Origin of the sequence: Psychrobacter sp. NPDC078409 (assembly GCF_050268505.1) — a bacterium.
Lineage (GTDB): Bacteria > Pseudomonadota > Gammaproteobacteria > Pseudomonadales > Moraxellaceae > Psychrobacter.
In genome coordinates this window covers 1-90,456 of record NZ_JBNNGW010000008.1, presented here as the reverse complement: position 1 = coordinate 90,456, position 90,456 = coordinate 1, and the positions used below count along the sequence as shown (strand labels likewise).

Sequence of the window (90,456 nt, the reverse complement as noted above, 5' to 3'; positions counted from 1 at the left end):
TTACCATGGTCAACGTGTCCGATTGTACCGACGTTGACGTGTGGCTTGTTACGTTCAAACTTGGCCTTTGCCATGGGTATTTCCTCTTTTTTTGGGGTTCAAGACTTAACTCATATAAATATGATTATTAAGACGATTTTGACCACATTAAGATAATTGTTAAAAGGTTGCACATACTAATGTGCAGATATTATAAGAAAATCGCGGCCAATAACAAGTCTTTTAACAAGTTATTGGCGTATTCTTTAGTGACAATACACAGACATACTCTATATTGTCACTTTCAGTAAGTTTTATTTACTCGTCATCATCTTTAGAGTTGAACTTAGAGATGATTTCAGCAGCAACTGATTTTGGAATTTCAGCGTACTTTTGGAATTCCATTGAGTAAGTTGCACGGCCTTGTGACATAGAGCGCATTTGAGTGGCATAACCAAACATTTCCGCTAATGGTACTTCAGCACGAATCTGTTTAGTACCGCCAGGTAGATCTTCCATACCCTGTACCAAACCACGACGACGGTTAAGATCGCCCATGATGTCGCCCATGTAATCTTCAGGTGTTTCAACTTCTACTTTCATTACTGGCTCAAGTAGCGCTGGATCAGCTGCTAAGAAACCTTTTCTGAAGGCCATAGAACCAGCCATCTTAAATGACAATTCATCAGAGTCAACGTCATGATAAGAACCATCATACAAGGTCGCTTTTACGCCAACTACTGGGTAGCCTGCAAGTACGCCATTTTTCATGCGTTCTTGGATACCCTTGTCAACAGCACCGTGGAATTCTTTTGGTACAGTACCACCAACAACTTCTTCAGCGAATTCATACTCAGTGTCGCCAGCTGGATCAAGTGGCTCAAGACGTAACCAAACGTGACCAAACTTACCACGACCACCTGTTTGACGTACGAATTTGCCTTCTTGTTCAACAGTGTTACGAATCGTCTCACGATAAGCAACCTGAGGTGCACCGATGTTTGCTTCAACGTTGAATTCACGCTTCATACGGTCAACAAGAATCTCTAGATGTAGCTCACCCATACCACTGATGATTGTCTGACCAGATTCTTCGTCAGTGTGTACACGGAACGATGGATCTTCTTTTGCCAAACGGCCAAGAGCGATTGACATTTTTTCTTGGTCAGCTTTGGTCTTTGGCTCAACAGCTAGAGAGATAACTGGATCTGGGAATTCCATACGCTCAAGAGTGATCACGTTGTCTTCATCACATAGCGTATCACCAGTAGTCACATCTTTCATGCCAACTAGAGCTGCGATATCACCAGTACGAATTTCTGCAAGCTCTTCTTGAGAGTTTGCCATCATCTGTACGATACGGCCAACACGCTCACGCTTCATCTTAACTGGGTTATAAACACTGCTACCCTGCTTCATTACACCAGAATAAACACGTACGAAGGTTAAGTTACCAACGAATTTGTCGTTCATGATTTTGAACGCTAGTGCTGAGAAAGGTGCTTCATCTGATGCTTCACGGCTGCCTTCGCTTTCGTCTTTGTCATCAAGAATACCTTTAATAGCAGGTACGTCGATTGGTGCAGGTAGATACTGAATAACGGCATCTAGCATCTTCTGTACACCTTTGTTCTTAAAGGCAGTACCACAAAGAAGCGGGATGATTTCGTTATCGATAGTTAACTGACGAATAGCACCGTGAATTTGCTCTACAGTCAATTCACCGTTTTCTAGGTATTCGTTCATTAACTCTTCGTTTGCTTCAGCAGCGCTTTCTACAAGGTGCTCGCGGTATTCTGCTGCTTTTTCTTGTAGTTCAGTTGGGATTTCGCGCTCATCATACTGCATACCTTGAGACGCTTCGTCCCAATAGATAGCTTTCATAGTCACTAGATCAACAACGCCTTCGAAGTCATCTTCTTTACCAATTGGGATAACCAATGGTACAGGGTTACCACCCAAACGAGTTTTGATCTGTTCGATAACACGATAGAAATCAGCACCAACACGATCCATTTTGTTTACAAATGCAAGACGTGGTACTTTATATTTGTTCGCCTGACGCCATACGGTCTCAGACTGTGGCTGAACGCCGCCTACTGCACAGTAAACCATGCAAGCGCCATCAAGTACACGCATAGAACGTTCAACTTCAATCGTGAAGTCAACGTGACCTGGGGTATCGATGATGTTGATACGGTGTTCGTCAAACTGTTTAGCCATACCTGACCAAAAACAAGTTGTTGCCGCTGAGGTAATAGTAATACCACGCTCTTGTTCTTGCTCCATCCAGTCCATAGTGGCTGCGCCATCATGTACTTCGCCAATTTTGTGGCTAACACCGGTATAGAATAAAACACGCTCTGTAGTGGTTGTCTTACCAGCATCGATGTGCGCTGAGATACCAATATTGCGATAGCGTTTTAGGGGAGTTTTACGAGCCATAGTGTTTTCCTAGGAAAAGTCGTGTATATAATAATGTATTGTGTCTCTACCTCATACTCTATGACAAAGCGTTCAGCTTCGTAATATTACTTACTGATTATTGAGCCTAATACGGACAAAAAAAGAGCAAATACTAAGAATAGTGCGGCATCAAATTTGGGATGCTCTCCAGCAAAAACTGTATTTGTTAAGAGAGACATCTGGATAGATGTCCGCCACCTCAGTCATCAATAAATAACATTTATATATGACCGAATGATGATGGCGGCAATCAATAGAATAAACAACAATGTAAGATTAAATGGCATGAGCCTCTAATCTCAAGCTACTATTAAAAAGTAGCTTAGAAACGGTAATGAGAGAATGCTTTGTTAGCATCTGCCATGCGGTGAACTTCGTCACGCTTTTTCATAGCAGCGCCTTTGCCATCAGCAGCATCATTCAATTCGCCAGCTAAACGCAAAGCCATTGATTTTTCAGAACGCTTAGCAGCAGCTTCAGCTAACCAACGCATAGCCAATGCAGTACGACGGGAGGGGCGTACTTCCATTGGTACTTGATAGGTTGCACCACCAACGCGGCGAGCTTTTACTTCTACCATTGGGCGTACATTTTCTAGCACTTCTTCGAAGAAAGATACTGGATCTTCAACTTTACGCTTCTCACTTACTGTCTCAAGTGCACCGTAAACGATACGCTCAGCAGTAGATTTTTTACCATCACTCATTACATGGTTGATGAATTTTGCAACAGTTTGGCTACCAAACTTAGGATCCGGTAGGATCTCACGGGCAGCAACGACGCGACGTCTTGGCATAATAAATTTCCTTATCTTCAGGAGTGTCTAACATTCACAACATCAACTACTCATCATTAGGATATAGCAGTGAGTTATCAGTTAGCCTTACTGCATGGTGGTATGTTTTAAGAGCAAATCACAGATATATTTATATAAAAGCGATATTACTACTGACACCAAACCCATGCACAGTTATTGGGTAGTACAAAAAGCTTATCTAATAACGTTTAGTTATTAAACTTTAGGCTTCTTAGCACCGTACTTAGAGCGACCTTGCTTACGGTCTTTAACGCCTGCGCAATCTAATGCACCGCGAACAGTGTGATAACGTACACCTGGTAGATCTTTTACACGACCACCACGGATTAGAACAACACTGTGCTCTTGTAGGTTATGACCTTCGCCGCCGATGTAGCTTGATACTTCATAGCCTGAAGTCAAACGTACACGACATACTTTACGCATGGCAGAGTTAGGTTTTTTTGGCGTGGTAGTATATACACGAGTACATACACCGCGACGCTGTGGGCACGCTTCCAACGCAGGAACTTTTGACTTTTCCTTGATGGTTTTGCGACCTTTACGAATCAATTGGTTAGTTGTTGCCATAAGGCATCCTTCTCCCGTTTGGTATAAAACAAAAAAATGGGCCAATGCACCATCTATCTGACAATAATTGCAGATTTCGGGGCACCCATTTTTAGGACAGTGTATTATAAAGAGTTGTTGCTGCTATTTCAACCACTTATGAATGGTTTCGCTTTACAACATTTGATAGATATGCATTCAGCCTCTCATTGTATCACTTTATAGATTTTTCGCCGAAAAATAGCGTAATAAATAAAGCAAACAAAGCGAGCTCAAGCATCATTAAGAAAAGATGTTTAACATTGAAATGGTACTTGATAGTAACTAAGTGGTGGTATTTATCCTAATTTTCAAGTCGTGTTGCTTAATCAAACTAAGATAAATACCATCGTGCTTATAAATATATAACCCAACTAGCAAATAATATGTTTATTACTTGGCTTTTTTATCAGACGTTTGCTTGTCTGAGTCTTTTTTACTGCTAGTCTCTTCTTTGCTAGTTTCTTCTTTATCAGTGACTTTTTCTGAATCACTGCTTTTTTCTTTGTGCTCTGTGTCTTTTTTCGACTCATCAGTATCAGCCTTTTCTACTTTAGCCTCACTACTGCTGTCATCAGTAATAGCACGATTGGCCAATTTTGCTTCTGGTGCAAAAGTCGCTTGAGCAACGCCAATCACTTCGTCAATCAATTGGCTGTTATAGTGCATGCCGATCGCTACTGCGGTGACAGGAATAAAACGACGAACCCATGATAAGTTGATCTGATCTAAATCTACACCTACTTGGCTTGCGACTTTGTCTATTTGCTCAGCATAGAAGTTTACATTTTTGTTTTTTAGACCGAGATTTTTAAGTTCACTATGTAGTCCATTGCTCTGAGCATTATCAAGCAAACCTTTACCAATACCTAGACCAGCTAGTAGCGCTTGTTTTTCTTGCATCTTGCTCAGATCAGCGTTTGATAGTAGTTCGTACGCCATCTTGACGCCTTGCTTACCTGTCAGCGGCTTATTATATACAGCAGCAATCTGATAAACCGTCCGTAATGAAACCAGTAATAGCCATAATGTATCAGCAAGCAAGCCTGGTAGACCTACTAAACCTGTCAAACCACCCATCATTGCAAGTGCACGGTTTTGGTTAGCAATATCAGTAGCTAGCGCATAACGCTCTTCGTCATCTAAAGTAGCAATATTGGCAAAGCGATGCTCATTAGGTAAGTCTAGTTGACTCCAGTTCGCAGCGAGGTTAGCCACTTGAGCAAATGCGCCATCAACTGTCGACTGAAAAAAGCTATTCGGCACCACTTTCTTGGCGTATTTACCATAAGTAGCAAAGCGTGGTCCTAACAGTTGCTGCGTCGCCTTTAGTGTTTGCTCACGAAACAAGTCTTGTTGGTAGTCTTCATCGCCTAGATCTACGGCTTTATATTGACGCGGTTTGCCTGTTTTTGCGTTTACGCTGTCAATCATAGCCCCTACACGCTCTAGATTGTTTCGAGTAAAAGAGCCAATGGTATTGATGCTTTTAGAAAGAGTACTACGCTTTGCCATCGTGATGTCCTTAATATGATGAGTTGGTTTTTTAATATAATTGTATTTTAATATGATAGTTAATTATTAATAATAATGAATCTATTATTTTAGCCAGTTATCGTAACTGGTGTCAGTGCGAACAATGTTATTAGAATCACAAATTTTGTATCTAAAGTATAATTCTGTCCATAGTCAGTAGCTAGTCTTACTTCTCATCTCTTTACTCAAAACTCAGTCATAAGTGTTATTTTGTCGTTATTTTACACTTGTCCAAAGATTTTCAGTGCTTGATACGTTATCATGTGCCGTAACTGAGAGCATAATTGTACACTGAATTTATATTGCCTCTGATAGATCGTTAACAGAATTTAGTTACCTAAATTCATGCTATCGTTATCTACATAGACTATTTTTTCATTATAATGCTCGAATTAACTCATAGTTAAACATCATATATAGATTTACCACGATTATTGCAACCAACTGCTAGCAAGTCGTTACTTATAAGGAATAGCATATGCGCCGCGTCGTTATTACTGGAGCAGGGATTGTCTCTTGTATTGGACATGATTTAGATACTGTCACCATTGCCCTCAAAGAAGGTCAGTCTGGCATCACATTTAATGATTCTTATGCTGAGCACGAGTTTAAATCACACGTGAGCGGTAGCATCAATCAATCAGAACTTGATACCAGTGGTATCGATCGTAAGCTGAAACGGTTCTTTAGTGACGCCAGTCTCTATGCTTATGTTAGTGCGCTAAGTGCGATTGAGCACTCAGGCCTGTCACTTGATACTATTAATAACAACCCACGAGTGGGTGTAGTGGCAAGTTCGGGCGGCGCATCAACAGAAAATATCGTCAATGCTATCGACGCTATGCGCGAAAAAGGTTTACGCGGTGTCGGCGCAATGGCCGTACCAAAAACAATGGGCAGCTCGGTATCAGCCGCTTTAGCAACCGGTCTCAAAATCCAAGGCGTCTCCTACTCGCTCGCCTCTGCTTGCGCGACTTCAACACACTGTATCGGTCATGCTGCTGAGCTTATCCAATTGGGTAAAGCCGATGTGATATTGGCTGGTGGTAGTGAAGCTGAACACTGGACACAGTCTTGTATGTTTGATGCCATGGGCGCAGTTAGTACTCAGTATAACGACACACCAAAACTTGCCTCAAGAGCCTATGACAAAGACCGTGATGGTTTTGTGATTGCTGCTGGTGGCGCGATGGTGGTTGTAGAGAGTCTGGAGCATGCTCAAGCACGCGGTGCCAATATTTTGGCTGAAATCGTTGGCTATGGTGCTAGCTCTGATGGTGCGGAAATGGTTGCGCCAAGCGGTGAAGGTGCTGTTCGCTGTATGCAACAAGCCTTAGCCGAAGCAGGTCTAGAAAGTGTCGATTACATCAATAGTCATGGTACTAGTACACCGCTAGGCGATATTACTGAGCTTAAAGCGATTGCTAAAGTATTTGATAATGACGTCAGTAAGGTACCTGCTATCAGCTCAACCAAATCGATGACAGGCCATAGCTTGGGCGCTGTTGGTGCACAAGAGCTGATTTATTGTCTACTAATGCTACAGGACGGCTTTATCGCTCCAAGTATCAATGTTGATAACTTAGATCCTGCTGCTGAAGGTTTCGATATTGTCACCGAAATGCGTGAAGCAAATCTTGAAACCTTGATGAGTAATAGCTTTGGCTTTGGTGGTACTAACGCTACGCTAATTATCAAAAAGTTTGACGCTTAACCCATGCTTGTATCAAACCACAATACAACTGAGCAGACAGATTCTGCGCCATCGCCAGCTAGCACACCTAGCTGGCGTTTTGGTGACTTGTCTGCTGCAGAGCTGATGCCGCAGCTACAGCGTCACTTGCTCGACCAAGATATTGAAGCAAACTGGCAATTTGTTTGGCTTAATAACGATGGTCGACCAATAATCGGCTTACTCCCAAAAGTCAGCTGGTCTGTATATTCCAATGATAAGCAAGCGTCTAGTGATTTACCCAATATTTACAAGGTGATTAAGAGTTGTCGCGATACTGATGTAAATAGCGATAATAATAATTATGCTAGCACGACAGCTTATATGAGCTATCTAGAGTGGCAAGAGGAGCTAATCGCTTATAGCAATGCTCAAGAAGTTAATCACGACACGTCATATATCAATAACGAAGAAAGCCCAAAACCCAGTTATCATCATGGGCTAATCGGTTTTATTGGTTATGATATTGCAGCTCTCGAACTAAGCCCTGCTGATAGGATTGAATTGGCAAACCAGCCTTGTGCTTTATTAGGGCATTATGATATTTATCTAACGCCCACAACACATGCTGATACAGGTTGGACGTTAAAGAGTCATCTGACCGATGCTGACGTTTCTGAGAATACCGATCATGAGACAAACGATATTCTTATAAATACTCTTACCTCTTACCTAGATGAACTGGATCAAAAACTGTCTGATAAACATCTTAATCAACCACAGTTTAAAGATGTATCAGACATCACTCCCCTAGTTTTAAGTCCGCGATGGAGTAAGCTTGATTATCAACAAGCATTTAATCGCACACAAGACTATCTACAGCAAGGCGACTGCTATCAGATAAACCTGACACAGAAATGGTCTGGCAGTTTAGCGCGTGAAAATAACGATGTTCAATCAGCCTTTTCGCTTATTGACTATTTGCCTGCGCTATATCGCAATACAAAAGCGCCTTTTGCAGGATATGTGAGTGTTGATGGCAATGATGGTGATTACCTAAATAGAAGCAGCAGCATTGACGCAGATAGCAATCATTTTGAATTGTTAAGCTGCTCACCTGAGTTGTTTTTCACATTCACTAGAGAAATTGATACTGGCAAACATTCTATTCGTACCAAGCCTATCAAGGGAACCATGCCTCGAGGTGGTACTAACGAGCAAGATGATCTGTATAAGCAGCAATTGGTCAATAGCGAAAAAGACCGTGCCGAAAATGTCATGATTGTGGATTTACTGCGTAATGATTTGGGTAAATACGCCAAAATTGGTAGTGTAAAAGTACCACAGTTATTTGCGATTGAAAGCTTTAGTAACGTGCATCATATGGTGAGTACCATTACTGCTGAGCTAAAAGCTGATACTCATCCGTTGGCTGTATTGTTTGGTAGTCTGCCTGCTGGCTCTATCACTGGCACACCAAAAAAACGCGCTGTCGAAATCATCGCTGAATTGGAGTCTACGCCACGTGGTGCTTATTGCGGCACTATGGGTTACATGAATTTTGATGGTAGTGGTCAATGGAATGTACTCATTCGTACATTGCAAGCCAACGCTTTGTCGAATGATGACTGTAATAAAGAAAGACACGTTAACCTGTGGGCAGGTGGCGGTATTACGGTCGCGTCCGATTGTGATGCTGAATACCAAGAATGCTTAGATAAAGTAGGTAACTTATTATCAGTACTGGCTCAGAATATGTAGCCTACCAAAGTGAAATGTCATTACTGATTTAGACTTAAAAAAGCCTGTCAACATAACGTTAGCAGGCTTTGTTTCTAAGACTTATCGTTAGTGTTTTACGTGATCAGTAAAGAGACTTACCTACCAATATCCTATATTAAGCTATCAATCTAATACTATTCAGCAGCAACGCTAGCATCCACTTGCAGTGCTTTTAGAGCAACAATCAAGCGGTTATTCTGCTCTGCTGTACCGATAGTAATACGCAAGTACTCTGCAATACGCGGCTTATCAAAATGGCGAACGATAATGCCTTGCTCGCGTAATGCACTCGCGACAGCACTTGCATTGCCATCTTTTGGACGAGCGAATACGAAGTTGGCATGTGACGGTAGGACCTTATAGCCCAATGTCGTCAACTCTGCTGTTAGCGACGTACGTAAATCAATGACTTGCTGACGGGTGTGCTCAAAATACTCAGTGTCTAACACACTCGCAGTCGCCCCAGCTTGAGCCAACTTATCCAGCGGATAGCTGTTAAAGCTGTTTTTCATCCGTGTTAGTGCTTCAATCAACGATGCATTGCCAAAGGCCATACCAACGCGCAATCCAGCAAGCGAGCGTGATTTTGAGAAGGTTTGGGTCACGATAACGTTATCACACTCATTGATTAGGCTAACTGCTGAGACTGGAGCATCTGCATTGCTTTCATCTATCTGAGCAAAATCGATATACGCTTCATCAATAACAATGACAGCATTAGAATGCTCACTCGCAAGTTTACGAATATCAGCAAGTGATAATAGCAAGCCCGTTGGCGCATTAGGGTTGGCGATGATAATACCGCTACAAGGCTGACGATAAGCATCAGGGTCAATGCTAAAGTCTTCCTCTAGAGGAATCTGTATAAGCTCTACACCAAACGTCTGTGCATATACAGGATAGAAGCTATAACCAATATCAGGTGATAGTAGCGGACGCTCTTTTAGAAAGAAGCTCGCAAAGACTAAAGCCAAGACTTCATCTGAACCATTACCGACAAATACTTGATTGACATCAAGGTTGTATGACTGTGCCAATGCAGCACGTAGGTCATTAGATTCAGGAGCAGGATACAAACGTAGTTCATCAGCTTGCTGCTCTAAAACCTTAGCAATAGCCTGCCCTACTTTTGGCGAGGGTGGAAATGGGTTTTCATTGGTATTTAGTTTGCATAGATTGTCGTGTTGCGGCTGCTCACCTGGAACATAAGGTGACAAGTTGCGCGCTTTAGACGACCACAGTCTGGTGTCTATCTTTGACTCACTCATAAATTATCCTACTATTAGCCACAAAGACTATTAAAAATAAATATCAAAAGTAAAAGCTAAAAACTCAAAATCAATTACTGATAACGATAACGAGCCGAACGCGCATGGGCTTCTAAGTCCTCACGCTGCGCTAAAATATCAGCTGTCTCAGCCAAAGGTTTACTGCCGGATTCACTACAATAAATGATGGATGATTTCTTTTGAAAATCGTAAACACCTAATGGCGAAGAAAAGCGCGCCGTACCTGATGTTGGCAGTACATGGTTCGGTCCTGCACAGTAATCCCCAATAGCTTCGGGCGTATGACGACCCATAAAAATAGCGCCGGCATGACGAATATCATTCAATAGTGCGTCAGGATTATCAACAGATAACTCTAAATGCTCAGGAGCAATACGATTGATAAGCGCCATACCTTCGCTACGATCTTTTACCAAAATCAGTGCACCGCGGTTCTGCAATGAGTCACGCGCGATATCTGCTTTTGGCAGTTCAGCCAATGCTTTTTCTATCTCTAACGCTACTTCGTTGAGCTGCTCTTCGCTAGTCGTCACAAAGATAGCTTGTGCAATACGATCATGTTCAGCTTGTGACAACAGATCCATCGCTAGCCAGTCCGCTCTATCTTGTGCTTCGCCTTCTGCATATACCAATACTTCTGAAGGTCCAGCAATCATGTCGATGCCAACTTGACCAAATACCGCGCGTTTGGCTGCGGCGACATATTTGTTGCCTGGTCCTGTAATTTTGTCCACGGCTGGAATCGTTTCAGTGCCATAGGCCAAGGCTGCTACTGCCTGAGCGCCACCAATGGTGAAGACGCGATCGACTTGAGCCAGATGAGCCGCTGCCAATACTAACGGATTGAGCACGCCTTTAGGCGCTGGTACGACCATGATAACTTCAGTGACGCCAGCTACCTTAGCAGGAATGGCGTTCATCAATACTGACGATGGATAAGAAGCCAGACCGCCCGGTACATAAATCCCAACGCGATCAAGTGGCGTGACTTTTTGACCCAATCGGTTACCTAGCTCATCCTCATACTGCCATGTTTCTTGTACTTGGCGCTCATGGAATGTCTGTACCCGAGTCGCTGCTGTGGTCAACGCTATCTTTACTTTTTCATCAAGATTGGCAAACGCTTCAGCAAGCGCTTCTTTAGACAGCTCTAACTCTTGCATCAACGTTGCTGGATGTTGGTCAAACTGCTGAGTCAATGCCAATACGACGCTATCACCATCAGCACGTACTTGGGCGATAATATCATCGACGGTATGTAATAATTCAGCATCATTGACTGTTTCAAAGGCAAGCAATTGTGTCAATTGACTATCAAAATCGGCATTTTGGGTACTTAACTGGCGCATGACCTAATCCTATATCTGAGCATAAAGTAGTGCTAAAAATGAACGGTTTGGAACTGAGTAAAGTAGGTTTGTACGGTAAAAGTATTGCGGCTTACTCGACGTCTTCTTGTCTGATTTTTACGATGTTTTTATGTTTTCGCAAGCTAAGACAACAAAACCAGTTTAGCACGCTACGTCACTCATAGCCTGCTAAACTGGTTTAAAAATTTGTATAACCATGCTTTATATTACCAATGACTTGCACTGGGTAATTAGCCATTGGCGATACTATTTTTAAAGCTATCTAAGATTGGTTCTAGTAATGCAAATTTGCGCTTATAGCTCACTTGATTGACAATCAGACGTGAGGAAACATCGCAAATATGATCGCGGGCTTCAAGTCCATTAGCGCGCAGTGTGTTACCTGTGTCGACCACATCGACGATTAAATCACCTAGACCGACCAACGGCGCAAGCTCCATCGAACCGTAAAGTTTGATGACATCAACCTGCTGACCTTGGCTTGCAAAATAAGCACGAGCGACATTGACATATTTGGTCGCGATACGCAGACGACGATTTGGCAGCGGTGCATCTTTCACACCCGCAGTCATCAGTTTGCACTGAGCAATCTGCAAATCGAGCAATTCATAAACATGATTGGCACCATGCTCAAGCAGCACATCTTTACCCGCCACCCCAAAGTCAGCAGCCCCATGTTCGACATAGGTCGGCACGTCGCTGGCACGCAAAATCAATACACGCACATTTGGATTTGAGGTTGGAAAAATAAGTTTACGTGAGGCTTCAGGATCTTCTAAAAGATCAACGCCAGCTGCACGTAACAGTGGCATGGTCTCTTCTAGAATGCGGCCTTTTGATAAAGCCAAGGTTAGACCTGAAAACTCATCGTTTACTTCGTTTAATAAACCGCTGGCTGGTAAAGATTTGCTTGTCTCAGTCATAATGACATAGTGTCCATGTGCAGTCCCCTATTGAAAGGGGAGTTTTTAATTTATAACGTAATATGGGTAACAGCCGATATTGAATCAATCAATATTAAGCGTTGGTATTAATACGCTCGATGTTCACGCCTAAGCTACGCAGCTTGTCCTCAACATGCTCATAACCACGGTCAATGTGGTAAATACGATCGATTAAGCTCTCGCCTTCAGCAGTCGCCGCTGCCATTACCAATGACATAGATGCACGTAAATCCGTCGCCATCACTGGCGCTGCGGTAAAGTTTTCGACACCTCGTACTACCGCAGTATGACCATCAACCTGAATAGACGCGCCCAAACGATTGAGCTCTGGTACATGCATATAGCGGTTTTCGAAAATGTTTTCGATAAAAGTACTCGTACCGTCAGCTAAACAAGCAATCGCCATTAGCTGAGCTTGCATATCCGTTGGAAAACCAGGATGTGGCTGTGTACGAATATCAACCGCCTTTGGACGGCCTTTCATTTGTGCGCGAATCCAGTCATCACCGCTCGTGATAGTTGCACCCATGTCTTCGAACTTCTCCAGCACTGGCGTCAATAATAGAGCAGATGTTTTTTTGGTCAATACATCGCCGCGTGTCATCAAGGCACCAGCAAGGTATGAGCCTGTTTCGATACGGTCAGGGACAACTGAGTACTCACAGCCGTGTAGACGCTCTACCCCTTCGATGGTCATCGTTGATGTACCAATACCGCTTATTTTGGCACCCATTGCAACCAACATATTGGCCAAATCAACCACTTCTGGCTCTAACGCACAATTGCCTAAGACAGTTGTGCCTTTGGCCAATGCTGCTGCCATGATGACGTTTTCAGTACCGCCAACAGTAATCATATCAAATGAGAAATTACAGCCTAATAGCTTGCCACCTTTTGGTGCTTGAGCTTTTACATAGCCATTTTCCACACTGATTTCGGCACCCATCGCTTCAAAAGCTTTTAGATGCTGATCAACAGGGCGTGAACCAATCGCGCAGCCACCTGGCAATGAGACTTCGGCTTCGCCAAAACGTGCAAGTAACGGCCCTAGCACCAAGATTGACGCGCGCATGGTTTTGACCAAATCATACGGGGCATAAAAGTTATCGATACTCTTGGTATCGCAAGTGACCGTATCATCTTGCTTCTGGATTTTGATACCCATGCCACCGATCAATTCAATCAACGTTCGCACGTCTTGTAGTGACGGCACGTTATGCAGTGTCGTTGGGGTCTCAGCCAATATCATAGCTGCGAGTAACGGCAAAGCGGCATTTTTGGCGCCTGAGATGGTGACTTCCCCTGCGATACGACTACTACCAGTGATTAAAAATTGATCCATAAAGGTGACAACCTAGCGATGAGTATAAAAAATTATGAAAACCAGAATTACAGCGCTCAACCATGCATATGGCCAATTCAGTAATATCTAGTCATATAGACAGCTATTTAATTAGCCTTTTGATTGAGCGTCCCACTCAGCAGGCGTCAGAGCTTGGATATTGAGTGCGTGAATATCGCCACTCGCAATCTTATCATTGACCAACGCATATACTGCTTGCTGACGTTGAACCGCGCGTTTGCCTTCAAAGCTGGCATCGACCACGCGTACGTCAAACTTATTACCTTGGTTGGCAGCTTGAATAAAAGCGTCTGGGAAGTGAGTCTGTAAAAATGCGATCAAATCGTCAGCGTTCATGCTCATAGAATAATCTGCCTTAAAGTTTAGAATAGGGTATAGATTTAAAGTGATGACATTATAACAAGAGTTTGCATATCTTACAGTACTGTCTTGCTCAAGTGTGTTTAAGCATTAAGACAGTACTATCAATTAAACGGCCAAAAGTCGTCGATACGCATAGTGATAAGCTATTTGAGCGTTTTATCCAAGTAGGTCAATACTTGCGCACGTACATCATTGACCCAGCGCAGCGGAGGTGCCATCGCACCAATACTGGTCGCATGACTAGCCCCTTCTATTTCGCCCGTTTCAACGGTTACGCCTGCTTTTTTAAACGCTTCTGTCATTTTAATTGTATTAGTCACATGTACAATTTTATCTTTTTCAGCGGTTAATAGTAAATACGGCGGCTGTGCACCTTTAATCTGACGATCTGGCATCACCTGATCAGGCGTAGCATTGGGGCCAAACGCTGTTGCACTACTGAACTTGCGGAAATCATAGCTATAAGGACCTGCAATCCCAATAACGGCTGCAATATCTGTTGGCTTAATACCATAAGGCGCCAAAAAGTCTTCGTTGGCAACGGCTGCAACGGCATTAAACGCGCCAGCAGAATGCCCCATCACAGCTAGGCGTGACGGATCAGCATGGAGACTGGTCGCATTTTCAATACTCCAAGCAATTGCCTGAGCTGCATCTTTGACATAATCAGGATAGACGTGCTCAGGCGCTTTACGATAATTAATCACTGCGGTGACATACCCTGCTTTGGCTAAGCTCTGACCGACAAAGGCGTATTGTTCTTTATTACCACTCTCCCATGAACCACCATGGACAAATACCACCATAGGATAGCTAGTGTTGATAGCACTCTGAGATTTCATTGCTTGTGCTAGCGGTTTTGGATAATAGATGTCTAAGTCTTGTGAAGGCTGATCACCGTATAAGATATCCTTACTCACCCCAACGCCACCACTAGAAGTAATCCCATTGACGATAGCCAGCGGTGATAATGCCTGTGCGTTTTGCGTGGCTAACGCGATACTGCCCAATGCCAATATTGCCGCACCGCCAAATCTCAACGTTCGTATTTTCTTATGAGCAGGTTTATTGTGTATGCCTATATTACCAATGACACTTGTTTCTTCATTTGGTTGTATATTTGCCTGTGAATCCTTCATGACCAGTATCCTATTATATTTATTTATCAATCAGTAGTAACAGGCTAACAGCGATAATGCTTCATCCATTATCCAGTGACGTTTTTAATATTAGTACCGTTGGCTAATGCGCTGACTCTGCTACCTTTTGCTATTGATATAGTACTCACTGGCTGAAGATTTCTCGTGCCTTTACTGTTATCACTATTTAGGCTTATTGTGATTAACGTCCTTTATTGCATGGCGAACTAAGGTTTTTTATTGATTCTGATAAAGGTCAATATAAGGGCTTGATGACGGCTGCGTAGTAGTGGCTTCTTCTTCCGTTATGACGATAGGCGTTGCCGTACTGATAGTAGTATCTTGGGCAGCTGGCGCTACTGCAGGATTGGCCAAATTATTCTCATACATGATGTCATCATTATTTATTTTGACACCTCTATCGTCAACGACAGTTGTCAGCAATACCAACTCAGTGACCCCAACAGTGCCATTGGCGATATCAATCAGATGACTCTGCTGAGTGGGTGTCATACGGCCCATAATATAGACCACGCCATTATTAGTAACGGCTTTAATTTGTGACGCACTTACGCCATCGCTGGCGGCTATTTTAGCCAGTAGCTTTGAAGTGATATAACCATCATGAACCGTTGAGCTATACCCTTTTGACGCACTGACTTCCATCTCATTGTAGACACGGCGTACATCTGGCATAGAGCTAACGACTTTTTCTACTTCTGCTTTGAGCGTTTCAGTTGGTACTTCACCTGTGAGCAGCACTTCGCTATTGAAGCTATCGATACCCATACGACTGGTTTGCTGCAAGTCTTCTTTTAGCCCATATACATTGATTTTGGCAGTATGTTCAATACTACGATCGAGCAGACGCTGCGGAATCGTGCGCTCAGTCATTGGCACACCATAAGTCCCTTCTGTACTGTTGGTCAGATAGTTGGTGGCACAACCTGTACTGACAACACAGGCAGCAATCATAATGCCAGTCGTAATACGGCGTGATGAACCAAAAATAGCAGTGCGCAAATGCATCCGTGTCATTATTTACCTCTTAGAACATGGTTGTGACAATTTTATAAATTGAACAAATCTTAATCTAGGTCGTGTCTTTATTTTGAAGAAAACACGCTCTAGTAGTGACGAGCTAGAAATAGCTATAAGCTAGGGCGTGTCCTCATTTTAAAAATGGTGATAAAAATGAGATAAATCGCAGTCAAACAAGGAAAATAGCGCAGATAATATCGAGATATTAGTCAGCTATTTGACGCCATTTGGCAAGATTTAGCCATTTTTAACCCGTTTAGATAACTATCGATTGAATTGAGGACACGCCCTAATACTTTATCTGATTTATAGAGAGTTGACTATAACCGCTACTTTACTTAATTTTGGCCATCAGCGGTTAGCTTTTTAGTAACGAACCTTACTTGTCAGATGTGGTTAGATGCTTCACTTGGCAGCATCTATCTTATTTACTCTATTACCATGCACTGGCTATAAAAGCATTTTGAATCCATTCTGGTTGATTGTCTAACTGCTCATCTTTTAGACTCAACTCATTCATTGTGTTGTAAGCAATGACATCAAACCGGCAATCATAATGAGCATATTCAGGATACTGCTGCAAAAAGGACTGTGCTGTCTTAATAACTTTACGCTGTTTGCTGGCTGTCACACTGAGTGCTGCATCGCCATAATTCGAGGACTTGCGCTGGCGAACTTCAATAAATACTAGTGCTGACCATGCTGAACTTGTCTCAATCATGACCAGATCCAGCTCACCTATCTTTGGCTGTTGCCAATTTTGTGCGACCAACCTCAACCCTTGCGTTTGTAAATACTCACACGCCTGATGCTCAAACCGACTACCTTGGCGTTGTTTTGGTGAGGTTAAGATTAAGGGCTTATGGTTCGGCATAAGGTTAATTGGTCTGATTAACATTTGAGAATTATCATAGCACAACATGCTAAACTAGCCACTTCTGCGCATTCTACTCTCACAATCTGTCGATTTCTTCACTCATTATTTGACTGAAAAATCTTAGATAACGACTGTACATACTAGCGCACTATTATTGTTAATAACCCGAGGTTTTCATGTCTACCCCTACTGCGATGCCAGCTTGTCTCTATATCGTTGCCACGCCGATTGGCAACTTGACCGACATGACGCCACACGCGATTGATGTCTTAAAGCAGGTCGCGATCATTGCCTGTGAAGACACTCGCACTTCAGGTAAGCTGTTGTCGCATTTTGGTATTGATACCAAAGGAAGTAAAACGGATGAAGCAAAAAGCTCAGAGACCCATCATGCCACAAGTAGTGTAGAAGATGATGAGACCACAACGAAGCAAAAAGGCCATAACAAGCTATGGGCTTATCACGAACATAATAGCGCTATTCAAACGCCTAAAATCATTGAAATGATTGAACAAGGTCATTCGGTTGCTTTGATTAGTGACGCTGGTACGCCACTGGTCAGTGATCCAGGTTATCAATTGGTACAAGCCGCACATGAAGCGGGCGTAACTGTATCTCCTATCGTTGGGGCTTCTGCTGCAATTGGCGCATTGTCAGTAGCAGGGTTACCATCAGATCGATTTAGCTTTATTGGGTTTTTGCCTGCCAAAACTCACGGTCGTCAAAAACAACTGAGCGATCTAATCGCACGTACCGAAACGCTGATATTTTATGAAGCACCGCATCGCATCGTAGCTAGTCTAGAAGATATGGCGACGATATTTGGTGCAGACCGTGCAGTGACTTTTTGCCGGGAATTGACCAAAACGTTTGAAACTGTACACAAGAGCACCCTTGGCGAGTTGGTCGAGTTTGTCAAAGCAGATGACAATCAGCGACGCGGTGAAATCGTCGTGGTCGTCGCTGGGGTCGGTGTTGCAAAGGATACTGACGACATCAGTACGCATGATAAATTGCTACAGCGTTTACTAGAGGACTTATCGGTCAAAAAAGCAGCCGCACTGGCCTCTGATATCACTGGTGTAAAAAAGAATGCACTTTATCAGCGTCTACTAGAGCTGCAAGCTGACTAGTTTTTAATAATAAAAAGATAACCATTTATAAATGAATTGAGGAGAAATAAGCAATGTACGATGTAATGGCAATAGGTAATGCGTTGGTTGATCACGAGTATGTGCTGTCAGATGCTGCGCTAGAAGAGACCGAGCTGACCAAAGGTAATATGACACTAGCAGAGTTTGAGGAGCAGCAGCAACTACTGGCTTACTTTAAGTTGGCTGAAATTGAGCCATCAAAACAAGCCGGCGGTGGCTCAGCAGCCAATACGATGTTTACCTTTGCCAGCCTTGGCGGTAAGCCGTTTTATGCTTGCCGCGTCGGTGATGACGATCAAGGGGCGTTTTACCTCAGAGACTTGCACGAAGCAGGCGTCGCAACCTCAGACAAATCTATCCATGCAGGCGGTGTGACCGGCTCTTGTGTGGTCGCGGTCACCGAAGATGGCGAGCGTACCATGCAGACCTATCTTGGCACCTCAAGCGAAATCGCAGCTGACAATGTCGATTTTGACGCGTTGACGCAAGCAGACTGGCTATATTTAGAAGGCTATTTGGCCATGTCTGAAAGCATCCAACCAGCAATGACGCAACTGCGCCAACAAGCCGGTATTCATAATGCAAAAATCGCCGTGAGTTTTGCGGATCCTGCTGTAGTAAAATTTGCCAAAGACGGCCTACTTAATATGCTCGGCAATAAAGTCGCCTTGATATTCTGCAATAGCGAAGAAGCCAAGCTATTCACCGATAAAAAACAAGTCAAAGCCGCTGCCCGTGCCCTGCTTGATCACTGTCAAACAGCAGTCGTCACTGATGGTGCCAACGGCGCGGTCATTGCCCACAAGCCTGATGACGAGTCGGAAATTGAAGTTTACGACGTGGCAACGCCTGCCGTAACCAGTGTCATCGATACCAATGGTGCAGGTGATAACTACGCGGGTGCCTTCTTATATGCGCTATCGCAGCATTATAGCTTGCCAGAGTGTGGACGTCTTGCCAGCGAAATATCGTCACAAGTCATCCAGCAGTTTGGACCACGTCTTGCCTCGCATGACTATCGAGATATCGCTCAGCGTGTCCTATCTGCTTAAATGCTAAATAAGTATATTTGACGCAAATAAAAAGCCCATATCGACCTGATATGGGCTTTTTTTATATTAGACTTGCTTAAACAGTTCGCTCAATTTAATAAGCGCTTGTTGTTAAGCAGAAGCTAATGCTTGCGCGAGATCGGCTTTGATATCTTCGATATGTTCAATACCAATCGACAGTCGTACCATATCCGTACTAACGCCTGCATTTTCTAGCTCTTGCTCATTTAACTGACGATGGGTGGTCGTCGCTGGATGACAGGCCAATGACTTCGCATCACCGATGTTTACCAGACGAGTAATCAGTTGCAGCGCATCAATAAAGCGCGCTCCTGCTTCCAGTCCGCCTTTTACCCCAAAGGTCAAAATAGCAGAAGGCGTGCCTTTCATGTATTTTTTGGCAAGCTCGTGCTCAGGATGGTCAGACAGACCTGCGTATTTCACCCAAGCAACTTTATCATGGTCACGCAGATATTCTGCGACGGCTTGTGCGTTCTGCACGTGACGCTCCATACGTAAACTTAGCGTCTCCATACCTTGCAAGATACCGAAAGCATTGAGCGGGCTGAGGGCTGCGCCAGTATTACGTAATGGCGCAACGCGAGCACGAGCAATAAAGGCTGGCGCGCCTACATCTTTGACGAAGTTCACACCGTGATAGCTGTGATCTGGCGTGTTCAAGAGTGGGAAACGCTCAGGATAATCACCCCAAGCAAACTTACCGCTATCAACAATCGCACCACCGATTGATGTCCCCGTCCCGCTCATATATTTGGTCAATGAGTGAATCACGATATCTGCACCGAACTCAAACGGACGGCATATCGCAGGCGTCGCCACGGTATTATCAATCACGACAGGCACACCGTATTCGTGAGCGACATCACTAAGCGCTTGAATATCAACGATATTACCTAGTGGGTTACCGATACTCTCGGCAAAAACCATTTTGGTCTTGTCATCAATCAAGTCACGAATGGCTTCTGGGTCTTTATGATCGAAGAAGCGCACTTCGATACCTTGACGCGGCAATGCATGGGCAAATAAATTGTAAGTACCGCCATATAGCGTTGATACAGCGACGATATTGTCGCCTGCTTCACAAATGGTCTGAATCGCATAAGTGATGGCAGCCATACCAGAAGCTACGGCAAGCGCACCGATACCACCTTCTAGTGCAGCCACACGCTCTTCTAGCACCGCGTTGGTCGGATTCATGATACGAGTATAGATATTGCCTGCGACCTTTAAATCAAACAGATCTGCACCATGCTGAGTATTATCAAACGCATATGAACTGGTATGATAAATAGGCACGGCAACTGCTTTGGTCGTTGGCTCTACACTATAGCCGGCATGAATCGCTAAGGTCTCAAGACGTTGAGGGGTTTCTAATGGTTGGGCTGTCTGCTGGTCTGCTGATCCATCACTCATAGTACATTCCTTTATTTGATAAAAGATGATTTATTAACGACGTATCGCTCAAAAGTCACCTTAAAAAACTGTCTGCTAAATCATAGCAATAAAAAAAGCTGAGTTCATCATAACTCAGCTTCTTTATTAAAAGAATAGCAAAATATTCATCTCTTCATGACAAATATTCATAAGCAGCAAACCAAACAGGCATATCTATACTAGAGATGATGGCCACCTTTGTAGCAGCCACTTTGCTTTTAACTATTTTTTATTTTATTTGTAGTAAGCATTCTCTGTACGAGTATGGTCAGTTTCATCAACCACTTGGGTCAATTCTGGAATTTGCTGTTTTAGCTGCACTTCAACGCCTTGACGTAGAGTCATATCAACCGCTGAACACCCTTGGCAACCACCACCAAATTTCAATACAGCGGTTAGACCAATACCTTCTTCGTCAATCAGCTCAAGTAACTGTACGTCACCGCCATGCGCTGCCAAGCCAGGATTAATCTCTGACTGCAATACATAGTTAATGCGCTCTTCGACACTGGCATCAGCGCCTACTTTAGGTACTTTAGAGTTTGGTGCGCGGAAAGTCAGCTGACCACCAAAACGGTCTTTATTATAATCAATGACCGCGTCTTCTAGATAAGGTACTGACGCCGCCTCAATAAAGGCAGAGAAGTTTTCATACGTAAAACGCAAGTCAGCGCTGTCTTCTTCGCCCGGTTGGTTATAAGCCATGCAGCACTCTGCGCGCGGCGTACCAGGATGCTCAACGAAAATACGCACACCGATACCATCGGTATCTTGCTTAGATAACAAATCTGCTAAGTAGCCTTGAGCTGACTCAGTGATAGTGATGTTACTTTTCGCTTCGACTTGCTCGGTATCTAGGGCTGATTCATAGCCAGCAGTTTGGTCTAGTTGGTTATCAGCTTGGTTTTGCTCACTCATAATGTTTCCTATGCGTTATGACACAAACGCTATATCTATTATGGCTACTGTGTCGTGAATTTGGATTTTTAAAATGTTTACGATTTATATAGGGCATGCAGACTGGCAATATTTTCGATTTATTATTGTATGACATTGGTCGACATGAGTATAAAATTTAATCGGTCTATAGCAGTCATTATACCTGAATCAAGCATCAATTCCGACCACGCTACTGTGAATTGAATAGCGACCGTTGTAAATGGTCGTCATTGGTTTTTTTAATGATGCTAACAGGTGGTAAAGTAACTTCATATTTAAACCATGACAGATAAACACGCTGAATGATTGTGTAGGCTGCCAAGTTATTCTCTATATAAAGACAGCTGTGCCATTTATCAAGCGCACTCAGCATTTTCGATATGCCATACCGTTCACATCTAGTCCGAGCAAGTCATCTGGTTTTGACGTAGTATTGTTAATTTGAATGATTTTGCGCAGTAGCGTTTATAAATATCTACTTGTATAAAGATTATGTATTTTTTGGATAGGATCATTTTATGATGACACGGACGTTGCACCTAGTAACTACCAAGGACGATGAGAAAATTGCCGTTTGGAAAGTAGTCGATAATCCAAACAAAGATACGATAGCCAATACATCAGAAAACAGCCTGCCTAACATTACACCGCAAAACATATTTTTGACGCATGGTACGTTTTCTGACAAGCAAACTTGCCTCAAAATCGCTGAATATTTTGCAGGGCTTGGTCATCATTGCTACATCATGGAATGGCGCGGGCATGGTAATAGCTCCCTACCGAAAGAAAGATTCAACTTTGAGACCGTCGCCACTTACGACTATGAAGCGACTTTTCGTTATTTCTTTGAAGAATTAAAACTCGATAACCTACATTGCGTCACTCATAGTGGTGGCGGTGTTGGTTTGACCATGTTTCTTGTCCAAAACCCAAGCTATATCGATAAGGTCAATAGCATCAGTATGTTTGCCTGCCAAGCTTTTGGAGCAGCGCAAGACTCGACCAGCTACACGAAAATCCTTACAGCCAAGGTACTTACGCGATTGGTCGGCTTTATACCCGCTAAGCAGTTTAAGGTAGGCCCTTTTAACGAAAGCTACTATACGATGACCCAGTGGTACGATTGGAATTTGCACAAAAACTTTAAAAGTAGCTTTTTAAAAAAGGCTCATTTTGATAAGGGCAGGACGAATATAGACGAAATGAACGAAAGCATTAATCAGCAAAAGAATATTGGCGATAACTTTATCGACTATCGACATCATATGGCTCAGATTACCATTCCTGTTTATTCTATTAGCGCAAAAGGCGATACCTTCATCTCCCCTACTCGCGGCTGTCGCTTATTTTTTGATGGCTTTAACAATTCAACCAATGTCTTTCGAGAGTACTCGCTTAGTAATGGCGATTTAGATGATTATACGCACAGTCGCATTATGGTTAGCCGCAATGCTGCAACAGAGATATGGCCAACGGTGACGGCATGGATAGAAAAGCATTCCAGTTAAAGTAGAGATATCGTTTGGACAATTTCGATAATGACACACCCCTAAACATCTTTATACTTGTCAGAAAGTCATAGGCTGTGTCAGTATTAGCGTCATTAATTTTTAATCAATAAAAATAAGTCGTAGGAAGTTGGCGTCTATGAGTGAATTATCAGAGCAACAGTCAGATAAGCAAAACCTAGATCAGAAAAGCAGTAAACACTATCGTTATCTAGTCTTTATCGGACGCTTTCAGCCGTTTCATGCTGGGCACAAAGCTGTCATTGATGAGGCGCTAAAACGCTCAGACGAAGTGATTATGCTGATTGGCTCAGCCAACTTGCCACGTAGCTTACGTAATCCGTTTAGCGTCGCTGAGCGTGCCGCAATGATTAAAGGCGCCTACTCTGAAGAAGAAGCCGCACGCATTCACTGTGTTGGTCTAGACGATGCACTCTACAATGACACCCGCTGGCTACAGTATGTACAGGCAGGTGTAAAATCTGTCACTGGCGACTTGCAGACGGATATTGGTTTGATTGGTCATTCAAAAGACAGCTCATCGTACTATCTGTCACTGTTCCCCAACTGGGACTCTGTGTCAGTGCCCAATTATCATAACTTATCAGCCACTCCTATTCGTGATAGCTATCTGATGGGTGCCACGCCGACGCCCGAGCGTACGCCTGAGTCGACGCGCAACGTCCTCGATGCATTCAAACAAACTGACGATTATCATCAACTGCATGAAGAAGCAGACTTTATCGATAAATATAAAAGACAGTGGGAATCAGCACCGTACCCGCCGACCTTTATGACAGCCGATGCACTGATTGTACAGTCAGGCCATATCCTACTGGTTGAGCGACGCAGTATGCCAGGGCGTGGACTCTGGGCGCTACCAGGTGGATTTTTAAATCCAAAAGAGACGCTATTTGATGCTTGTATCCGTGAGCTGCGCGAAGAAACTCGCCTCAAAGTGCCTGAACCAGTATTGCGTGGCTCCTGCCATAGCCAACATACCTTTGACGATCCATATCGCTCAGCGCGTGGTCGCACCATTACTCAAGCGTTTTATTTTCAGCTCAAAAACGATCCAAAAGGTTTGCCAAAAGTAAAAGGCGGCGATGATGCGACCAAAGCATTTTGGTTACCATTAGCAGAGCTCGATGCGAAGATGATGTTTGAAGATCACTATGCGATTATTACTAAAATGGTTGGCTTGTAGTTCGCTGCTAATCGTTTTTTCTAGTAGCTTTCTTTGGTAGTCTTTTTAGTAGCTTTTCTAATAGCTACTTGAGCAAATTATAATCAAAACAGCTATCACTAAATATCTCACTAATAACTTGATACCAACGCCGATAGACGGCAATCAACCGCCGCCACTGTTCTTTTATTAAAACAGCTGCGGCATTTCAAAGCAGAGGAGTTCTGTGATGTATACCAGTAATCTAAACAATTTAATCTTAAATAGTGACAGCTATAAAACCTCACATTGGGTGCAATATCCAAGCGGAAGTGAGTATCTGTCAAGCTACATTGAAGCGCGCAAAGGCGATTACGATGTGGTGTTCTTTGGTCTACAAGCCTTTATCAAAGAGTACCTAAGCACGTCTATCACTCATCAAGATATCGATGAGGCCGAAAAGGTTATTCAGGCGCATGGCCTAACCTTCAATCGTGCTGGCTGGGAGCATTTGATTGAAAAACACGACGGCTACTTGCCACTACGTATACAAGCCGTGCCCGAAGGCAGCATCGTGCCTGTATCCAATGTAGTCTGCCAAGTGATCAACACCGATCCTGAGTTTTACTGGCTACCCAGCTATATTGAAACAGCGCTATTGCGTGCGATTTGGTATCCATCTACGGTCGCTAGTGTCTCTCACTATTGCAAAGACATTATCCGTCAAGCGTTAGAAAAATCAGCGGACAATACAGAGTCCCTGCCTTTTCGCTTGCATGACTTTGGCGCGCGCGGTGCATCGAGCCAAGAAACGGTTGCGCTTGGTAGCTTAGCGCATTTGGTCAACTTTGCTGGTACTGACTCGATGACAGCGCTTATTGCTGCTAGTCGCTGGTATCAGATGGGTGATGATATGCCTGCATTCTCTATTCCAGCAGCCGAGCACAGTACGATGACAGCTTGGGGACGTGATAGCGAGACTGCTGCTTTTCACAATATGATCGAGCAGTTTGGCGGTAAAGACAAAGCCTTTTCGGTCGTTTCAGATAGTTATGATTTATGGAATGCCATCGACAATATCTGGGGCGACGCCTTAAAAGACGAAGTCAAAAATATGGGCGGCACTTTGGTCATTCGTCCAGACAGCGGCGAACCTACCAAAGTCGTCCGTGAAGCGTTAGAGCGCTTGGCAGTGAAGTTCGGTACGACCATAAACAGCAAAGGCTATAAAGTGCTACCCGACTACGTACGCATCATCCAAGGTGATGGTATCAGCTCGCAAAGCTTAAGTAAAATTATTGATGTGGTCATCAAAGCAGGCTTTAGCATAGAAAACGTGACATTTGGTATGGGCGGTGGTCTATTGCAGCAAGTCAACCGCGACACCATGAGTTGGGCAATGAAATCTAGCGCTATCTCTATCGATGGCGCATGGAAGGATATTTATAAAGATCCTGTCACCAGCCGCTCAAAACGCTCGAAAAAAGGACGATTGGCACTGGTAAAATCCGATAGCGGCCAGCTAACAACCATAAAAGAAAATGAGATGAGCGACCCAACTGACAATCTATTACATGATGTCTACGTCGATGGTAAATTGTTAATTGAAGACAGTCTCACGACTATTAGGGAACGTGCAGGATGGTAGACACTAATAAGCTGACATCGGTCGCAAGAGACGTCTTACTTGCTCCTGTCTACCTCTATCAAGGTCGCAAAATCAAGCGTGATACAGTCCGCTTGCCTGAACCACATGGCGAAAGGCACGGCGTGATTGACCTGCCTCAAGCGAATGGTGAAGCATCAACGCAAGACGCTAAGACATTTAACCTTATGGTCGTCGGTGATTCGGCAGCAGCAGGTGTGGGTAGTCAAACGCAGCAAGAAGCGTTGGTCGGTAAGCTCATCCCGATACTGGAGCAAAACAAAGCTATCCAAGCAAACTTTGCTCGACTCAATTGGTCATTGCAAGCGACAACAGGTCATACCAGCTTTGATATTCTACGCAGGTTATATGTTCTACCGGCTCCTGAGCAGCCTATTGATGTGATGTTGCTAAGCGTAGGGGTCAATGATACGACGTCCAATGTCTCTGTACATAAATGGCAACAGCAAATTGAAGACATTATCAATATTGCACAGCGCAAATTTGGCGTACGAGAATTGGTTTTTTTAAGTTTGCCGCCGATGGCGCAAATGCCCGCAATCCCTGCCCCGCTCAATAATTTTGTAGGTGCAAAAGCCTCAGTACTGGATGAGATATTACAGCAGGTTTGTGCGGCTCATGCTAGTGTCACCTATATGGCAACCGACTTTACACGGATGTTAGAAGAGCATGCAAATGGCTCGGCTATCGATATCAATGTGATGTTTGCCAGTGATGGATTTCATCCTAGCAGTCTGATGTACGGCTATTGGGCACAGCAAATCGTAGAAACCATTATTCAGTTACTAGATTCCATTCAGTTATCGGACTCATCTACTACTGAATTTGAGCGCTAAATAGACTGTTAGCTTTATTTTTAGATAATAGAAAATTAAACCAAAAAAAACCGCTGAATAATCAGCGGTTTTTTATTGCTTAGCAAAATATATTTACACCATAAGTGTAAATTATTCAGCAGCGTCTGCAGCTTTCTTGCTACGGCCACCAAATGCGCCAAAGCGTTTGTTGAAGCTTGCAACACGACCTTCAGTAGAAGTTTTACGTTGCTCACCAGTATAGAATGGATGCGACGCACTTGAGATATCAAGTGGGTAGTATGGGTATTCTTTACCTTCGTATTCACGAGTCGCTTTAGTCTTAGCAGTTGAGCGAGTCAAAAAGAACACGTCAGCGTTAGTGTCGTGGAATAAAACTTCTTGGTAATTAGGATGGATATCTTTACGCATAATATACTCTCTAGGTCCGATGTATGTACGACGTCTAAATACAGCATCAGCGATGATGTATCAAACAAATAATGACATACGTAACTGAGGCACTAAGGACATTACAAGTATGGCAACTGCGTCACTGGCTTATTCCAGCACCCAACACCACCCTTCTGTTCGCTTAGCCTTTCCCCAGCGGGAAAATTAAACCGCGATTTTAACGGTTTTTGACGTAAGACGCAAGGAGCAGTTGTGATAGAGATATGTGATAAGTTGTCACTGAAAGCTCGAGAGTGTTGAGATAGGCGATTGATTTTAGTACAGTAATAAAGTTAGTTAAATTAATCAATGATATCTACTATTGTAGATAATCTAACCAAATACAACCTTAGCTCTTAATTATACATAGTATGCTTAAAGGGTACAGCTACGCGATACAAACTCCATTTGAACATCGCTACCAGCAACTAATTTACTTCTCAATCACTCGTAACTTAACTGAATTAAATAAGGAATATTTAATGATAAATACTAAAATAAGCACGGCCACCAAAGCACTATTTATTGGCTCAGCATTAGCAGTTACTACCATGGCAAGCGCCGCCCTACCGACTCAATGGCAGCTAGATGACTCCCATACTCGTGTTGGATTTTCTGTCAGTCACTTGGGGTTTTCAACCACCATGGGCCACTTCAATGATGTCAAAGGTATGGTGAATTACGATATTAAAGCTCCCGATAAAACCAGCATGGACTTTACCATTGCGACTGATAGTATCGACACCAATTGGGATGCTCGTGACAAGCATTTAAAGACAGATGAGTTTTTTAATGTTGCAAAGTATCCAAACATGACTTTCAAATCTACTCAGGTCAAATTCATTAATCCGCAGCAGGCTAAAGTAACGGGTGACTTTACTTTACTTGGTCAAACCAAACCACTAACCCTAGATGTCACGTTAAACAAAATCGCTAATAGCCCTCTTACCAAAGAGCCAGTCGTTGGTTTCCGCGCTACTGGTACACTTGATCGCGCCGCTTATGGTATGACCGCTTACGCTGACGGTATCACGACCAATGTCCCTATCCAAATCGATGGCGAGCTAGTAGAAAAGAAATAACTGTAAGCTTATAGCTCTCTAACGGCTTTTGAAAAAAATGAGAAAAGCAGCCTACCCTCACTTATAGAGGCAGGTTGCTTTTTTATTTCCTATAAATTCTTCTACGCTCTAATCATATATATTCATTATTTTACATAAAAGGTTTTTATGTACTTGAAGGCTTCATACTTTGTTGTTATATTCGTATATACGGATTTACGAATATATAACGCAACACTGAGGGAGCAGCAACGTGGATACAGTACAAGTTGATTACATAGCGATAGATGCTGAGTGGGATAAGAAGGTATCAAATCATCATTTTGATATATATCACTTATCTGGTTGGATTGCGGCCTCAGCTGTCATCGACAAGGGCAAACCTCAAGGAATCATCGCTCGCTATAAAGATAAAGAAGTATTGTTACCCATCATAATTAGACAAATTGACTCAGATCACTGGGATGCTACTTCCACTTATGGTTACGGTGGCCCGTTGATGGACAAAACCCTTACTGATGCCGAGTTAGACGTCGTACTAGATGAGATAAGAGCTTTTCTTTGCGAGAGAGGCTGCGTGTCCTTATTTATGCGGTTGCACCCGATTATTAATAAAGAATGGATACCTACAGTTGGCAAAGCACTGACTCACGGGCTGACCTTGATGTCTGATTTGAGTAAGTCTGAAGAAGAGCATTGGAGCGAGACACAAAATCGACATCGCCGCGGTATCAAAAAAGCCATAAAAATGGATGTCGTGACAAAAACAGAATTCTTAACTCGGCAGAATGCGATGGTGTTCTCAGACATTTATAAAGAGACAATGCGACACGTCAAGGCCAGTGATTACTACTTCTTCGATGATGATTATTTCTTTAATTTGCTTGAAAACCTTCAAGAAAAAATACTGTTGATAACTGCCTATCAAGACGATAAAGCAATTGGGTCTTCTATATATACGCTCTGCCAAGAGTCAGGCATTATGCAGTTTCATCTTGGCGGTACGCTGAACGCCTATACGCATCTACAACCTTCTAAACTTATCACTCATGTCGCTCGCAATTGGGGACGAGAGAACCGTTATGAAGTGCTACATCTTGGTGGCGGCGTTGGTTCCAATTTAGATTCTTTATATGAGTATAAAAAAGGCTTTAGCTCGCAAGAGTTACTATTCAAGACTTATAGACTCATTGTTAATGCAGCAAAATATACAGAGTTAGTAGCTGGTATCTGGTTTACAGAAAGTGATCTGCTTTCAGACTTTTTTCCTTTATATAGAAAAGAGCCTAGCAAAGAAGAAGTGTTAGAGACCATTCAGATTGAGCCTTTAGCAAATGTGACATAGTACAAATTACATCTGATACTAGAGAATAACACCAAAAAATAAAAAACAGCCTGCCTCTATAGAGGACGGGCTGCTTTTTTGTCTTAACGTTTTCGAGTCAGTTTATATCTAACACCTGTTATTTACTTGGGATAACGTGCCAAACGCCAAGTTTATCATCACCGTCTTTGTCACCAACTTTTGTATCGTTAGCATAGAAGTATAAAGGCTTACCGTTCATTGCCCACTGATATTTGCCATCTTCACGCTTGAATGCAGCAAACTGACCTGAAGCTTTGGCATCGTTAGGCGCTTTGAAAATTGGCCACACAACTTGGCAAGCTGCACCGCAATCTGACTTGTTCATAGAATCTTTATCAAACGTATATAACGTCATATGGTTGGTAGCATCTACCAGCACCCCATTCTTGCTAGTGACTGGTGCTGTATTATTGCTCGTTGCCTGTACTTCATGCGTACCTGACATATCGTTACCGACCACGTTTTTTAAGGTAGTACAGCCAGTTAGTGTCAATACACCTGTTAGTACCGATAACATCATTATATTTTTCATCATAACTTCCTTGTAATTTTAGTCGTATTTTTTATAGCGATAAGCTTGTTGTCGTTTACTTTATCGACTGTCCCTTTTGTTAATTTTGACATTTGTAATTTTGAACAGTCATCAAAACAGAACCGACACTTCTTGTTAAGCAAAATAAATATAGCATATGCTCTTAATTTATCTCGGCTACCAATATATACACTTACAAAAGTGGTCGAATTTTACAAAACAATAAAACGAGCTTATTTTCGATTTCACAAACTTGCCACTTCTCTCGTTTACTCTATTTTTAAACAGACTCATTCATCTGGAAAACTTCACACATATAGCGACTCGTTGACAAAACTCATGCATCTTCTTACGTATTTCCCATCATATTGTCTGTAGTTCTTCGTAAAATAAACCTATAGATATGAAGAATGGCTAAACAATAGAAAAGATGACTATTGAAGTTCAGATTTGTGTGTTGAACTTAATTACCTTCGCACGCATATCAAGAAATATAGAACATTGAATAAATATACCGAGCACGGCCTAATACAGATGCTATTAAGGATACAACGACGACAATGACTCAGTCTTTTGATAAAAACCACGCTCAATCCTTTAATCGTGACGCTCATTCTGGAGTGTTATCTTATGGGGCAAAAAACATTCAACCTAAAAAGCGTGTTGGCATTTTGGGCGGCGGTACTGCGGGATCGACGATAGCGATTCGACTTGCTGCGTTAGGATTAGAGACCTACTTATTTGAGAAGAAAAAATCACTCATTGATGGACCACCTATGTGTCATTTGCATGCAGGTGGTAATTTGTACCGTGAAATACCGGACGAGGATTGCGTAGCCTTGCTCAAGCAATGTATCGATATTTTGCGTTTGTATCCGCACACTATTGACGTTCGTCCTACGGTGTTTGCCGTACCGACACGTGACGAAGGACTGCCTGAAGACTTACTACCGCGTTTAGATATTTTGACCGATGCTTATCAAAAGCTGATCGAGCAAGATGCTAATAATAAAGTATTGGGCGAGCCTGAAGATTACTACCAGTTATACAGCCATGAGCAATTGATTGAGCTGGCTGAACGTGAGCAAGTCGCTGTACCAAGTACGGTTGATGAATGGATGATTCCAGTCGCTAGATACTTAGATTTGAACAAGGTTAAATTTCCATTAATTGTTGTCCAAGAATATGGTTGGAACATTTTTCGTCTAGCCGCTTCTGCCAAGCTTGCACTGGAAGAGTACGACAATGCGCACGTATTTACTGAAACTGCTGTGCAAAAAGTCGTTCCGGTAGATTGTGAGAATTGTACCAACGCTGACCATCATGTCACCAAATGGCGTATCGACTATCAACAAACCCATAATCAAGAACACGGCTCTCAGCCTGAGTCTATTGAAGTTGATTACCTAGTCAACGCTTGCGGATTCCGTACGGGTGTTATTGACGATATGGTTGGTCTCGAAGTCACGCGTATGGTTGAGTTCAAATCGTCTTATGTGACCCATTGGGACGATGCTGGTGGACAGATACCAGAGATTATCGTTTATGGTCAACGAGGTACGCCAGAAGGTATGGCACAGCTTACGCCCTACCCTGGTGGATATTTTCAGATTCACGGTATGAGTAAAGCCATTACTTTGTTCGATGATGGTCTTGTCGCATCGAGTGAAGACAGTGCGCAGCCCAAACTGCCACAACAATATGTGCACTATATCGAAGATGGTTGGGATAAAGCGCCCCTACAGGCACGTAGTCAGCAAGCGATTGAGTATGTAGCTGAGTTTGTACCAACATTCAACAGCGCACGTACTGTTGGTAACGCGCTATACGGTGGGCAGCAGATTCCTGGACAGGATGATACGCTGCGAGTTGCTGATGTGAGTTTATACTCTAATATACGCTATGCCCGTGCAGAAAACGTCAAAGCATCTTCGACCTTGATTGCCGCTGATCAAATAGTTAATGAGCTGACAGAGCTAGGCTTGATAGAGAACGATACACCTCTAAATCGTCGTCGCTATGCTCATGAGTGGTCGTACCTTGTCCATAACGATAGCCTCACTGTTGATGAGGTTGCACGTGAGCTCGCTGAGCAGCGTGGATTCCCAATCGCTATGGCTCATGTCAATCATAGTATTCGTGAAGTAGCATTGGATGATCTCACGCCTGCTGATGCCTAATAAGCATGTTTCATTGATAGGTTGTTAACACATATAAAAAAGGAGCAGATAACCGAGATTTGGTTATCTGCTCCTTTTTTCGTCGTAGCTTTTAATATTTAAACATTTGCTGTGTATAAATAGCTATATGGCTTAACTATTACTGCCTGCCATCTTTTCTGTATCCACAGCATCATCTATGGTCACTACTGTCTGTAGCATATCGATCGCTTCGCTGATGGTATTACACACCACTAGACGATCTAAATCTTCCTGCTTCATAAAGCCTTGCTCAGTGGTATATTTCAAATGCTCAATCATACGGTCATAAAAACCATTGATGTTCAAAATGATCATTGGTTTTTCGTGCTGGTACAATTGACGCCACGTGGCGATTTCCATAATCTCTTCTAACGTTCCTAGCCCGCCCGGTAGCGTGATAAAGGCATCGGCATACTCTGCCATAACGGTCTTACGCGTGTGCATAGTGTCAGTCAAATGCAAGCGAGTCAGCTGCTCATGAGCGATTTCGTGCTTGAGCATAAAGGTTGGAATCACGCCCACTGCTTGCGCGCCGCCATTGATTACTTCATCCGCAACTGCGCCCATTAGACCGATACTAGCGCCACCATATACTAGCCCCATGCCATTATTTGCCAAAGCACTGCCGAGCTCGCGTGCTGCCTGTTCATACACGCCACCATTGCCCAAGCGTGAACCGCAGTACACAGCCACGAGCGGCATTGATAAGGCAGACTTGTCGACTGCTTTTTCAATATTTGTAATGTCTTTGCTTGTGATTACGTCATAAGTATCATCGTTGATTTTCATTTGCATATAGCTTCCTTAATTACCTGTCAGTTTTTATTGAGTGCTTGTTATTAGTGAAGGCTGCATACCGACACCTATCATTTATATTGTCATGCACATGATTCATAAGACAAACTCAGCCAAGCTATATAAAACTTGGAAGTCATATTTGCGCAACTGTCTTGCCAGCATTTATCTTAACATAAGCAATGCTACCACATAGTCACAACGATTTATCACTACGCAACGACTACACTTTCAAGATGCGCATTTATTGTTCATCATAGTTCAATATTCATTATCTACTAATAAAAATACTAAGGTATACCCATGGATAATCATAACGCCTCTCATACTGCCGAGCTATCAAGCTCTGTAGTTAATAGCAATCTCACTATTAAAAGTAATATGAATGATGCGAGCAATATTGATACTTACTCATTAAGTATCATGACCGATCGCAACCAAGCATTGGCAGCCACTGTCTATCGCCCTAAAGATGCGACAAAAAAAGCGATCATGATGGCACCCGCCACAGGTATTAAGCGCCACTTTTATCATAATTTTGCGACCTACCTAGCAGAAAGCGGCTTTGGGGTGCTGACCTTTGATAATGAAGGAATCGGTGAGTCACTATCGACCGATCTGGCAAAATGTAGCGCTTCCTTGATCAGTTGGGGTCGCCATGACATGCCTGCCGTACTCGATGCCTTACAAGATGAGTTTCCTGATGCCTCTTATCATCTCATCGGTCATAGCGCGGGCGGTCAACTCGTTGGCCTGATGCCCAACTATCAGGCGATTGGCTCAGTGTTCAATGTCGCTTGTTCGTCAGGACGTATCAAAAATATGGGCATGCCATATAAGCTCAAAGCCATGGGATTTATGGATGCGTTTATTCCATTCACTAATTTAACACTGGGCTATACGCCGTCAGACAAAATCGGTATGGGTGAACCACTGCCACGCGGTGTGGCTCGTCAATGGCGTGAATGGTGCAATGGGGCGGGCTATATCAAAACCGCATTTGGCAAAAGCATACACACGCATTTCTACGATGAGCTCAGCATGCCAGCACTATGGCTTGGCTTTAGCGATGATGATATCGCCAACAGTGAAAACATGGACGATATGATAAGGGTATTTACAAAAATGCCCGTAGAAAAGCGATTCTTAGACCCTGAGGATTTTGGTCTAAATCATATCGGTCATATGCGCTATTTTAGTAGTAAGACCAATATCAAAGCGCCGCAGCTATGGCAGATGGCTGTGACATGGTTGCACGACCAACCATAAGCTTATCGTCATGTCGCACCTTACATAGCAGACCCATGATAATTTAGATTACTTTTTTGCGTTTTCTTCATCTTCCATTTGTAAGCGTTTAGTCAGTGCCGAATACAGCGACGGCTGCATATTATGAATATTGCCTATCATCCATTTAACATAGCTGATAGGCACATCTTTGATCGGCTTGCCTTTATGCTTACCAAACGGCATTTTGCTCACAGGAGTCGCTTTGTTGGAGATAGCATGTGCCGCTGCAAAGTCTGTCGGCGCAATCTCTAGACGCTCGCAGCATGCTTGATACAGCAGATAGCACATTCGAGCATCGCCAAGCGCATCATGAGCGGCAATCGTCATTGCACTCGCTTCACCCTTACCCAACAGTTGCTCGATACACTTAGACTGACCGTAAGCACGCCATTCTGGAAAGGCTGCCCGCGCAAGTCTCACCGTACAAATCAGCTTAGCAGAAGGACTGCCAATCACTCGCCAATCAAAACGTACGTTATGACCAATCAAGTACTCCGGTAATTCAAACTGCTCCAATTCAAAGCGCTCAAGTCCAGCCACATCATCATCGGTAATACCATACCCCTTTATGACAATAGGTGAAATAGATCGACCACTATTAAAGTATTTCATCCACTCAAAACCAGTTGCTACATTGATAGTTGCAACTTGGATAGGTCTGGGATCACTACCCTGATCTGTTTCGGTATCGATAACCAGCGCTGTTTCGCGCGTGACAGAAATATCAGCAGGATTAAAAGCATCATTCATAAAATATTAACCATCAGTAGCAACTGTCTATGCTCAGTAGAAATGTTAAGTAGATAAAACTATATTTACTGTTTATATCCTTAACCATAAGAATAACTATGGGGGTAAAAACGATAGATAACAATGCGATACATACGTTGTTAGACGAAGCTTTTATAATAAAATCTCAAATGACATCAAATATATATGAGACATCAATGCTAGCAGATGGAAATAACCAACCTCCCAGACCTTCTTTTTTCAGTCGTTTAATAAGCCTATTGATTAAGGCTACTGTATTGCTAGCACTATTATTTGTCTTCGATAAGCTACTACCTAGTGTCAGTCAGCAAACGCAGTCATTTGTGGTTGCCAAATGGCAGCAATTGAGTTTATTGCAACAAGAATTGCCGACCGAAAACAGCTTACCCAGTCCACTACCAGAACGGAACCTGACAGACACTTGGGGCGCAGCACGTAGTCAAGGCCGCTCCCACGAAGGTATCGATATCTTTGCGCCGCGTAATACTCCCGTGCAGTCGACTACGCAAGGCGTAGTAAGCAAAGTTGGTGAAAACACATTGGGTGGGCGCGTAGTCGTGGTAGTAGGGCCGGGCGGCGCAGGACATTACTACGCTCATCTAGAAGACTATGCTGACATCTCCCCCAATGATTGGGTCAATCAGGGCGATGTGATAGGTTATGTAGGTGATAGCGGTAATGCAAAAGGAACGCCTACGCATGTACATTACGGTATCTATATTAATGGCAGTGCGGTCAATCCTTATCCACTTTTGCAAAAGGATTAACGAATATAGAAAAGTATGTCGTTAACCTGATTTAAAGTCGTGCTAGGTTTAGATTAATCAAAAAACGGAAGCCGAAAAACTGTCGTTAATACAGCCCCTAAATCATATTAATTGGCTGTGACGGATCTGACGTAATTTGAGGGGAATACCACACTAAATGTCGACCCTTCCCCTTCCACTGAATCGATTTGCAGTTGCGCTTCGTGCTGGTGCAATACGTGTTTTACAATCGCTAATCCCAACCCCGTACCACCTGTCGCACGACTGCGACCTTTGTCGATACGATAGAAACGCTCTGTCAAACGGGCGATATGCTCTGACGCAATACCGATCCCATCATCTTCGACCGCGAAACGGCAACCATCAGACGTCCTTGTCCAGCTGATAGTGATATTGCCGCCCTTTGGCGTATATTTGATTGCATTGATTACTAGATTGGATAGCGCACTATTCAAGTACATCTCTGACCCGTACAGCCCATCATAGGTATCTATATGCAAATGAATAATATGTTTGTACGCTTGGTTGTAGGCCTGTGCATCGTCGTAGATATTGGTCAGTAACTTAGTCATATCTATGTAATGTAGCTCGTGTGACTCTTCGATTTCAATCTTAGACAATAGCAGTAAGTCGTTCACGATTCTGTTCATACGGGCAGTTTGCTGGGTCATCAGCTCAAAACCGCGACGCCATTGCGGCGGCATATCTGGCTGATCGGAGAAATTCTCCAGATAGCCCATCATTACCGTCAATGGTGTTCTAAGCTCATGCGAGACATTCGCCACAAAATCCTGACGCATTTGCTCTAAGTGCCGCAGGCGGGTCACATCATATACAAACAGCAGTTTTTCATCACCGAAAGGGGTCAGTTCGCACTTTAAGTAGCGACTAGGATCTCGCCATGATTCTATATGGACACCATCGTTAGGTATCGTTGTACCTTCATAGTACTGGCGGAACTCAGGTACAGTGATAAAGTCAAAAATGTTCTGACCTTTATCTTCTGGCTGTAGCAGCAATAAGTCTTGCGCCGCCTGATTCCACCATTCTAGACCATCATTGTTGTTGAGCAAAATCACTGCATCGCGCAGGGCTCGTAGTGCACTGCCGATTTTTTTGAGTTGCTCTGCTGTACTTTGAGTAGATATTTGCTCTAGTAGAGCTGATTGCTTACTTTTTGCTGGCGCTATCTTGTCCATTTTTTATCCTTACCACTATCCGCGGCCTTTATATCGCTGCGGCATTATTTGTACAAGATTAACTTGGCTCAATCAGGCTAGAAAATCGGTAGCCTGTTCCACGTACCGTCTGTATCAATGTATCACAGTCATAAGGTCGCAGTAATTTACGTAGACGTTTGATATGCACATCGATGGTTCGATCTTCGATATATACATTGCCGCCCCATACTTGATCGAGCAGCTGCGTTCGTGTATAGGCGCGCTCAGGGTGACTCATAAAAAATGCCAATAGGCGATACTCTGTGGGCCCAACATCAACGATTTTACCTGCAGCTGTCACGCGCTGACTCTTAGTATCTAAACTTAACTGCCCAATTTCGATAGGTTTGTCGCTACTCATCGCGCTACTGCGGCGTAGTACGGCTTTGATTCTAGAAATCAGCTCACGCGTCGAAAAAGGCTTAGTCATATAATCATCTGCACCTGCATCTAAACCATGAACTTTACTGTCTTCTTCACTTTTTGCCGTTAGCATAATGACTGGTATTTCAGAGAGTAGCTCATCGTTTTTTAGCATACGACAGAAATCCACACCGCTCTTGTCACCAGGCAACATCCAATCTAACAGTATCAGTGACGGCCTATGATCGACCACCTGCTGATGCGCCTCTGATACGTCAGCCGCTTGCAAGCTATCAAACCCAGCCATCTCTAGCGTCATGACAACCATTTCACGAATCGCAGGCTCATCTTCAACAATCAAAATTTGCTCATTATACATAGGACATTCTCGGTGTTAGAGGACAAAATCTAGCATGTAAAAAGGCGATATATACTCACCAGTCTCTACCTATTAAACGGATTAATTATGACAGCTTGATGACACTCTAAAATCAGATTTCTAGTAAAAAATTGAGCGGCCCATCATTGACGCTCGACACTTGCATATCCGCACCAAACTGACCAGTTGCCACATTTGGATGCTTAGTTTTGGCATAATCGACCAGTTGTTCAAATAATGCTTGCGCCGCAGCAGGTGCCATCGCACCACCAAAGTCTGGTCGGCGTCCTTTGTCTGTTTTTGCCATCAAGGTAAATTGTGAAACTAATAATAGCCCACCAGCAACCTGCTGAACGTTTTTATCCAGTTTACCAAATTTGGCCGGATCATCGTCATTTTCAAAAATGCGATAGGTCAGTATTTTGTCAATCATACGCTGGGCAGCGGCAAAATCGTCTTCGTGCCCTAAGCCAACATATGCCAATACCCCATGCTCAATCTCGCCGATACACTGCTGATCGACGACCACACTAGCGTGCTTCACCCGTTGTATGAGTGCTTTCATTTACTAATTCCTTAACAGATTATGGCCATACAATAATATGCTGTCCATGATAAAATACCGTCATTAACTTAGCTATTATTAAGGCGCGTTTGATATTCACAAATAGGTACTGTGGATCGCTAAAACTGTTCCAGACAAGGCGTAAAACGACGATAATGCTCATGCCTTATCTAGATTTACAACGTAGTATGGCGCAATTTTAGCCACTGTCAGTGCCATGGTCGAATCTCCAACACGCCCTTATTACATTACACCTTATTTTGGTAGCCTTATTATGAATGTATTTACCACCTTACAACAGCTTGTGCCGCAGCAAAAGCTCAGTAAAGTCGCTGGACGTTTGGCCGCCAGTCGCCATCCCTATGTCAAACGTACCTTTATCCGTAGCTTTGCCAAAGCTTATAATATCAGCTTAGACGAGTACGAGCGCCAAAGCCTCAACGCTTATGAGAGTTTTAATGACTTTTTTACCCGCGAGTTAAAAGAAGACGCTCGTACTATCGACGCCACGGCAAACGGTATCGTGAGCCCTGCAGACGGTATTATCTCTCAGCTAGGACAAATCGAAGATCATAAACTTCTACAAGCCAAAGGTCGTCACTATGATGTCGGCCAACTGCTTGCTGATAGTGAAGATGGCAGTTATTTCACTGATGGTAGTTTTGCAACTATCTACTTAGCGCCTAGTAATTATCACCGTGTGCATATGCCGTTTACTGGCACATTGACCAAGACTCGCTATGTACCTGGCACCCTGTTTTCGGTCAACAATACTACGGCGGCTAACGTGCCAGACTTATTTGCACGTAATGAGCGTCTGGTCTGTATGTTTGATACCAAGTATGGCAAAGCAGCTGTCGTAATGGTTGGTGCTATGATCGTCGCTGGTATTGAAACTGTCGCCACTGGCAAAATTACTCGCACGGATGATATACAGGAAGCGGATCACGATATGCAGTTTGCGGCAGGCGAAGAGCTTGGACGCTTCTATCTAGGCTCAACGGCTATCGTGGTATTACCAAAAGCAGCAAAGGCTGACTGGCTAGATAGTATGCAAGCCAATAGCGTTGTGCAAATGGGTCAATTGCTAGGAATGGCAAACGCGCAATAACACGCCTGTATAAAAACACTTAAAGTATCAGCCCAGTTAAGCGTAAATCATCATGCTTAATTAGGCTTTTTTTATGCCTGCTATTTATACAGATTTACGCATCAATTAACCAGCCTTGCTGAGTTGCGTATTCAATATTATGTGAGAGCCAATCATGAATAGGAGGAAAGCTGTCTTTGATAAATGCATGCGCACCCGCCACCTGCGAGCGCGTAACACCAAGCTCAATCCATGTCTTACCATTGGTATTTAGATTGAGTAAAAACGGCAATAAGCGATCAACGACTCTGAGCAACTGACTCTCTTTGCTACTTCCTGTTTCCTGCGCTTCCCAAACCTCGCTTAAATCACTAATGCCATTGCCTCGCTCACGTTGCAATCTGACAATGCCTGCACGCTCTTCGACGTGTGCATCAGTACGCGTATCGGCATATAAAAAAGTATCGCCAGCATCAATCTCACCCAAATCATGTACCAGTGCCATCTTCAGCAATTTTTCGTGATTGACGTCTAGCGCAAATAATTCAGCAATCGACCAACAGGCCATCGCTAGGTGCCAAGAATGTTCGGCAGAGTTTTCTTTGCGAGTAGTCTGTGTCACATAGCTACGGCGATTCACGCGTTTGAGCGCATCTAACTCCAATAAGAAATGAGTGACATCGTCAATGTCGATATGTGAAGTAGATTCGGAATGAGTGACTGATATAGAGCTGGCTTGCGACATTGATTTTCTCTGGCTTTCTCTAGTTATTGGTTTAATGCTTATAAGTTCTGGCAATTTTAAGTTTCATTGCTCAAGATATTATAGTTAGTTTGATATCAAACAATGGTTAAAAGACTATTACCGTTATCAAAAAAATAGCGCTTATTTTACCAAGCGCTATCTATTATAAATCAGAAGATAAATGGTTAAATTGAAACTCTATTTATCCAAGTTCTTAAGCAACTAAAGCTTAAACCACCTACTTAATCAAATTAATAATGGTTTTGAACGCAGGATCTTCACTGCTACGGCACAGCTCAAACAAGATTGATTCGACAGTACTAATTACACCGCCCGCACGGCGAATACGGCGAATTGCTTGCTTTTTATCATAAGGAAAACGAGAACCAACCGCATCCCCAATAATGACAGGCTGCATACCATTGTCCAATAAATCTAGTGCCGTCTGCATAATACAGACATGAGCCTCAGCACCAAAAAGCAACACGGTACTACGGTTCTGCTGAGCCAAATGATGCCATGAATCATTATTATCGCAGGCACTAAAGGTGACCTTTTCAAAGCTCTTAGCATTGTCTCCTTCGAGTACGTCGCGTAGCTCTGGCAAGGTATCGCCCAAGCCTTTTTTATATTGTTCATTAAGCATGATTGGAATATTGAGCGCTTGCAGCCCTTTAATCAAGGTAACGGTTTTTTTTACGATATTTTCGTGATCATAGATATGCGGCGTTAAGCGCTCTTGCACATCGACAATCATTGCTTGGGTATTCTCACGAGCGATTCGATAGGTGCGATCATTAATCATAGTAGACATAGTACACTCCTTGTACGGCTGACAGTTGCAACTAAAAACTATTTTAGAATTATCATAAACAGTGCCATGGTTCATCTTTCTCTTATTTAGTCATAGTTTCATGAATGCGTCAATGGAGATAATTTTTAATCGCCGTAATACTGTGTTTTTCGACTCTGTGATCTATTAATTGGCTAACTATTAATTTTACCCATAAAAAAACCTCTAGCCGTTATGACTAGAGGTTTTTCGTTAGCGAGTAGCTACTTATTGAATGTTCAAATAATCTTGTTTATATAAATAAGACTAAACACGCTCAATAATAGTAGCGATACCTTGGCCAAGACCAATACACATGGTCGCTAGGCCGATTTCAGTATCTGACTGCTCCATTGCGTTTAGCAATGTCACTGTGATACGAGCGCCAGAACACCCTAGTGGATGACCTAGAGCAATGGCACCACCGTTGATGTTAACGATGTCTTGCTTGTCAGATAGGTTCAGACCTTTTAACACTGATAGACCTTGAGCAGCAAATGCTTCGTTTAGCTCGATGGTTTGCATGTCATCGATGCTCATGCCAGCACGCTTCAATGCTTTTTGGGTAGCAGGTACAGGACCATAACCCATGATAGCAGCATCACAACCAGCCACAGCCATACTACGAATACGAGCACGTGGCTTTAGACCTAGGTCTTTGGCTTTTTGTGCGCTCATTACTAGCATCGCTGACGCACCGTCAGATAATGCAGATGAGGTTGCTGCTGTTACTGTACCGCCTTTTGGATCAAACGCTGGACGTAGCTTTTGCATTTGCTCCATCGTTGCATCTGGACGAATCACTTCATCAACCGTACATAGTTGCAGACGACCAGCAGCATCATGACCTTCGATACCAATGATTTCATTGTCAAAACGACCTTCAGTGGTTGCAGCCCATGCGCGGCGATGTGACTCAAGACCAAACGCGTCTTGTTCTTCGCGCGTGATGTTGTTCATACGACCTAGCATTTCAGCAGTCAAGCCCATCATGTTTGACGCTTTTGCATAATACTTAGAAGCAGCAGGGTTCAAATCAACACCATGCATCATGCCTACGTGACCCATGTGCTCAACACCACCGATGATGAATACATCACCTTGGTTGGTCATGATTTGTGCAGCAGCAGTATGTAGCGCCTGCATAGAAGAGCCACATAGACGGTTAACCGTTTGGCCACCAGCAGTCTTTGGGATACCAGCTAGCAAACCGATGTTACGACCGATGTTCAAGCCTTGCTCTAGCGTCTGGTTGACACAACCCCAGATAATATCTTCGATATCATTGGTATCAAAGTCATTACGTTCTACTAGCGCACGTACTAGTTCCGCTGACATGCTATCAGCACGTACATGACGGAACATACCGTTTTTGGTTTTGCCCATTGCCGAGCGTACGCCATCTACGATGACCACATCTTTTGGACTTAAAGTTGTCATACCATATTCCTTTTCAATTTTTATTGTCAGTGTAGTCAGCTCAACTTACGACTATTACCTTGTCAATCCCGCTCAAAGTACAATAGGTACATTTACGCTTGATTTACTCGTACTAGCCTTAAACCGAACCAACTATAATCGTACGTTCGCTATTGGAGACGATTCATGTCTCAATTGCTTTTATGCAAAATAGCAAACGTACTGCACTTCATCCTAGTAATGACTGACTATTACGCTGTTGCGTAAAAAGTCTCGCCTGCGGCTGCCATGTCGCGAATCTTTTGTGGCGCTTCATAAGCTTTGCCAAGATGTGCGTATTTTTCACATAGTGCCAAGTAGTTATCTAGACCCATTTGGTCGACATAACGGCAAGGGCCACCACGGAATGGAGGGAAACCTACGCCCATAATCATCGCCATGTCGGCCTCGCTTGGTGTGCTTACGATGTTGTCTTCTAGGCAGCGAACCGTTTCGTTGCAGAAGGCAATCATAGTGCGATCGATGATTGCTTGATCGTCGAAGGTTTGCTTTTCGCTATCGGTCGTGGCTTTTAGCAACTCGTAAGTGGCTTCGTCAGCAACTTTCTTTGGCTTGCCGCGCTTGTCCATTTCGTACTTATAGAAACCGATACCGTTTTTCTGACCCAGACGCTCATTGTCATATAGATGCTGGATAGCACCTTTATAATCAGGCTTCATGCGATCAGGGAAACCATCAGCCATCACTGCTGCACCATGTACACCTGTATCTAGACCGACCACGTCGATTAGGTATGCAGGGCCCATTGGCCAGCCGAATTTTTCCATAACTTTATCGACATGAGCAAAGTCAGCACCTTGCTTAAGTAGCAAGTCAAACGCGCCAAAGTATGGGAACAATACACGGTTTACCAAGAAACCTGGGCAGTCGTTAACGACTACTGGCACTTTACCCATTTTAGAAGCAAGTGCAACAGTAGTCGCGATGGCTTCTTCAGATGATTTCTCACCGCGGATAACTTCTACCAATGGCATACGATGTACTGGGTTAAAGAAATGCATACCAACGAAGTTTTCTGGACGCTCAAGCGCTTCTGCTAGGAACGTAATAGAGATAGTCGAGGTGTTTGACGCTAGGATACAGTCGTCTTTTACCAAGCCTTCTACTTCTTTTAGTACCGCCCGCTTCACGTTTGGATTTTCTACAACAGCTTCGATAACGATATCAGTCTCAGCAAAATCACCATAGTTCAAAGTAGGACGGATACGGCTTAACGTTTCACCCATTTTTGCTGGAGTCATTTTGCCGCGTTCTACCATTTTGCCAAGCAGTTTGCTCGCTTCACCCATACCAAGGTCTAATTGCTCAGACTTGATATCTTTCATGATGATTGGCAAGCCTTTGCTGGCTGCTTGATAAGCAATACCGCCACCCATGATACCAGCGCCTAGTACCGCGGCTTCACTGATGTCATGTGCTTGCTTGCTGTGTTTTTTGGCCAGTTTTTTGACTAGCTGATCGTTTAAGAACAAACCAACCAAGCTCTCTGCTTGTGGGGTTTTAGCGGCTTTTGCAAAACCAGCCGCTTCTACTTCGATTGCTTTGTCACGTGATAAATTAACGTGCTTTTCAATCGTTTCGATAGCGATTGCTGGTGCTGGGTATTGCTTAGGATTGGCTTTAGCGAAAATAGCACCTTTGGCACTGTTGAACGCCATTGCTTGCTCAAGCTGGTTTAGCTTAACTGGAGCCAGTTTTTCTTCACGTTTTGCTTTCCAATCAAGCTCACCTGAGATACATTTTTTGACTAGGTCAATTGCTGCATCTTGTAAGTCGTCAGCAGGTACAGTCGCATCAACCAAGCCTAGCTTCAATGCTGCCAATGCTTTCTTTGGGCTACCAGTCGCGATCAGCTCAAGCGCGTTATCGATACCGATGATACGCGTACTACGAACCGTACCGCCGAAACCTGGGAAGATACCTAGCTGAGTTTCTGGCAAACCGATGATGGCTTTGTCACTCATGACACGGTATTCACAAACCAAAGTCATTTCACAACCGCCGCCCATCGCCGCGCCATTGATAGCCGCAACTTTAGGGAATGGTAGGTCTTCAAAACGATTGAAAGCGTCATTAACATGAACGACCCAATCTTTGATCTCGCTTTCTGATTTTTTGAAAGAACCGACGAACTCTGTGATATCAGCACCAGCGATAAACACGCCTTTGGCTGAAGTAACGATAAGACCTTTTACATTGTCGGCTTTTTCTAACGCACTAACTGCTTCACCAAACTGTTTGTTGGTTTCGGCATCAAATTTGTTCACGCTCTCATTTTCGGCGTTGTACTGCATGTTGGCGATGCCATCCTCTAGCATTGTCACCGTGATGCGATTTCCTTGGTATACCATTTGAAACTCCTTTCTATATAACGAAAGCTACGTTTTGAATTAAAATAAATAGCCAGTTACTGTTAGTAAAATGGGTAATAGCACTGTGCGCTTGTCATGTTATAAAGACAAACATATAACCAGCTCACAAGTGAAGATGTCTTTATTATCCAGCGCTCATCATGATGCACGTATTTTGCGTCTCTTGCATGACATCATATGACGCTTCATTTATATACTGCTGTTGCAGGTACTGATGTTCAAAATATTGACTGAGACCTGGTCCAACACTCGGTATCGACGATTGAACATCCTGAGAAAAAACCCAGTAGGGTCACCATCAGACCATTTTCACGTCAATTAGTGTAGGGGATTATGCCCCTAACTGTCACAAGCTAATACCATACTCGCAAGTCACTCTTAAATCACTTGCAGGCATTTACCTTACGCTAAAAGTGTTTTAGTGAATAAATGTATACTGAATTGTTAATTTAGATTTATTTTGTGTTGTTGACTTCATGCATGTCATCTTTGGAATGACAGTTCGTTAGCGCTACTTAATAAATGCCAATTGATCGATGCTACTTATTCAGTACCACTTTTCTACTGTAATAAAATTAACGTGCCAGCCTAGCTTGCTCTTTTATCAGAACATATTCAACCAGAGAGTGACATCATCCATCGGTAACGAAATCTTGTCGTTATATTGCAGCTAAGATTGCTCTGTTTTTAAATAGACTTCGGTAGAAAAATGCAAAAAACAATCAATTGATACCGTGTGTCACATAAGCGATATGACCTATCATGCTACACTAATAGCGTTTTTTCCTTATCCCTAATAAGTTTTACTGTATCCCTGATAAATGGTTGGATTATGACTGTTTCCCTTACTTCTAGCACTACCTCTACTGGCTTTATCCCTTCTAACGTTGTCTCTTTTCAAAGCACTGAGCAGTTTCATGGCGCTGTACGTGCGCAATTGGCGCAAGACATCGAGGTCTTGTTTGCTTATGCCAAGCTCCCTAGCCCGCTAGTAGATGCTTGCCGCTATGTGATGACTGGACAAGGCAAACTGGTACGCCCACTGATGGTTGCCAGCGCTTTTGCCAGTATTAATAGCAGTAATAATGAACGTACAGATGAACATAATGATGATATCGACACTCTAGATGCTGATTTAGACACACTACTAGAAAACGACTCAGACTACGATATGTCGCGCCGTGCTGCATTGGCGGTAGAGCTGCTGCATACCTACTCATTGGTGCATGATGATTTGCCGTGTATGGACGATGATGAGCTGCGTCGTGGCCAGCCGACTGCGCATATTGCCTTTGATGAAGCGACGGCTCTGCTGGCAGGCGATGTATTGCAGACGCTAGCCTTTGAAGTACTAACTGCAGAGATACCAACCTTCGCGCCATTTGATGCAAATATCGCAAGTCAGCTTATGGCAATATTTGCGCCGCGCGCCAGACGCATGGTGTCAGGTCAAATGCTAGACCTCAATGCCGAAGCCAGTGCTAATATCGCGCAGGATGATTTGGAAGCCATCCACCGTGATAAGACAGGGGCGTTGATAGAAGCGGCGATGCTCATGGGCGGCGTCTGTGCTGGTGCAACGGCTCCACAGCGCATGGCATTGCAAGAGTGCGCGCAACATATCGGTCTCGCCTTTCAAGTCCAAGACGATGTGCTAGACGTCACGATGACGACTGATACACTTGGTAAGCCTGCAGGTAGCGATGAAAAACTAGACAAATCTACCTATGTAAAACTGATGGGTGTCGATGACGCGACCAGCTATGTGCAATCACTATTTAATGACGGACGTGCAGCCATTTCTCATGAACTACATGGTCGTGAGCTTAGCGACAATGAAGATACCATTGGTACAGACAATGATGCACTACTGGCACTGATTGAATGGCTCTGGTCGCGTAAAAAGTAGCTTGTCGAATAGCAGTCGAAAGCAGATATCGTAGTAAACTTTATTACCCAAAACGGCAGTGAGTGGTCAACATGGACAGTTCCCCTACCCCGCGTATTTACCTTGGCACTGGTGGCTATAGCGATACCGATTTGCTCGGTACGCTGTATCCCACCGGCACCAAAAAAACCGATTTCTTACGTGAATACGCCAAACAATACGGCGCAGTAGAAATCAATAGTACCTTTTATGCGCCCATCGGACAAAAAGCCTTTGCTGGGATGGTCGATAAAGCTTATGTACAAGCAGACAGTCAGTTGAAGTTCGCCGTCAAACTGCACCAAGACTTTACTCACGCTCGCAAAGGCACTGCCGAACACGCACAAGCATTTCTAAACGCTTTATCTCCACTTATCGAAGCAAATGCTTTAGCGCCTTTATTACTTCAGTTCCCACATGGCTTTGATCGTACTCGTGAGCATCGTTTATATCTGGCCAATCTCGTCAGTTGGTTTCAAGACTATCCACTCGCCATTGAGTTTCGCCATAACGGCTGGCACACACCGCAAGTGGTCGATAGTTTCCAGCAGCAAGGACTCATTTGGTGTAGTGTTGATTACCCCAAGGTTAGCGGATTACCGCCGTCACGATTGATATTTACTGAGCGCACTGGCTATCTGCGGATGCACGGCAATAATACGGGCTGGTGGGATGCGATGAGTGCGGCTGATCGCCATGATTATCGCTATAGCGAAGCTGAGATGCAGGACTGGGCACAAGCGATTGCCAACCAGCGTCAACATTTTGATACGCTCTATATTTTCTTTCAGAACACCGTCAATGCACATGCTTATTATAATATTGCGCTTCTGCGAGAAGCGTTGGGTAAGTTTGGGTTTGAGGTTTTGTAGACTACATTTATTAAAACACAACTTATCATTTAATGTCGCGTAAATACGTGAATCAAACTGTTATTAGAGGAATATTTATCAGATGATGCTAATGGATATATCATTCTTATGTGAATGTGGTGAGCAAATAGAAGAAACCATTGATGTTCCGATGCCTAATTTTACAGCGGAAAAAAATAAAGATAGTGGCGTAGAAAATTTTGACCAGATTTGCTGTAAATCATGTAACACACAACATGAAGTGTATGTGGTGAACACATTTGACAGAGCAGATTGTTCTGTGAATTACGGAGGTACTGATGTAAATTATGACATGCCCTATTTTTCAGAGTCAGATGAAGATGAATTGGCATGGTTGATTCAAAACGAAACTCAAATTGATATTTTTCAGAATCATATAAAAAGTGTTGAGAAAATTCTTGAAGCTGATATTGATGAAGAAGCTTATTTTAGCTTATTAGTTATGCTGTATGGTCATGTAGTTGCTGCGGTAGAAGCCTATTTATCCTCTACTTTTATACAGAAGGTAACCAACTCTGAAGAGTTAACTAGAAAACTTATTGAAACTGATCCTAGCTTTTCAAAAACAAAATTTACTCTTAAAGAGATTTTTGAAGAACAAGAAAAATTAAAGCTTACCGTTGCTACTTACTTAGAAAATTTAATATTCCATGATCTTAAAAAAGTAAAACCAATGTATAGGGATGTTTTAAATTGCGAATTTGGCGATATTGGCTGGCTATTTAAAGCTGTTGCAATTAGACACCATTGTGTACATCGAGCAGGTTATGACAAAGAAAATATTAGAGTTAAGTTATCAGTAGATATATTGAAAGAGTTAGTTGTTAAAGCAAAAGGTTTGACGTCACTAATTGAAAATAAAGTAAGCCCAGTTACTATGCTCGAAACCGAAATCCCTCCGTTTTAAACGGTATACAAACAAAAAAACAATATCTCACCATGTCTTTTTTTTCTTCCAAACCCTCAATAGCTAGAGACTAACTTTCCACGCCAACCTCTTAAACTCTATGCTTTACATCCGCATAGACACAATAGATAAACTTATCCAAAACAAGCCTACAGAATCGCTCTATTTATTGGTTTGGCATACTGGTAACTTATATCCTACTAATCAAGAGACATCAGTCAAAATGCAATATAAGCGTACTGATATTCACTTATACTATTGGAGAAAGTATCGATGACAACACTAAAAAATAAAGTCGCGATTGTAACCGGTTCATCAAAAGGTATCGGCGCACAGATAGCCTTATCACTTGCAGAATCAGGGGCTAAAACCGTCATTAATTATGCAAATGATGATTCAGCAGCGAATGATATCGTAAGCCAGATTAAATCAGCAGGTGGTGAAGCCATTGCCATTCAAGCTGATGTCAGCAATACCAAGCAAGTCGAAGCAATGTTTGATGCCACTATCAGCGCGTTTGGTAAGCCAGATATTTTGGTCAATAGCGCAGGCATAATGATTAATAAACCCATTGCCGAGACCACCGACGAAGACTTTGATCGTATATTTGCTATCAATGTAAAAGGTACGTTCAATACATTGCGTGAAGCTGCGACTAAACTCAATGACGGTGGCCGTGTTGTAAACCTCTCAAGCACCACCACTCGTATGATGCTACCCACTTATGGTACGTATTGCGCGACCAAAGGCGCAGTAGAGCAGCTGACCAGAGTTTTTTCTAAAGAAGTTGGCGCACGCAATATCACCGTCAATGCCGTATCGCCTGGACCAACAGATACCGAATTATTCAATCAAGGTAAAACAGACGAAGCCGTTGAAAAACTCGCCAGCATGTCAGCTTTTAACCGTATTGGTGAACCAATTGACATCGCTCGTGTGGTGGCATTTTTGGTCAGTGAAGAAGCAGCTTGGGTTACTGGACAAAATATCGGCGCAAACGGCGGTATCGCCTAATAGCAATGCTCTATCAGAAATATGTTTTAATCAGATGTCGAAATAGAAAGCTATAGAGAAAGTTATCACATAAAAAAGGACACCTCGCGGTGTCCTTTTTTCAATCAAATACTTAGTCGTTAAAGATTACTCTTCAACGCCAGCATCTTGACCTTTATATTTTGCATTTGCGTAGTCCCAGTTCACTAGCTTGTCTAGGAACGTATCAACATAGTCAGGACGACGGTTACGGTAATCTACATAGTACGCGTGTTCCCATACATCACAAGTCAATACTGCTACTTGGTCATGTGCAAGTGGGGTGTCAGCGTTAGCAGTTTTGGCGATTGACAATTTGCCACCGACTTTATCAGCCACTAGCCATGCCCAACCTGAACCAAACTGAGTCAATGCTGCGTTTTTGAACTCTTCACGGAACTTGTCGTAGCTACCGAAATCTTCTTCGATTTTTGCTTTTAGATCGCCAGTAGGTTCGCCACCGCCGTTTGTTGGCGTCATGCAGTTCCAGTAGAACGTGTGGTTCCATACTTGAGCTGCTTGGTTGAACAAGTTTTGAGTACTTTCACTTTCAGACGCTGCCTTAATGATTTCAGGCAATGTTTTATCTTCTAGACCAGAACCTGGTAGCAATTCTTTCAACTTATTTACATAAGCAGCATGATGCTTGTCATGATGATACTCTAGCGTTTCGGCACTGATATGTGGCTCTAGTGCGTCTTTTGCATATGGTAGATCTGGTAAAGTAATGTTTGACATAATTATTTTATCCTTGCTGTTTAGCCGTTAGTTTATAAAAACTTGCTTATAGAAACTGAATTTTACGCTATTTTTACACCGCAAAAAACACTATAAAATAGCGGACTAAATTGGCTGAGTTTATTGTTTGAAATGAACTTTATCGCTTGATACACGGTACTGCTCAATACAATATCACGTATCATTATGAATCCAAAATTAACCTAGCGGTTACTTATTGCTATTATTCTTCGCCAAAAAGCCAAGTCTCTGACTTTATAGACTTTTATTAACTTAATATTCACAAGCTATAAGATATAATTCACTGTAGCTTGGTATCTATTATAGCAATAGTGACCAATAATATCAGTTACCAAATGTTATAGCCCGTACAATCTGTATAGCGATTGGTTATTTATTAAGCGGTAACTGCATTCACTCTAAACTCATGCGTTATCATGATTAGCATAATTACTTCAATCGACAAATAATTTATCGGTTAACGCTATAAAAGATAAGTAAAACTTACTCAAATAATAACTCTTCATCATTTTCACATAACGGACTGACTCTATGAGCACCACTGATACCTCGTTAACTGCTACCCATCCGACATCTAGCAACCAATGGGTACTGGCTAGCAACAATAAAGGCAAATTGGCTGAGTTTAAACGGCTATTTGCCGAAGCGAACTTGGACGTAACGATTGTCCCGCAAGGTCAGCTCGATATCGAAGATGCCATCGAGGATGGTCTAAGCTTTGTGGAAAACGCCATTATCAAAGCCCGTCATGCGAGCCGTATCAGTGGACTGCCTGCTATCGCTGATGATTCGGGACTGTGCGTGCCTGCACTAGGTAATGCGCCAGGTATCTACTCTGCTCGCTACGCTGGTGAGCACGGCAACGATAGTAAAAATAACGCCAAGCTCATCGCCGACTTGCAGCCTATCCGCGCAGAGAAGCCAGATACTCCGATCAGAGGTATGTTTGTATGCGTACTGGCAATGGTGCGCCATGCTGATGATCCATTACCAATCATCGCCCAAGGATTGTGGCATGGCGAGATTTCAGAGACAGCGCATGGTGACGGCGGTTTTGGTTATGACCCATTATTTTGGTTACCTGACTTGCAAGCCAGTGCGGCTAGTCTAAGCGCTGCTGATAAAAACAGCATCAGCCATCGTGGTCAGGCAATCCAACAGCTATTGGCGCAGCTACCTTTATAAGTACTTTATAGCTGTTCTATTTATAACTATCCATAACTATCCGTAAGTGCGCTCATTGCTCATAGTGCGCTTACAACCTTATCGCTGTTTTTTATCCGTTATCTTATTTATTGACTATGAATATGGCTAAATTTTTATATAAAATTAAGCCATATAAGAGCAAGCAACATAAGGAAACATGCTGTCAAAGAGATAATTTTTACTTTAATAAACAGATAGATTATACTGTTCTACTTTTAAAATTTTGTTGAAATCCGTTATTTGGCTGTATAATTCACCAAAAAGCGTTATTATGCGGTGCATTAACGGTTTATTATCGATATTTGATAGCATGGACAACCTCAGCAGGTTCACCTTTTGGTATCAGCGGCGATTGCTACTGGCACTGAATTTGACGTTGTGTGCTATCGCTATCCCCTATTTATTTCAACGGCAGCCCGTCGTACATGCCCGTAATTTGAGGCGCGGTCTGTCTATTACAATTTAACCCTAAGTACTATTTCATTAATCAAACGTACTACTTAATCCTAAAGGTGTAATTAACATGGCTACAGATTTACAAGTCACAACCAACAAGCTATCTAATAAAGAAACCCAGCTAACGGTTAAAGTGCCCGTTGAAAAAATTCAAAACAAAGTTGAAGGCCGTATTCGCCAAGTTGCGAAAACTGCCAAGATTGACGGTTTCCGTAAAGGTAACGTCCCTATGTCACACATCCGCTCTCAGTACGGTGCTGGCATTCAACAAGAAGTTATCAACGATGTCATCCGTGATACTGTATTTGAAGCGATCAAATCTGAAGACATCCGTGCTGTTGGCATGCCTAACATCGACGACGTAAAACTTGAAGACGATTTCTTGGTATATCAAGCCACTGTTGAAATCTTCCCAGAAGTAGATGTACAAGGTATCGATGAGATCGAAGTTGAGCGTCACACTGCACAAGTGAGTGAAGAAGACGTTGACACTATGATCGAAAACCTACAAAAGCAACGTGAAGAATTCGTTGAGAAAAAGGGCATGGCTGCGAAAGACAACCAAGTGACTTTTGACTTTGAAGGCTCTATCGACGGCGAAAAATTCGAAGGCGGCTCTGCTGAAGACTTCAAACTGGTTATCGGTAGCAACCAAATGATTCCAGGTTTTGAAGCTGGTATCAAAGGCATGAAAGCTGGCGAAGAAAAAGTAATCGACGTAACTTTCCCAGAAGATTATCAAGCTGAAAACCTAGCTGGTAAAGAAGCTCAGTTCAAAATCAACGTAAAATTGGTTGAAAAGTCTAAGCTACCTGAAATTGATGATGCGTTCCTAGAGCTATTCGGCGTGAAAGAAGGCGGCGTTGAGAAGTTGAAAGAAGACGTACGCAAAAACATGGAACGCGAAATCAAAAACGCTGCGCGTAGCCAAGTTAAGCAAGCGACTTTTGACGCATTGCTAGAAAAGAACGAGTTTGACGTACCAAACGCGATGCTGGAGCAAGAAATCGAGCGTCAACGCAACATGATGATGCAACGTTTCTCTCAGCAGTTCGGCGCAAATGCTGATAGCTTCGATAAAGACATGCTGCCAAATGAGCTATTTGAAGAGCAAGCGCTACGTGCTGCCCGTCTTGGCATCATCGTTGCCCGTGTTATCGACACTAAAGGCTTAGAAGTAGATCAAGAGCGTGTAGAAACCTTCATCAAAGAAGCCGCTGAAAATTACGAAGATCCAGCAGAAGTTATCGAGTACTACACCAATGACAAGCAGCAGCGCGCTAACATTGAGTCTGTTGTACTAGAAGACCAAGTAGTAGATTACTTGATCGCACAAGGTAAAGTAACTGACAAAGAAGTTAGCTACCAAGACTTGCTAGCTGCTCAGCAACAACAGCAGCAAGCAATGTAATTGATACGACAAGCTGTCTTTTTAGATATGCTGTAGTCGGTTATCAAAACTAAAATGCGCCCCCGACCTTTTGATCGGGGGCGCATTTTTTATGGGGCTCGTTAACTAGATAAAATCAGCTACAACTATCAACTTTACAAACATCGAATCTACAAACATCGTACTTTTACTATGAAGCTCGTCTTACACCAAAACAGGTGCAAATACGGCGCTCAATCCTAGCAGTACCAGCCCGCGCTGTAACCACAAACTATCGCTAAAGCGTTGCTGCAACTGCTGACTAACCAGCGTACCAACTGCATATAGCGCTAGCATCGTGACCATCATCCCTGCATAAAATCCTAGCTGACCGCTCACACCGACATTCGCTGGTACTTCCATCGCGTGTGCCATGCCATGAAACACCGCCAGACCACCAAAGCCAAATAACGATATCTGCTGAATGCTTGGCGTGCGTGCTGTATGAGTCTGCGCAGAGAATGCCTCTTGTCTGCTTTTTTGGCTCATTAAGACCATAGCCAATACGACCACCGACAGTGATATCGCCACTTCAATTAGCCCAGATGATGCAGCAAACGCAATACCGCCAATTAGGACGCCAGCCGTGCCCAATATCGCGCCTAATGACAACCCTGCCGTCAATGACATCATGCCTAAGCGCTGCTTTTGTAGTCCATAAAACAACATGCCCATGCCTACTGCCAAAAACAGATGATCAAGGCCAGTCACTGGATGCATCAGTCCTGCTTGCAACGTACCTAAAAACGATGGCGCTTGCGCGGTAGTCGAGTGAATATGACCTGAATGCGCCTGCGCCAGTGACGGTAGCATTAGTGATGTCATCATCACAGCCGAACCAGACACGATATGAGGAGCTGAGAGCGCTTGTAAAAACCGAGAGTTTTCGATATGAAGACCTTTTGTACACTGTGTCATGTGATTTTTCCTTATTCTTTATATTTTAATGGTAAAAGCTCATCTGCTCTTTAGGCAAGCATGCCATGTTCTTTAATAAAGGCGATAATCTCATTTAACCCATCGCCTGTTTTCATATTACTAAATACAAAAGGTTTGTCGCCACGCATTTTTTTGGCATCGCGTTCCATTACTTCAAGCGAAGCACCAACCATTGGTGCAAGGTCGGTTTTATTAATAATTAATAAATCAGACTTGGTAATGCCGGGGCCACCTTTACGAGGTATCTTATCGCCTGCAGAGACATCAATGACGTACAAAGTCAAATCAGACAACTCTGGGCTAAATGTCGCGGCTAGATTGTCGCCACCTGACTCAATGATAATCAACTCTAAACCTTCAAAAGTTGCTTGTAGCTCAGCAATCGCAGTCAGGTTAATAGAAGCATCTTCGCGAATAGCTGTATGCGGACAGCCACCCGTCTCTACGCCACGGATACGCTCAGCAGGCATGGCATCATTGCGGGTCAAAAACTCTGAATCTTCTTTGGTATAGATGTCATTGGTCACCACCGCCATATTGACCGTATCACGCAGGTTTTGGCATAGCCTTAAAGTCAAAGCAGTTTTACCACTACCAACTGGCCCGCCAATACCAAGGCGTAAGCACGATAAGGCAGAAGACGGTTTCTGGCTGTCGCTATCAGTCTGCACGTCTGATGCAGCGTGAGAATTTTTTGATTTGAGCGGAGTTAGAGACATATTAATTTCCTAAAACAGTTTGTATATTAATAAGTATAAATAGAAATAAAGGTACAGTTATGAGCGGAACAACCGACTGTATTGCTCCTCATGCATACTTGAGAAGATAGCCAAATTAGGCAAATTATTCGAGATATTAAGCGTTTCATAGAGGTCTTGGCATAGCTGCTGACAGTCTGACTCTTCACTTTTATCTAAGGTATCCATAGTATTTATCGATGTGATTAAAGCATCGAAAGCATGTTGCACATTAGCGCTTAGAGCATCAACCTGAGCACCCAAATCGCTTTGTAATTGCCATAGAATACGCTGACCTGCCATTTGTCCTAGCGGCACTGTCTTCACAGCAGCGAGCACCATGTTCTCTAATTGCGCAAATCCATAAGTGGTCATTGACTGCGCTAGTGGCAGCTGCCAATGCTGAGCAATATGTGCAAATAGCGGCAAAAATCCATCATCAGGTATATCAGCTGGTATGCCAAGACTCAATACTTCGTTTAGCCAAGACACCATCGCTTGTGCCAACTGCTGCGACTCCAGTACAAACTCTTTACTCTCGAGACCAGCGTGATAATCATGTGCTAGATTTGCCGCTAGCGCTTCATGACCTTGGCTAAGCGCGCACATTATCAGCCCTAATACGGGCAGCTCGTAGCCAATCACTGCAAGCGCTAGATAGTCCTGCATAAATGTAAGCGTACTGGCTTCATCAGAGACAACCCCTGACTCAATAGCTGACTCCACACCTTGCGAATAGGTATAACTACCAATCGGCAAATTGCTCGATGCCAGCATCAGTAGCTGTCCAAGTTGGGCAGATTGAGCACTGGTATCAATCATCACTCTGACTGCCCTACAGTCTCATCATGATGGCTGTGGGCGTGGCTATGGCTGTGTTCGTGCCCATGCTTATTACTGTGCGAATGGCTATGTGAGTCACTACTTGAATCCGCATGCGCATGTGATTGAGAATGAGAGTGTCCATGCGAATGCCCTTGGCCCTTTTGATAAGCACCTGTTTCAGGCTCAAATGGCACTGAGGTAGACTCGATATGCAAACCAAGGTTTTCTAACATTTGTGCCAGCACATGATCGTTTTCAAAATACAGCGCATAGTCTGCATTACCCTGATCAAAACTGTGGTCAAACATCAATGGCACATGACGGTTGCCCAAGTGATAAGCGCCCTTCATTAGTAGAAAATCATCGTCAGCAGTCACTTTGGTCACTGCTTGCGGTTTGGCGATCACTTGCATCAACTCCCCTGATTCATTGATAAGGACATCATCGCCTTTTAATACGCCTGTACGAGGCAGGTCAACACCAACTGCCTCACCTGAAACAGTAATGGCTCTAAAGCGAGAATGCTGACGAGTATCAAAGTCTAATAGTAGGTAATCATCGGCTTGATACTGTTCTGCCAATTGCGCTTTTTGGGTATCGCTAAGCGTACTTAAACGGGTATTAAATATTTTCATTATTCTTCTCTGGCTGTTGTTGCTCAAACTATTGGTCAATAGTATTGATGGTAAAAGTGTTGGGAATAAAGATACGATATCACTCAAGAAACCAACTGACCATTGGCATACATGGTTTATAGCTCACTGTCTGTGCTAGAGATCCTATAAACGTGCATCGTAAGCTCTAAAATAAAAAGTAACGCTGTGCCATGGGTAGTACATCAGCTGGCTCACAGGTGAGTGTCTTACCATCAGCGCGTACTTCATAGGTCTCAGGATTGATATCCATATCTGGGCAGTAACTATTAAAGCGCATATCGCTTTTACGAATTTTACGGATGCCGTGTACTGGCTGAATGACTTTGGTCAACCCAAGCTGCTTATCTACTTGCTTATCGATCGCCGCTTGCGACATAAAGGTAATGCTAGTCTGGGCAACCGATTTTGGATAAGTAGCAAACATAGGACGATAGTGTACAGGCTGAGGGGTGGGAATAGAGGCATTGATATCGCCCATTGGCACCGCAGCGATAAGACCACCTTTAATGATGCACTCAGGTTTTACCCCAAAAAACTTGGGCGACCAGAGCACCATATCTGCCCATTTTCCCACTTCGATTGAGCCGACCATATCGCTAATACCGTGAGTAATCGCAGGGTTTATTGTATATTTTGCGATATAGCGCTTGATACGGAAGTTATCGTTGTCCGTGCTTTGATCATAGTCTGTCAAAGTAATGTACTGTTGCTCATCCTCAATGGTCGCTGTTGCATCTGGTGCTAGATGACCACGTTGAACTTTCATTTTGTGCGCGGTTTGCCAAGTACGAATGACCACTTCACCTACCCGTCCCATCGCTTGAGAATCACTACTCATCATAGAAATCGCACCTAAGTCATGCAAGATATCTTCTGCGGCGATGGTTTCCTGACGAATACGGCTTTCAGCAAAAGCCACATCTTCAGCAATAGCAGGACTCAGGTGATGACAAACCATTAGCATATCGAGATGCTCATCAATGGTATTGACGGTATAAGGGCGAGTTGGGTTGGTTGAGGATGGCAGCACGTGCGATTCGCCAATGGCCTTTAGAATATCGGGCGCATGTCCACCACCTGCCCCTTCAGTATGAAAAGTATGGATACAGCGGTCTTTAAAAGCAGCGAGCGTACTTTCGAGATAGCCGCTTTCATTTAAAGTATCGGTATGAATGGCCACTTGCACATCATAGTCGTCAGCGACACTCAAACAGTTATCAATAGCTTGCGGCGTTGTACCCCAATCTTCATGTAGTTTTAGCCCCACGGCACCTGCTTCGATTTGTTCAGCAATAGGTTCTGGTACACTCACATTACCTTTACCCAGTAATCCAATATTCATAGGAATACTATCAGTAGACTTTAGCATCGAGGCAATATGATATGCCCCTGGTGTACAGGTGGTGGCAAGCGTACCTTGAGCTGGCCCTGTACCGCCGCCTAGCATCGTAGTTACCCCTGACATAAGCGCCGTCTCGCATTGCTGGGGCGCGATAAAATGAATATGACTATCGACGCCACCTGCTGTCAGAATTTTGCCTTCACCAGAGATTATCTCGGTAGCTCCGCCAATAGGAATATCGATGGCAGGCTGGATATCAGGATTGCCCGCTTTGCCAATGGCACTGATACGACCATCTTTGATACCGATATCCGCTTTATAGATGCCTGTATAGTCAACGACTAATGCATTGGTAATAACTGTATCGGCAACTTCCGCGCCTAGCAATTGTCCTTGTCCCATGCCATCACGAATGACTTTACCACCGCCAAATTTAACTTCTTCACCTTTGATTTCAACAGGCTTGCTACTACTCTCACCACTTTGCGACGTATCCGCTTGATCAACAGCTGTATCTTTATGACTGGTTAAATCTGCTTCAACCTGTAGCCACAGCTCGGTATCAGCTAAGCGAACTTTATCACCTGTGGTAGGACCAAAATGCTCAGCATAAATGCGACGACTGACTCGTTTTTGCGAAGTGGCGGTTACTTTTTTATCAGTAGTGCTCTCCGATGTTTTGTCTGGATGAGCGGCGCCCATGACGCGCCCAGCAAAACCATATACATCTTGCTTGCCAGCGTATGCTACCAATTCTACTTCCCGTGATTGGCCAGGCTCAAAACGTACGGCGGTCCCAGAGATAATATTGAGACGAAAACCCCGAGTCTGCTCTCTGTCAAAACTCAAGGCATCATTGACTTCATAAAAGTGATAATGCGAGCCGATTTGGATAGGTCTATCACCAGTATTACTGACACTGATGGTCTGTACCTGTCGACCTTGGTTTAAGATAATATCGCCATCTTGGATATGGTATTCGCCTGCTTGCATGGTAGCCGCCTTATTTTATAGTGAGCATTTCAGTGCTATAACAATGGTATACAGCGTTACACGATGGGATTATGTACCGTGACCAGTTTGGTGCCATCAGGAAAGGTCGCCTCGATTTGCACTTCATCTACCATCTCTGCGACACCTTCCATGACATCATCAGCGGACAAATACGTAGCACCCTCACTCATCAACTCGGCAACTCTTTTGCCATCTCTAGCCCCTTCCATCAGCAGCATACTGATATAAGCGATGGCTTCGGGGTAGTTAAGCTTAACACCGCGATTTTTGCGACGCTCAGCCACCATACCAGCGGTAAATAGCATGAGTTTGTCTTTTTCTGTTGGGGTCAGGTGCATGACAATTCCTTATTGTACTTATCATTATATTTATAGCAGATTAGAGGTTTTCAAAGCATTAGATATCGATTAAAAACAGTCGCAATATCATCTTAGTTTCATTATTTAAAGTGGCCGTATTAGGTGTCCCAAATACGTGGACGACAGGGCTCAAGTTGCCACCAATGATCTCGCAAGACTTCTCTCAGCTGATAAAACGCTTCAAAACAACCACGTACATCTGAGCCAATGTAACGAATATTAATCGCTTGGCAATTATGGGTGCAGTAGACAGGCAGTTGTGCTTGAGCAATAACTTGTCGCAATGCTGCTACAGTATTGTCTAGATAGCGGGTTAATGATTGCTTGATAGTTGCTTGGGCTGTTTCGGTCGATTGCGTGGTTTGTGACGCGGAGAGTGCAAGATTGTCATGGACATCACTTAAGCTAGGTACTGCCCAAAACGATCCATAAATATGCTGGTTCGCTAAGCCTAAATTTGAGGTAAACCAGCGATTTTGTGCTGCCTGCGCCACTCGCTCAGCAACGATAACCTTATCATCTCGGTAGATGTTCAATCCAGTATGATAACGCCCTTGTAAAAACTGCTCGTCGTAAGCTTGCCGCCCAAAGACACTAATCTCCCATGTCAGTAGGCTAGATGAATCTGTCAAATCGAAGCGGCTCACTGCATGCATATTGGCTTCGTTATAAATGATACTCTCTTGCGGCAGCCATTCTAAACGGGTATCTGCTGCGAGGTTGGCTTGTACGTGTTGGCTCGCATAGGCAGCTATCTCGTCTTGGCTCATACTTCGGTGAGTAACGTCGTCGCCCAACGGAGCTTTATGTTTTTGACTGACGCTGTCTTTGCCATACCATTTACCTGCACCTGGTGTGGTGATAACAGCGTGGCTACCACTATCTAAATTTAGGTCTATGGACAGCGTATCGCCACCTGCGATACCTGCTGGCGGGTACAACATCAGTATGTGACAAATACCCTGCTGTACGCTTGACTCAGGATACAGAGCACGCTGTACCATCAAGGCACCCGTGTGCTTACGATGATAAAGCCGCGTTTTTGAGTTATCAGCCGTACCTTCTTTGGCCGTACTTGTACTGCTAACAGTGTCAAAGCTTAATGCTAAAGAAGAGGCCCAACTCATTTTATATACTCATTTACTAATTAAATATGTTTCAGTATTTTGTATGACAGCTATCATTTGCTATGTGTTAAGAACTCTATTGCCAATCGTTAACTACAGTACATTCGCTACAGTAATATCAGAATAATAACGGAGAAATACAGCGTACACCATTTATCGTGCCTATAGCGCACCACGATAAATAAAAGCGTCAATGTTTTTATTGATACAAGCACTGTGCCAACTCTTGATAGCAGATAGTCAAATAAAAACCTTACCAACTCAAAACTTTGATTTGTCTGTGCTTTTTCTTTTTTGGATTGGACGATAAAAATAACCGTATATTTCCAGCTATTTTCTAAACGTTTTTTGAGCCTTATCTATTTATAAAATCAGCAGATATTTGCACCAAAACAGTACATTTTGTCCATAACAGTGCATTTTTTAGCGTTATTGTTAGCGCAATACCCTCTGAGGACATTAGATAAGCAAAAATACTAAACGCATAACTATTTGCAGGCTCAGTCAGTAAGATAGGTGGATTATAGGGCTATTAATCAGGTATTCTATGTTAAAAAGTCAGTTCAAACATGATTTACGCTATTTGTATCGATACAGACGCTGTCGATACAGATACTATCAATATCTGTACGACTTGATAATAGATAAGATAGTATTTATCTACTTCTAGACGTATTTTTAGTATAAGTTTCAATATAAGCAATGAGTCCTAGCAATATCGGAGAGTCACTTTTTCACCTATTTTATGCACAAACCCGTTTTATAGGCTTGAATAGTGAGCGCAGCCCCCTTATAAACAACCCATTAGTCAAAAACTACTAGACAATAAAACATTCAATCCATTTTTATTTTATACATTTATCGATAGGACTTTTCTATGACAGATTATGATCGCATCACTGCCAACCCGCATTTTGATATGCTAATGAGTGCACACAAAGAAGTACAGACCACACAAGCGGCTTTAGTACCTATGGTGGTTGAACAGTCCTCACGCGGTGAACGCTCGTTTGATATTTTTTCACGTCTATTACGTGAGCGTGTTATCTTTTTAACCGGTCAGGTCGAAGACAACATGGCTAACCTTATCGTCGCCCAGTTACTATTCTTAGAAGCTGAAAACCCTGATAAAGATATCCATTTGTATATCAACTCACCAGGTGGTTCAGTAAGCGCTGGATTGGCTATTTTTGATACCATGAACTTCATCAAACCTGAAGTATCGACTATCTGTATGGGCGGTGCTTATAGCATGGGTTCATTCCTATTGGCCGCTGGTCAAAAAGGCAAGCGCTATTCACTTGCTAATGCTCGTGTCATGATTCACCAGCCTTCAGGCGGCGCGCAGGGTCAAGCAACAGATATCGAAATCAACGCTCGTGAAATCCTTAAAACTCGTGCACGTCTAAATAGTATCTTAGCTGAGCGTACTGGTCAGCCAGTAGAGAAAATCGAAAAAGACGTTGAGCGTGATTATTGGTTAGATGCACAAGAAGCCAAAGAGTATGGTTTGGTTGACGAAGTATTAGAGCGTCGCCCTGAGTCTTTGTAATCTAAGCATTAACGTGATGCCTCTTCATTGAGAGTGCAGTCATAAGACCTTTTATAGTTTATTTGCCGTACAGTAAACCGTTATCAATGTCATACCTGACCTATTGAAAGGTATGACATTGAATGGATACGATAATCGATATACTACAAATAAACTAACCAGTTTTAAATTTTAGGAGTGCCTTTTATGGCAGAAGATAATACCCCGCAGTGTTCGTTTTGCGGTAAAGCCAAAAGCGATGTACAGCAACTGATTGCTGCTGACGATGCCAACATCTGTAATGAATGTATCGAGCTATGTACTGACTTAATCGCAGACAGTGCAGAGCACGGTGATGACGATAGCGAAGTAGACACTTCTTGGGTCAATAAAAAATTACCAACGCCAAAAGAGCTGCGTGCCAAGCTTGATGAGTATGTCATCGGCCAGGACGCTGCCAAAAAAGCATTGGCTGTGGCCGTCTATAACCATTACAAACGTCTAAAAGTTAGCCAGACGCTAGCCAACGACAGCAAAAAAGCCAAGATCGGCGCTGATGATGCAATGGTAGAATTGGCTAAGAGTAATATCTTGCTAATCGGTCCAACGGGTTCTGGTAAGACGCTACTTGCGCAAACCTTAGCTCGTCTATTAGATGTACCTTTTGCGATGGCTGATGCCACGACCTTGACCGAAGCTGGTTATGTTGGTGAAGACGTTGAAAACATCGTACAAAAGCTCCTCCAAGCTTCTGACTATGATGTAGCCAAAGCTGAGCAAGGTATCATCTACATTGATGAAATCGACAAAATCAGTAAAAAAGGTGACAACCCATCTATCACTCGTGATGTGTCAGGTGAAGGCGTACAGCAAGCGTTGCTAAAGCTAATCGAAGGCACTGTGGCTGCTATCCCGCCGCACGGTGGCCGTAAGCATCCGCAGCAAGAGCTGATACAGGTTGATACTAGCAATATCCTAATCATCGTTGGTGGTGCATTTGCTGGACTTGATAAAGTCATTCAGCAGCGTACTGAAAAAGGCGGCATCGGCTTTAACGCTGATGTTAGCTCAAAAGACGACAGCCGTCGCAGCTCAGACTTGCTACAAGAAGTTGAGCCAGAAGATTTGATCAAGTTTGGTCTGATTCCCGAGCTGATCGGTCGTCTGCCAGTACTTGCGGCACTGCAAGAGCTAGATGAAGCGGCCCTAGTACAAATCCTGACCGAACCTAAGAACGCACTGGTAAAACAGTACAAGTATTTGTTCGATATGGAAGGTGCTGAGATTAGCTTTACCCAAGAAGCCCTAGATGCCATCGCCAAAAAAGCAATGGAGCGTAAAACTGGTGCACGTGGTCTACGTTCTATCGTAGAAAATGCGCTGCTTGAGACTATGTATGAGCTACCTTCTATGGAAAACGCTAAAACTGTAATGGTTGATGCGGATGTTATCAATGAAGGTAAAGTGCCTAAAATTGCTTAATTTATAACTGATATAAATAATCAGTTATCATTAACGGACTACTAAAAAGCGTCTGGCTAAATTAGCTCAGGCGCTTTTTTTATGCCTATTATTTAACCAATTTGTCTGTTAGATAGCTTGCCTGTTAGATAACTTGATACTAGATAACTTGCCTACTGAAAATTGGCGATTTCCATTACACCTGCTCTGAAATGACAGCAGCGTTTATCAATCGCGAGTAAGCATCAGTGCAAACCATGCTAATGTAGATAGTCTGTCTTGACCCTTAGACTTTATTTCTATATACCGCAGGATATAGCCCGTACAACCCATATGATTAATAAGACAAAGGATTGTTTATTATGTTCAACCATGTGACCGCTATGGCGACTTCATTGCGCCAAAACCTACCGTTTTCCTCTAACCATACTTCATTGGATGACTCGGACGTTGAATCCTACTATCTCAACCACGTCGCTGCCATTACGGGCGCAGGCTCTGGTATGGGGCGTGAGCTGGCCATTCACTTAGCGAAAATGGGCTGTCATGTTGCACTATCAGATATCAATCCTGAACAGCTGGCAGCGACCAAACAGTTACTTACCAATTATGATGTCAACGTCACTATGACCGTACTCGATGTGTCAGACAATAAAGCTGTGGAAGCATGGGCTGATAGCGTAATTACAGAGCATGGCAAAGTAAATTTCATCTTTAACAATGCAGGTGTTGCGCTCTACTCTACCGTCGAAGGCAGTAGTATTAGTGAGCTTGAATGGGTAATGAATATTAATTTTTGGGGTGTGGTTTACGGTACTAAGGCATTTTTACCGTTAATCAAAAACAGCGTTAAACACAGCCAGTTTGGCGAGCATGGACATATTATTAATATCTCAAGTCTGTTTGGTTTGACCGCTCAGCCATCGCAGTCGGCCTACAACTCTAGCAAATTTGCCGTACGCGGCTTCACAGAGAGCTTACGCCAAGAGCTAAATATCCAGAACTGCGGGGTATCAGCGACTTGTATCCATCCGGGCGGCATCAAAACCAATATTGCCAACAGCGCGCGCGGTAATGAGAGTATCCATGATATTGGCATGAGTACTGGGCCCAAAGCCATCAGAAGTTTTAATAAATTCTTAAAATTCGATGCCAATGAAGCGGCTTGGATTATCCTACAGGCAGCAGCGACCAACCAACAGCGCTGCCTGATTGGTAACGATGCCAAGATGATTGATGCCATTCAACGTGTATTTCCCTCACACTATAGCCAAGTGCTGAACGACTTCCATCAACTGTCCCGCAAACTAAAACCACGTCGTCATAAGAAGTTAAAAACGGTCGAATAATATTTTATAAACACTCCCTGTTTCATGAGAAAGTGATGAATTTATATATAAAAAGCCCAGCTATAGTCGTAGCTGGGCTTTTTGAGAGTTGCCACTATAGTTTAAGGATAAGAATGAATTTTGAGACTGTTGAGGATATTTTAGCTCAATACTTAGAAGATTAAGGCAGCTTCATATCACCAGCGACCAACCAACCCATACGGCGCATAATATAAGCCACTAACCCTGCAATCACCGCAGGCAACACAAACATCAATAGAACAATCGCTGTCCATAATTGTCCAGTGCTCATAATCTCTTGTGACGCTTCAATCACTCCAAACACACCAACCAAACCAGCGGTACCCATACCCGCGCCTGTCGCGGTACAAGCTAGTCCAAAACCGACAGTAGCGATAGGCCCAACGATAGCGCTAGCAATGACAGCAGGTAGCAGAACGATAGGCTTTTTCAGTACGTTAGGGATTTGCAGCATACTGGTGCCCAAGCCCTGAGAGATGACACCACTAACGCCATTGTCTTTAAAACTTGCAACAGCAAAACCAATCATATGCGCAGCACAGCCTACTACTGCTGCCCCGCCCGCCAATCCACCAAGCCCAATAGCAATACAAATAGCTGCACTTGACGTTGGTAGGGTCAATAAAATACCAACCACTACAGCGATGACGATACCCATTAGCAGTGGCTGTAATTCAGTAGCAGCATGAATACCCTGACCGATAGCTGCGACCCCTGCTACGATAGGCGGATTGAGCAGCGCACAGACTAATAACGCGACGCCGCACACCACTAAGGGCACCAATAAAATATCAAGCTTCGTCTTACCAGCGACCCAAGTACCAGCACGATAAGCAAACACAGAAGTCAGATAAGCACCGATTGGATTACCCGGCAGTGCTACGAAGGTTGCAGGCCCACCCACTTGCGGCGTAAAAAGCGTACCTGCCATCAAAGCTTCAGAATGTGCGCCCAGCATACCTGCCACCAAGCAACTTAGCATGACTAGCGTTGGCGCTTTTAGGTAGTAGGCAATACCTACGCCGATACCCGCCCCCATCAATATTGATGCTAGCTTACCGACGGCAACCAACGCAGGCAGATCTAACCAGCCACCAATTTGTGAGATGATAAGACCCGCTATCAATGTGACAAAGAGACCTAAAGCCATACCAGTAAAAGCATCGATAAAATACTTCTGAAAAAAGGATTTAATGACGCCAGTAGATGCAGATGTTGAGTCAGATACAGTCATAGCCATACTCGTTGAGGAAGTAATGATAAGATATAATAAAACCATAAAGTAAAATAGCGTTACTAAAAATAAGAGACAAAAAAAGCGTCATTTCGACGCTTTTTTTATAGATACAATAAATGTAAACGACTGAATTTAGCGACGCTGCTCAACGATAATAGAGTCTATACCATTGTTTTGTAGGCGCTGCTGTGCTGTCGTCACTGCTTGACGGTTATTCAAAGGACGCGAGATGACTTGATAAATTGGCAAGCCATTACCCGTCGTGTTTTTAACCACTCTAGCATCGACACCCGCCATCAGTACTTGCGCACGGCGACGATCCGCTTCATCTGCATCACTAAAGCTATTGATCTGCAAGATGTAGGTCGCCGCAGGTTTAGCAGCTTGGATGCTTGCCGTACCTGCTGCTGCATTATTGTTACGGGTGGTAGCGTTGCTAGTAGCAGGCGGCGTACCATCATAGGTTGCATCTTCTTCAACGACAACGATATCCTCACTCGACCCAGCATTATTAGCACCAGCAGGTTCGACAGGCGCATTTTCCGAACCACCGAAGCTGCCCGTTTCTGTACTGCCTGCATCGCTCTCTGGTTGAGTCACGACGACGTCTGGTTCAAACGCACCGATATCACCTATTTGATCATTATCAATGTCAGCGATATCTTCGTCAGGGATGGTTGCCATCTCTTGATTAGGTAAAATATCGTAGAACTCATAATCGCCATTATCGGTATCAGTATCCACACGTGGCTGTACTTGGCGATCAGGATCGTTCTCAGCACTACCATCAGCGGGGCTGAAATTAAATAATGGTGAAAGGTAGATAAATACCCCGATCATAAGGGTCAATACGGCCCCAACAAACATCCACAATAAGCCTGATACGCTACTTGATTTGCGCTTTTCTGTTGCGCCTTTAGGTTTTTTGGCTAGCATGGATCTCGTTCTCCCTACTGGATTTAACTATCATCATCGAATTAATGCTATCAGCTGTCTATACTTACTTCACATATTAGAAAAGTACTACATGCTAGACGGTGCAGACAAGCCTAGCAGACCAAGCCCATTTGCCAGTACCTGTCTAACGGCTTTTGACAAGCGCAAACGTGCTTGCATTAAGTCTAGCTCATCCTGACTTGGCGTTTCACCTGATGTCAAGCTCATTGGCAAGATACGATTGGTGTCATACCAACCATGGAACAATGCCGCTAGCTCTTTTAGGTAATTGGTCAATACGTGCGGCTCGTAACCAGTTGCTGCGCGAAGTAACGTCGCTGGATATCCTGCTAACAGTTTAATCAGCTCGTCTTCGTTTGGCGCATTTAACAAGTCTTGATGTGCCAAACCAACAGCATCATCTACGGTCAAATCGTAAGTTGCCAGTTTTTCTAACACGCGGCAAACGCGCGCATGAGCATACTGGATATAATACACTTGATTGTCTTTGCTTTGTGATTTCGCAAGTTCTAAGTCAAAATCAACATGCACTTCAGGTTTACGCGCTACATAGTAGAATCGTGCAGCATCGTTACCGACTTCTGCACGTAGCTCACGCAAGGTCACAAACTGACCAGAACGCGAAGACATTTGTACTTTTTCACTACCACGCCATAACGCGACAAACTGTACAAGCACCACGTCAAGGCGTTCGGCATCGATACCAAGGGCTAGTAGAGCGGCTTTTACGCGTGGGACATAACCATGGTGGTCTGCGCCCCAAACGTTAATGACTTTATCAAAGCCGCGATCAAACTTGTTTTTATGATAAGCGATGTCAGAGGCAAAATATGTCGATTGACCATTGGCACGGCGTACCACACGGTCTTTCTCATCGCCGAAATCAGTCGATTTAAACCAGATGTTGCCGTCTTTTTCGTACAAGTAGCCTTTGTCATCTAGTGTCTGTAATACAGGCTCAATCTCGCTATCGATAGATCTTTCGCTGAACCAGCACTCGTAGCTCACACCAAAGTCATTCAAATCGTCTTTGATATCCGCCAAAATGCTGCTCAAGGCCGCGTTTAAAAATAACGCATAGCTGTCACCTAGCAATGATTTGCTATTGGCAATCAAGCCATCAATATGTGCTTCTTTATCACCTGAGATGACGGTTTTTTCGCCATCAGCATTAATCTCAAACTGAGCATCTTCTGGCACATCTTTGGCAACGTTTGCAAAGCTATGTACGTAGCTATCAGCATGTTGCGTCTTTAAGGTCTGGGCAATATCACTGACATAGTCGCCTTGGTAGGCATTGACAGGAAAAGTTACTTGCTCGCCATTTGCTTCTAAATAACGCAGATACGTACTGGTCGCTAGAATATCCATTTGACGGCCAGCGTCATTTACATAATATTCACGCGTGACGTCATAGCCAATCGCTTCTAGCAGATTAGACACGCTCATGCCAAATGCAGCACCGCGACCGTGACCAACATGCAAACTTGACGTTGGATTGGCAGAGACGAATTCAACTTGGACTTTTTGACCGTCAAACTGATTACTCAAACCAAAGCGATCTTGCAACGTAAAAATATCGTCCAATACGGAAAACTTAGCTTCCGAGTTTAAAAATACGTTGATAAACCCTGGCCCTGCGATTTCCACTTGGCGAATATCTTGATTGTCAGGCAATGCGCTGACGATTTTTTCAGCAAGTTGACGTGGATTAGCTTTAGCCGCTTTCGCTGCCGTTAGCGCGATATTGCTGGCAAAATCACCGTGACTTAAATCTTTCGTACGGGTAATTTGACTGTTGTTTTGCCAATCGCTTGGTAGCGTACCATTTGCTTGTAGGGTTTGAATTGCATCATTAAATAGGGATGCAAGCGTATCAATTTGGGCTTGTGACATAGGAATTTGAACTCAATTAAATAAACAACAAAAACGGTGCGAATGCGAGCAATCGATAACGGCTTATTATAATAGCGGCCGACATTGCAGGGATAGAATAATGTAAAAAGATAAGTAACCTGTAAATATAACAATCTTTGCGCTTTATTGCACCATTTGCGCCAAAATTAGCACTAAAATCTTACCGTTATCAGGATTTGGGCTGACTAATATCAATGATGCAAAACTGATAAATAACTCATAACGTGAATTGTAGCGTTACTGTTGCTCAATACTGGGCAGTCGTTTATACCTGACTGCTTCCACGTTATAATGATGGTTTGTACGGCTCTTCTAAAATATAGAAGACGCGTTACTACTCTATTATAGGATTACGCCATGTTTGCTATTGCCGCCAGTACTGTCACCAGTTGGGGACTGTACGTCCTGTTGCCGATATTCATCGCTTTCTTGTTTTTTATTATGTGGGATATCTCTAAAAAGTCTGATGCTGGGCGCGCTGGTACTTTTTGGATATTCTTAGCCCTAGGCGCAGGTTCTGTTGGTTTTATCCTTAAGATAGTCATGGAAGTCGCTTTCAAAAAATGGTTAATTTAATTGGCCATTTTCATCACTATTCTTTGATATCGCTTAGAATATAAGTAGCAAAACTAAAAATGTAATATATGGCTTATGACTGCTGCGCTTGATAAGGTGTCAGTCATTTAAATCAAAAAAGCTATTGAGCCTTAGCATCATTTCTTATAACCTGACTCACATAAGTTGGTAGGTCCCACGCTCCACCAGCAAAACCTCGGCACATGCCCGTACTAGACTCTTCGCTCTTAGCAAACGTTTCACCATTCCACGTCCATGCAGTACGATTCCAGCAGTCACCGATACCTCGGTCTTTGTGAGTAGCGGAAATCTCACCATCAAAATAATCATTTCCTGCTGTCGTGATAAGCGTAGGTTTGCTAGGTTTTGCATTATCAATGAGCCAATAGCCGTTACTTGAGTTATAAGCGCCTAGCCAGCACGTATGCGTGGCTAACGTATAGCTATCATCAACTGGTATAAAGTCCCAACCAAGCATCGTGGAACCATACTCTGACATTTGCTGATATGTTTCAGTTTTTGGATTAATCAGCTCACAATCGCCCATCACGTCCTTTGACCCTATGAGCTGCTCGGCATTAATATCGACCCACTTATCAATATTTTTCTGAAAATACGCCAGCTTTGATGGAGCAAGTGTTCTGTTGTCTTTTGCTGAATATGCAAATGCTTTTTGAATGATTGGTTTTGATAGAGCTGCTTTAGGACGTTGACGATTTGGATTATTCTTACTGACCAATGCTATCGGTGTCCCTACTCGACCTTGCACATCGTCCAGCTTAAGCAATACTGCCGACATACCTGTATCGCTGATCTGCCAGTGGTTGTCGCCCGCTCTAATTTCTATCTTGGTCGCGATACGAGCATGATCAAGCAGTGCTTGGGTCTGCTTGGCTGACAAGTCGTATAGTAGACTGTCTTCTTTATTGGGTTGCAGCAGTCCGTATTTTTTGTTGTTCAGCCAAAGCTCAGCAGGCTTAAGCTCATCTAGCGGCACTTCTGATATAAACTGGATTTGCGCTTTTGGCAGAGCTACTTTTGGCAACGCTGTGAACAATATTGAGGCAGGCTCATCTATGAGTTCTTCACTTGCATATCCAGCCGCTCGACAAGTCCGCGTATTATCACAAACCACTTGCCAGTCGTCTTGTACAAAGCCCCAGCCCTCGGATACAGTTCCATAACCTGCCATAGCAGGTAGCGATAGCAAGCTGGTAGTAGCTACAATCAAAGTCTTTGATGTCTTCATAGTGCTTTCCTTATATTAGCTACCACCATCAATGCTACTTTTTCGCAATCAAAGTCGCGCGCATGGGAGCAGGATATCCTTCGACGGTCTTAGTAGAGTCATTAGGATCTAAGAAATCTGCTAACGAATGATAGGTCATCCACTCGGTTTGTCGTTGTTCCTCAGTCGAGGTGACTGCTACATCGACGCAGCGCACATCTGAAAATCCTGCTTTCTCTAGCCAACCAATTAATGCCGCCACCGATGGCAAGAAATAGACGTTATTCATCTGCGCGTAGCGGTCGTGTGGTACCAGCACAGTATTGGCATCACCTTCAATCACCAACGTCTCAAGTACCAGCTCACCACCTTTGACCAATTGCCCTTTAAGTTGTTGTAAATGCTCAAACGGTGACTGGCGATGATAAAGTACGCCCATGCTAAATACGGTATCAAACAGTTGGCTGTGCTCAGGTAACGCTTCAAGCGGTACAGGAATATAATGCGTCCGATAGCTACCTGTAACACTAGCGTCTGCGGCACCAACGAAATGACGAATCGCCATAAACTGATGATAAAACAAACATGACGGATCAATAATAATAACCGTATCCGCGCCAGCCCCTGCCATGCGCCAACCATGATAACCGGAGCCACCGCCCACATCCAATACGCGGCGACCGTCCAATCTACTTAAATGCGGCGCAACACGTTTCCATTTCCAATCACTATGCCACTCGGTATCAATCTTAATACCTGACTCATCATCGCCGATTTGACCGCCAATCTGAAATGGACCTTTACGCCACGGCATTAACTGCTTTAATAGTGCCGTTGTTTGTTTGCGCTGAGACTCATTTAGATCTGCCTCAATCGTCAATGTATCGCTGTTTAGATCGACATGATTGACAGCTAAGTTTGGCAAACGAGCGACTGACGCTTGGTAGGCAGGCGCATGCGCATAGTTAGCTTTGTCTTTTATATCACCTAGCCACATTGGTAATTGCTTAAGCCATTCGTAAGCGCTCGGCTGCTGCTGTGCCAGCTCTAGTAGGGTTAGATATAATTCGCGTTCGGCGTTAATGATAGTGTCGTTGAGCATAAAAACAGGTTACCGTATTGATTAAGAAATAACTGTGTTAAAGGTAAGGATTATTTAAACGCCACAATAGAAACAAAGTTCAAAAACTGAAACCACGTCAGATGACGTTTAAAGCCAACTTGATCAAGCCGCGCGTGATGCTCATCTAATGTGTCAGTAATTAGGACATTTTCCAATGCATTACGCTTGCCGCTAATCTCCATTTCGGTATAGCCATTCGCACGTTTAAAGTCATAATAACGCTCAACCAACCACGCATCATACTGCTCATCAAAGGCATGAGTTTTTTCAGTCAGTACCAATATGCCGCCTTCGCTCAATGCCGCATAAATCTTCTCTAATACTGCGACCCTATCAGCAGCTGGCAAAAACTGTAACGTCAAGTTCAAAATCACCATATCGCACGGCTCAAGCTCAATATCGCGGATATCTGCTGTGATCACTTCAATATCGTGCTCAGGATAATTCTCACTCAGTAGCGTGGTCGCCTCGGTCGTCATCGCTGGTGAGATATCAATTGCTTTAATCTGTAAGTCTTGCGGGTCGAATTCACCCGCTAGCGTCATACTGGCTGCGCCCAATGAACAGCCCAAGTCATAAACACGACTAACACGCTGACCACTATCGCTCTGCTGGCGATACTTGCAATGACGACGGGCAAATATAGGTAGCATCGCCAATACCTGCCCATAACCAGGTACACTGCGACGAATCATATCAGGGAAACAAGCCACCACTTGCTCGTCAAACGAAAAGCGTGCGGCCTTATCCAGTGGCGTGGTAAACGGTTTATCAAATAGGGTGTCATGTTTGATAGTAGGCTGGGATTGGCTCATGGGACGACTCATTTTTTAGAATAGAACTGAAATTAAGAATTACTTGGTGGTTTTTGCTTGGTAGTTTCGCTTGTCATTGTCAGTTGAAAACTAAGCAACGTAGCAAAAGCCCATTATAACATTACTGTTTGTTACTTATCGCCTTTGGCTTGCCTGCTAAGCTGAATAAATAGTGCCAAGGGTGATGAGACGTTTGAAAGAAGCATTGAAAAACGAGAGCGTCACTACCAAATATAGCGCTTAACCCATATTTATAATAATAGGAAAAAATTATGCAAACGATCGTATTAGGTGGCGGCTGCTTCTGGTGCACCGAGTCTGTATTTTTATCGGTAAAAGGTGTGCAATCTGTCGTCTCAGGCTACATGGGCGGTGATGCTGTCTCTGCTAACTATGAAGCTGTCTGTAGCGGTACGACTGGCCATGTCGAAGTCATCAAAGTCGAATTTGATGAGTCTATCGTCCCGTTAGAAGTAATACTCGATGTCTTCTTTGCCACGCATGATCCCACCACGATGGATCGTCAAGGCAATGATGTTGGTAGTCAGTATCGTAGCGTGGTCTTTTACACTGAAGATAGTCAAAAACCGACTGTTGATCGTACCATCAATAAGTTACGAGATATGGGTGTCAATGTGGTGACGGAAATACATCCTGCCGTTGAATTCTATCAAGCAGAAGACTCACATCAAGATTTCTTCAACAGAAACCCAGGACAGGCTTACTGTAACTTTGCAATACCGCCAAAGCTTGCCAAACTGCGTAAAGAATTTAGCAAATATATGGTTAGTTAAATGAGGGTTTGCTAAATTGAATAAGATATTATTTATTCAAAAAGTTTCTTAGCCCAATGTTAGATACCAGCCAAACACTTATACTATAGGTGTTTGGCTTTTTGCTATTTATACATTTGACATAACCAATCAATATTATTAAAGCTAAATCTATATATAAAAACTTGCAAATAGAGGATCACAGCATGAACCCTGAGTTTTGGCAAAAACGTTGGCAAGAAGGTCGCATTGGATTCAATCAATCTATGGTCAATCCATTGTTGATTAAATATTTCAACCGCCTCAATCTAACTGCTGGTAGCCGCGTCTTCGTTCCGCTTTGTGGCAAATCTATCGATATGGTTTGGCTAGCGACGCAAGGCTATGACGTGGTGGGCGTTGAATTGGTCGAAACAGCCGTACAAGAGTTTTTTGCTGAGCAAAATATCGAATCTGCTGTCTATCAACAGGCAGACAACCCAATGATTAAATACTATCAGGGCCAAGTATCGGGACAGATCATCACTTTATGGGTCGATGATATCTTTGCACTGACCGCTAAAGATATTGGCTCTATTGATGCAGTATATGATAAAGCGGCATTAATCGCCCTACCAGTTGATATGCGTGTGAGATATAGTGAGCAAGTGCGGAAACTTAGTAGCGATACCAGTAACGTTGATGATACTGATAATAAATTAACACCGCAGCTTTTACTCACGCTAAATTACGATCAGCGTAAAAAGAATGGACCACCCTTCTCTATTAATAACGAACAATTAGAGCAGTATTATAGCGCTCACTACCAAATCTATGAGCTAGCAAGCGTGCCTTCTTCTATAGGTTCTGCACCTGATATCACCGTCACAGAACACGTTTGGCTATTGAGCAGTAAATAAAAAACTCATATAACCTTTAACAAGCCGCTAAATCGCAACGGAGAAATTGAATGAAAATGATAGTCGGTCTAATGAGTGTAATTGCTATTCTGCTAGTTGCTTTGGCAGGCCCAATGTACAAGTTTGGCGTTGTAGAATTAGGCACTGCGTTTACAGGGTTTAAATTTGGGTTATTTGCTGGTATCGCAGCACTGGTATTGTTGGCTATACAGCTATTATTTAAACGCAATACAGCCAGTATTGGGAGCGCACTAGCCTCAGCCGTACTTGCTGTCACTGCAATCGCTGTCCCACTTAGCATGATGAACACGGCCAAAAATGTACCGCCTATTCACGATATTTCTACCGATTTAGTGAATCCGCCTGAGTTTGTCGCGATTGCTCCACTACGTGCAGATGCGCCAAATCCTGTTGAATACGCAGGCGCAGAAGTGGCTGTACAACAACGTACAGCCTATCCTGATTTGCAGACATTGACCTATGCTCAATCAAAGTCTGAATTGGTTGAAGCAGCCAAACAAGCCATAGAAAATTTAGGGTGGGAGCTGGTCAATACTGATGCAGACAAAGGCATCATCGAAGCAACAGAGACGACGGCTTGGTTTGGCTTTAAAGATGATGTGCTCATTCGTGTGACTGACAACGATAGCGAGCGCTTAGTTGATATCCGCAGTAAGTCACGAGTTGGACAGAGCGATTTGGGCAAAAATGCGGCGCGTATTCATAGCTTTATAGAAGAACTAGATAGTGTGCTAGCCAAATAAACAGGTTATACCTTCTAAGGAATAGTCCTCGAGTTGAAATACTGTCTGACGCTTTGCATTTTCAGCTCTATGAAATCCTCTTCTAATCTCACGGCAGCGTCAATTTATCGTAACCATTTATAACCTTGGTACTTCGACAGCTTTTCTTTACTGTTTAGATTGGTTACTCTACGTTAATATCACTTTTTGCCTTTCGATAACTATTTTAATGTTTATAGGATATTTTCATGCGTTTGACTCCTTTTTCTACTTTGTCGCTGCTTAGTGTTGCTGTCGGCATCAGCCTTGCTACCACTGCTCAAGCCGCGCAGCCGCCAGCACCTGATTTATCCAATAGCGAGTTTCAGCAGTGTTTGGACAATCTAAAAAACTCTAGCAAGTTTAGCGGTGTTGATGGTTATACTTTTAATAACTATCGCCCAAGCCAGCCTGATCCTAGTGTCATTCAGTCACTCAACTACCAGCCAGAGTTTCAAAAAGACGTCTGGGACTATTTATCAGCATTGGTAGACAAAGAGCGTGTCGAGGACGGTATCCGAGCTAAACGTCAATGGGGCTCTACACTACGTCAAATCGAATCGCGTTATGGCGTAAAAGCTGAGCACGTGCTCGGTGTCTGGGGCGTAGAATCTAACTTTGGTCAAACGCTAGGTAAAAAACCATTATTTGAGTCTTTAGCGACATTGTCTTGTTTCGATCGTCGTCAAAGCTACTTCCAAGGTGAGTACGCCAATGCGCTAAAAATCGTGCAAAACGGTGATATCGCACCAAACGATATGACAGGATCATGGGCAGGTGCTTTTGGACAGACACAGTTTATGCCGAGTACTTTCTTAGAATTGGCAGTAGATTTCGATGGTGATGGACGTCGTGACTTAGTCAATAGCGTACCTGATGCAATCGCTTCTACAGCAAACTTCTTGGACAATCGCGGCTATCGTACTGGCGAGCCTTGGGGCTATGAAGTCAAACTACCTGATGGGTTCTGGGCCGCTTCGAATCGTAAAGACAAAAAGTCAATAAGCCACTGGCGTGACCAAGGTCTGACGTTGGCTAATGGCAGTCCGTTACCATATGACTTGAGCAGTGCAGGCTTATTATTACCCGCTGGTATGGAAGGCCCTGCTTTCTTGGTGGGCAAAAACTTCGACACTTTCTACTCTTACAACGCCTCAGAGAACTACGCACTAGCGATTGCACACTTATCAGATCTAATCACTCGCGAAGACAGCAGCAAAACAGACTTTATCACTGCGTGGCCGACAGACGATCCTGGTATCAGCCGTCAGCAGGCCAAAGACATTCAGCAAGCGTTGTTAAACGCAGGTTATGATATCGGCGGTGTAGATGGCATCATCGGAGACAATACTCGTACTGCTATCCAGCAATACCAGACTAGTCGCGGTATTTTCCCAGCTGACGGACGCGCAGGCCAGAAGTTCTATCGCGCCATCGTTGGTAATGCAGCGCCGAGTCAAACTCAATACGGCCAACCTGCAAACAGCAAACCTCTGAACACTGCACCTGCCGATCGCATGGGACAATTGATTCAGCAGCAAACGACTGCTCCTAGTAGCTACTCATCTCAGCCATCAGCGAGCTCGTCAACTTCTGGCAATACACGTTATCGCCGCGTTACTGACGCCGATGGTACTATTAAACTTGTTCGTATAGACCAAGGTTCATAATAGCAAGATAAGTGATACTATTTAAATGCATCAAAAAAGCCACGCTAATAGTAGCGTGGCTTTTTTATTTATAGATAGTTATTAGTAGAACTTATCTGATTGACTCAAAATACGTATCTAGACAATAGGTGGTGGCTTAGGCTGACCATTGTCACCATTCCAATTTTCGCGAGCTTTGTCGTCTAAATCGGCTGCCGTTTTTGGCTCCCACTTACCGTTTTCTTTCCAAGTCGCATCGCCCCAATCTTCATCTTCCGCTTTACTGTCTAAATCTTTGTAGGCCTTGCTAGGATCTATACCGCGGCGTTTCATATCTGCTACTTGCTCTTCTAACGTATGAAACTGATCAGCATCATGCATAGACTTTTCTAGACCATCAATCTCTCTTTTTAGTTCGTCATTTTTAGCATTGCTCATCGTACGCTCTCCCTAATTATTAATATTATAGTTCTCATTCTAAAATAGTTAACGTTATTAATACTGCTAACTAACTGACTTTATTATTACGGGTCTGAGGAAGATTCACAAGCATTGCACGTATGCTTTGTATTACAAAACGTAGTCGTAATGCCAAAATGGACGTTTTAGATGGCTATCTCTGAACGCGCTAGCGAATAATTACTAGTCTTGTTTATTCGTATTTGAGGTATGATTTTGCAGTAGGTTTTTTGCGTAGAAGGTAAGTTTCCATAGCTCTTGTGATACTCGCGTGCCATAAGTCATCAGTTGTATCCAATTTGCACCGACTAGCTTACGTTGCAAATTATTGATATCAGCTTGAGAGATTTGGCAGCGTGAGACAGCATGAACGTTTGGCATCTCTTTTTTGATGTCTACTTCCGCTTTAGCGGTAATCAAACGATTAATGGCATTTTGCAAGCCATAGCTCGAAAAAGTAGACGGTATTCTCATGAGGGTCATGAGTATCTCGTACCACGAGAGTGTGAGTGAGCGGGTCACGTCCGTTAGATTACCGCCCTCATAAGCCTGAGCACTATATTGAATCTCAAAAAACTCCGTTAACTCAATTGGCTCACTAACCTTGTCCGATGTAAAATCTTCGTCATCAGGACTGTCTTTCTCTACCTCGGTAGTACTAGGTAATACATCGACTGGCTTCTCATAAACGACCTTTTTACTAGTCGCATTCTCTTCGTCATTCGCTCTGACCCAGCCGCCTACCATTTTATTATTGGCGACGGCATTATAATGAGCCTGTACTAGCAATGGCTCGATATCTTCTTCTGTATCATAGTAATGTAGTTGATTATCTTGCTTGGTGACTAACTTAATAAACTCTTGAAGTTGTCGGCTGATGACGGCGTCTGAAGAGTGGTTTTTAACCAGAACAATTAGCGGCTTAAGCTTCGCTTTGGCATTGAGATAACTCAAATGCATCTGGCTGACACCGTTTTTTTGCACAGTTCCGTAGCTGTCGCCTACGATCATGACTGCGTAATCACAAGAGTCAATACACTGGCGCCCATAAAAAGAGGCTTTAGATAATTTACTAGAAACATCATAGGTCAGAAATGCGCGTGCCTGAAAAAATATCGCTAAGCTGTCTAGAACCAACAACTGGTCGTTGTCAGCGCATATAATATGAATATGATAGCGACGATTCGGCACAATTACCTCTAAGCGTAGGTCGTGACATAAAAAGGATAAGGTGTGAGATAGAACACAAAAATCTTGTCTTACTCAGCCTAGCATACTCTTAGCTTGAAAAGATGCACTCAATTTATTTTAACTGAGTCAGCGTTGCATACAGCGTATTGATATCACTAGCTTTGATAATAACTAGTGAGAGTAGAATTGCAATGCCATTTCTGTACCGAGTAAGCGCTCAACTAAAGCGCATAGTCTATCACTATATTTAGTGGCGTGAAAAGTTAATGGCGGTCTAGTAATGGTATTTTTATTACTGGTTTTTTGTGACAGATTTTCTCGTTTTGCGCTCATCAATGATGCAGACAAGTTGTTTGCAATCAATAGCTGTCTAACCCGTTCAGCAATCGCTTGACCAGAATCAATGACTTGTATTGGTAGCTGCTGCTGTGCAATCTCATCTAACAAAAATGTCTTAAAAAACGGATAATGCGTACACCCCAGCACTAACTGATCAACACCTTCATCAGCAAATACTCGTATCTGTTGACGTAATCTTTCGGCTGTCTCGTCTTGTTCTGACATACCTGCTTCTACCCAAGGTACCAGTTGCGGATCAAAATACTTAGTGACTATTGTATTGTTGGGTTTAGCAAAATTGACAATAACATCGTTTAGCAAGGTGCCATTTAAAGTTGCTTTGGTTGCCAGCACCGCTACATGAGCACTCTTACTGGCCAATACCGCAGGCTTTAATGCAGGGACAAGACCTACAATAGGTATATGTGGATAGCAGCGTCGGGCGGTATCTAGCGCATATGCTGAAGCACTGTTGCAAGCAATGACTATTAGCTTACAACCTTGCTGGTGTAACCACTCTACGGCTTTTAGCGTTAGCGTTTCAATATCTTCGCTGTCACGATTGCCATAAGGTACATTTAGCGTATCGGCGTAATATACGTAACGCTCAGTAGGCAGCTGCTGTGCTAAATGCAAATAAACAGACAAACCGCCAACACCCGAATCAAACACGCCAATGGGCGCGCTACGGTTTTTATCGCTTAAAACTGTATTACCAGCATGTTTATTGACATCTATTAGATCAATAGCTTTGAGACTCTGGTCAACAGATATATTAATACACGGTCTGAGCTTTCCGACTGTCTGGTTTTCGATATCCATCTTTACGCTAATGCCATTATCATATTATTCATCAATTTTATTACTCAGTTAAATGCGCTATATGTATATTTCGTGTGTGGCGTCACTCTATGTCGGCTTTCTATCGACTACCTTTATACGATAATAATTTTTTAAACCAACAGAATTAGGCGACATTATAAAATTATAGCACTCATCGGCATACAGCAATTAATAGATAAACATAATACCTAATCAGTAGGCATCGATAGTGTATAAGACTGGCCACCACTCTGTAGCGTCAATATTGTCTTACCATTTTCTTCTGATAATGCTCCAATTTCAGTCAGGTGATAAAAAGTATTACGACCGATAAGCGCAGTCAATCCGTTTCTAACCATCATGTAAGGGCGTACCTGTTCTGTAGACGCTAATTCCTGAGAATCTGCAACATCGTCAGCTGTACTCACTTGATTCGCTTTATCACTGTTATTAAAGTCGCTTTTACTAAAGTCTCTGTCGTTAGAATCGCTCTTATTAGAATTATACGCCTTTAATACAATCGAATGCTCATCGTCTAAGCGGACCACATCTCCTGTCGTCGTTGTAAGCTCCAACCAACTCATATCACCTTCATTGACAATACCAACATCATTTATCAGAAGTGGTGCATCTTCAACTTGGATACGGATTTTCTGTACAGGAGTCTTCAGAAAGTACTCAGTATTGCCATTATTTTTTTCTTTCCATAGTATCGTGGCAAACAAGCTGACCAATGACTCACGGGTCATTTGTCCGCCTTCATGCCACCACTCTCCGTTTGCCTTGATAGTCAAATCCATATCAGCAATATCTTCAGGATGCCATTTTTCAAGTGGTGGTATCGCACGCCCTTCGCGAGTCCCTTTCGTAGACTTAATATACTGGCTTAGTGCATCCAAATTATCTAAGCTGCCTAGGCTAGAAGTCTTACTGGTCGGTGCTTCCACTATTCTCTCATGGCTGTCTTCAGTGCTATTATTATCGTTATTCATTATTAATCCCTTTATTTAGTATTCAAAGTTTGGCTTATCTATTATTACTATAAATTTTTGTTTCAGGTATGATGAAACTTTATCGTTATAACAATCTCATTTTCTTAACATTACCTTAGCATCGATACTCATAAATGCGTATCGTGTTTGTAGGACTTTTCTTTTATAATGAGTAACGATTTTTTATTGAAATGGTCAAGTGGGTGTTGTATTGATGACACATCTTACGTTATGCGTTGATATCCTTAGATAAATTGGTATTAACCATAACAGGTCAATTGATGCCGCAAAGACAGTTTTATCGGGCAGCCATATGTCTGAGTGACGTTAGCGCCGCAAGTCTATTATTCAGTTGTTAAGCTAATGATGCCCTGAGATAAGCCACTAAAAGTTTAGGAGTAGGTATGCAAGAGCAAGACAATCAAACGCCAGTTATCGATGGTAATACTGTGAATGCTGACGCACCAGTAGCGACAGAGACCGCAACGCTAGATAAAGCAGAACCAGTCGTAGCGCCAGTTGCCGCGGAACCTGAAGTCGAACGCGAATCAATGGAGTTCGATGTCATCATCGTTGGTGGTGGACCTGCAGGTCTTTCTGCTGCCATACGTTTGCGCCAGCTCGCTATTGAAGCTGGTAATGATGAGTTTATGGTTTGTGTGGTCGAAAAAGGCTCTGAGTTTGGTGCCCATACGTTGTCTGGTGCAGTCATCGAGCCACGCGCTCTAAATGAGCTGATTCCTGACTGGAAAGAAAAAGGCGCACCGCTTAACGTGCCAGCGACAGAAGATCGTTTCTATTATTTAAACTCTGCCACACGCTCAACTAAAGTGCCTGACTCTTTGATTCCAGGTCCGATGCACAACGATGGCAACTATATTGTCTCGCTAGGTAACGTTGTTCGTTGGTTGGCCGTACAGGCAGAAGAGCTTGAAGTTATGATGTTCCCAGGCTTCCCTGCCGATGACATCTTATACAACGACGACGGTTCGGTCAGAGGTGTATTAACTGGTGACATGGGTGTGGCCGCCAATGGTGAAGCCAAGCCAAGCTTTGAGCCTGGTTATGAGCTTCTTGCCAAATACACTATTTTTGCTGAAGGTAGCCGTGGGCATTTAGGCAAACGCTTAATCAGCCGTTTTGATCTAGATAAAGATTCTGATCCTCAGCATTATGGTATCGGTCTAAAAGAGCTATGGGAAGTTGAGCCTGAAAAGCATGAGCAAGGCGTTGTCATGCATGGTCTTGGCTGGCCATTGACTGAAACTGGCTCTACTGGCGGCTGGTGGTTATACTTTGATGAAAACAACCAGGTAAGCTTTGGTCTTGTGGCTGATTTGTCTTACCACAACCCATACATGTCTCCATTTGATGAAATGCAGCGCTTGAAAACGCACCCTGTTATCAAAAATGTTTTAGAAGGCGGTAAGCGCATCTCTTACGGCGCACGTGCGTTGACCAAAGGTGGTCTAAACTCATTACCGAAGTTCACTTTCCCAGGTGGCGTATTGGTAGGTGATGATGCTGGTTTCTTAAACCCAGCAAAAATCAAAGGCACACATACCTCAATGAAGTCAGGCATGCTCGCAGCCGAAGCTATTTTTGAGGCGTTGCAAGCTGACCGTCAGCATGATGAAGTGGTTGCTTATAGCACAATGTATAAAGAGTCATGGTTGTATCAAGATAACTATGAGTCGCGCAACTTCTCACCTGCTATTCACCGTATGGGTCTGTTCATGGGCGGCGCTTTCACCTTTATCGAGCACAACTTGCTAAAAGGTAAAATGCCATTCACTTTGCATGACAATATCCCAGATTACGATCAGTTGGAGCGTGCTAATCATGCTTATCAACCAACCTATCTCAAACCTGATGGTAAGCTAGTATTTGACAAATTGTCGTCAGTATTTATCTCTAACACCAACCATGCAGAAGATCAGCCAACGCATCTAAAACTTACTGATCCAACGGTACCTATCTCAATCAACTTACCGTTGTATGCTGAGCCTGCGCGTTTATACTGCCCAGCCGGTGTGTATGAAGTGGTTAAAGACGCTGAAGGCGCTAAGTTTGTTATCAATGCGCAGAACTGCGTGCATTGTAAGACCTGTGATATCAAAGACCCTTCACAGAACATCACTTGGGTAACGCCAGAAGGTGGCGGTGGTCCTAACTATCCAAACATGTAAATCAGGATAATTTTGATTTGAGCTGCTACAGTTAATATCATTAAAACTGTGCTCCAATAAAAACCGCCCTTCTCTTCATAAGAGTCGGGCGGTTTTTTAATGCTTAGAACAAGCTATTTTTACCAATCAATGCGGCTTAGTCCGTCCAAGCGTCACGGTTGGCTTCATCTCTGAGTTTTACAAAGTTATCAGGATCAAACTTAATCTGATCGCCTGTTTTACCCTCTTTTACCTGACGCTCATAGTCACGTAGTATTCTTAGCGCTACAGGAGACAACAGCAAGATTGCCACTAAGTTGACTAAGGCCATCAGACCCATAGATAAGTCAGCGAAGTTCCATATAGCAGGTAAACTTGCAACAGAGCCAATAAATACCATACCTAATACTAGGAAGCGGAAAACCATAATCATTACTTTGGCATTTTTGGCACCAGAGATAAACTCAAGATTTGACTCACCGTAGCTATAGTTAGCGATGATAGACGTAAATGAGAAGAAGAAAATCGCAATCGCCACGAACACCACACCTAGGTCTCCCACATACTGTGATAAGGCTAACTGAGTTAACTGAATACCTTCTTGCTCGACATTCGGGTCGACCACGCCAGACAAGATAATGATCGACGCCGTCGCGGTACAAATGATAAGGGTATCCATAAATACTCCTAGCATCTGCATAAAACCTTGCACTGCTGGGTGATCTGGATGACTCTTTGCCGTTGCTGCAGCATTCGGCGCTGAACCCATACCTGCTTCGTTAGAGAACAAACCACGTTTGATACCGTTAATCATTGCCTGCGCAATACCATAACCGATGACACCGCCTGCCGCCTGCTCAAAGCCAAATGCTGATTTTACAATCAACGCGATCGCTGCTGGGAACTGGCTGAAGTTAGTCACGATAATGAATAGCGCTAGCAAGATGTACAAGATAGCCATCACTGGTACGATTTTACCCGCGATACGAGCTACTGAGCGCAAACCACCGAATACCACTGGCGCTACCAGTACTACCAATACCAAACCTGTCATCCACGTTGGCACACCAAAGGCTTCATTGGTCGCTTGAGCGATGGTGTTTGATTGTACGCCGTTGAATGCCAAACCAAAGGCCACTAACAAACATAATGAGAAAAACACGGCAAGCCAGCGTTTGCCTAGACCTTTTTCGATGTAATAAGCAGGGCCACCGCGGTACACATTATCGTTGTGCGGTACTTTGTACGCCTGTGCTAAGGTTGACTCGATAAAGCTGGTCGACATACCAACCAGTGCCGTCATCCACATCCAGAATACAGCACCTGGGCCACCCAAATAGATTGCGATTGCCACACCTGCCAAGTTACCAGTACCAACACGCGCGGCCAGTGACGTCATCAATGCTTCAAATGAGCTAATACCACCATCTTTGCGTCCTTGGTTGGACACGCGTAGCAACTTCCACATGTGACCAAAATGACGAAACTGAATAAAACGTGTCACGATGGTGAAGTAGAGACCTGCACCAATTAGTAAGAACATCAGTAATCCATACCAAGGGTTACTAGCAATCAGCCAGTCATTGTTACCCCAGATAATACCGACACCATAATTTACGATGTTATTGAACCAACCTACTATCCCTTCGTTCATATGGGCTCCTTATTCATTCTTTATACGCGTTACTTAAGTTTCATATCGATATCATATTTTGATTGCCATGGACTATATAAGCTTCTGCGCAAAATACCTGATACCAAAAAGACCCGTGCATGATATAGATATTGAGCGACATATGACCATCACGTTTGCTTATCGACTTCATATAACTATTTTTAAAATAAATAATGCTTATGTTTCATCTTATATAGAATAGATTAAGTGATAATTTAATCGCACGAATTACACGGGTGCCGAACCGTTTCCGTAATGTTAGGTTTTTTGATGAATATTAAGCAAACTAATTTTTAGTAATTTATTTATTATTCATGCGCAGTAGTTTGCAATTATCTTTATTGAACCGTGCTAATATGAATTCTATATCCGTTTAGCCTGTTTTATGGTTATCGAAGCTATTAGGCAGTACAAGAAGCTATCAGGCAGCACAATAGGATAGCGTGTTAAAAAGATTAAAACTCTTGTCAGGAAGACGAGATTGTTAAAAAGACACTGGATAGTCCACCCTTCTGTCTTCCTCAAAAAACGTTATTTTTGCCATTCGATGGTTTAGATTAATGCGATGCTTAAATAGTTAATTACTTTTATTTGAAGTAAAGAACTACCGAGCATTAAACGTACTATCACGCATCATCGTTCTCACTATATAAAGCAGTACCTGACTATTTTTTATACTTTTGTGGTAAGAAATAATCGCAGTTCTTTTTATATTGTTGGTATTTTTTAGGGAAGACAAAAGGAGTTGTCCTATGAAAGATCATAACGATCCATCCGGTTATTGGCGTGCCAATGTCCGTCTCATCTTAGGTAGCCTAGTAGTTTGGGCACTATGTTCTTATGGTTTTGCTATTTTATTGCGTCCTCTTTTGGCCGGCATCAAAGTCGGCGGCACTGACTTGGGCTTTTGGTTCGCCCAGCAAGGCTCTATAGGGGTGTTTATCATTTTAATTTTCTTCTACGCATGGCGTATGAATAAGTTAGATAAACAATATGGCGTAGATGAGGAATAGACCATGAGTCAGTATTTAGTTAATATTATTTTCGTAGGCCTATCTTTCGCTCTGTATTTTGGTATTGCGATTTGGGCTCGGGCTGGGACAACCAGTGAATTTTATGTGGCGGGCGGCGGTGTACATCCAGTAGTTAACGGTATGGCGACAGCTGCTGACTGGATGAGTGCGGCATCTTTTATTTCTATGGCAGGTTTGCTTGCTGCTGGCGGTTATGGCGCATCAACCTACTTGATGGGTTGGACAGGTGGTTATGTACTACTAGCCATGCTACTGGCGCCTTACTTACGTAAATTTGGCAAGTTCACTGTACCGGACTTTATTGGAGATCGCTTCTATTCCAAAACGGCTGCAATGATTGCCGTGGTTTGTTTGATTATTGCCTCTACCACGTACGTTATCGGTCAGATGACAGGTGCTGGGGTCGCATTTTCACGCTTCTTAGAAGTAGATAACAACACAGGTCTTATTATTGCGGCGGTTGTTGTATTCTTTTACGCAGTTCTTGGCGGTATGAAAGGGATTACCTACACGCAGGTTGCGCAGTATGTCGTTCTGATGATTGCTTATACCATTCCTGCTGTCTTTATCTCACTTGAATTAACAGGCAATCCAATTCCAGGTTTGGGCTTATTCTCAAACCATATCGAATCTGGTGTGCCTATCCTAACCAAGCTTGATCAAGTCGTGACCGATTTGGGATTCACAGCATATACAGCTGACGTACCTAACAAGCTAAACATGGTGCTGTTCACCTTATCACTCATGATTGGTACGGCTGGTCTACCTCACGTTATTATTCGCTTTTTCACCGTTCCTAAAGTTGCCGATGCACGTTGGACCGCTGGTTGGACGTTAGTATTTATCTCATTATTGTACTTCACAGCACCTGCTGTTGGCGCAATGGCACGTCTAAACCTTATCGATACTATCTACCCACAAGGGGTTGCAGAGCCTGCTATCGACTATGACCAACGTCCAGACTGGATGAGGACTTGGGAAGATACTGGCCTGATTAAATATACTGACCTTAACAATGATGGTCGTATTCAGATGTACAACGATAGTGGACTGGGCGCTGCAGAAGTTGCTCTAACCAATGCACAGACTGAAGGCGGTGATGTAGGCGCTGCGACGACTGCGGTTGAAACAGCACGTGCTGCACATGACCTAGAACTTGATGGCCGCTTTGCAGATGCAGGCTGGGCTGGTAACGAGCTCGACGTCAATGCTGATATCTTAGTATTGGCTAACCCAGAGATTGCACAACTGCCATCTTGGGTAATTGGTTTGATCGCCGCAGGTGGTCTCGCTGCTGCACTATCAACTGCTGCTGGCCTATTGCTCGCTATCTCGTCAGCGATTAGTCATGATTTAATCAAACGAAACCTAAATCCAAACATTACTGACAAAGGAGAGCTCAAGGTCGCACGTATCACGATGGGTATTGCGATTGTGGTTGCTACTTACTTAGGTATGAATCCACCAGGGTTTGCGGCACAGGTAGTTGCATTGGCATTTGGTATCGCTGGTGCGTCCCTCTTCCCTGCCCTAATGATGGGGATTTTCTCAAAACGTATCAACAACCTTGGCGCTATCGCTGGTATGTTGACAGGTTTGATCAGTATCTTGGTTTACATCTTCGTCTTCAAAGGTTGGTTCTTTATCAGCGGTACTGCCAACTTCCCTGATACAGCGGAGTACTGGCTATTTGGTATCTCACCACTATCATTCGGTGTGATTGGTGCCCTGCTTAACTTTATCGTTGCATTCATTGTTTCTTATGCAACCAAAGCGCCACCGCTACACATTCAAGAGTTGGTTGAAAGCGTTCGCTCACCACGCGGTGCAGGCGGTGCGGTCGACCATTAATCTGACGAATGATGATATGTCTTCTGTTACTATACATCACTCACTGGCAGCCACTGCTGGTGAGTGATTTTTTATCTAACACTTATTAGAATAATAGTTAGACTATAGTTTTGCTTTGTCCAATTGAACATACCTGACTAAAAGTGCCTAGCGCATTAAGGAATATTTTATGCTTTTTGAGTTTATCGCTACCATAGCTGCCGCATTTGGCATGGCTGGATTGGCACTGATCATAACTCACCTCTGTAAACTGTCAGGTAAGCGCGCGCCAAAATGGCTGATTCCCTTATTTGCTGCGATTGGTATTTTTGGGTTTCAGGTACATCAAGAATATAACTGGTACGGTCAGCAAGTCCGTCAGCTGCCGGATGGTGTTGAGGTCGTAAAAACTGCCGAAAGTACAGAATGGTTTCGCCCATGGTCTTATATTAAACCGCAAGTCTTGCGCTTTATTGCGGCAGATACGGGCAATGCCAGCATGCATGCTGACAATCCAGACATGCACTTAGTTAATTTGTATTTGTTTGAAAGACGCAGAAGCGTGCAAAAGATTTTACAGGTAATAGATTGTACTACACCTGCCCGAGCAGACTACGTGATACCAGAAAAAGGTAGCATGCTGACGGTGGATGAACATGTTAAACAGACCACTGCATGGCGAGAGCTAACTACAGATGACCCTTTATTTATCAAAATCTGTACTGATACAAGCGTCTAACCCAATAATGCTTAGTACGGTTATAGTTATGCTGGTTCATTAAATACTGATATCCAGTTGCATTTAATAGCGTTGAGAAGCGGCTGAATAAGTATGCTTTGAATTGGCTCCTAATAATAGCCCAGCGCACAAACCACCAAAATGTGCCGCAAATGAGATACCTTGTTGCGGCATCAATCCTTGCTTGATAGTCAGCCAATAGCCAGTTCCCATAACAATACAAGCAATCAGATAACCCCAGCGCCGCGCAAATATAGCCCCGCCTATCATATAACCTAACATTGCAAAACAAAGTCCTGATGCGCCAATATGGATAGAAGATGGCGACCCGATGACCCAAGTGACCAGTCCTGAGGCAACCACCAGTTTAATCACTGTGCGATAAGCATTTTTCTCAAACAGTCCAAACAAAAACAAAATCTGTAATAGCGTCACTGTATTGCCAGTCAAATGCGATAAATTGCCATGCATGGTCCACGAAGCAAATACCCCTATCATACTACCTACATCTAAAGCACGTGGCACGATACCAAAGATGTTCCACAGTCCAAATAAGACCACTTCATTTAGAAAAAACATGCCCCACATCGGTATAAGCACAAAAGCATACAGTCCAATGACCTGCTTTATCCGCACGACAATTAAGTTAAGCAACTGCTGCCAATTCATATACCATCCTATCCTTATTACCTAAATTTTTTATACCTACTTAATGATTTACAGCAAATAGTGGGTGCACAGCAGGTTTGAATGATAACAATGATGCATCCTCATCAGCAGTGAGATAGTTGTCACCATGCAATAATGACGTCGAATGATAAGGAACCAAGGCCGTAGGAATAAATCGACGTGCTGCGTCAATGTGCTTGATTGAATCATCAAAGAAGATATGCGGCGCAAATGTTCTGAGTACCGCTGTTTTCTCTAATCCTCCCAAAAAAAATGCCATATCAACATTCACGCTCCACTCTCGTAATGTCTTGATAGCCCGTAAGTCAGCTGGTGCATTGCGCGCGGTCACCAGCGCAATTTTTATTGGCGAGTATTTTAAACCAGCAGGTAGGCGCTCTTGCAAATTTGACAATTTAATCAACAATTCAGCATAAGGGCCTTTTTCAATCGGCAAATCACGCATTTGTACTTCACGATCATGAAAGGCTCGCAGTCCCTTTTGTTTGTATAGCAGTTCACCTGAATCATCAAAAAGCACCGCGTCCCCGTCAAAGGCAATGCGCAGCTGTTCAGTGTCCAACTCATAAGTATTGACAGGCGTCGCATCTAGTATGGCACAGGCACAGATATTGGCATCCGCAACTTGTTGAGCATCGTCGCGATTAGTGGTTAAGAATAGGTCAACATTAAAGTCTTTGATATAAGGCGCAACAGGGCTACCTGAAATAAAAGCAGAACGGGAGATATTGATATCATGTTCTAGAATTGCATTAAGTACCTGAATACCAGTGTCTGGACTGCTTTTTGAGACGATAACGACTTCGACCAATGGTGTTTCAATATCTGAGTCCTGTCCATCGCTATTATCAGAATACTTATTTAGGTTTAGTAACGCTTTAATTAGCGGATAACCTGCACCAATATTCAAGGGGTCATTTTCACGCTCGGTCATGTACTCCCTAAATTCTTTTATAGCACTTGCAGGTCGTTGCTCTAGCAGCTCTAGCAAATAGTTTTCTGACTCAGTCAAATCAAAAAGTGCCGTCGCAGAAATTGCGACGATAAGCGTATTACTAAAATCGACAGCCATGACTATCTCTACTTATAAAGTTATATAGGAAAATGGATGAAAACCAGTTTACTACATTCACAGGCCTTTATAACACTAAGAAAAGTTATCACCATGCAGCGTCATGGATTGTGAGTTTGTAAAATGTTCCTCTCTTAATTCTTAGACAAAATATCAGACACTAAAAAAACCATACTGCTGCGTAAGCAATATGGCTTCATACAATAACGTTATACATGAAGGTTTAGGTTCAGCCTACCCCAATAGCACAAGCGAGATGGCAGGGAACATCACCAAGAT

78 protein-coding genes and 1 pseudogene are annotated in these 90,456 nt (G+C 43.3%); 32 read left to right on the top strand and 47 right to left on the bottom strand.

Features of this window, described 5'->3' with window-relative positions:
- The 5 genes and pseudogenes from ACQKC9_RS13385 to ACQKC9_RS13365 form a co-directional block, all read right to left on the bottom strand.
- Positions 1-74 (bottom strand): annotated as a pseudogene (locus ACQKC9_RS13385) (hypothetical protein); the annotation flags it as partial.
- A 223-nt stretch (positions 75-297) separates the two neighbouring features.
- Positions 298-2,424 (bottom strand): elongation factor G, encoded by a 2,127-nt coding sequence (gene fusA / locus ACQKC9_RS13380; RefSeq protein ID WP_057761733.1) that lies wholly within the window; start codon positions 2,422-2,424, stop codon positions 298-300.
- A 343-nt stretch (positions 2,425-2,767) separates the two neighbouring features.
- On the bottom strand, positions 2,768-3,241 hold the full coding sequence (gene rpsG, locus ACQKC9_RS13375; RefSeq protein ID WP_057761735.1) for a 30S ribosomal protein S7: 474 nt from the start codon (positions 3,239-3,241) through the stop codon (positions 2,768-2,770).
- A 216-nt stretch (positions 3,242-3,457) separates the two neighbouring features.
- Entirely contained in the window at positions 3,458-3,832 is a 375-nt protein-coding gene (gene rpsL, locus ACQKC9_RS13370; protein WP_011281154.1) for a 30S ribosomal protein S12, read from the bottom strand.
- 411 nt (positions 3,833-4,243) lie between these two features.
- On the bottom strand, positions 4,244-5,365 hold the full coding sequence (locus tag ACQKC9_RS13365; protein WP_427622269.1) for an EcsC family protein: 1,122 nt from the start codon (positions 5,363-5,365) through the stop codon (positions 4,244-4,246).
- A gap of 499 nt (positions 5,366-5,864) precedes the next feature.
- Here ACQKC9_RS13365 and ACQKC9_RS13360 point away from each other — a divergent pair, with 499 nt between their 5' ends.
- A complete protein-coding gene (locus ACQKC9_RS13360) occupies positions 5,865-7,100 on the top strand; it encodes a beta-ketoacyl-ACP synthase II (RefSeq protein WP_427622268.1) in 1,236 nt (411 codons plus the stop codon).
- A gap of 3 nt (positions 7,101-7,103) precedes the next feature.
- Positions 7,104-8,819 (top strand): anthranilate synthase component I family protein, encoded by a 1,716-nt coding sequence (locus ACQKC9_RS13355; RefSeq protein ID WP_427622266.1) that lies wholly within the window; start codon positions 7,104-7,106, stop codon positions 8,817-8,819.
- Between the two features lie 155 nt (positions 8,820-8,974).
- On the opposite strand, the gene hisC is transcribed toward ACQKC9_RS13355, so the two are convergent.
- The 8 genes from hisC to ACQKC9_RS13315 form a co-directional block, all read right to left on the bottom strand.
- Complete coding sequence (gene hisC, locus ACQKC9_RS13350) at positions 8,975-10,108, bottom strand: histidinol-phosphate transaminase (protein ID WP_427622265.1); 1,134 nt, start codon at positions 10,106-10,108, stop codon at positions 8,975-8,977.
- Between the two features lie 74 nt (positions 10,109-10,182).
- On the bottom strand, positions 10,183-11,478 hold the full coding sequence (hisD, locus tag ACQKC9_RS13345; protein WP_427622263.1) for a histidinol dehydrogenase: 1,296 nt from the start codon (positions 11,476-11,478) through the stop codon (positions 10,183-10,185).
- A 251-nt stretch (positions 11,479-11,729) separates the two neighbouring features.
- Positions 11,730-12,422 (bottom strand): ATP phosphoribosyltransferase, encoded by a 693-nt coding sequence (hisG, locus tag ACQKC9_RS13340; RefSeq protein ID WP_057761746.1) that lies wholly within the window; start codon positions 12,420-12,422, stop codon positions 11,730-11,732.
- Positions 12,423-12,516: 94 nt separating this feature from the next.
- Positions 12,517-13,785: a UDP-N-acetylglucosamine 1-carboxyvinyltransferase gene (gene murA / locus ACQKC9_RS13335; protein WP_114701832.1), complete on the bottom strand. Its 1,269-nt coding sequence runs from the start codon at positions 13,783-13,785 to the stop codon at positions 12,517-12,519.
- 111 nt (positions 13,786-13,896) lie between these two features.
- Complete coding sequence (locus ACQKC9_RS13330) at positions 13,897-14,148, bottom strand: BolA family protein (RefSeq protein ID WP_057761749.1); 252 nt, start codon at positions 14,146-14,148, stop codon at positions 13,897-13,899.
- A 164-nt stretch (positions 14,149-14,312) separates the two neighbouring features.
- The gene (locus tag ACQKC9_RS13325; protein ID WP_427622262.1) at positions 14,313-15,308 is read right to left on the bottom strand and encodes an alpha/beta hydrolase; all 996 of its coding nucleotides are present in this window, start codon (positions 15,306-15,308) and stop codon (positions 14,313-14,315) included.
- 237 nt (positions 15,309-15,545) lie between these two features.
- The gene (locus tag ACQKC9_RS13320) at positions 15,546-16,346 is read right to left on the bottom strand and encodes a BON domain-containing protein (RefSeq protein ID WP_165597908.1); all 801 of its coding nucleotides are present in this window, start codon (positions 16,344-16,346) and stop codon (positions 15,546-15,548) included.
- Positions 16,347-16,785: 439 nt separating this feature from the next.
- Positions 16,786-17,271, bottom strand: coding sequence for a YraN family protein (locus ACQKC9_RS13315; RefSeq protein WP_427622260.1), 486 nt, complete (start codon positions 17,269-17,271; stop codon positions 16,786-16,788).
- 131 nt (positions 17,272-17,402) lie between these two features.
- Here ACQKC9_RS13315 and rsmI point away from each other — a divergent pair, with 131 nt between their 5' ends.
- Together rsmI and ACQKC9_RS13305 are read left to right on the top strand one after the other, a co-directional pair.
- Positions 17,403-18,359, top strand: coding sequence for a 16S rRNA (cytidine(1402)-2'-O)-methyltransferase (gene rsmI, locus ACQKC9_RS13310; RefSeq protein ID WP_427622259.1), 957 nt, complete (start codon positions 17,403-17,405; stop codon positions 18,357-18,359).
- 53 nt (positions 18,360-18,412) lie between these two features.
- Positions 18,413-19,432 carry an adenosine kinase gene (locus ACQKC9_RS13305; protein WP_427622257.1) on the top strand — a complete coding sequence of 340 codons (1,020 nt, stop codon included), beginning with the start codon at positions 18,413-18,415 and terminating at the stop codon, positions 19,430-19,432.
- Between the two features lie 111 nt (positions 19,433-19,543).
- Here ACQKC9_RS13305 and ACQKC9_RS13300 read toward each other — a convergent pair whose 3' ends face one another.
- Entirely contained in the window at positions 19,544-20,866 is a 1,323-nt protein-coding gene (locus ACQKC9_RS13300) for an O-acetylhomoserine aminocarboxypropyltransferase/cysteine synthase family protein (RefSeq protein ID WP_191114275.1), read from the bottom strand.
- Between the two features lie 255 nt (positions 20,867-21,121).
- Complete coding sequence (nfuA, locus tag ACQKC9_RS13295) at positions 21,122-21,805, bottom strand: Fe-S biogenesis protein NfuA (protein ID WP_057761762.1); 684 nt, start codon at positions 21,803-21,805, stop codon at positions 21,122-21,124.
- 539 nt (positions 21,806-22,344) lie between these two features.
- Between nfuA and ACQKC9_RS13290 the strand changes: the two genes are divergently transcribed.
- From ACQKC9_RS13290 to ACQKC9_RS13275, 4 genes are all read left to right on the top strand, one after another.
- Positions 22,345-23,334, top strand: a complete 990-nt coding sequence (locus ACQKC9_RS13290) for an alpha/beta fold hydrolase (RefSeq protein WP_427622256.1) — start codon at positions 22,345-22,347, stop codon at positions 23,332-23,334.
- 139 nt (positions 23,335-23,473) lie between these two features.
- A complete protein-coding gene (locus tag ACQKC9_RS13285; RefSeq protein WP_057761766.1) occupies positions 23,474-24,541 on the top strand; it encodes a bifunctional nicotinamide-nucleotide adenylyltransferase/Nudix hydroxylase in 1,068 nt (355 codons plus the stop codon).
- 208 nt (positions 24,542-24,749) lie between these two features.
- Positions 24,750-26,147 (top strand): nicotinate phosphoribosyltransferase, encoded by a 1,398-nt coding sequence (locus tag ACQKC9_RS13280; RefSeq protein WP_427622255.1) that lies wholly within the window; start codon positions 24,750-24,752, stop codon positions 26,145-26,147.
- Positions 26,141-27,001 (top strand): SGNH/GDSL hydrolase family protein, encoded by an 861-nt coding sequence (locus tag ACQKC9_RS13275; protein WP_427622253.1) that lies wholly within the window; start codon positions 26,141-26,143, stop codon positions 26,999-27,001. The genes ACQKC9_RS13280 and ACQKC9_RS13275 overlap by 7 nt, the downstream gene beginning before the upstream one ends.
- Before the next feature lie 111 nt (positions 27,002-27,112).
- Here the strand turns inward: ACQKC9_RS13275 and ACQKC9_RS13270 are convergent, their stop codons facing one another.
- Positions 27,113-27,391 (bottom strand): type B 50S ribosomal protein L31, encoded by a 279-nt coding sequence (locus ACQKC9_RS13270; RefSeq protein ID WP_057761772.1) that lies wholly within the window; start codon positions 27,389-27,391, stop codon positions 27,113-27,115.
- A 503-nt stretch (positions 27,392-27,894) separates the two neighbouring features.
- Between ACQKC9_RS13270 and ACQKC9_RS13265 the strand changes: the two genes are divergently transcribed.
- Entirely contained in the window at positions 27,895-28,494 is a 600-nt protein-coding gene (locus ACQKC9_RS13265) for a YceI family protein (RefSeq protein WP_427622252.1), read from the top strand.
- A 232-nt stretch (positions 28,495-28,726) separates the two neighbouring features.
- Positions 28,727-29,818: a GNAT family N-acetyltransferase gene (locus tag ACQKC9_RS13260; protein WP_427622251.1), complete on the top strand. Its 1,092-nt coding sequence runs from the start codon at positions 28,727-28,729 to the stop codon at positions 29,816-29,818.
- Between the two features lie 118 nt (positions 29,819-29,936).
- Here ACQKC9_RS13260 and ACQKC9_RS13255 read toward each other — a convergent pair whose 3' ends face one another.
- Complete coding sequence (locus ACQKC9_RS13255) at positions 29,937-30,374, bottom strand: COG4315 family predicted lipoprotein (protein WP_427622250.1); 438 nt, start codon at positions 30,372-30,374, stop codon at positions 29,937-29,939.
- A gap of 557 nt (positions 30,375-30,931) precedes the next feature.
- On the opposite strand from ACQKC9_RS13255, the gene ACQKC9_RS13250 reads away from it, so the two are divergent.
- Positions 30,932-32,551: an FAD-dependent oxidoreductase gene (locus ACQKC9_RS13250; protein ID WP_427622249.1), complete on the top strand. Its 1,620-nt coding sequence runs from the start codon at positions 30,932-30,934 to the stop codon at positions 32,549-32,551.
- A 132-nt stretch (positions 32,552-32,683) separates the two neighbouring features.
- Here ACQKC9_RS13250 and ACQKC9_RS13245 read toward each other — a convergent pair whose 3' ends face one another.
- Positions 32,684-33,367: a TIGR00730 family Rossman fold protein gene (locus ACQKC9_RS13245; protein WP_427622248.1), complete on the bottom strand. Its 684-nt coding sequence runs from the start codon at positions 33,365-33,367 to the stop codon at positions 32,684-32,686.
- A 303-nt stretch (positions 33,368-33,670) separates the two neighbouring features.
- Here ACQKC9_RS13245 and ACQKC9_RS13240 point away from each other — a divergent pair, with 303 nt between their 5' ends.
- Positions 33,671-34,636 (top strand): alpha/beta hydrolase family protein, encoded by a 966-nt coding sequence (locus tag ACQKC9_RS13240; protein WP_427622247.1) that lies wholly within the window; start codon positions 33,671-33,673, stop codon positions 34,634-34,636.
- Positions 34,637-34,684: 48 nt separating this feature from the next.
- Here ACQKC9_RS13240 and ACQKC9_RS13235 read toward each other — a convergent pair whose 3' ends face one another.
- A complete protein-coding gene (locus tag ACQKC9_RS13235) occupies positions 34,685-35,407 on the bottom strand; it encodes a putative quorum-sensing-regulated virulence factor (protein WP_427622246.1) in 723 nt (240 codons plus the stop codon).
- 197 nt (positions 35,408-35,604) lie between these two features.
- Between ACQKC9_RS13235 and ACQKC9_RS13230 the strand changes: the two genes are divergently transcribed.
- Positions 35,605-36,195 carry a M23 family metallopeptidase gene (locus tag ACQKC9_RS13230; RefSeq protein ID WP_427622245.1) on the top strand — a complete coding sequence of 197 codons (591 nt, stop codon included), beginning with the start codon at positions 35,605-35,607 and terminating at the stop codon, positions 36,193-36,195.
- Positions 36,196-36,302: 107 nt separating this feature from the next.
- Here ACQKC9_RS13230 and phoR read toward each other — a convergent pair whose 3' ends face one another.
- From phoR to dtd, 3 genes are all read right to left on the bottom strand, one after another.
- Positions 36,303-37,394: a phosphate regulon sensor histidine kinase PhoR gene (phoR, locus tag ACQKC9_RS13225; RefSeq protein ID WP_427622244.1), complete on the bottom strand. Its 1,092-nt coding sequence runs from the start codon at positions 37,392-37,394 to the stop codon at positions 36,303-36,305.
- A 58-nt stretch (positions 37,395-37,452) separates the two neighbouring features.
- Entirely contained in the window at positions 37,453-38,157 is a 705-nt protein-coding gene (gene phoB / locus ACQKC9_RS13220) for a phosphate regulon transcriptional regulator PhoB (protein WP_057761786.1), read from the bottom strand.
- A 112-nt stretch (positions 38,158-38,269) separates the two neighbouring features.
- On the bottom strand, positions 38,270-38,722 hold the full coding sequence (gene dtd / locus ACQKC9_RS13215; protein ID WP_057761788.1) for a D-aminoacyl-tRNA deacylase: 453 nt from the start codon (positions 38,720-38,722) through the stop codon (positions 38,270-38,272).
- Positions 38,723-38,996: 274 nt separating this feature from the next.
- Between dtd and asd the strand changes: the two genes are divergently transcribed.
- Complete coding sequence (gene asd / locus ACQKC9_RS13210) at positions 38,997-39,833, top strand: archaetidylserine decarboxylase (RefSeq protein ID WP_427622242.1); 837 nt, start codon at positions 38,997-38,999, stop codon at positions 39,831-39,833.
- A 94-nt stretch (positions 39,834-39,927) separates the two neighbouring features.
- Here asd and ACQKC9_RS13205 read toward each other — a convergent pair whose 3' ends face one another.
- The 4 genes from ACQKC9_RS13205 to fadB form a co-directional block, all read right to left on the bottom strand.
- Positions 39,928-40,557, bottom strand: coding sequence for an HD domain-containing protein (locus ACQKC9_RS13205; protein WP_427622241.1), 630 nt, complete (start codon positions 40,555-40,557; stop codon positions 39,928-39,930).
- Positions 40,558-40,795: 238 nt separating this feature from the next.
- Positions 40,796-41,371 (bottom strand): isochorismatase family protein, encoded by a 576-nt coding sequence (locus ACQKC9_RS13200; RefSeq protein WP_101205330.1) that lies wholly within the window; start codon positions 41,369-41,371, stop codon positions 40,796-40,798.
- 285 nt (positions 41,372-41,656) lie between these two features.
- Positions 41,657-42,829 carry an acetyl-CoA C-acyltransferase FadA gene (fadA, locus tag ACQKC9_RS13195; RefSeq protein ID WP_427622240.1) on the bottom strand — a complete coding sequence of 391 codons (1,173 nt, stop codon included), beginning with the start codon at positions 42,827-42,829 and terminating at the stop codon, positions 41,657-41,659.
- Between the two features lie 230 nt (positions 42,830-43,059).
- A complete protein-coding gene (gene fadB, locus ACQKC9_RS13190; protein ID WP_101205329.1) occupies positions 43,060-45,219 on the bottom strand; it encodes a fatty acid oxidation complex subunit alpha FadB in 2,160 nt (719 codons plus the stop codon).
- An 853-nt stretch (positions 45,220-46,072) separates the two neighbouring features.
- On the opposite strand from fadB, the gene ACQKC9_RS13185 reads away from it, so the two are divergent.
- The 4 genes from ACQKC9_RS13185 (at position 46,073) to ACQKC9_RS13170 (ending at position 49,981) form a co-directional block, all read left to right on the top strand.
- Positions 46,073-47,149, top strand: a complete 1,077-nt coding sequence (locus tag ACQKC9_RS13185) for a polyprenyl synthetase family protein (RefSeq protein WP_427622238.1) — start codon at positions 46,073-46,075, stop codon at positions 47,147-47,149.
- 71 nt (positions 47,150-47,220) lie between these two features.
- Positions 47,221-48,039, top strand: a complete 819-nt coding sequence (locus ACQKC9_RS13180; RefSeq protein ID WP_427622237.1) for a DUF72 domain-containing protein — start codon at positions 47,221-47,223, stop codon at positions 48,037-48,039.
- A gap of 82 nt (positions 48,040-48,121) precedes the next feature.
- Positions 48,122-48,967 (top strand): hypothetical protein, encoded by an 846-nt coding sequence (locus tag ACQKC9_RS13175; RefSeq protein ID WP_427622236.1) that lies wholly within the window; start codon positions 48,122-48,124, stop codon positions 48,965-48,967.
- A 273-nt stretch (positions 48,968-49,240) separates the two neighbouring features.
- On the top strand, positions 49,241-49,981 hold the full coding sequence (locus ACQKC9_RS13170; RefSeq protein ID WP_427622235.1) for an SDR family oxidoreductase: 741 nt from the start codon (positions 49,241-49,243) through the stop codon (positions 49,979-49,981).
- A gap of 126 nt (positions 49,982-50,107) precedes the next feature.
- Here the strand turns inward: ACQKC9_RS13170 and ACQKC9_RS13165 are convergent, their stop codons facing one another.
- Positions 50,108-50,737: a superoxide dismutase gene (locus ACQKC9_RS13165; protein WP_238039025.1), complete on the bottom strand. Its 630-nt coding sequence runs from the start codon at positions 50,735-50,737 to the stop codon at positions 50,108-50,110.
- Between the two features lie 552 nt (positions 50,738-51,289).
- Between ACQKC9_RS13165 and rdgB the strand changes: the two genes are divergently transcribed.
- Positions 51,290-51,943, top strand: coding sequence for an RdgB/HAM1 family non-canonical purine NTP pyrophosphatase (gene rdgB, locus ACQKC9_RS13160; protein ID WP_427622234.1), 654 nt, complete (start codon positions 51,290-51,292; stop codon positions 51,941-51,943).
- A gap of 544 nt (positions 51,944-52,487) precedes the next feature.
- Positions 52,488-53,831: a trigger factor gene (gene tig / locus ACQKC9_RS13155; protein ID WP_201549268.1), complete on the top strand. Its 1,344-nt coding sequence runs from the start codon at positions 52,488-52,490 to the stop codon at positions 53,829-53,831.
- Between the two features lie 183 nt (positions 53,832-54,014).
- On the opposite strand, the gene ACQKC9_RS13150 is transcribed toward tig, so the two are convergent.
- The 7 genes from ACQKC9_RS13150 to ACQKC9_RS13120 all read right to left on the bottom strand — a co-directional run bounded on the left by ACQKC9_RS13150 (position 54,015) and on the right by ACQKC9_RS13120 (position 60,848).
- Positions 54,015-54,767 (bottom strand): HupE/UreJ family protein, encoded by a 753-nt coding sequence (locus ACQKC9_RS13150; protein ID WP_427622233.1) that lies wholly within the window; start codon positions 54,765-54,767, stop codon positions 54,015-54,017.
- Between the two features lie 50 nt (positions 54,768-54,817).
- Complete coding sequence (gene ureG, locus ACQKC9_RS13145) at positions 54,818-55,507, bottom strand: urease accessory protein UreG (RefSeq protein WP_347164046.1); 690 nt, start codon at positions 55,505-55,507, stop codon at positions 54,818-54,820.
- Positions 55,508-55,564: 57 nt separating this feature from the next.
- The gene (locus ACQKC9_RS13140; RefSeq protein ID WP_427622270.1) at positions 55,565-56,347 is read right to left on the bottom strand and encodes an urease accessory protein UreF; all 783 of its coding nucleotides are present in this window, start codon (positions 56,345-56,347) and stop codon (positions 55,565-55,567) included.
- Positions 56,347-56,985, bottom strand: coding sequence for an urease accessory protein UreE (ureE, locus tag ACQKC9_RS13135; protein WP_427622232.1), 639 nt, complete (start codon positions 56,983-56,985; stop codon positions 56,347-56,349). Before ureE ends, ACQKC9_RS13140 begins: the two co-directional genes overlap by 1 nt.
- 166 nt (positions 56,986-57,151) lie before the next feature.
- Entirely contained in the window at positions 57,152-59,341 is a 2,190-nt protein-coding gene (ureC, locus tag ACQKC9_RS13130; protein ID WP_427622230.1) for an urease subunit alpha, read from the bottom strand.
- 56 nt (positions 59,342-59,397) lie between these two features.
- Positions 59,398-59,700, bottom strand: a complete 303-nt coding sequence (gene ureA / locus ACQKC9_RS13125; RefSeq protein WP_057761815.1) for an urease subunit gamma — start codon at positions 59,698-59,700, stop codon at positions 59,398-59,400.
- 119 nt (positions 59,701-59,819) lie between these two features.
- Positions 59,820-60,848, bottom strand: coding sequence for an urease accessory protein UreD (locus tag ACQKC9_RS13120; protein ID WP_427622229.1), 1,029 nt, complete (start codon positions 60,846-60,848; stop codon positions 59,820-59,822).
- 925 nt (positions 60,849-61,773) lie between these two features.
- Here ACQKC9_RS13120 and clpP point away from each other — a divergent pair.
- The 3 genes from clpP to ACQKC9_RS13105 all read left to right on the top strand — a co-directional run bounded on the left by clpP (position 61,774) and on the right by ACQKC9_RS13105 (position 65,189).
- Positions 61,774-62,400, top strand: coding sequence for an ATP-dependent Clp endopeptidase proteolytic subunit ClpP (gene clpP, locus ACQKC9_RS13115; protein ID WP_197411852.1), 627 nt, complete (start codon positions 61,774-61,776; stop codon positions 62,398-62,400).
- Positions 62,401-62,586: 186 nt separating this feature from the next.
- Entirely contained in the window at positions 62,587-63,861 is a 1,275-nt protein-coding gene (clpX, locus tag ACQKC9_RS13110; protein ID WP_057761822.1) for an ATP-dependent protease ATP-binding subunit ClpX, read from the top strand.
- A 341-nt stretch (positions 63,862-64,202) separates the two neighbouring features.
- The gene (locus ACQKC9_RS13105) at positions 64,203-65,189 is read left to right on the top strand and encodes an SDR family NAD(P)-dependent oxidoreductase (protein ID WP_427622227.1); all 987 of its coding nucleotides are present in this window, start codon (positions 64,203-64,205) and stop codon (positions 65,187-65,189) included.
- Between the two features lie 160 nt (positions 65,190-65,349).
- Here ACQKC9_RS13105 and ACQKC9_RS13100 read toward each other — a convergent pair whose 3' ends face one another.
- The 3 genes from ACQKC9_RS13100 to argS all read right to left on the bottom strand — a co-directional run bounded on the left by ACQKC9_RS13100 (position 65,350) and on the right by argS (position 69,300).
- Complete coding sequence (locus tag ACQKC9_RS13100) at positions 65,350-66,444, bottom strand: PTS transporter subunit IIC (protein ID WP_427622225.1); 1,095 nt, start codon at positions 66,442-66,444, stop codon at positions 65,350-65,352.
- 135 nt (positions 66,445-66,579) lie between these two features.
- Entirely contained in the window at positions 66,580-67,383 is an 804-nt protein-coding gene (locus tag ACQKC9_RS13095; protein ID WP_427622224.1) for an SPOR domain-containing protein, read from the bottom strand.
- A gap of 87 nt (positions 67,384-67,470) precedes the next feature.
- Entirely contained in the window at positions 67,471-69,300 is a 1,830-nt protein-coding gene (gene argS, locus ACQKC9_RS13090; RefSeq protein ID WP_427622223.1) for an arginine--tRNA ligase, read from the bottom strand.
- A 378-nt stretch (positions 69,301-69,678) separates the two neighbouring features.
- On the opposite strand from argS, the gene ACQKC9_RS13085 reads away from it, so the two are divergent.
- Positions 69,679-69,897, top strand: a complete 219-nt coding sequence (locus ACQKC9_RS13085; protein WP_057761830.1) for a DUF2788 domain-containing protein — start codon at positions 69,679-69,681, stop codon at positions 69,895-69,897.
- 121 nt (positions 69,898-70,018) lie between these two features.
- On the opposite strand, the gene ACQKC9_RS13080 is transcribed toward ACQKC9_RS13085, so the two are convergent.
- Genes ACQKC9_RS13080 through cmoA form a run of 3 tightly spaced genes read right to left on the bottom strand, consistent with a single transcriptional unit; the run spans position 70,019 to position 73,075 of the window.
- The gene (locus tag ACQKC9_RS13080; protein WP_427622222.1) at positions 70,019-71,146 is read right to left on the bottom strand and encodes a DUF1176 domain-containing protein; all 1,128 of its coding nucleotides are present in this window, start codon (positions 71,144-71,146) and stop codon (positions 70,019-70,021) included.
- A gap of 34 nt (positions 71,147-71,180) precedes the next feature.
- Positions 71,181-72,227 (bottom strand): tRNA 5-methoxyuridine(34)/uridine 5-oxyacetic acid(34) synthase CmoB, encoded by a 1,047-nt coding sequence (gene cmoB, locus ACQKC9_RS13075; protein ID WP_427622221.1) that lies wholly within the window; start codon positions 72,225-72,227, stop codon positions 71,181-71,183.
- A 50-nt stretch (positions 72,228-72,277) separates the two neighbouring features.
- Positions 72,278-73,075, bottom strand: a complete 798-nt coding sequence (gene cmoA / locus ACQKC9_RS13070; protein ID WP_347164031.1) for a carboxy-S-adenosyl-L-methionine synthase CmoA — start codon at positions 73,073-73,075, stop codon at positions 72,278-72,280.
- A 260-nt stretch (positions 73,076-73,335) separates the two neighbouring features.
- Here cmoA and msrA point away from each other — a divergent pair, with 260 nt between their 5' ends.
- From msrA to ACQKC9_RS13050, 4 genes are all read left to right on the top strand, one after another.
- Positions 73,336-73,857 carry a peptide-methionine (S)-S-oxide reductase MsrA gene (gene msrA / locus ACQKC9_RS13065; RefSeq protein ID WP_427622220.1) on the top strand — a complete coding sequence of 174 codons (522 nt, stop codon included), beginning with the start codon at positions 73,336-73,338 and terminating at the stop codon, positions 73,855-73,857.
- A gap of 185 nt (positions 73,858-74,042) precedes the next feature.
- Positions 74,043-74,735, top strand: a complete 693-nt coding sequence (gene tmpT / locus ACQKC9_RS13060) for a thiopurine S-methyltransferase (protein ID WP_427622219.1) — start codon at positions 74,043-74,045, stop codon at positions 74,733-74,735.
- 50 nt (positions 74,736-74,785) lie between these two features.
- Positions 74,786-75,499: a DUF1499 domain-containing protein gene (locus tag ACQKC9_RS13055; protein ID WP_427622218.1), complete on the top strand. Its 714-nt coding sequence runs from the start codon at positions 74,786-74,788 to the stop codon at positions 75,497-75,499.
- Positions 75,500-75,726: 227 nt separating this feature from the next.
- Positions 75,727-77,187 carry a lytic murein transglycosylase gene (locus ACQKC9_RS13050; RefSeq protein WP_427622217.1) on the top strand — a complete coding sequence of 487 codons (1,461 nt, stop codon included), beginning with the start codon at positions 75,727-75,729 and terminating at the stop codon, positions 77,185-77,187.
- A 117-nt stretch (positions 77,188-77,304) separates the two neighbouring features.
- Here the strand turns inward: ACQKC9_RS13050 and ACQKC9_RS13045 are convergent, their stop codons facing one another.
- From ACQKC9_RS13045 to ACQKC9_RS13030, 4 genes are all read right to left on the bottom strand, one after another.
- A complete protein-coding gene (locus ACQKC9_RS13045; RefSeq protein ID WP_057761845.1) occupies positions 77,305-77,604 on the bottom strand; it encodes a hypothetical protein in 300 nt (99 codons plus the stop codon).
- Positions 77,605-77,808: 204 nt separating this feature from the next.
- Complete coding sequence (locus ACQKC9_RS13040) at positions 77,809-78,816, bottom strand: DUF4062 domain-containing protein (protein WP_427622216.1); 1,008 nt, start codon at positions 78,814-78,816, stop codon at positions 77,809-77,811.
- A gap of 171 nt (positions 78,817-78,987) precedes the next feature.
- Positions 78,988-79,977: a glutamate racemase gene (gene murI / locus ACQKC9_RS13035; RefSeq protein WP_427622215.1), complete on the bottom strand. Its 990-nt coding sequence runs from the start codon at positions 79,975-79,977 to the stop codon at positions 78,988-78,990.
- A gap of 209 nt (positions 79,978-80,186) precedes the next feature.
- Positions 80,187-80,969 carry a DUF1285 domain-containing protein gene (locus tag ACQKC9_RS13030; protein WP_427622214.1) on the bottom strand — a complete coding sequence of 261 codons (783 nt, stop codon included), beginning with the start codon at positions 80,967-80,969 and terminating at the stop codon, positions 80,187-80,189.
- 551 nt (positions 80,970-81,520) lie between these two features.
- Between ACQKC9_RS13030 and ACQKC9_RS13025 the strand changes: the two genes are divergently transcribed.
- Positions 81,521-83,158 (top strand): electron transfer flavoprotein-ubiquinone oxidoreductase, encoded by a 1,638-nt coding sequence (locus ACQKC9_RS13025; protein ID WP_057762658.1) that lies wholly within the window; start codon positions 81,521-81,523, stop codon positions 83,156-83,158.
- 136 nt (positions 83,159-83,294) lie between these two features.
- Here ACQKC9_RS13025 and ACQKC9_RS13020 read toward each other — a convergent pair whose 3' ends face one another.
- The gene (locus tag ACQKC9_RS13020) at positions 83,295-84,791 is read right to left on the bottom strand and encodes an alanine/glycine:cation symporter family protein (RefSeq protein WP_427622213.1); all 1,497 of its coding nucleotides are present in this window, start codon (positions 84,789-84,791) and stop codon (positions 83,295-83,297) included.
- A 773-nt stretch (positions 84,792-85,564) separates the two neighbouring features.
- On the opposite strand from ACQKC9_RS13020, the gene ACQKC9_RS13015 reads away from it, so the two are divergent.
- The 3 genes from ACQKC9_RS13015 (at position 85,565) to ACQKC9_RS13005 (ending at position 88,415) form a co-directional block, all read left to right on the top strand.
- Positions 85,565-85,825, top strand: coding sequence for a DUF4212 domain-containing protein (locus ACQKC9_RS13015; RefSeq protein ID WP_057761855.1), 261 nt, complete (start codon positions 85,565-85,567; stop codon positions 85,823-85,825).
- A gap of 3 nt (positions 85,826-85,828) precedes the next feature.
- Positions 85,829-87,697 carry a sodium:solute symporter family protein gene (locus ACQKC9_RS13010; RefSeq protein ID WP_057761858.1) on the top strand — a complete coding sequence of 623 codons (1,869 nt, stop codon included), beginning with the start codon at positions 85,829-85,831 and terminating at the stop codon, positions 87,695-87,697.
- 169 nt (positions 87,698-87,866) lie between these two features.
- Positions 87,867-88,415, top strand: a complete 549-nt coding sequence (locus ACQKC9_RS13005) for a hypothetical protein (RefSeq protein WP_427622212.1) — start codon at positions 87,867-87,869, stop codon at positions 88,413-88,415.
- Positions 88,416-88,478: 63 nt separating this feature from the next.
- On the opposite strand, the gene ACQKC9_RS13000 is transcribed toward ACQKC9_RS13005, so the two are convergent.
- Both ACQKC9_RS13000 and ACQKC9_RS12995 read right to left on the bottom strand, forming a co-directional pair.
- A complete protein-coding gene (locus tag ACQKC9_RS13000; protein ID WP_427622211.1) occupies positions 88,479-89,084 on the bottom strand; it encodes a rhomboid family intramembrane serine protease in 606 nt (201 codons plus the stop codon).
- Between the two features lie 40 nt (positions 89,085-89,124).
- Positions 89,125-90,177 carry a 5'-nucleotidase gene (locus tag ACQKC9_RS12995; RefSeq protein WP_427622210.1) on the bottom strand — a complete coding sequence of 351 codons (1,053 nt, stop codon included), beginning with the start codon at positions 90,175-90,177 and terminating at the stop codon, positions 89,125-89,127.
- Positions 90,178-90,456: the final 279 nt, after the last annotated feature.

Coding starts and splice junctions, on each gene's coding strand:
- fusA (WP_057761733.1), bottom strand. CDS start 2,424: ATGGCTCGTAAAACTCCCCTAAAACGCTATCGCAATATTGGTATCTCA.
- rpsG (WP_057761735.1), bottom strand. CDS start 3,241: ATGCCAAGACGTCGCGTCGTTGCTGCCCGTGAGATCCTACCGGATCCT.
- rpsL (WP_011281154.1), bottom strand. CDS start 3,832: ATGGCAACAACTAACCAATTGATTCGTAAAGGTCGCAAAACCATCAAG.
- ACQKC9_RS13365 (WP_427622269.1), bottom strand. CDS start 5,365: ATGGCAAAGCGTAGTACTCTTTCTAAAAGCATCAATACCATTGGCTCT.
- ACQKC9_RS13360 (WP_427622268.1), top strand. CDS start 5,865: ATGCGCCGCGTCGTTATTACTGGAGCAGGGATTGTCTCTTGTATTGGA.
- ACQKC9_RS13355 (WP_427622266.1), top strand. CDS start 7,104: ATGCTTGTATCAAACCACAATACAACTGAGCAGACAGATTCTGCGCCA.
- hisC (WP_427622265.1), bottom strand. CDS start 10,108: ATGAGTGAGTCAAAGATAGACACCAGACTGTGGTCGTCTAAAGCGCGC.
- hisD (WP_427622263.1), bottom strand. CDS start 11,478: ATGCGCCAGTTAAGTACCCAAAATGCCGATTTTGATAGTCAATTGACA.
- hisG (WP_057761746.1), bottom strand. CDS start 12,422: ATGACTGAGACAAGCAAATCTTTACCAGCCAGCGGTTTATTAAACGAA.
- murA (WP_114701832.1), bottom strand. CDS start 13,785: ATGGATCAATTTTTAATCACTGGTAGTAGTCGTATCGCAGGGGAAGTC.
- ACQKC9_RS13330 (WP_057761749.1), bottom strand. CDS start 14,148: ATGAGCATGAACGCTGACGATTTGATCGCATTTTTACAGACTCACTTC.
- ACQKC9_RS13325 (WP_427622262.1), bottom strand. CDS start 15,308: ATGAAGGATTCACAGGCAAATATACAACCAAATGAAGAAACAAGTGTC.
- ACQKC9_RS13320 (WP_165597908.1), bottom strand. CDS start 16,346: ATGACACGGATGCATTTGCGCACTGCTATTTTTGGTTCATCACGCCGT.
- ACQKC9_RS13315 (WP_427622260.1), bottom strand. CDS start 17,271: ATGTTGTGCTATGATAATTCTCAAATGTTAATCAGACCAATTAACCTT.
- rsmI (WP_427622259.1), top strand. CDS start 17,403: ATGTCTACCCCTACTGCGATGCCAGCTTGTCTCTATATCGTTGCCACG.
- ACQKC9_RS13305 (WP_427622257.1), top strand. CDS start 18,413: ATGTACGATGTAATGGCAATAGGTAATGCGTTGGTTGATCACGAGTAT.
- ACQKC9_RS13300 (WP_191114275.1), bottom strand. CDS start 20,866: ATGAGTGATGGATCAGCAGACCAGCAGACAGCCCAACCATTAGAAACC.
- nfuA (WP_057761762.1), bottom strand. CDS start 21,805: ATGAGTGAGCAAAACCAAGCTGATAACCAACTAGACCAAACTGCTGGC.
- ACQKC9_RS13290 (WP_427622256.1), top strand. CDS start 22,345: ATGATGACACGGACGTTGCACCTAGTAACTACCAAGGACGATGAGAAA.
- ACQKC9_RS13285 (WP_057761766.1), top strand. CDS start 23,474: ATGAGTGAATTATCAGAGCAACAGTCAGATAAGCAAAACCTAGATCAG.
- ACQKC9_RS13280 (WP_427622255.1), top strand. CDS start 24,750: ATGTATACCAGTAATCTAAACAATTTAATCTTAAATAGTGACAGCTAT.
- ACQKC9_RS13275 (WP_427622253.1), top strand. CDS start 26,141: ATGGTAGACACTAATAAGCTGACATCGGTCGCAAGAGACGTCTTACTT.
- ACQKC9_RS13270 (WP_057761772.1), bottom strand. CDS start 27,391: ATGCGTAAAGATATCCATCCTAATTACCAAGAAGTTTTATTCCACGAC.
- ACQKC9_RS13265 (WP_427622252.1), top strand. CDS start 27,895: ATGATAAATACTAAAATAAGCACGGCCACCAAAGCACTATTTATTGGC.
- ACQKC9_RS13255 (WP_427622250.1), bottom strand. CDS start 30,374: ATGATGAAAAATATAATGATGTTATCGGTACTAACAGGTGTATTGACA.
- ACQKC9_RS13250 (WP_427622249.1), top strand. CDS start 30,932: ATGACTCAGTCTTTTGATAAAAACCACGCTCAATCCTTTAATCGTGAC.
- ACQKC9_RS13245 (WP_427622248.1), bottom strand. CDS start 33,367: ATGCAAATGAAAATCAACGATGATACTTATGACGTAATCACAAGCAAA.
- ACQKC9_RS13240 (WP_427622247.1), top strand. CDS start 33,671: ATGGATAATCATAACGCCTCTCATACTGCCGAGCTATCAAGCTCTGTA.
- ACQKC9_RS13235 (WP_427622246.1), bottom strand. CDS start 35,407: ATGAATGATGCTTTTAATCCTGCTGATATTTCTGTCACGCGCGAAACA.
- ACQKC9_RS13230 (WP_427622245.1), top strand. CDS start 35,605: ATGCTAGCAGATGGAAATAACCAACCTCCCAGACCTTCTTTTTTCAGT.
- phoR (WP_427622244.1), bottom strand. CDS start 37,394: ATGGACAAGATAGCGCCAGCAAAAAGTAAGCAATCAGCTCTACTAGAG.
- phoB (WP_057761786.1), bottom strand. CDS start 38,157: ATGTATAATGAGCAAATTTTGATTGTTGAAGATGAGCCTGCGATTCGT.
- dtd (WP_057761788.1), bottom strand. CDS start 38,722: ATGAAAGCACTCATACAACGGGTGAAGCACGCTAGTGTGGTCGTCGAT.
- asd (WP_427622242.1), top strand. CDS start 38,997: ATGAATGTATTTACCACCTTACAACAGCTTGTGCCGCAGCAAAAGCTC.
- ACQKC9_RS13205 (WP_427622241.1), bottom strand. CDS start 40,557: ATGTCGCAAGCCAGCTCTATATCAGTCACTCATTCCGAATCTACTTCA.
- ACQKC9_RS13200 (WP_101205330.1), bottom strand. CDS start 41,371: ATGTCTACTATGATTAATGATCGCACCTATCGAATCGCTCGTGAGAAT.
- fadA (WP_427622240.1), bottom strand. CDS start 42,829: ATGACAACTTTAAGTCCAAAAGATGTGGTCATCGTAGATGGCGTACGC.
- fadB (WP_101205329.1), bottom strand. CDS start 45,219: ATGGTATACCAAGGAAATCGCATCACGGTGACAATGCTAGAGGATGGC.
- ACQKC9_RS13185 (WP_427622238.1), top strand. CDS start 46,073: ATGACTGTTTCCCTTACTTCTAGCACTACCTCTACTGGCTTTATCCCT.
- ACQKC9_RS13180 (WP_427622237.1), top strand. CDS start 47,221: ATGGACAGTTCCCCTACCCCGCGTATTTACCTTGGCACTGGTGGCTAT.
- ACQKC9_RS13175 (WP_427622236.1), top strand. CDS start 48,122: ATGATGCTAATGGATATATCATTCTTATGTGAATGTGGTGAGCAAATA.
- ACQKC9_RS13170 (WP_427622235.1), top strand. CDS start 49,241: ATGACAACACTAAAAAATAAAGTCGCGATTGTAACCGGTTCATCAAAA.
- ACQKC9_RS13165 (WP_238039025.1), bottom strand. CDS start 50,737: ATGTCAAACATTACTTTACCAGATCTACCATATGCAAAAGACGCACTA.
- rdgB (WP_427622234.1), top strand. CDS start 51,290: ATGAGCACCACTGATACCTCGTTAACTGCTACCCATCCGACATCTAGC.
- tig (WP_201549268.1), top strand. CDS start 52,488: ATGGCTACAGATTTACAAGTCACAACCAACAAGCTATCTAATAAAGAA.
- ACQKC9_RS13150 (WP_427622233.1), bottom strand. CDS start 54,767: ATGACACAGTGTACAAAAGGTCTTCATATCGAAAACTCTCGGTTTTTA.
- ureG (WP_347164046.1), bottom strand. CDS start 55,507: ATGTCTCTAACTCCGCTCAAATCAAAAAATTCTCACGCTGCATCAGAC.
- ACQKC9_RS13140 (WP_427622270.1), bottom strand. CDS start 56,347: ATGATTGATACCAGTGCTCAATCTGCCCAACTTGGACAGCTACTGATG.
- ureE (WP_427622232.1), bottom strand. CDS start 56,985: ATGAAAATATTTAATACCCGTTTAAGTACGCTTAGCGATACCCAAAAA.
- ureC (WP_427622230.1), bottom strand. CDS start 59,341: ATGCAAGCAGGCGAATACCATATCCAAGATGGCGATATTATCTTAAAC.
- ureA (WP_057761815.1), bottom strand. CDS start 59,700: ATGCACCTGACCCCAACAGAAAAAGACAAACTCATGCTATTTACCGCT.
- ACQKC9_RS13120 (WP_427622229.1), bottom strand. CDS start 60,848: ATGAGTTGGGCCTCTTCTTTAGCATTAAGCTTTGACACTGTTAGCAGT.
- clpP (WP_197411852.1), top strand. CDS start 61,774: ATGAGTGCACACAAAGAAGTACAGACCACACAAGCGGCTTTAGTACCT.
- clpX (WP_057761822.1), top strand. CDS start 62,587: ATGGCAGAAGATAATACCCCGCAGTGTTCGTTTTGCGGTAAAGCCAAA.
- ACQKC9_RS13105 (WP_427622227.1), top strand. CDS start 64,203: ATGTTCAACCATGTGACCGCTATGGCGACTTCATTGCGCCAAAACCTA.
- ACQKC9_RS13100 (WP_427622225.1), bottom strand. CDS start 66,444: ATGACTGTATCTGACTCAACATCTGCATCTACTGGCGTCATTAAATCC.
- ACQKC9_RS13095 (WP_427622224.1), bottom strand. CDS start 67,383: ATGCTAGCCAAAAAACCTAAAGGCGCAACAGAAAAGCGCAAATCAAGT.
- argS (WP_427622223.1), bottom strand. CDS start 69,300: ATGTCACAAGCCCAAATTGATACGCTTGCATCCCTATTTAATGATGCA.
- ACQKC9_RS13085 (WP_057761830.1), top strand. CDS start 69,679: ATGTTTGCTATTGCCGCCAGTACTGTCACCAGTTGGGGACTGTACGTC.
- ACQKC9_RS13080 (WP_427622222.1), bottom strand. CDS start 71,146: ATGAAGACATCAAAGACTTTGATTGTAGCTACTACCAGCTTGCTATCG.
- cmoB (WP_427622221.1), bottom strand. CDS start 72,227: ATGCTCAACGACACTATCATTAACGCCGAACGCGAATTATATCTAACC.
- cmoA (WP_347164031.1), bottom strand. CDS start 73,075: ATGAGTCGTCCCATGAGCCAATCCCAGCCTACTATCAAACATGACACC.
- msrA (WP_427622220.1), top strand. CDS start 73,336: ATGCAAACGATCGTATTAGGTGGCGGCTGCTTCTGGTGCACCGAGTCT.
- tmpT (WP_427622219.1), top strand. CDS start 74,043: ATGAACCCTGAGTTTTGGCAAAAACGTTGGCAAGAAGGTCGCATTGGA.
- ACQKC9_RS13055 (WP_427622218.1), top strand. CDS start 74,786: ATGAAAATGATAGTCGGTCTAATGAGTGTAATTGCTATTCTGCTAGTT.
- ACQKC9_RS13050 (WP_427622217.1), top strand. CDS start 75,727: ATGCGTTTGACTCCTTTTTCTACTTTGTCGCTGCTTAGTGTTGCTGTC.
- ACQKC9_RS13045 (WP_057761845.1), bottom strand. CDS start 77,604: ATGAGCAATGCTAAAAATGACGAACTAAAAAGAGAGATTGATGGTCTA.
- murI (WP_427622215.1), bottom strand. CDS start 79,977: ATGGATATCGAAAACCAGACAGTCGGAAAGCTCAGACCGTGTATTAAT.
- ACQKC9_RS13030 (WP_427622214.1), bottom strand. CDS start 80,969: ATGAATAACGATAATAATAGCACTGAAGACAGCCATGAGAGAATAGTG.
- ACQKC9_RS13025 (WP_057762658.1), top strand. CDS start 81,521: ATGGAGTTCGATGTCATCATCGTTGGTGGTGGACCTGCAGGTCTTTCT.
- ACQKC9_RS13020 (WP_427622213.1), bottom strand. CDS start 84,791: ATGAACGAAGGGATAGTAGGTTGGTTCAATAACATCGTAAATTATGGT.
- ACQKC9_RS13015 (WP_057761855.1), top strand. CDS start 85,565: ATGAAAGATCATAACGATCCATCCGGTTATTGGCGTGCCAATGTCCGT.
- ACQKC9_RS13010 (WP_057761858.1), top strand. CDS start 85,829: ATGAGTCAGTATTTAGTTAATATTATTTTCGTAGGCCTATCTTTCGCT.
- ACQKC9_RS13005 (WP_427622212.1), top strand. CDS start 87,867: ATGCTTTTTGAGTTTATCGCTACCATAGCTGCCGCATTTGGCATGGCT.
- ACQKC9_RS13000 (WP_427622211.1), bottom strand. CDS start 89,084: ATGAATTGGCAGCAGTTGCTTAACTTAATTGTCGTGCGGATAAAGCAG.
- ACQKC9_RS12995 (WP_427622210.1), bottom strand. CDS start 90,177: ATGGCTGTCGATTTTAGTAATACGCTTATCGTCGCAATTTCTGCGACG.